Below are 115343 nucleotides of genomic sequence, written 5' to 3' on the forward strand. Positions count from 1 at the left end.
GTATTAAGGCATTCTTTAAAGCATGAGATACTAAAATCTTATTTTCAGAAATACCACGCGCCCTAGCGGCTTCTACATAGTCAGCCTTTAATGTTTGTTTTAAATTCACTCTGACGATCCTTTCAAAAATACCACTTAACAAAATCCCTAAAGTTAAACTCGGTAAAGCTAAATGATGTAAAGCTGTCAAAAATTGCTGTAAATTACCATTTAATAAACTATCAATGGTATATAAACCAGTGATATTTTTAGGAATAGGTAAATTAGGAGGAAAACGATTAGAATTAGGAAACCAACGTAATTGTACAGAGAAGACTAATTGTAATAACATACCAGCCCAAAACATGGGTAAAGCATAAGTAATAATTCCAAATAAACGCCCACCTAAATCTAAAGGTGTACCTGGACGAGAAGCGGAAATTGTACCTACTAAAATTCCCACAACTAAAGATACTAACATACTACCCATAGCTAATTCTACTGTAGCAGGAAAATATTGGCCAATAATTTCCCCAACTTTTTGGCCGCGACTAGTTAAAGAAGTTCCTAAATCTAAACTTAATAATCGTCCTAAATACAGAAAATATTGTAACCAAATAGGTAAATTTAAACCTAGTTGTTTACGTAATTCTTCCTTAGCACTTTCCGGCGCACGTCCTCCTAAAATTGCATCAGCAGGATCTCCAGGTGTCGCCCTTAATAATAGAAAAACGATGGTAATAATGGTTAATAATTGCAAAGGTGCAAGTAATAAACGAGAAACAATGTAATATTGTAAGGCTTTAGATCGGGACATATTTATTAGTAATCAGTAATTAGTAATCAGTCATTAGCTATCAGTCATTAGCTGATAGCTGACGGCTAAAACCTACTTTTTAATCGTTTTATAAATCAGATTTTGAGTAGGATCAATATTAACATTAGTCAAACTTTTTTGGGCAAATATAAAATCTTTATTTTGCCACAAAGGTATATAAGGAACTTCATTGACTATTTGAGTTTGAATCTCAGCAAATATTTTTTTCCTAGCTTCAGGATTGACTTCTTTCCGTTGCTGATCTATGAGTTTATTCATAGCTGTACTATAGTAAAAAGATCCTTGACTTTGACTACCACCAACTTCACAACCTTTAGCTTCTGAACCTTTTTCACATCCTAAAAATGGCTGAATGTAATTATCAGGATCTAAAAAGTCAGGATACCAGTCTACTAAAGCTATAGAATATAAACCTTTGGAAATTTCTTTAAAGAATGTTGCACTTTCTACGGTTTTCACTTCTAATTGTAGAACACCATCCATTTTTGTATCCGCCAAAGATTTTAAAGTTTGAGCGGCTAAACTACGAGTAGGAGAACTTGCCGGATACCAAACTTCAATTTTCGCAGGTTTTTCTTTACTAAAACCAGCACTAGTTAGTAATTTTTTCGCTTCTTCAAATTTACCATCACCATATTTTTCTTTAAATAATGGTTGAGATACATTGAAAGTAGCAGGAATCATGCTATATAAAGGATCAGCTTGACCATATAACACCCTTTCATTTAATAATGGTCTGTCTATTAATAAAGCGATCGCCTTTCTCACTTCTACATTATCTAAAGGTTTTTGATTGCGATTTAAGACTATATTAGTAATTACGCTACCTTGAGCCGAAATAACTTGCCACTCTCCCTTTTTACCACCTTCTTCTAAACTGCGAATTTGCTCAGGTTGAAAAGATAAATAAGCCACATCTAACGCACCAGTTTTAAAAGCATTAAATAAATTTACTGGACTACTTTGAATTTGTAAATTCACCCCTTTATTAACAGGTTTTTCTCCCCAATATTTATCAAATACATCAAATTTGATTGTATCTGTACCATATTCTGCTAATTTGTACGGACCAGTTCCCACAAAAATATTCGGTTTAAATTTTCCCGCACCTATTTCATAAGCCTGGGGAGAAACAGCACATACTCCCGAAAATGCTAACAATGAAGGAAAAGCCGCAAAAGGTTTTTTCAGTTTAATTGTTAACTCATAATCTCCCGTTGCTTTCACAGAAGCGATAGTATCAGAAAGTAAAAAAGATGGTTTTCCCTTATTTTCAATAAAGCGTTTTAAACTAAATTCCATTGCTTGAGCATTAAAAGCCGTACCATCATGAAATACTACTTCTTTACGCACAGGAATGGTATAAGTTAAACCATCTGCACTAACTTTAGGTAATGCAGTGGCTAATTGTGGTTTAATTTCTGTACTTCCTGGTTCGTAAGTATACAAGCGATCGCTCATATTAAATACTAAACCCAAAGACGATAACTCATAAGCATCCGCAGGATCAAGAGTTCTGGGTTTTCCCGTCGTGCCAATTGTAATCCTACCATCTCCAGATGTATTAGCCACTGGTGCACCAGAAGTATTAGGAGTAGTATTAGTTTCTGATCTCGGACCACAACTCACAGCCAATAATAAACATAGAGAAAACAAAGATAGGAATTTTGTCATCCTACCAAACCGTCTCATTAACAAAGAAAACTTACTCATCACTATGACACAGACATATTTTCAATCATTGGACAAACATTATACTATATATTGGATCAACAAGATCGACCATATCCCCAACATTTAGACCACACCCTAAATTAATTTTAGTCTTCCTTTGCCGTTTTGCGTCTTTGCGCGAAACCAGAATCAAAATGTGGTTCATTTACCTGAAAATCGCTGTAATCAAATTAAAGGAGAAAATCATGGTTTTAACCGCATCTACAATGTTACCATTAGGAACTCAAGCACCAAATTTTCATCTACCAGAAGTAGTAAATCAACAAATAATTTCCTTAGAAACAATGACAGATAAAAAAGCATTATTGATCATGTTTATTTGTCGTCATTGTCCATTTGTCAAACACATTCAAATGGAATTAGCACAACTAGGGAAAGACTATGAAAATAGCAACTTAGGAATTATTGCTATTAGTGCTAATGATGCTGAAAAATATCCAGCAGATAGTCCAGCATCATTAAAAGAAATGTCCTTAGAATTAGACTTTAAATTTCCCCTTTGTTATGATGAAAGTCAAGCCATAGCAAAAGCATATACCGCTGCTTGCACCCCAGACTTTTTCTTATTTGATCATCAAAGAAAACTAGTTTATCGTGGACAGTTAGATGATAGTCGTCCCAGTAATAATTTACCTGTAAATGGTGCAGATTTAAGAACAGCAATTGAATCTGTATTAAATGATCAAACTATAACCAATGACCAAAAACCCAGCATAGGTTGTAATATTAAATGGAAACCAGGAAAAGTAACCTAAACAACTCAACAACATCTTTTAGTTATTCAGTCATATTGTTTATGACATTTGCTAAACTGATGTGCAGCTAAACTGTATCAGGACTTACGCAACTGGCACATTGGTAGGGTGTGGTTCCACAAGCTCACCAACCACGTCAGACAGTATAAATCATGTAAATAACCAAATTGTTCATATCTGACGCACCCACTCAACAGATTTTTTTAGTGTGACACCTGCGTAAGTCCTATGTATAACTAAAAGACCTAAAATTACTGTAGTGCAAGCATCTTGCTTGCATCTATGATCCAAATTAAAAGCACAACAGCTTATTACACAAAGTCATAAACAAGATGACTAAAAATAACCCGAAAATTTTTAAACTTGTTTAGTGTACTTTAGAGGTTGTTTGAGACTTTGAAACCCTCTTAGTGGAAACTAAACAAATAAGCAACTTTTACTCAGCCTGCCAAAATATCTGTAGCTTAAATTCAAACCAATGAGCCTGTGCTACACCCCTACTGATATCTGAAGGCTGACGGCTGACCATCAACTATCAAAGAACCACACACTTCGGACTCTTGCCACAGTTTATATAGAAAAAACTCTGTTCCGTAGTTCATAGTAGTAACAAATACTCCCACATCTTTACTACTGCCATCAGATACCCAAGAACCTTGTAAACTCACTTCCAAATATTCAGCGTCACAATTGCATAAACTAATAATATCCATATTACGCTTTACCTCTTGCTTCAATCTAGCCACTCCTGGTAAGTCAACAGGTAGCAAAAAGGATGCTGTAGTGGGTTCAAGATGTAGAGACTGAGCAATTCTTAAACAAAAAATCGCCCTTTGTGCTACCCATTCCTCCAAAGTTTGAGCGTCTAATGCTTTTATCTATTAAAACAAAACTCAAGTGTAAGTCTACTGAGGGATAACCGCTCCCATGCTCCCATTGAAGTAGAAAGTAAAGTCTAGTTTTGTCTAGGTTTTATATAGCAGTTAAACACTCCAAATAAAAATTGTTTTCCGTGTAAGTTAATTTCAGCATTTCTTATGCTCTCCTGTTATTCCAGGTTTGCTTGCATATCAGTCCAAAATTTTTCCGCAAAGGCTACAGTAGGATGAATCGGAGGTTTAGGGATTTTGCGTAACTGCATTCCTGCTTCTGCTAGGCTTTTATCACCTTTACGAGAGTTACATCTTTCGCAAGCTATGACTACGTTATCCCAAGTATGTTGTCCGCCCTGAGAACGCGGTATAACGTGATCTAAGGTGAGATGTTTGTTACTTCCACAATATTGACAACTGTTGTGATCACGTCGCAAAACTTCCCTCCTGTTCACTGGTGGTACTTTCCACATCCTTTCTTTACCAGTAAATTTCAAGCGGATGTGTTTAGGTACAGTCAACACTAATTTAGCTGAATGCACTAACCAACCATCATCTATCGTAAATTCTAAGGGTTCAGCCCTATCACTAATTAGTAATACTATTGCTCGCTTGATATTTACTCGACACAGTGGCAAATAATTTTGGGAAAATACCACTACGGACTTTTCTAATACTTGGATCGTGCTTGTCACAGCCTAACTCCTTATGAAAAAATCCCCGTTTCTGATTTAATAAAGCGCAGGCAAGAACAACCAATTTTCTGGTTTTATTTTGGTATAGCATTTTTCGCCTATACCTCCCGCTTTAAATCTCTATTTCTGATTTGTTTTTGCTTTCATATCTACCAAAATAATACTAAAATGCTGAAAATTTACATGATCCTTTGTGTTGATTTCTTGATATTTTCTGTAAATGCCCACAAATAAATACTCCAATACCAACATAGCTAATTCCCAATTGCCTGAATAATTACTGGCCAGGATAGAACTAGAAATGCAATAAATGGGATCAACAGTGTTCACAAAAAGTTTTCACAAAAAATTTTTACTTAATATGATAAAACATTGCTATAAACATACTACACTTGTATTACTATCTTATCTATAGCTTTAAGGAGAAAATTCGATGACTACTATGACACGCACATCAACCACTGATATGGAAGTTACCAGTATTCGCCTAGAACGGGAACTTAAGGAAAAACTCAAAGATATCGCAGGAACTCAAGGATATCAATCTCTGATCCGAGATATACTATGGAATTTTGTCCAGCAAAGATCAGGTGAATGGAAACCTAGATTTTCTAAAGAAGATATTCGGGCTAGTATTCCAGCTACATCCCAGAAGGATGAACGTTGTGTATTGACGGGTCAATTAATTTTAGCGCAACAACCAATGTTATTAGGATTTACCAAACATGGTGACTTTGTACCTTTATCTCTTGAGAGTTTAGACTGTTAGTGAAGCTCTCAGCCGTCAGTCTTCAGCCGTCAGTTAAATGATAGCTGATAGCTGATAGCTTTTTCCAGTATAATTCCCAATTCAGCGAAATTTCTTTTTTTATCCTGACTTTGTCATTATATTACTAATCAGTATTAATCTTTTACTAATTAGCTTAGATCCGTAAAATTATGTCCCTGGATACTTTTTGTCTTAAATTTGCATTAAATTTGTCTTATCAAGGATACATACTGTTATATCATTAGGTTTAGAGTCACAAACAATCAAAAGATTTATGCAACTCGCGCATTGGTAGGGTGTGGTTCGACGATCTCACCAACCAAGTCAGACAATATAAATCATGTAAATAACCAAATTGTTAATATCTGACGCACCCACTCAACAGATTTTTTAGTGTGACACTTGCGTAAGTCCTAAATCACTACAATATAGAATAACAATAGAAAAACATGAACACTGACTTATCTATCTCTAATGACAATTTTCCAGCAGACAATTTACAAAATTGGGAAAATTTCGATGATACTAATCTAGTAGATCATACTGATGAAGCAAATGATGTAGAAATTATAGTGAAAAAATTATCTCATCGAGAGCGACAAATTATTGCCAAAATCAAAATTCCCCATCCTATGGAGAAAGTTTGGCAAATACTCACAGATTATGAATCTTTACCCGATTTTATCCCTAATTTGGCTCAAAGTCGTCTCCTAGATCATCCAGATGGAGGTATTCGTTTAGAACAAGTTGGTTCTGAAAAGTTGTTAAATTTTAAATTTTGTGCGCGTGTAGTGTTGGACTTGCAGGAATTATTTCCTCAGTTAATTAAGTTTAATATGGTTGAAGGAGACTTCAAAAGTTTTACTGGTAATTGGTGTTTAGAACCATATTGTACGAATGATGAACAGGGTACTACTCTCTGTTATACAATTCAATTACTACCAAAATTGTCTATGCCTATCTCTATTATTGAACGTCGTCTTAAAAAAGATTTACAAACTAACCTCTTGGCTATTCGTCAAAGAGCTTTTCAAAGTAAATCTTACCCCTAATAAATATAATTTAAAATTATAGTTTAACATATAATTGATAAGATTTTTTGCAAAAAATTTTTTATTTTTGGTTTTAGCCTCGTGCTTTTTGGTATAAATAGTCTTGTGATAAATAATAGAATAGCGGCACACACCTAGCAGTGAAAATATTACCATTATACAAATATCACCATCATATCACTTTTGCAATAACAAATCAACAGGTCTGATTCCTAAAAAAGAGGTCTTTTTTAAAATTTTAACATTTTTTAACATTGTCTACCTGACTGCTAATAGCTAATAATAGCTAAAAATTAAGAATATCGAGAGATGCTTCTACTTCTAACTCTACAATTTTCGCTTGAATATCCTGATATTCTTCAAGTTTACCAGCGTGCCAATATAATTGTACAGCCTTAGAGAAATCAGCGATCGCTGCTGTTTTATTTCCTAAGCGATAATGAGCATTTCCCCGTAAATAATAAATATCAATATCATGATAGCTCATATTTATAGCCATAGTATAATCACTGATAGCACCTTGATAATCTCCTAAATCAGTGCGAATTTTACCACGTTGTGTATAACTATGAGCATCATTAGGAACAATATTACTTAATTGGTACAATTGCTCTTTTTCTGCCGATAACTGTTGTGCTAAATCATGAGAAATATTAGGATTAATGATCATTGCTTGATAATAGTCTTCAATAGCACCCTGATAGTCTAACATTTTGAGGCGTAATTCTGCACGATTTTGGTAAAAAGTAGCGATATAGGGGTTAATCACAATTGCTTGATTATAGTCTGCTAAAGCTAAATAGTAATTATCCATTTGGTAATGAACTAAACCTCTACCATGATATGATTGAGCGTGATCAGTATTAATCTTAATAGACTGACTATAATGAGAGATAGCTAATTGATATTCACCAATTTGATAATTGGCTGCACCTAATTTATAATAAACCTCACAAGTTTGACAGTTTTTAGTATTGATTTGTAAAGACTGATGATAACTGTTAATTGCGGCTGGATATTCTGCTTTTGCTAAATATTCATCACCCAGGGTCATATACAATAAGCTAAGATCCTGCTTACTATAAATATCTACAATACCATGAATAGGATTTTTAGTTAATGTGTATTCAGGAATATATTTATCAGATGTGATAGATTCAGATATATGAGATGTTTGAGAATTAGCAAGAAAATTATTAGCAAAACTTTCTAAATAAGAGAATAAGCCTCCAGCGTATAATAATTGGTCAATACCAAAAGAAATTTTACCAGTTTTTAATTTAATCATTGCTGTAGGAAGAAAACCAGCTAAAAAAAGATGGTAAAAAGATTGAGACTCATTAACATCTTCTTCGATTAAAATACAGACAATGACAGTATTTTTGGAAACTTCTTGAGCGGTGACAGTCCAGCGCACTTGATCTATAGTACCATGACGAGATTTAACTTGTAAACCAATATGGGGATGTGATGTTAATGTAAAATCACTTTTACCATCTCCACCAATTTTTTGTTCATAGTTAATTTCCGTGATTAAATTTCCTAGTCTTTCCTTAACTACCTCCTCTCCTAGTTTACCTTTAAGATTACTAACAAAAACGTCACGCACGATGGAAGTACGTTTATATTTTTCGGCCATTAACCAACAGAAATTGCGTAAATTGGTTAATCTTTCTCCTTTAATAATAGTTAATTCACTATGTTGGCCAATAATTTCACAATGAAGTAAAGAACGATGATGTAATCTTTTGATAAAATCAGCTTGTAGCGATCGCAGTAAAATAATCCCATCCATAAGTTATTTAGCTTTCAGTTATCAGCTTACTGACTTCTGATCAGGGTTTAGCAGTTTTCAACCAAGCCTAGTTTAGCACTGCTAAACCCATACTTGTTAGTTATTCTGTCTTTCTTGTTTAATTTTGCGTAATTTTTCCAGTAATTGTTCACTAGATTTATTGCTAGTATTATTAGATTCAAAAGATGCAACTTTGCCACTAGAATTATTTGACTCAACTGTGCTACTATCTGTAGGTATGGGTTGGGGAGAATTTACTGATAGAGTATTTTCCTCAACTTTTGTTTTTTCTGCTGGAGTTATTGTTTCTTGTGGGGTATTTTGTGGTGTAGATACCTTTTGTTCAATGGGAACTGATACAGCAGGTTTAGTTTTGAGAATTTCTCCTATATTATTGCTCTTATTTCTAAATTGTAATTGAAAAGGATAGGAACTTACAACTTGTTGATCAGCTTGGGGAGGGTTAGCTTTAAAAAAATCTCTAGCTTTTGCTTGTAATTGGGGAGATCCTGAACCTTCTTGGAATTTAATATCTACTATTTTACCATCTGCGTCTACTACTAATCTACCTAATACTAAACCTTCCATATCCCCAGTATTAGTACCAATGGTTTCTCTAATTACTCTTTTTTCCTTAACATCAGGAAACTGCTGTTTGACATCTTCTCTGAGGCTATTAAATGATTTAAGATTAGCCAGTAATTTATCATTAATTTTAGCCTTAGCATCATCAACATTATTGACTTTTGCTTGTTGTGAATATTGCTGATTTTCTGATGGTACTTTTTCAGAACTCTGTGCTAATTTCTGTCCATTTCCACTTCCACTTCCTTGATAACTATTTGTTAAGGCTACTTTTTCCGCAGTTACAGTAGGACTTTGTGTATCAATAGCTTCAGGGGTGGGGTTTTTCATTATTTCTGCTGGTATTTCGGTATTAGAACTTACCTGTGGTAGTCTATTGATGGGAACATATTGATTTTGACTAATTTGTGTTTGTATCTCCCTGGGTAAATTAGAGGATAAAGAAGATGTGTTACTTTTAGTTTTTAGGTTAGAAATTTGTTGATCTAAATTAGTATAATTCAGATTACTAGTATTGAGATTACCTAGAGATTGTTTTTGTGGCAAGGCTGGGAGGTTATGATTGGTGGGGGAAGTGGGAATTACTGGTAAACTGGGTTGATTATTGAGTTCAGCAACGAACTTAGGATCTGTGGGCGGATAGACGGTATTATAACTATTTGGACTTAGCCCTGGAATTTGTTGTTGTAACGGTAGTTGGGGTTGTTGTAGAGGTAATTGATTTTGTAGTGCTATTTGGGAGTTGTCTATAGTTTGTGGTAATCTGCTTTCATCAGCCTGGTTTAATTCCATTAAGCCTACTGTTTTTGCTGTGTTATTGGCTGAGGAGGAACTAGAATTTACGGGCATTAATGGTACTATTAAGGCGATCGCTCCATGAATACCTAAAGAAGCTAAAGCTGCCATCCCAGTAGGTTGGGTTAGCATTCCTGGTACTGTTTTCCAAAAAGATGTATAAGACATAGTTTTTATCCTTCACTAGACTCTGTTTAAACTTGAATAAAAATTTTTTCTCAGATGATGATATGCTTAAATATCACATCTGTTGTACCTGGACATTTTATAGTTGCCACCGCTGCTTAATTTGATAATATAACTGATCATATCCTAAAGTTGTAATTTTTCTGATCATCTACAAGTGATAAATTCTCTGTTTTATCTGCAAAGTTGTGGGAGTTTAGGATCAGAATATATAAACATTATTATAAATAAACATTTTGATAACTCCTGATGGTTATTTCAGTATTTGCTCCACTTCTGGTAATTTTTCTAGCATTAAAGGTGTGGACTCACTTACACCCGATAAACGTTTGAGAAGATTTGGACGCGAATCATATAATAAGTAAATTATGCGATCGCCTATTTGCCATTCTTCATCTGCTATAACCACTTGCAAGCGTTGTTCGCGTTCTAATAGTAAAGGTACTAATACACCATCATCTATTTTACTTTGAATATGTTTTTGTTGATCAATAAACTCTTCTTCCTGTAAAGTAGTAGTTCCTAATTTCACTTGGCCATTGTTTAAATACTCATTCCAAGTTTTTACCACTAAATCAGCCACAAAAGCCTGATTTACTTTAGTAGCAGACTGAGAACCTTGAGGATGTCGCGGAAATACGGCTAGTACACGGGGCGGATTAAATTCTTCTGCTGCTCGTTGTGCTAAAACAAAATTTACTTCACCATTACTTGTCATGACTAAAAAAGTACCTACGGAACCAATCCCTACATTTTCTAATACTTCGCTATCTAATGCACTACTAGCAATAACTTGTAAATTCTGGGCTTGGGCTTCGGCTAATCTTTGTGGATCTGTATCAATCATCACTACACTTTCTCCTTTTTCCTGAAAAAAGCGGGCAATTAATAAACTGAGAGGATTACAGCCAACTATAACCGCACCTGGGATATCTTTAGATGTGATTTTGAGTAATTTAGCTATCCAACCAGCCGTTAAGCCTTGACCTATAATAGTCATAATAATAGTTAAAAATACTAAGGCTTTAATAGAATCACCTCCATTAATGCCTTTTTGTGTCAAGGAAATGGCGAATAATGAAGAAACTGAAGCTGCTACAATACCACGGGGTGCAACCCAACTTAAAAATAACTTTTGTCGCCAATTGAGATCACTATTCCAGGTACATAAAAGAATATTAATGGGACGAACTATAAACATTAATACTAATACTGTCCATAAACTACCCCAACCCAAAGCTAACACACTAGCAATAGACAAATCAGCCGCTAATAAAATAAATAATACAGAGACGCTAAGAATGGTTAATTGATTTTTAAAGGTTTTTAATAGTCTTTCTTGTGGTACAGAGGAATTAGCGAATACCACTCCTGATACTACAGTAGTCATAATACCTGATTCACTGCGAATCATTTGCGCTAAAGTAAAGGCAGCCCAGAGAATAGCCAAAACTACTAAATTTTTCAGTTCAACGGAGATGAAATTAGCCCGTTTAAATATCCAACTCATGAAATAGCCAGCTATACCGCCAATGGCTGCACCTACGCCTAAACGCAGCATTAAACCAACAATGGCTTGAATTGGATCAACATCACCATTAACAATAGTGTCTAAAACTACATAAGCCAAAATTGCTCCTACCGGATCAATTAATACACCTTCTCCTTCTAATAACGTTGCTACTTGTTTGTCTACATTAATTTCTTGGACTAATGAACCAATTACGGTCGGACCTGTCACAACAACAATAGAAGCATAGAGGAAAGCAATATTCCAAGGAAATTCACCTAACCAGTGGGCGGCCATGCTTCCACCTAATAAAGTGATTAAGGTTCCCAGGGTAACAAGTAGTTGTAAACTGACAGAGACTTTACCTAATTCGTGGTGATCTAATTTTAATCCGCCTTCAAACAAAATAATAGCTGTAGCTAGGGAAACAATCACTTCTATCCCTGAACCTAAGACTTGAGGGTGTAAAATTCCTAAACCATCACCACCTAGGAGGATACCTAATAAAAGTAAAAATACGATACTAGGTAATTTTAGGTAGGCAGCCATCACCTGGGCGCTAATGCCTGCAAAAACGGTGATCACCATTTGTAAGGTAATTTGAAAAGGTGTTTCCATGTACAGGTAATACAGTCAGGAGTCAGGAGTCACCGAGTCAGCTATCAGTTTTTTATCTTAAGCTGATAGCTGATAGCAGAATAAATATAAATAATATCAAAAATCTGAAAATTTTCATCAGCACACAGTAGTCAAAGGTTAAAACAACCATTTGACAACTGAATAACTGACTCATTATTGATTCATGAAATTGATTAATCTGCTGCTTCTACTTGAGCTTCTTCGGTAGCATCCGCATCTACTTGGCGGAGGCGAATATGCTTTTTACCTAAACTGATGACAAATTCATCTCCCTGTTTGAGATTCATTTGTTTTGTATAGGCTGCTCCAATGAGCAAATTGCCATTTTGTTGCACACTAATTCTATAGCTGGCACTACGTCCACCGCGTCCATTAGCGGCAGTTGTACCATCCAACTGAATGCCTTCAGCATCAATTAAGGCATTCAAGAATTTCATCATATTCACGCGCTCTATACCATTTTTGGTAACAGTATAATAGCCACACTGTTTAGCTTTTTCGTCTTTGCTGAGATTCTCTAGCTCTTTGACTTTTTTGAGCAGTTCTTCGCCGACTAGGGGTTCAATTTTTTTCTTAGCCATCAACTTAGGTCGAAAATGAAATTTTTGAATTTGTTGGGTAGATTTTATTTTAGCTGAGTAGAAGATACTCCAAACAGGATCTTTTACTTTTTTTGATCAGCCTAGCTTAGTATATTACAATCATTGCCAAAAATGTAAAATAATTTTCAATATTTTTAATAAATTATATGACAGGGAATAGAAAGGATGGAGGAAGAGGAAGAAAGAGGACACAAAATCAGAAAATCTCAGAGAGTGCTATATATGGGTTTGTCTTGTTTACAGGTTTAGGAGATGATGAAATTAACGACTAGGGGACATTATAGTGTGAAGGCATTGCTAGATTTAAGTTTACAACCAAAGTTTGGACCTGCATCAGTGCGAGCGATCGCCCAACGTCAAGATATTCCTGCTCCCTATCTGGAAAAGTTGCTGATAGAATTGCGTCGTGCTGGTTTAGTAAAATCTATTCGTGGTAGTATTGGCGGTTATCAACTAGCTAAAAAACCTGCACAAATATCTATAGGTGAAATTTTAGAAGCAGTTGGTGAAAATATCAATCACTTCCCTTTAGATGATCCTAAAATGTCCCAAACTGGGGACTGGGTGACATTTAGCCTGTGGCAACGACTTAATCAAAAACTCAAGGAAGTATTATATAGTATTACCTTAGCTGATCTTTATTATGATGCTCGCAGTTGGCAGGCATCTTTAGGTGAAGAAGCTAATTTTGTGGTTTAGTTATTGATCATGATCATCAAAATATGACCTCTGCTGTGATCTTGCTTTTAGCTGCTTTTTTAGATTATTTAATAGCTGATCCCTGGGGTTGGCCTCATCCAGTTCGCGTTATAGGCTGGGTAATTTCTCAATTAAGTAAATTTTGCTTAAAATATTGTCACACCGCTCTTAATCAACGTTTAACTGGGGCGTTGATCGCTATTTTGGTGATAGTTGGTACTGGTTTGATGGGTTGGTTAATTATTTTTGCTATACAAATAGTTGATCCTGTATTGGCCATAGTATTTCAAGGTATCATGTTAGCTAGTTGTTTTGCTGCTAAAAGTCTGAAAAATGCGGCTATGGAGGTTCTCGCACCTTTAAAAATGGGTAATGTGACTACAGCCAGAGAAATTTTAAGTAACTATGTAGGTAGAGATACAGAAAATCTATCTCATACAGAAATTTTGCGATCGCTGTTAGAAACTGTCACAGAAAATGCTACAGATGGAGTTACTGCGCCCCTATTTTATGCCATCATTGGTGCTTTCATTCCTGTTATTGGTTCAGTACCTTTAGCCCTAGCATATAAAGCCAGTAGTACCTTAGATTCCATGATAGGTTACAAAGAAAGTCCCTATACTTATTTAGGTTGGTTTAGTGCTAGATGTGAAGATTATTTAACTTGGCTACCTTGTCGCTTCACTGTCATCACTTTAGCAATCTTATCAGGAAAACCTGGCTATGTTTGGCAAATTTGTCAACGAGATGCTATTAAAGATCCTAGTCCTAATTCGGGTTGGAGTGAATGCGCTTATGCTGCCGTTTTAGGTGTACAAATGGGAGGAATAAACTGGTATCGTGGTATAGCTAAACATAAACCCTTATTAGGAGATGCTATTTATCCCATTACCGAAAAATCCATTGATCAGGCTTTGCAATTAACACGATATGCTTTTTTATTATGGTTAGCCTTAGCAACTTTGGGAATTATTGCTTATTCTCGATTTTCTATTATTACTCTATTTTGGAGCTAAAGCTCAACTACTTATGTCTACTAAAATTGTTGAAATTCTCTCCTCGGAAGAGTTAAGAAGAACTTTAAACCGTATGGCTTCCCAAATAATAGAACGCACAAGAGATTTATCTCAATTAGTTCTAGTGGGTATTCATACAAAAGGAGTACCATTAGCTAATTTACTAGCACGTCAAATAGAAATTTTAGAAAATATCAATGTGAATGTGGGAGCATTAGATATCACATTTTATCGTGATGATTTAGATAAAATAGGTTTAAGAACTCCTGCAAAAACAGATATTCCCTTTGACTTAACAGGTAAAACTGTTGTCCTAGTAGATGATGTAATTTTCAAAGGTCGAACTATTCGCGCTGCGTTAAATGCTGTTAATGAATATGGTAGACCAGAAGTAATTCGTTTAGCAGTATTAATAGATAGAGGCCATCGAGAATTACCCATAAATCCCGATTTTACGGGAAAAAAACTCCCCACCGCAAAAGAAGAAATAGTTAAAGTCTATTTACAAGATACTGACCAAAGAGATGCGGTAGAATTAATTAGTAAATAGCTGTTAGGAGTTAGGAGTCAGCAGTTAGCTTTCAGCAGTAAGGAGTAAAAGCTCTCACTCCGCACTCCGCACTTCGCACTTCGCACTCAATTAAATTAGGATGCTTGACACTCTACAAACACAGATTTATCACATAGAACAATTTGCTAACAACCTTGTTAGCATTCAATTAACTCATATTAGTATAGTTAGTATTGCCATTATCTTTGTAGCTGGTTTACTCACTAGCTTAACTCCTTGTACATTGTCTATGTTGCCTATCACTATCGGTTACATTGGTGGATACGAAGCACAAAGTCGCATTCAAGCTACTATACAATCTACATGGTTTACATTAGGACTAGCTACAACGTTCACAAGTATGGGAATTATTGCTAGTTTAGTGGGTAAAGTATATGGACAAATAGGAATAGGTTTACCCATAATAGTTAGCATCCTTGCGATTATTATGGGACTGAACTTACTAGAAGCATTACCTATACAATTCCCCTCATTAAACCGAACAAATTGGATATCTTCAGACTTACCTCCAGGAATACGTTCCTACTCCATAGGTTTAACATTTGGGTTAGTAGCATCTCCTTGTAGCACTCCCGTTTTAGCTAGTTTATTAGGATGGGTTGCTAATAGTCAAGATGTATTTTTAGGAGCTATTTTATTACTTTCATATACCGTTGGTTATGTTGCACCATTAATATTAGCAGGTACATTTACAGCCAGTATTAAAAAACTCTTAGAAATGCGGCGTTGGTCTGGTTGGATTAATCCCATTAGTGGTGTATTATTAGTAGTGTTTGGTGTATTTTCTTTACTTTCTCGCATTCCTTTAGGTAGTTTTTAAGCATGACTTTAGACAATAAAACAGACAATACAACATCCCCAGAAGTTAATCAAGAAGGAAATTCTTGGTTATTACCAGTATTTTTAGCAAAGTTCTTCCGTAAAGAAGTTTTACCAGTGGTAACTGATTTAAGATTAGCAATTACTTTATTATTAGTAATTGCTGTTTTTAGTATTAGTGGTACTGTAATTGAACAAGGTCAATCTCCAGTATTTTACCAAGCTAATTATCCAGAACATCCAGCTTTATTTGGATTTTTAACTTGGAAAGTGATTCAAGTTGTGGGCTTAGATCATGTTTATCGCACTTGGTGGTTCTTAGGTTTATTAGTGTTATTTGGAACTAGTTTAACAGCTTGTACATTTACTCGACAATTACCAGCATTAAAAGCTGCTAAAAAATGGCAATATTATGATGATCCCAGAAAGTTTAATAAATTAGCTTTAAGTGCAGAATTAGAGAAAATTTCTCTAGAAAAATTAACACCAATCTTAATAAAAAACCGTTATAAGTTGTTTACAGATAATGAAAAACAAGCAGATCAGAAAATATTATATGCGAGAAAAGGAATAATAGGAAGAATAGGTCCAATAATTGTTCATATTGGTATTGTGACAATTTTATTGGGAGGAATTTGGGGAGCAATGACGGGTTTTATGGCTCAAGAAATGATTGCTAGTGGTAATAATTTTCAGGTGACAAATATTATAGATGCTGGTCCTTGGTCATCGGAAAATGTTTTGAAAGATTGGTCTGTAACAGTGAATCGTTTTTGGATAGATTATACTCCCACAGGAGCAATTGATCAATTTTATTCTGATATGTCTGTGATTGATAAAAGTGGTCAAGAGGTTGATCATGAAAAGATATATGTGAATAAACCTTTGCGTTATCATGGTGTGGTTTTTTATCAAACTGATTGGGGTATTTCTGCTGTTAAAGTGAGATTAAATAAAAGTCCTATTTTTCAATTACCCATGGCCTTACTAGATACTCAGGGTAAAGGAAGAATTTGGGGAACGTGGATACCGACAAAACCAGATCTAAGTGAGGGAGTTTCTTTATTAGCTAAAGATTTACAAGGGATGGTGTTAGTTTATAATAGTGATGGTAATTTAATTAATACTGTGCGTGCGGGAGGTTCTATTCCTGTAAATGGGGTTAATTTAAAGGTTATAGATGTAGTAGGTAGTACGGGTTTACAAATTAAATATGATCCAGGTATTCCCATTGTTTATTGTGGGTTTGCTGTATTAATGTTAGGTGTGGTCATGAGTTATTTTTCTCATTCACAGGTTTGGGCTTTACAAGTGGGGGATAAGTTATATATTGGGGGAAAAACTAACCGCGCTCAAGTGGCTTTTGAACGGGAAATAATTGATATTTTGGAACAGTTGAGTTAAGGGGTAAATGGGGGATAAATATAGTAAAATTTTCTTTGTTTTTACTCTTACTCTTCTGACTACTGAAAGCTGATAAATGATAGTTAATAATAATACAGCGTTAATCCCTCTATAGTGAAGGCTAACGCTGTATAAGTTTATATGTATTTATTATGGGCTAGAGTCTTTTTTTGGCTGACTCTGATGTTATTGCTATATATTATCTTCCCTAATTTCTCAATCCCTCAATTTCTTAAGTATTTCTTTATGTTTAGTTTTTTTCACTAATTATCAATCTTTGTCAACTTTTGTTAAGTTACCTGTGATAGAAGCCCCTAAAATCTCGGATATCCAGACTTCTATGTTGCGAAGAGGATGGTAACGCAAGTCTTTTACTTGAGGATGAACTATGGGTTCTACAAGAATTGTAAACATTCCTAAACGATTACCAACTAAGATGTCTGTAAATAGGCGATCGCCCACCATCCCCACTTCTTGTACAGGCAAATTCATCTCTTCAAGTGCTGCCCTAATTTTCCGTCGTGAAGGTTTTGCAGCCCCTAAATAATAAGGTAAATTCAATGCAGTGGCAATACTACTAATGCGCGACTCACTAAGATTGTTACTCACCAACCACAACACCGTAGAATCACGAATTTCATTCACCCATTGTTCCAAGTCTGGAGAAATACACTCCACTGTAATAGGCACTAAAGTTTCATCAACATCTAAAATAAGCCCTTTTAACCCATATTGCTGAATAATAGACGGTGTTAGCTTTAAAATTGAGTCAGCCAACACTAAATCAGGTTGTAACAATTTATTCCAAGTCATATACTACATTTAGTAACCAGTAATTAGCTGTTCATCAACAGCCAGTAAAGTCCGGGAAACCCTACCTAGCTGTCAACTTTCAGGATAATTGTATCACTAATTACCAATTACTAATCACTTTATTCTTCTACCTCATCGAACAAAAATTCTTCTAACAGAGGTTTAAACTTATTAAACTCTTCCGGAGAAAGTAATTCTGGTTCACCTTTTTTATTAATTCTCGCAAAAAACAACAATGGATCTAAAGGAGTATAAATCGCATACTGTTGATCATTATGTGAAAAAGTGGCTATTTCTAATAGTTGATCCTCTTCACCATCATCCATTTCTAAAGTACATATTTTATTTTCATCTTCTGGAGGTAATTCACCAGCTACAGTTAAAGCATAAGCAGTATTTTTTAAAACTAAATCATGCTCTTGTAATACAGCTTCAGCATTACTAAAAATTTCTTCCAGAATATCGTCATCTTCCACTAAAAAGGCTTCATCATCATCATCATAGGCAAAAATCTCTATGGGTGAATCTACAGGAAGTAACAAAACATACTCCTGTCCTTCTACATTTAAAGTATGCTCGACATAACATTCTAGCGTGCGATTTTGCTCATCTGTTAAAGTCAGGCAAGTTTCGTAACCGTGATCATTTTCTTCAGGAAATTCAGTGGGATACATAGCCGAATCACGTAATTGTAACAATATCTGTAAAATATAGAAATCATTGAACTATCATTCAACTATTAAATTCAACTATTAAATGATCGTCAATGTCAACCATAAATTTAGATATAACAGAAATCTTTATTATAGTACCATGCAACTAGACATTACTACGTCTAACATCTAACCATTGTTGTAAAATCAATGCTGCCGCTTTTCGGTCAATTAAACCTTTATTACGGGAAGGAGAACGATTTTCGGCAATTATCAACTGTTCAGCTTGATAAGAAGTTAATCGCTCATCTACATATTCTATGGGTAAACTCAGTGCTTTAGCTAGTTTATTGCCAAATTTCTGCACATGACGCGCTTGAAATCCTATAGACCCATCTAAGGCATAAGGTAGCCCCACTATCAAAATTTGTACCTGCCGATCTTTGACGATTTGTTGAATCGCTGCCACATCTTCTATGAAAGACCTTCTTTCAATTGTGGTGATACCTGTAGCAATTAAACCTGTACCATCACAACCAGCTATGCCAATTCTTTTACGCCCTACATCCACACCTAAAGCTGATATAAAAGAGTTTTTCACAGATGGTTTTGATAATTCATCTGTTACTGTTACATCTGTTTCCAAAGGCACTTAATTATTACTCCTGAATTACATCGTTGTTCATATCAGAGGATGCAGACGAGTCAATATTAGTATTGGGACTACTAAAAGAGGCTATTTCTGATTTTACTTGTGTTTGTTTTCCCCAAGACATTCCTCCGGGAATGGGTTTATGGACAGGCTGTAAACCTTGTAACATATCTTGCCATTGAATACCCTCAAGAGAAACTAGTTTAGATTCTCTAATTTTATGCCACACAGAGCGGGACATAATTAACGTATGTTGAATACGTTTTGCTCCAATACGTTCTAAATACTCTTCTCTTTCTGGTTGGTAATCATAAGAAGCTAGTTGTAAACTTTGTTGAGGAAAATCTTGGGCAATACGGGCTAATTGTGATAATAGTTCAGGATATAACCAAGTATAGGCAGGGTGAACTGTCAAAGTAGCTAAGTGAGGATTATTTCCAGTACGATCTATTTTAAGTTGAAAGTAACCAATGGCTGCTTTACGTTGAGGTTCAAATACATAGGCACTAATGACCTCTGTTTTAGTGATCCATTGTTGAATAGTGTCAATAATGCCACTGACGATGGTAGTTTTAAAGTCATGGGTATGGCGATCAAATACTTGACGTACTAAAGGTGGCATAGATGCAGTATCTAATTGATACAGCAATTGTGCATCCGCATTACTGACTGGTAATAGGTTTGGTAAATCTGGTTCAGTTTGAATCAGTTCTAATAATGCTTCTGAAGTTATTTGCCAATAGGTCATTTCTGCTAAACGTTGAAAACCATTATGGCGATATAAGGCTAAAGCCTCGGAGTCATTAATATTAACTTCTAAAAGCCAAGTACGTGCTTCTAAGATAGATTCAAAACAATAGCGTAACAAAAGTGAACCTATATCTTGTTTACTTACTCCACGTTCTAACATTACTTTGTCAACACGCCAAGTGCTACGGGTACGGTTAAAAGGAGAAACTTGAATCATGCCTAACAGCATTCTTCCTTGTTCGGCCACATAACCCCAAAAATGGTATTTTAATGGGTTAGGAAACCAACTCAAGAATTTAATAAAACCATACCAACAACGTAACCATTGCATTTTTGCCATAGCCGCATCTATTTCTTGTGGAGACAGATGGGAAAAAGATTCTTGTGTTAAGCGTTCAATTCCATCCAAGTCCCGATGTTGGACTGGTCTGATAATGACGCTGAGGTTTCGAGAGAGTAGTGAAGTCATTGTGATTCAAGCCACGATTTAACTATTAATTAACCTTTACTAAACTTGATAATAGTAATCTATTTTTTAGATGTACTGTATTTTTGGTCATTTTACCTGATTTTTGTTCTTGCGTATTGTTACCTAAGAGTGATTTTCTTAACTTAATATAGCAGGTGACAGATGATAGAGATAAAAGCCTGTTTGTGTCTTGTGTTTTATCCTTAGTTAATATCCTAAATGAATTTCCAAATCAAAAATAAGCATTCAGTAATTAAGTTTGATAAACTTAAAAGTTCTTGGATAACAATGTGTTTGAACAGATAATGTAGAAATTGTTAGTTGCTTAGTTATAAATTTTGTAGGGGTTTAGCATTGATAAATCCTGCATCAAAGAAAAACAGAGTTTGTTGTATTTTTTCCAATTTGATACAACAAGTTCTGTTTTCATTTTATGACAATTAGTGCCAAATGAATATTTAATTTTAATCTTACTTTATTTTTGTAGTTGATGTCAGCTTTTAGGATTTAGATATTATAATACTTGACGAGAAGCAAATTTTTCAAAATCAGCTTGTGTTTGATGAAGTAATTTTTGACGACTATCTTCATCGGTCTGTTGGAGTGTTGGAACCAAATTGCGAGCTTGTAAAGTCATGTGCAACTGTAAATTAGCAACATAATCGCTAAATTCCGGGTTATTTACAGTTACGCTCGTTAATACTTGGGATTCCATTGTCACTTTTTTCTCCTTAGATCCACTATAATTATGATTGTTAGTTGTGCAAAAATGGTTAGAACCTATACAATGATCATACTTGATGCTACTTGTAGGGTGTTTAAGACTTGGTAATTCCGTCAGAATTAACAAATTTGCCACGTTTGATATGCTTGTTGCATAAGTTCTAATTATGTAACTAGATTAGAAATTATCATATTTTAGACTAATGTGATGATTTTGTAATGATCTGTAATGATTTAGTTACCAGTGGTCAGTCGTCAGCTAAAATTAAAGTAGCACAAGCATCTTGCTTGTATCCATGATCCAAACTTATAAAATTAAAGTAGCACAAGCATCTTGCTTGTATCCATGATCCAAACTTATAAAATTAAAGTAGCACAAGCATCTTGCTTGTATCCATGATCCAAACTTATAAAATTAAAGTAGTACAGGCATCTTGCTTGTATCTATAAGATCCAAATTCAAAGCACCTTTTAGATAGGTAATTTATTCCCTGGGTAATACCAGAACTCCGCACTCTGTAGTCGCTTTTTTAAAACTAAATTCTAGTAGTATGGTTAAATAATCTTATAGTTTTGCAATTTTTGAATGTTATGTTAGCTACTTCACCTCAAGTTTTAACACCGATCGCTGATTATTTCAAAATGCTGTCAGAAGTCAGTCGTTTACAGGTTTTATGTGCTTTAAAGTCTGGTCCTAGGAATGTTACAGAAATTGTATCTATAACTGAAATGGGACAGGCTAATGTTTCCAAACATCTAAAATTATTAACACAAGCGGGAATTGTTAGTAGACAACCTCAAGGTTCTACTGTGTATTATCAAATCGGTGATCCGATAATATTTGAAATATGTGAGTTGGTATGTAACCGTTTAAATGTAAGACTACAAGAACAAACTCAACAATTAGAACAGTTAGAGGTTTTACGTCAGTAGTAGTCAGCTATGAGATTAAAATCAATCAAATTAACTCCCGACTCCCCACTAGTCTATTATAGCTAATACAGATTTTGGTAACAGTTTTTCCTTAAACCAGATAATTTTAGCTGGAATATTATCTAATTTGACACCTGCTTTTTCTAAATTCAATCTTTCAGAAATTGCTAAGATTAAATTATCAGAATTAGCTTTTCTGACTTGGGCGAATTTTTTTTGTAAATATTCAGGCCTCCAATAACCAACTATTTCTAATAAATAAATTCTCCCATCAGGATGAACTAAACGAAAATCAGGGATCATCACACTTCCAGGAATGGGAATTAAGTCCACTTCTCTTTCTAATACCCAACGACTTTTGAGACTATCCCATTTATTAGCAAAAGATTTTTCTAACATACTATCATAAGGTTTACCTGGGGGATAATGGGAGACTAAACCACATTCTGAATTGAGGGTAAAACGTCCTGTTTTCCAGGAATTTGTCTCCCAGTCACGGGTTTGTAAAATTGCGGATAAACTCCATTTTGTCACATGAAGTAAAGCAGGAATTAATTTAGCTATGGCTAAACCATAACGAGTACTAGGACTAAATAAACTTGTTGGTCCATCTACAGTAATTGTAAATCCTTGATCTGCGTCTCCTTCAATATATGCCATAAGTTGAAAGAGTTTTAAGTAACGAAATAAAAGTTTATATTCTCCTGGAACATTGCGATAAGCATTTAATGTTAATTGTGTGGCTTTGTAGAATATTCCTTGTACTTGTGACAGGTTATAACGATGTAATAAATCTTCTGGTTTAGGTGCTTCAAAAGAGGTTAAAATTTTATTTTGTGATATATCAGCATAAAGTCCTGTTTGGATGTGAGTTGGTAATATTTCCTGTTGTAATTCTTGGCTTAATTCGTTGGCCAGTTTATTTAATATTTCTTGTGTATTATGGCGGTTATAAGTTGATTTTGCTGCTAGAGAAAATACTCTATTTCTTAATGCTATGGGTTCTAAGGGACTAATGATTTCAAAAGTGCAAAAACTACTTTTTAGAATGTATGCTAAACCGCGTTTAATTCTATAGTCTGTGGTATTACCTTCAAAGTCTGTAAGTTGACGTTCTAATATTCCTTGAGTTTGTCCCACTGCTGTTTGAAAAAAACTGATTAGTTCTGCGGCTTGGTTGAGATTTTTTTGATCAAGTTTCAGTCTTTTGGGAATTATTTCTTCCCCGTTTATCCGATGAATTAGGAGGTCTGTGGTTAACATCTTTTGGTTCTGTTTTTGGTTGTGTATGATAGTTAATTTCTATTCGTTCTGCTGCTTTTATTTGTTGTAGTTCTGGTTGTGTTTTTGGTTTTTTGTTGGTTCCATAAATAACTTGTAGTTTAGGTTTTTCTGGATCTTTCTCCTGTGGAGGTTCTTGTTTGATCTCTTCTCCTTTTCTCCTGGCTGCTGTGGCTTCTTCGCTAGTATCTTCGGCAATTATTTCATATAATATGGCTTGTTTATTTTCGTTGTTTCCTTTGCGTAATATGCGCCCTAAACGTTGGGTATATTCTCTGGTTGAACCTGTTCCAGATAGGATAATAGCAATAGCAGCTGCGGGAACATCAATGCCTTCATTTAAGACATTGGACGCTACAATGGTGTTATATTCTCCTGTTTTAAATTTGGTGAGTATTTCGTGTCTTTCTTTGACTGGTGTTTGATGGGTAATAGCAGGAATTAATATCTCTTGAGAAATACGGTAAACTGTGGCATTATCTGCGGTAAAAATTAAGGTTCTTTGGGGATAATGTTCTGTTAATATGTCTATGAGAACTCGCAATTTACCATCTGTTCCTAAAGCTATTTCTTTGGCTTGACGATGGGCTAACATGGCTTTTCTACCATTTTGCGATCGCCCACTCATTTGTACAAACATTTGCCAACCTTGTAAACTTCCTAATGATATTCGTGCCTGTTTTAAAAATTCATTTCTTGTCTGAATTAATTGTTGATATTTCTCCTTTTCTAACTGAGATAATTTCACTTTTATGGGAATGATTTCATGTTTGGCTAGGGTATTTCCTGCTAATTCTTCAGCCCGCTTACGATAAACCTCTTCACCAATAAGTATATTTAGTTCCGTATGTTTGCCATCCATTCGTTCTGGTGTAGCAGAAAGTCCTAAACGATAGGGAGCGATCGCATATTCCGCAATTACACGGTTAAAATTTGTCGGTAAATGGTGACATTCATCGAAAATTAACAAAGCATACTTATTTCCCAAAATTTCTGCATGAATAGCAGCACTATCATAAGTAGCCACTAAAATAGGTGTTTGATCCCGTGAACCTCCTCCCAGTAAACCTACTGAAATATCAGGAAAAGCTGCTACTAAATGAGCATACCACTGGTGCATTAAATCCAAAGTTGGTACTATAATCAAGGTGGTGCGTGGTGTAGCTTGCATTGCCATTTGGGCTAAATAGGTTTTACCTGCGGCTGTAGGTAATACCACTACTCCCCTACGTCCAGCTATTTTCCAAGCTGTTAAAGCCTCATTTTGGTGGGAATAGGGAGTCATTTCTAAGCTGGGTACTAGTTCTACAGGATAAAAAGCCTTAGCTTGGTCATTAAACTCTGTATTTTCACTTTGTAAGGTTTCTACTAGACCTCGGTATTTCCAGGCAGGAATACGGAATTTTTCAATTCTATCATCCCAAACTGCATAGTCAATCCAGGATTTACTACGCGGAGGCGGATGTAAAATTAATGTGCCACGATCAAATGTTAAGGTAGGGTGACGACTCATTATATTTTCTCTCAGTCTCTGAATAAATTACACTGATTTAATTACTAATAGCGTGAAATCGGCATGATCAATAATCTTCATGATATCAAAACCCAGTTAGAGAATATTGTCAATCCTGAAGTATTTAACCTGGAAACCAATGAAAATTTTGCTGCGTCTTACAAGGAAGAAAGGCGCATTTTTCTGATTAAGAGGTTAAAATTACAAATTAAAATCATGTTAATTGTTGGCGTAACCATTACAAGTTTTTTTATCTGGTTTAACCCTTTATTACAGCAAAAAATATATGCTTTTCAACTGGGATTTGGTTGTGAATTATGTATTGTTTTTTGCTGGTTTTTATGTGGCACAAAATTAGGTATTCGCTACCCAAGTATCATTTTTTTAGGTTTATGTTGGTTAGCTAATTGTGTTATTCAAATTAAAACTGCTTTATTGTTTGGTTATGTTGAACCAATGACAAATATTTGGAATTTAATGTTTTTAACCCAAGCCACTATTATTCCTGTACAATGGCGCATTCATTTACTTTCTCAAATAGGAACTATTATTTGTTATTTAGGATTATGTATAATATATCGGCATAAATTTAATTTATCTATAAATCATTATGTAGAACAGGGTTTATATTTATTTTGGACAGGGATAATTTGTGTTTTTTCGGTGCACTTATATGAGAAGTTAAGAAAACAGGAATTTACGGCCAAACGAGAGTTAGAAATAGCCCAACAACAATCAGAAAAATTACTTTTAAATATTCTACCATCAGTAATTGCTCAACAGTTAAAAACCCAACCCACAACTATAGCGGATATTTTTCATGATGTTACGGTTTTATTCGCGGATATTGTTGGTTTTACTGAGTTATCTAGTCATACATCTCCACCACAATTAGTTGAATTGTTAAATAAAATATTTTCTTTGTTTGATGAGTTAGCAGAAAAACATGGTATAGAAAAAATTAAGACTATTGGTGATGCTTATATGGCGGTTGCTGGTTTACCAAATTATCGCAGAGATCATGCTTTTGCCATAGCAAATATGGCTTTAGATATGCAAAATTCTGTACATCAATTTAATTATGATTATGGTTTATCTTTTAGTATTAGAGTAGGAATTAGTACAGGTCCCGTCGTAGCTGGAGTGATAGGTTTAAAGAAGTTTGCTTATGATTTGTGGGGTGATACTGTGAATACTGCCAGTAGAATGGAGTCTCATGGTATTCCCAATCATATTCAAGTTTGTGACGCTACATATCAATTATTAAAAGATGATTATTTGTTGGAAAAACGAGGTTTAATTGCTATTAAGGGTAAGGGAGAAATGACAACTTATTTATTACATGGTGTGAAATTCGGTTTAATGAAGTAAAAAATTATGGCTCTCATAGAGTGAGTATGATCATTTAATAGAAAATAATGCTTGAAAACATTATTATACAAGGAATTTCAGCAAGTATTAGTATTAAGTTTTCATGTTTATTCTGGAAGAGCCAAATGTTTTTGCTATCTTTGCACATCATAAAATGTGATCATACGGAAAGTTATTCTTCATCATGTACCGCGAATTTATATAACGGTAAACTGAGAATGCAGGAAAATGTTAAAAAATATGACAAAGCTGTGGTAATCTTTAAACTGAAAATTAATAATTCTACCGATGGTAAAAATATTTTTTCTATGGTAAAAGCACCACAATAAACCAACCAATAACAAAAAGTCATTTTTAATAAGGTTGCTTCGGTTTCCTCTGCTTCTGTTTTTAATTGCTGATGATTTGGTAATAATAATAATCCTACAATACAGGCGATCGCAGAAATAGCAATTACCATTTCATAGGCACAAAAATTCACCGTAGGCATAGCTTTCTATCCTTCGTTTTTCATGTTTAATATTTTTCTGCAATTAGTCTAAAGTAATATTCTCCAAAATCGCACATAATAGTTACAATCTGAAATAATCCAGATCCGCGACTTTTACCAAAAGTTGCGAATATTATCCACTTTATGATTATGACAATATCTACTATGAACAATAATGACAAATTAGTGTTAGAAAAAGCTAAAACAGGTGTTGTTATATACAATCTCTCTTCCTGGGGACGCATCCGCATTTCTGATAGCGATCGCCTGCGCTTTTTACACAACCAAAGTACCAACGATTTTCAAAGTCTCAAACCTGGTCAGGGATGTGATACTGTTCTGGTAACATCTACCGCCCGCACCATAGATTTAGCTACAGGTTATGTATTAGATGATGCTGTATTATTGTTAGTTTCCCCAAATCGTCGAGAATTTTTATTACAATGGTTAGATCGCTATATCTTCTTTGCCGATCAAGTGACATTAACAGATGTTACAGAAAATACAGTAGCATTCAGTATAATTGGTGATGCTAGTCATAGTGTTATAGAAAAATTAGGGGCAGGATCTTTAATTGGTCAGCCCTATGGTAATCATATCTTAGTTGATGGTATAATTATGGCAGTGGGTAGCGGTTTAGTGATACCTGGCTATACTGTAATTTTATCTAAAGAACAGGAAAAAACCTGGTTAAATAAAATACTTGATTTGGGAATTGTGGAATTGAGCGATGGACAATGGGAAATGTTAAGAATTTTACAAGGTCGTCCTGCACCAGAACGAGAACTTACAGATGATTATAACCCTTTGGAAGTGGGATTATGGCAAACAATATCCTTTAACAAAGGTTGTTACATCGGACAAGAAACCATCGCCAGATTGAATACTTACAAAGGTATAAAGCAATACTTATGGGGAATAAAACTCAGTGATACTGTGGAACCAGGAACAGTAATTACTATAGGAGAAGAGAAAATAGGTAAACTTACCAGTTATACATTAACTCCTGATGGACATTTTGGACTAGGTTACATCAAAAGCAAAGCGGGAGGAATAGGTTTACAAGTGACAATAGGAGGAATAACTGGTGAGGTAGTTTCTCTTCCCTTTGTTAGCCACGAATATCCTTAATTACTCTTATCTTGTGAATGAAAACGCAAATACAGCATTTTCTTCACAGGTTCACCTCCTATTAAATGTTGTTCGATTAATTTTGTCACTTCCTGGGGTTTAACATGGGAATACCAAAATATACCGGGTAAAACTAAGATCATTGGACCATTACCACATTGTCCTAAACAACCACAGGATTCAATAGAAACATGATCTAAAGGAGTGGCTTTTAAAGCTGCAAGAACCTGATCTGCACCTTGTTTTTTACAGGTACGATTGTGGCAGACTTTGACGCAATTAGGAAGATTTGACATTTCAGGAAATTGGATGCTCTTTTTGTCAATAAAATTGAGATAGAATTAAGTAACAGTGTTGCAGAAGATCATCTCACAGAAATTTTACGAGAAATTCAAGCAACACCTAAAAAATATTGCCCAAATCTCCTACAAATGATGCGAGTATTTCGAGAAAGTGTTACTTTTGAACCTGAGACTTTTAACCAATACCCTGTTTAAAGAAAATGGAACAATTAACAGTTCAAGTACCAGACGAACTAGCAAACCGCCTACAACCCATATTACATGGTCTTCCAGAACTGCTTTCACAACTAATAGAAACACATACATCAGAAACATTAACCTTAACTACTTCTAGCCATACTCCTAACAATTTGTAGATGCTCGTGAATGGCAAATGAGTAATTAAAAAGGTTTCTCTCATTTCTGGAAAGTTTTGATTTAAAACAAAAATCCAAAAATTGCTAGAAATTGCTAAAATAGGAGTAGAAAAATCCATTGAAAACAATGAAGCAACAGCTACAGATTGGATAAGTCAACAATTGGAAAATTTAGGAATTGATATCAAAGATAGAGGAGAAAATAAAAATTAATACTGATGTGATTTATAATGAAATTATAGCCTAGTAGTAGAGGTGAAACTATGACCATTGAACAAGCTGTTTTAGAAAACCTGCGAGAGTTACCAACCGATAAACAACAGGAAGTTTTAGATTTTATTGAATTTCTCAAACATAAATTATCAGCAGAAAAATCAAATATTAAACCCAATGGTGAAACTTTCTGGGAAATGACCTTGCGATTTTGGGAACGTATGGAAAGAGAAGGTATAGAATTTACAGATGAAGATTTTGCTAATTTGCGCGATCGTAGTCCAGGAAGAGAGGTAGAACTGTGAGTTTTAGGTTTTTATTAGACAGTAATATTATTTCGGAAATTAACAAAAAAATTCCTCATAAATTAGTAGTTCAAAAAACGAATCAGTACCAAAGTGAAGTATCTACTGCTTCCGTAGTGATTCATGAATTATTATTTGGTTGTTTACGTTTACCTCCTGACTCTGGAAGAAGACGTTTTTTATAAGATTACATTCAGGAAATACCTGCTAAAATGCCAGTTATTGATTATGATATCAATGCTGCAAAATGCCACGCACAGGAAAGGGCTAGATTATCAAAAATTGGTAAAACACCTGCTTTTATCGATGGACAAATTGCCAGTATTGCATTTTCCAATAACTTAATTTTAGTCACTCTTCATGTTATTGAATCAATTGCTAGTTTTGCTTATTTGTAAGTAACTAATCAAATATTTAATAAAAATATTTCATAGTGTTTCTGTAATGCTTCTTGACTTGGTAAAAAGTCTTGACTTATTGGTAAGCTTAACTTTTGATTAGCTAAATATTGATAACAACTTCCCTCAATCTTGTGAGCAATTACTATTTCATAAGTATCTGGTTTAATAGATATTAAATGCAAGTCAAAAAGAGTATGTATATCGGCTCTTAATGGTAAACCATTTGCAGGATGATTAGTTTCTATGCCCCGGTAGGGAATAATATGCGCTGCTTCAATAGCTGATTCTACATCACACCCAGTAATTGCACACTTATTATTATAAGCATTGAGTAATTTTCGACGAAAATCAGATTGTCCTTGTCTTTCAATAATAGAAGTATTGATTCTTTTTCTCGCATCTTCAATATTGTCTGGATTAAAATAACCTGCTGATTCAATTATTTTTCTTTGTTCTAATAATTCAGATTGCTCTTTATTATTAACCCATCCTAGTATTTTCAAAGCCTCAGCAACTTCTGGATACATTTCCCATAAAAAACCTTTGTTACTTCTATAACCTTTAGAAAAAATAGTCCACCATCTAACTGTTCCATCTTTGCATTTACCTGGATTAATTCCAGTTGCTTCGCAAAAAAGATGTCCCAGTTTACCATATATAGAGTTAATCACTACATAATTATCTATGTTCGTTAATTTAGCAAGTTCTGGAGCGGTAACTGTCCTTTGAGGTGCGAAATACTGTTTTTGTAGCAAATGAAGTTGTAATTCATTCATTTGACTTCTAATTTTAGTAAATCCTGTAACATATTCAGTACAAGATGGAACTGTAATTAGGTTACATTTACTAACTTTTCTCGGTAAATAAACAGTGATATCTGAAATTTGAGTTTTTGAGTCTTTTACTCGTTTTATATCTTGGACTGGAAATACTTGATCAAGTAATAATTTTCGATAAGTTAGATCAACTACAACATCATAAACTATAGATTCATGAAACTTTTTATATGGCGATCGCTCATATCTTTCTACTTCAGATAATATCGCTTTCTTCCAAGCGGCTTTCTGTTTTAGAGTTAGTAATTTTTGAGGATCACCTGGAAAACCTAAAAAATAAGGTGTTTTTTCTTTATCTTCTCCACGTAAAGGATCATATTTGTGAGAAGATATTTCTGGTGGCATCGCTACAGTAATTAATTGAGAAATTTCTGCAAAATCATAGGGAAATATGAAACGAACCAAAGGTTTACCTTTTCTAAAACCTGCAAGAACATATCTAGCATTAATAGTAATAGGAAAACGACGACTTTTTGCCAGTGATAAAACCAGACGCGGATCATCATTACCCAAACCCGTAAAATCAATCAATTCCTTAACTAAATCTAAATACTCTTCTATCCAATCTCTACTTGGTGCTTGCTGAACTACTTCCAGTAATAATTTTTGAGAGGAACTATTATTTAACACTAAAATAACATTAAAAACTTAACGACTATTTATACCAACTGAAAATTATTTCTTCAACTATCTTTTTATGTACCTTTTGTATTTTCGTGATTATTTATTATATCAAAAAACTTGATCAAATAATCGGCAATAGGTGATAAATAACAATTGTACCAATTACCCATCACCTATTACCAATCACCACATTAAGTAAGCGCTTCCGCACCACCCACAACTTCCAGAAGTTCCTGGGTAATTGCTGCTTGACGCGCCTTATTGTATGACAATGACAGAGTTTTAATGAGTTCACCAGCATTATCACTTGCATTACTCATCGCTGTCATCCGTGCTGCTAATTCACTAGCTGCTGACTCTTGTAAAGACCGTAATAACTGATTACTCAGATATAAAGGTAACAAAGAATCCAGAATTTGTACTGGATCTTGTTCAAAAATCATGTCACTGGGTAAAGGAGGAACTGTACTAGCTAATTTCTCCCGTTCCACTTGAAATTGACCACCACGAGTAGTTAAGCGGAAAATTTCATCATCTGTCGCTTCTAAACCTTGAGTATCCAAAGGTAACAAAGTTTGTACCACCGGACGAGAACTTACCAAGGACACAAATTTAGTATAAATTAATTCTATTCTGTCTACTTTTTCTGACAAAAACAGAGATAATAATTCATCAGCGATTTGTGTAGCTTCCGCTGCGGTAGGAATTTGTTCCAAACCGCTATAGGTCGCATCTATGCTGTAATTACGACGTTGAAAATATTGGGTAGCTTTACGACCCACAGTAATCAAAGTAGTATTTACACCTTCAGCCTTGAGTTCTTTACAACGGTTCTCAGCACGACGGATAACGTTAGAATTATAACCGCCACAAAGTCCTCTATCTCCAGAGATGACTAATAAACCCACTGACTTAACTTCACGTTTTTTCAGCAGTGGTAAACTCACATCTTCAAACTTGAGACGGGTTTGTAAACCATATAATACCTGTGCCAAGCGATCAGCAAAAGGACGAGTCGCAATTACCTGCTCTTGGGCGCGACGTACCCGCGCTGCTGCTACAAGCCGCATGGCTTCGGTGATTTTCTTAGTGTTTTTGACCGACTGGATGCGATCGCGTATTGCTTTAAGGTTAGCCATAATTTAATCCTGAGTCATTGGTTTATAATTAGATGAAAGGTAAAAGGGACAGGTAACAGCTTTGACTAATTACCAATCACCAAATACCAATCACCAAATACCAATTACGCTGTAGCTAAAAAGGTCTTCTTGTAATCAGCTAAGGCTGCTTTCAAAGCTGCTTCTTCTGCATCACCAAGAACTTTACTACTTTGTACTGGTTGGTAATATGAGTTACTACCACTCTTCAAGTAATCACGGAAACCTCTGACAAAGCTAGTAACTTGGTTAACAGCAATATCATCTAAATAACCGTTAATACCAGCATAAAGAATAGCTACTTGTTCCGCTACAGACAAAGGATCATTTTGAGGTTGTTTTAACAATTCCCGTAAGCGCACACCACGTGCCAACTGATCTTGAGTTGCTTTATCTAAGTCAGAGGCAAACTGTGCAAACGCTTGTAAATCATCAAACTGAGCTAACTCTAGTTTAATTTTACCTGCTACCTTCTTCATCGCCTTGGTTTGAGCCGCAGAACCCACACGGGATACAGAGATACCAGGGTTTACCGCAGGACGAATACCAGAGTTGAATAAGTCAGAAGATAAGAAAATCTGACCATCAGTAATAGAAATTACATTGGTAGGAATGTAAGCAGATACGTCACCAGCTTGGGTTTCAATGATAGGTAATGCAGTCATACTACCTTTACCTAATTCATCGCTGAGTTTAGCAGCACGTTCTAACAAGCGAGAGTGAATATAGAATACATCTCCAGGATACGCTTCCCGACCGGGTGGACGACGTAAAAGCAAGGACATTTGGCGATAAGCCTGTGCTTGCTTAGATAAGTCATCATAAATTACTAAGGTAGCTTTGCCTTTATACATGAAGTATTCAGCAATGGTAGCTCCTGTGTAGGGTGCGAGGAATTGTAAAGTAGCAGGGTCACTAGCGTTAGCCGCTACAACCACTGTATAGTCCATCGCGCCTTTTTCTTGTAAAGTTTGCACTACGTTAGCAACTGTAGAGGCTTTTTGACCCACAGCCACGTAAACACAAACTACATCTTCACCTTTTTGGTTAATAATGGTATCAATAGCGATCGCTGTTTTACCAGTTTGACGGTCACCAATGATTAATTCCCGTTGACCACGACCAATGGGAATCATAGAATCAATTGCGGTAATACCTGTTTGCATGGGTTCATGCACAGAGCGCCGAGCAATAATCCCGGGAGCAGGGGATTCAATCAAACGGCTTTCGTTAGTTTTAAGATCGCCTTTACCATCAATAGCGCGACCTAAAGCATCCACTACACGACCGATGAGAGCTTCACCTACACCTACTTGGGCAATTCTACCGGTAGCGGTTACAGAGCTACCTTCTTGAATATTGCGACCTTCGCCCATTAATACCGCACCAACGTTATCTTCTTCTAAGTTTTGTGCGATACCAACAGTACCATCTTCAAACTCTAACAATTCACCCGCCATAGCTTTTTCTAAGCCATAGATCCGAGCGATACCGTCACCCACTTGTAATACAGTACCAACATTAGCAACTTTAACCTCTTGGTCATATTGCTCGATCTGTTGTTGGATAATGCTGCTAATTTCGTCTGGTCTAATGGAAATGCTCATGTTCCTATCTGTAATGTTCTTGTCTAAGACAGAAGAATGTTTTTCGATCTAGGATTTTTGCCACGTTAAAACCTGACAATAAACCCAACCTAGTTAGCTAAACGCAAAGAAATGCGGCGTAATTGTCCGCGAATACTTGCATCAATAACTTGAGAACCAACTTTGATGACTACACCACCAATCAAATCGGGATCAATTTTAGTAGATACTTCCACTTCCCGCGCTTTAGTAATAGCTACCACTTTTTCTTTTACCTGTTGCAGTTGTGCATCGCTCAGTGCAACAGCAGAAGTAACCTCTGCCAAAACAGTTTGATTTAGTTGGCGTAACAAAGCCAAATACTGTTCTAAAATTGGCTCTAGAAAAGCAATGCGTCTTCTATCTACCAAAAACAGCAAAAAATTACGTAGGTAAGGATTCGCACCTTCCCCTACAACCTGCTTAAGAAGATTTTTCTTGTTTTCAGGTGCAATAAAAGGGTTATCCAAATAATTTTGGAGTTCTTGACTACCTGAAAGCAAGCTAATCAATGTTCTTGCATCCGCACCAAATTCATCTGTTAAATTATTGGATTGGGCAATAGACAATAAAGCCTGTGCATAAGGCTGGGATATTTCGGCTGTAGCTGCATTATTTTTCATCTTTAAGCCCCCAGTTGTGCAATGCTTCGCTCAATTAGAGTTTGTTGGGCATCATCACTAATACCCTCCCCTAATCGAGATTCAGCTTTCTTCAACGCTAAGGCCACAACTTGTTGCTTGAGTTGAGCGATCGCCCGATCTCTTTCAGCATTCAAATCAGCCGCCGCAGTTGCCTGTAATTTTTGTACATCCACCTCAGCCTGAGCCAAAATAGCCGTCTTAGCAGCTTCAGCCTTTTCCTGAGCCGAATTAACGATTCTTTGTGCTTCTTGTTGCGCCTGCTTCAACTGTTCCTCAGCCGTAGTCAAAGAACTCTTAGCTTCGCTTAACCGAGACTCTGCATCTTGAATAGCACTTTCAATAGTTGAACGACGTTCATTCAAGATGTTAGTTAAAACATTGCGTCCAAAGTAGAATAGTATACCAATCAGAATTACTAAATTAATTAGATTGGTTTCCAGGATGTCTAAATTTAGACCGAAACCGCCTTCTGCTGCGCCTTCTGCCATTTCAGAGTGGACAGCTTCTGCGGCAAGAAATAAAAAGTTGCCCATGTTACCCATCTACAAGTGCGCTGTTCGCTTGGTAATTCATTAATCCGATAGTGCTATGGTTCCATAGCACCAGTTTGATGAGATCACAATTGTCAAAGTATAAAAACCCTGAAAACAGGATTTTACTTGATGACTCCTGGTATCTAGTTTGACCTATTTCACCAAAGCAGGTCCTAACAGTTTTTCTAGAATTTGGTTGCTGAGTGCATCAACTTGTGCTTCCAGCGTAGCCATAGCTGCTTGTTTTTGTTGTTCTATTTCCTTAGCAGCCTGTTCTCTTTGAACCTGTCCTTCCTGTTGTGCTTGGGCTATTTTTTGTGCTGTAATTTTCTTCGCTTCATTTTGAGCAGCTTCTATAGTTAATTGAGACTGCCGACGAGCCGATGCTAACTGCTGCTCATACTCACCCGCTAAACGTTCTGCCTTAGCCAAGCGTTCACGAGCATCCAGGTTATTGGTGCGAATATAATTATCACGATCATCCAATACCTTAGTCAGAGGCTTATAGAAAATTACATTTAACACAGCTGCCAGCAACAGAAATTGCAATGCCATCAAAGGCAAAGTAGCATCGAAATCAAACATTTCTCTCCTCTTTCGCTGGAATAGTAATTTTCCCAGACTGACAAAATTATGCTGCGAGGTACGAGGTGGGAAGTACAGGGTTAATGCACTCCGCACTCCGCACCCTAAAACTTTCTTTTACTTACGCAAAAGGGTTAGCAAATAGTAATACCAGAGCAATTACCAGACCGTAAATTGTCAGGGATTCCATGAACGCTAAGGTTAAAAGTAGAGTACCGCGAATTTTTCCTTCTGCTTCGGGCTGACGTGCAATACCTTCTACTGCTTGACCTGCTGCATTACCTTGACCAATACCAGGGCCAATTGCTGCTAAACCGATAGCGAGAGCAGCAGCGAGAACGGAAGCAGCTTGTACTAATGGATCCATGACGATTTTCCTTGCTTTAACTACAAAAACTACAAATGTACGTAACAACTAGATGTGTATAATTGACACTGCACTAGGTTCTTAATGGGAGCAAGTTGCTCGTCTGAACTGTGCTTTGAACATGAAGGGTTTTAATGTTCCTCATGTCCTTCTTCACCATGACCTTCCATAGCTTCATGAATGTATGCACCTGCTAAGGTAGCAAATACTAGAGCTTGGATAGCGCTGGTGAATAGACCTAAAGCCATTACTGGCAAAGGTATAAATAAAGGTACAAGTAGTACCAATACTGCTACCACTAATTCATCCGCCAATATATTTCCAAATAGACGGAAACTTAGGGAGAGGGGCTTTGTGAAATCTTCGAGAATAGCAATGGGTAATAAAACCGGAGTAGGCTCAATATACTTCTTAAAGTAACCTAAACCCCGCTTGCTAAATCCGGCATAGAAATACGCCAAGGAAGTTAACAAGGCCAATGCCACAGTTGTATTGATATCGTTGGTAGGTGCTGCTAATTCACCAGAAGGTAGTTTAATTAACTTCCAAGGAATTAAAGCTCCTGACCAATTTGATACGAAGATAAACAAGAATAGCGTACCAATAAATGGTACCCAAGGACGATACTCTTTTTCTCCGAGTTGGTTTTTCGCTAGATCCCGAATAAATTCTAAGGCATATTCCATCAAATTTTGGATGCCTTTAGGAATTTTTTGGGCATTTCTGGTGGCTGCTAAAGAAGCGATCACTAGGATACCAATTACAAACCATGAGGTCAAAAATACTTGCCCATGAATTTTAAGACCACCTAGTTGCCACAGAAAATGATGACCTACTTCCAACTCAGCCAGGGGAAAAGCGTTAAAGGCGTTTAAGACACTAAGCATGGGCTTTCTTCAAACTTCAAAAATTTTCCCCAAACATCGAGGATATTTGCTAAGTTTAATTGGCGGTTATAAACTACGTCTACACAGGTTAAACCCACATTCATGGGAGAAAAACCTATTTTTTCGACTCCACAAAGGCGGAATTTATTTGTGTAGCCGCGACTTTTATCCGCCTTTAGTTGACAGATATCAACTTTAAGATTCAGTAATGAATGCAGTTTGCACCATATAAAGAAGGAGCGTAGCCTTATAGGTGAGAAACCCCAAAAATATAGGCAGAATATGTAGCTGATGCCATTGACTTGCCAATATAATCGGTATAGCGATCAGAGCAAAACGATTTTTACTCAAACCTTTTTTTTCGCCACCAAGCCTCTCCACATCTTTAGCCAGCATTTTTAAGTAAACCACACCTGTACACGCCCCAATTAAATAATTTAGGGCAATGTTCAAAGAATAAAAAATCCACACAGAGATAAAAATAATCCCCGTCAACACAAGGGTGATTGCTAACAACTTCTGATAAAGTTGATAGAACTCTTGCATAGATGTATCATCTGGCTTTGTGTCTTCAAAACCAGCTTGAGCATCTTGTTGTGTTGTCTGATTCGGCTCGATGGGTTCGTCTGACAAGCTCACGGGATTAAGAACCGATACAGCTAATATAAGGTGACTTTACGTTCAGTCAATAGGATCATATCATGTTCTGGTAACAATACTTTAGAAAAAAACAATTAACTTATTTTTTCTATTTTTTCTGGAGGAAGATCGTTAGAAAATGATCTGCTAGTAGTCCAAGTTGCTAATAGAAGTCAGAAGTCAATACAAAGAAACAACTATCTATCTATTATTATCTATAATAATGATAGCGTTCGCAGGTTTTTTTGTTACCTATCTCTCCTTTTTACTTCGATTTGAGAGCCTTTCGTGTATAACTAGCAACTTAATTTAGTAAACATTGACAGGATCAACCAAATATCAGGTATGAGTTTTAGAGATTTTGACATAATTTTTTGATGATTTTTCAGCGACAGTTTCCCTCACTATAGGTATGGCTATGGCTATTCATCGGAAGTTAATCGCTAAAAGCCTGAAATGACGGATTTTCGTTCATGCACATGATGGTGAACTTGTACAGTACCTAAGTCCTATTTTTGTATAATTTTTGTATAATTTTTGTATAATTTCTATAAGATTTTTGATCTGATATTGATGTTTGCTAAATTATCAGGTATTATCTAATACAATAAAAATTAAAATGAATCTTAATTAACTAGTATGAATATATATAAAAAAAAGAAGAAACTGTCTGTAATTTGGCAAGCGGTTTTTGCAATAGTAATATTTATATTTATGTATTTGCCAATTTTTGTACTAGCTTTTTATAGCTTTAATCAATCTCCTTACAGTGCTAAATGGCAAGGGTTTACACTACAATGGTATGCAAAACTATTTGCTGATGAGCGCATTTTGTCAGGATTGTATAATAGTTTACTGGTTGGTGCTTGTGCGGTAGGTGTTGCGGCAGTTTTGGGAACTTTAATGGCTGTGGGTTTAGCACGTTATGAGTTTCCGGGAAAAAAATTATACCAGGGAATTTCTTATTTACCGTTATTAATTCCTGATATTGCGATCGCTGTATCTACCTTAGTATGTTTAGCTGCATTTGCTATTCCTTTAAGCATTTTGACAATTATAGCGTCACATATAGTATTTTGTTTAGCATATATTGGATTAGTTGTGTCCTCAAGGATGAATAATATTGACCCCCATTTAGAAGAAGCAGCTTTAGATTTAGGTGCTACGCCTATACAGGCTTTTATGCTTGTATTATTACCTCAATTAATGCCTGCGATTATTTCTGGATGTTTATTAGCATTTGTATTGAGTTTAGATGATTTTTTAATTGCGAGTTTTACTGCGGGAAGTGGTGCGAATACATTACCTATAGAAATTTTTAGCAGAATTAGAACGGGAGTTAAACCGGATATTAATGCTTTAAGTGTAATGTTGATTTCTGTAACGGGTATTGTGGCTTTAATTGCGGAGTTGATTAGAAATAGTGGAGAAAATAGAGAGTGATATTAATTCAAAGTACAAAAATGTTTTAAAAACCGCATAAAAGCAGGAATATGATATTTAGCATAATTACTCTGTTCTGAGTAAAATTTAGCTATTTCGAGTAATAATTGATCCCTAAATACCTCCTTTGTATTAGTCCAATCACTAGGCGGTGTCATAGCTTCCCAGTAATTCTCTTGAGTGTTTTTATCCTTAACTTTTTTAAGCATTAATAGTGCATAAATTAACTCATTTTTGCGTATTTTATCTGAAGAATTTTCAAACTGTTCTTTCCATGAATCACGTAACTTTTCTAAATCTGTACAATTTAATCCTGAACAATGACCAATGCGATTAGAAACCTTTGATAAGTTATTTTCTAGATCATTGCTATTAATAATAGCATTTGCCATAGTAATATAAATATCTTCAAGAATAAGTTTTTGACCGTTATACATAGGAACATTGATATAATTATCAAAAACTTTTTGTAGTTCAGGAATAATAAAATATGCTTCTTTGTGAATTAATCCTGTTACCCAAATACGATGATTTATAGCATTTTCTTCATTAACTTGACCTTGCTGATAAAGATTTAAGAAAATTTCCTCTGTATTAGAAAAATTGTAATTATCAATATTTTGGGACTCTAAATCTATATCAACAATAGCAAACAGATTATTAGGATTTAAGCGTGACTCTCTAGTATCTTCTGATTTTTGACTGTCTTCTTCATGTAATTCTAGAATTTTAAAATAAGTTTGTATAACATCTGATCTACCTTTGCAATTAAAAAATTCTGGTATATATCCAGTTCTTCCCCTGGGAAAACACCTTTTATAAAAATATGCATCGTGCCACTGTTCCATTTTTCCATAATTCGCTACTGTTTTCCTATCTAAGATAGGATTATCTAAGATGCTGCCTTGACCTTCACACAGTACCACGATTTTACTTTTGTTAATTCTTGGACTTTTGATAATTATTTTACAATGTTGTATGAGTAGTTCTTGATAAGTATTCATAATGCAATATTATTATCTGATTTGATGAGTTTTGGTTCTAATTCCCTAATATGAGCAGGTGTAACTGCTCCACATAATTCATAAGAGTGAGTTGCTAGAATATATTGATTACTAGGAGACCATTGTTCTAAATCTCTAATTATTTCATATTGCCAATCTGGATGAAATCCTATTTCAATTTCATCCATAAGAACAATAGAATTTTCAATTTTATTATATTTAAGCCACATATAAATACTCAGTCTTTTTAATTCACCATGACTTAAATCTTCAGGATAAAGTTCAATATTTTCATGATTTGTATCTAACTTAAATGTGATTTTAGAAAAATCTGTAGAAATGTTCACTGTTTTATTAGCTAATAATAAATTCAAATCATCCAATAATGCTTTATATTTGTTACCATACTCACCTTCAGTTTCAACAGCAGTTTTAGAATCTTCTTCAAGAGCACTTTTGAAGACTTTAATCAATAAGTCTACTGGAGCAAAATCATAAGTAAAAAATCCTGATAAGTCTGATTTATACGATTTTAACTCTGAATTATAATCTCTCTCAGTATTTTGTTCAAATAATAGCCTTCTGTATTTCTGATCAGTAAATAGAAAAACTTGAGTAATAGGAGCAGCTAAAAATATTTTATTGGATACTTCATTTAACCAGGCTTCTGCTTTATTGATATCTAAATTATTACCGATTTTGCATAATAAAAATTCTTCCTCATCTTTATCAACTTCTGAAGAATAATTACATATATATATAATGTTATTTTCATGTAAATATTCAGATATCCTTTGAACTACAATTTCTAGTTTTTCTTTCTCCTGGTAAGATTCGTCAAGATTTATGTTATATATCTCAAGTATGTCTTCAACTTCTTGCTTGAACTCTTCAATTGTTAGATTTCGAGGTATTCTTCTCCGTTTAATTGTTCTATAGTCCAAAGTGAATTCACTTAGAATCTCTCTAAGCCGTCTACCTTTAATATCTTCGTTTTCTAGTTCTTGAGCAATTTCTAATTTATTAATTGCTTTTTCTATTTGTTCAATATCTTGTTCTATGTTAGAAACCTTTTTGTTAATATTCTCTAGTTTTTTAAAATTGTATAATCGCAAATTTTCCTGATTTTGGTATTCCTTATCTTTTGTTAAGGTATTTTCAATATAACTGTTATGACAAGCGAAAAATTCGATATCAACTTCTTTTTCACCATCCCAAATCTTAATAATAGCTAATAACCTATCAAGACAATCATCATTAGGTGTAAAACCATGTAGTAAATTGTTTATAAAAATTTTTCTTTCTGGGTTTATGCTGCAATGTAATAATACAAAAATCAATTGTAAAAGTGTGCTTTTACCACCTCCATTGAGACTACCTAAAGGAAAAATATTAGGGATAAATCGTCTATCAAACGTAATATTAACATCTTTCAAAACTCGAAAATCGGGTACTTGAACTTGTAGTAACTTCATGTGAATTTTCTTCCCTAAAAAATATTAGATATAATATTAGATATTTTGATTATGCTCTTAACACATAGTCATAGTTAACTTCATCATAATTGATTTAGGGTGGGCATTACCCACCATTAAACTTGATAATATCTTACACCTTAAAATTAGCGGTAATTCGTTTCATTGCTTCCTGCACATTTTCCCGACTATTAAATGCAGAAATACGGAAATAACCCTCTCCCGCAGCACCAAAACCAGAACCAGGTGTACCAACTACATTAAAGGTAGCTAATAGTTTATCAAAAAATTCCCAACTAGATAAACCATGAGGAGTTTTTACCCATACATAGGGAGCATTGACTCCACCATACACTTTTAAACCTGCCCTAGTCAACTCTTGGCGAATAATCTTAGCATTTTCTAGGTAGAAACTGATTAAAGCTTGGGTTTGGGCTTTTCCTGCATCGGAATAAACCGCTTCTGCACCTCTTTGAACAATGTAGGAAACGCCATTAAATTTGGTAGACTGACGACGATTCCATAATTTCCATAATTCTACATTAGAACCGTCGGCGGCTTTAGCTGTTAAGGTTTTGGGAACTACAGTTAAAGCGCAACGAGTTCCGGTAAAACCTGCATTTTTAGAGAAGGAACGAAATTCAATAGCGCAGTCTCTCGCGCCTTCAATTTCATAAATGGAATGGGGTAAGGTGGTATCTGTGATAAATGCTTCGTAAGCTGCATCGAAGAAGATAATTGAACTATGAGCTTTGGCATAGTTTACCCATGCTTGCAAATGTTCTTTAGTGGCAGTTGCACCGGTGGGGTTATTGGGAAAGCAAAGATAAATTAAGTCAACTTTTTCGCTGGGTATCTCTGCGGTGAAATTGTTTTCGGCGGTGACAGGTAAATATACTAAACCACCATATTCGCCTTTTTCGTTAGCATCTCCGGTATTACCTGCCATGACGTTAGTATCTACATAAACGGGGTACACGGGGTCAGTAACGGCGATAATGTTATTTTTGCCAAAAATATCGAGAATGTTGCCTGTATCGCACTTAGAACCGTCGGAAATGAAGATTTCATCGGCTTCTATGGCTGCTCCTCTAGCTTGGAAGTCATGGATGGCTATTTTTTCTCTTAACCAAGCATAACCTTGTTCTGGACCATATCCTTTAAAAGTTGAGCGATCGCCCATATCTGCTACAGCTTGAATCATTGCATTTCTACAAGCCTCTGGTAAAGGTTCGGTAACATCACCTATACCTAAACGAATAATTTTAGCGTCTGGGTTAGCTTGGGCAAAAGCATTGACTCGACGGGCAATTTCTGGGAATAGATAACCAGCTTTAAGTTTGAGGTAGTTGTCGTTAATTGTAGCCATACTGACAAAGAAAATTTCACAAAAAACATAATTATATCATGTTCATTTCCATAGTTCTTATTTTTGTGGGAATTAATTGGTTATTGTTGGAAATAATTTGTACATTTACTGGATTTTATAACAGAAATATAACAGTCTTTTTCCAGGTGTAAATTACTCATATTCATGTATAATCAATATAAGAGATTATCAAAAAAACATCAAAATTTAGGACAGTGAAAAATGTATCAAACAGATCCACCACTTTCTCCTAAAGAAACATTACCGACAATGTATGATCTTCCTAGCGAAGACCCGGAGGAACCTGGTTTGCCTGATCAATTTCATATATTACAACCGCAATTGTTAACAGATACTTTTTGTCCTCCTAACCATACTTGGGAAGAAATATTTACAGGAACGGACATAAATCTGTATTATGATGTACGTCATACATCATGGTATAAAAGACCAGATTGGTTTGCAGTTTTGGGTGTACCATATTTGTATGAAAATAGAGATTTAAGGTTAAGTTATGTAGTGTGGCAAGAAGGAGTAAATCCTTATATTGTGGTAGAATTACTATCACCAGGAACAGAAAAAGAAGACTTGGGACAAACGTTAAGAGATGTACAAAAACCGCCAGCAAAATGGGAGGTTTATGAAAAAATATTGCGAGTTCCTTACTACGCAATATTTGATAGATACGAAGCGAAATTTAGAATGTTTGAGTTAAAAGGAGTAGGTTATCAAGAAGTAGAATTAGTAGATGATCGTTTTTGGATATCAGAATTAGAATTAGGTTTAGGGGTATGGATAGGCAATTTTAAAGGTGTGGAAATGCCTTGGTTACGCTGGTATGATTACAATAATAAGTGGATATTAACCAGTTTGGAAAAAGAACGTGAAAATGTGGAGTTAGAAAGACAAAAAGCTGAGTTAGAAAGACGAAAAGCTGAATCAGAAAGACGAAAAGCTGAATCAGAAAGACAAAAAACAGAAAGGTTAATTGCCCAATTGCGATCGCTGGGTATAGAACCTGATATAGAGTAATATATCAATATATCCAGATACCGGACTTCTTAAAGAAGTCCGGTATCTATAATTATCTATAATTGATTTTTTGCTTTTAACATTAAATATCTGTCCACTAATTGATTAGAAATTTGATTTGCTGGTGCATCTAAAACTAATACTCCTTTGTGTTTTAATTGGGCAAATGCCACTTGTCTTTGTGCTAATAAATCTAAAGCAACTGCTCTCATATAAGACTGTGTAGTATCCTGTGTAAATGTGTGAGCTAAATCATCAATTTGGGGATCTTTAAGTGTTACGGAAAATGGTAAATATCGCGGTGCTAATTTAGTTAATGCTGCTAATAACTCGGCAGATGCAGTAATGTCTACTATGTCCGTAATTAATACTACTAATGCCCGGCGAGTTTGTTGTTGTACTACATGAGTTACAGCCCCTAAATAATCCGATTCTAGCAGTTCTGGCTGAATAGGTGTTAATTTGTCAATTAGACGATTTAGGTGGCTTTGTCCGCGTTCTGGGGATATCCAGGTGTGAACTTGTCTATCAAATACTCCCACCCCTACCCTATCTCCACGATGTAATGCTGCTAATGCTAAGGCTAATGTAGTATTTAATCCCCAATCAAATCTTTGTAAACCTTGAACTTTAGCAGTCATTAATCTTCCTCTATCTAATAAAATGATTAATGTTTGTTCCTGTTCTGGTTCTAAAACTCTGACTAAGAGACCTGTATTATTATTATATGATCTTCTGGCGGTAGCTTTCCAATCAATAAATCTTAAATCGTCTCCACTGCGATAGTTTCTTAATTCGGCAAATTCTGTACCTATTCCCATTTGTCTAGCTTGACGAATTGAACCAGAAGATTGTAATGTAAGTTTAATGGAAAGCGATCGCAATCCTACTAAATCAGGATAAACTTTAACATCAGTATTTTCGGTAATTTTCCAATCGTCCCAAGCTAAACCCCACATTCCTAATTGTCTAATTGCAATATTTTTCCAGGTAAATTCTCCGCGTTGATGAGGATAAACATTATAAGTTAATTCTTCTGTTTGATTTGCATTAATTTCTGCTGTAATAATATCAGTATCAACCTTAAATTCGGGAGGATAATAATCACGAATTTGGATCTTTGCTGGACTATTACCTGTGGTTACTGTTAAGATTACAGGATTATCTCTACCAATGGATAACCTCAAAGGTAATTCTCTGGTAATTTTCACCCGGTTATTTTTAATTTTTACACCATCAATTACCATGAAAATTAAAATGGTAATATCTAATAAAATCATGATAGCAATACTAGCATAAATGCCCACAATTATAGATAAAATTGGGGCAATAAATATTGCAGAAACTAGGAAAAAATAGACTCGTTGAGATGGTATCATAATTCTTAACTTTCCATTATCAATTATCAATTCTTCCTTATCTGGGAACAGGAACTTGACTAATTACTGAAGCAATTACCGCATCAATTTGTAAACCATCTAACATTGATTCTGGTTTTAAAAGTAGACGATGACGTAATAAAGGAGAAGCAATATTTTTCACATCATCTGGAGTCACAAAATCTCTACCTGATAACCAAGCTAATGCCTGAGAAGTTTGTAACCAAGCACCAGCAGCCCGTGGAGAAGCACCTAAAGCTAAATCTGGATGTTGACGTGATTTTCTGACTATTTCTAATAAATAATCAATGATTTTTTCTGATATTTCCACTTCTTTAACTGCTGTTCTAGCTTGTAAAATATCTTCTACATTAGCTACTGGTTTTAACCTAGAAATATCTGCACGTCTGGCAGTAAAACCTTGTTGACGATTTAATAACATTTGTTTTTCGGCTGCTGGTTCAGGATAACTGACAATTAATTTGAATAAAAACCGATCTAATTGTGCTTCTGGTAAAGGATAAGTACCTTCAAATTCTAAAGGATTTTGTGTAGCAATTACCCAAAATAAATCCGGTAATGGTAAACTTTTCCCATCTAATGTTACCTGCATTTCTTCCATTGCTTCTAATAATGCAGCTTGAGTTTTAGGAGGAGTGCGATTAATTTCGTCTGCTAATAATACTTCTGTAAATACTGGACCTGGTTTTAAGGTAAAATTTCGAGTATTTAAGTCAAAAATATTTGTTCCAGTAATGTCTGATGGTAAAACATCTGGTGTTAATTGAATGCGATTAAAGTCGGTTTGAATTAGTTGGGCTAATACTTTAACTAATAGGGTTTTTCCTGTGCCGGGAACTCCTTCTAAAATGATATGGCCACCTGCTAATAGGGCGACTAATGCTTGTTTGATGAGTTGTGGTTGCCCCACAATTATTTGATTCAGTTTTTGATCAAGTTGTTTAAAAATGTTGTTAGTTTCTTGCATAATTAGTATGGGGTAAAAGTTGATAATTAATCAGGATTAATTTGATTTTTTCACGCAGAGACGCAGAGGTACAGAGAGGAATTAAAATTTGAGGATTACAATCTATTATTACGGATATTGCCCCATTTTTCTAGCCAGGTTGCTAGTTGTTTTTCTCTGGGGCGGTTTTTCTGATTTGCTAATGTTAATACTGTGGTAAGTTCATGGGCTTTTTTTCCTGTTTTTTCTGTCCAAATTTGGCTAATAATTTCAGGTTTTAGGGGTGTTTCATTTAAACCTAAAGTTTTTTGTAGTTGTTTTTGTTCTTCTTTTCCTACCATTTCTAAAACGAAATCTGTAGCATCTGCTTTTTGCAATACTCCTGCTAATGCTTGAATGTAGGCTTGACTATTATCTACCATTGGTGTTGTTAAGGCAACTGATTGACCAAAACGACGATTTTTACTCCAAATTAGTAATAATATTACTACAGATAATTGCACAAAAGCCGGAAATAGGGGAGTTTTGATAAAGTAAGTTAATACATTTTCTATTCCTTCTTGGTTTTTGATGTCTTTATCTTTGTAACCATGAATATATTCATCTACCAAAATTGGCTGTTTCTCGGTTTTTTTATCTCCTCTCACTAAATATTCTAATATTGCAAAATTACTGAGATTATCTTGATAAGCGTTAGCAGCTAAATGAGGTGTTGTGGCTAAAATTAATGTTCCTTTGCCATAATTTTCTTGCCAAATTATTGAACCATAGTTATCTCCTAAAATATTTTTTTCCCCTCGACTTATTTTATGTCTTCTCCCTGTGTTAATGATAATATCTCCAAATTTTGATGGTTGTTTTGTACTGAATTGTGCTGGACTTACTAGTTTTTTAATGCCTAAAATGACTAAGGTATTGCCTTTTTCTATCCATTCTATTTCTTGACTATATACTGGTATTTCTTCAAGATTACTGTTAACTTGTAGTAAGGTTATGGGTTTTTTTGACGTTGGTAAATCTCTAAATGGTTTTTGCCATCTTTGAATATTATAACCTTCATCTTGCATATAAGCATACCAAGCACCATAACCATCTGGGGCGCGGTTATAAGTAGAACCACTCACAATTTTTGTCTTGGGAGCGGCAATTAAGGTTAGTAAGATGATCGCAGATAAAGCGATCGCTGTCCACCAAATTAAACGATGATGATTTTTCATAAGATATCAGGTTTTATGAGGATTTAATTAGCAGAATTATTAAACAACTGTTGATATGCTTGCTGACATTGTTGATAGTTCTCTAGGAGAATTTCATAATTACTAAAACATAATCTTTCATGGGTCGTAATTAAAGTTTCATAAGGTTGAATAGTAGTAATATTGGATTTTAATAGTTGTAAATATTCTTCATCTGTGCGACTGAGTTGGTTTTTGATAATAGCTTCTTGATCTAATTGTTGTAACATTGCTAAGTATAGACAACGACACGCTTCTTTATAATTACCTTGTTCGTAAAATTGTTGACTTTTTTCTAATAACTCATCAATAGATATTATTGAGGATCTTGTTATGTCACTAAAGGTATAATTACCTAATTTTAACCAATTATAAATATAAGGGCTAAATTCACGCCATAAACGTAAACCTACCCAACATAAACAGGTTGCTAATATTATCCAAAATAGAATAATTAAGACATTGCTTAACAGGGGACTCATTGACCAATTTTCTGGTAATTCTGGTAAATTACCCTGTAAGCGATACCACTGATATTCTAACCATTCTCCGATTTTTTGTTGGGATAGAGAAAACTCCCAACTTGAGTTAGTTTTTTCAAAAGCTGGTGTAGACATAAGACATGATGTAGAAAACTAAAATAGTATATTTTATGTGTATCATTTTTTTGTTGATCAAAGAGAGTTTGATCCCCAAATTTTTCCCGAAATCAGTGATATTGATTATAATTAAGTTATGATTAAGTTATGAAAATATTTGATAACTTTGATAACACTGATTTTGTTAACTTCCTATAAAAGCACAATTTCTCCAATGACTATTTACTTCTATAAAGTTTGGCAACCCTATGGTTGTTTTTCTAACTTTTCTCCCCATAGTATTTTAATTAAGGGAACTTACTGGCCAACTGTGGAACATTATTATCAAGCACAAAAGTTTGTTAATAGTCCAGATGCAAATATTATTCCTTTAATTCATGCTGCTACTACTCCTGAAGATGCTGCTGCTTTAGGTCGTTGTCATACTCGCAAGTTGCGTTTAGATTGGGATATGGTAAAAACTCAAGTGATGCGTATTGCTGTAAGGCAAAAATTTATTACTCATGGAGAAATTAGACAAATATTATTAGGAACAGGGGAAGAAATATTAGTAGAAAATTCTCCTACAGATTATTTTTGGGGTTGTGGTGCAGATCATACGGGAGAAAATAATTTAGGTAAAATATTAATGAGTGTTAGATCAGAAATTAGAAGTTTATTTTCGACATCAGAAAAATCAGAAAAAACGCTAAAAACTCCATCTTTAATATTAGAAGAATAGAGTTTTTTCATGAAGTTTAGGAGTCAGGAGTCAGGAGTCAGAAGAACTTTTCTCCCTGCACCCTGCACTCTATTACAACCAATTACCGACTAGTACAAATGCTGCCCAATAATAAGCATTTTGAAATTCTGGGTTTTCTAAAATTTTAGTTTGGGCTTGACGTACTGCTTCAGCTTTAGTAATTTTACCGCTAGACAATTGCTTATAAAACTCTTGCATAAATTGGGATGTGGAGTTATCATCTACTGACCATAGGGAGGCGATGGTACTCCGTGCGCCGGATCTAATTGCTACTCCTGCTAGTCCTAGTGGTGCGCGTTTGTCTCCTTTTGCTGTTTGACAGGCACTTAATACTAGTAATTCTATGGGTGTGTTGCTGTCTTGATCTCGTATTTGCAATAATTCCCCCAATTCTTTAACTTTGAGGCGGTTATCCCACGTAAGTATAAAAGTATTGTCTGCACTGGAACTAAATTCTCCGTGGGTGGCTAAATGCACTATGGGAAATGGGGTTACTTGCATTAACCTTTCAAAGTCTTTATTCGTGAATGTTTCATTAAATAAAACTTGACTAGGAATTTTTGATGTAATATCTTGTACTTCTAGTTTTACTCCTGGTAATGGTGCAAAACCTTGGCGAGATTCAGTTATACCTCCTATGAGAATTTTTAATTCTTTTTGTTGAATTGGTTTGGGTGAAAGTAATTGTAGTCCCGGTGTTTGGGCTAAGTTATATTTTTGAATCAAATATTTTTTACCATCATACAATGCGGCCATGGGAATGCTTTTCATTGATCCATCTAGGACAAAAACCAGAGTTTTAATTTTGCTTTTACTCAAGTCTTGATCTATTTGTTCTATTAGAAGTTTGTAGGTTTTTTCGGCAATGTTTAATTGCTGTTTTCTGCCTATATTTGGTTTCAAAGAAAGGCGCATTTGTTGGAGAGTTTTTTCTAATTCTACTTGGTTAATAGGTGTGGTGTATTTACGTAATGGTTGATTCGTGATGGAAACTATGGTTTCTAGGCGATCGCGTAATATAATCGGATAAACTATAGCTGCTGTGCTATCTACTTGATCAATTTTCGCTACTTTACTAGCTAAACAGTCTTCTCCAAAATAATTATCTAATTCTGCTACTTTTAATGATTCTATCAAGTCTAAGGCTTTTTGTAAGTTTACTTGATCAACATCATTATTTTTACTTTTCTCTTTGTTGTTTTTCCTTTTTCGTGGTTCTAGCAATAATCCTACTAGTTCTCTGTATATTGGTTCTACACTTTCTTGAAAGGAAAATTGTGTGGTAACTTCTTGGTTTGTATTTCCTGCTACTAGGTCTTTTTTAATATAACCTAATGTTTTCACGGCTTGGTTATATGCTTCTATTGCACCATCTTGATTATCTGTAGCTTGGTAAATTCTTCCTAGTTGCCATTGCCATAAATAACTAATGTCAGCAAAGTTATTACTTTGGGCTAACATCAATGCTTGTTCTGTCAATTTTTGGCTTTCTTGCCATTGTTTAGTTTGTTCATAAACTCCCCCTAAATATCCTAACGCATAGGATTCTGATCTCACATCTCCTATACTTTTTGCTTGTTGGATGGCTGTGGCTAAAATTGATGCTGCTATTTGGGGATTTTGATTATTTTTCTGGATAATTTCCGCTAGTCCTACTTTGGCATATATGTTTGTGCGACTAGCTGGTAATTGTTCTATTTGTGGTTTAATTTCTGCTAATAGTTCGTTAATTTTCTCCGGTTGTTTGCTGTCACTAAATAATTTTAGTAGGTTGAGTTGTGCTTGTAGTTTAATATTGGGCGCTGGATTTTTATTAATTACTTGTTGGTAATATTCACTAGCCTGATCTATTTTTTGAAATGATAATGCTGTATTTCCTAAACTTAGTAATGCTAGGCTAGTATGTTCTGGTGATTTAATTTTTTCCGCCAATGTTTGACCTTGTTTTAAGATTTCTGTTGATTTATCTAATAGTCCCATTAATCTTAATGTATCACCAAGATTAATTAATGTTTCTACTTTGAAAATTGAATCTGGTTGTTTCTCTAAATTTTTACTAATTTGTTCTAAGGTTTTTTTGGCACGGGGATATAACCCTAATACTCTTAATGCTTGACTTTGATTTAATAAGCTGCGATTTATTCCCGCTTCATCGCCTAATTTTTGATACATTTCTGTGGCTTTTTCCCAACTAGTTAATGCTGCTTGAGTTTTTCCTTGTCCTAATTGTAAACTACCTTGAATATTTAATATTTGTGCTAATATTTTCTCAGCTTTTTGGTTTTGTATTAATTTCCAACTTTGAGATATAGATTCATTTGCTTGTTGCCATTGGCCTAACTTTTGATAGGCTAATGCCATATTACTTAATATTACTCCTTGATTAATAGTATCATTATCTTGTTTATATATCTCTAATGCTTTTTGCCATTGGGCGATCGCTTCATTAAACTTTTCTGCTTGATAATTCTCTTTTCCTGCTTGTACTAATGCTACTACGGAATTATCTACACTATTCTGATCTCTTACTTCTGTTTTGACTGCTGCTATTACTGGCTGCATCCCTATTAACAAACCTTTATTCACTTGTAATATAGTTAACAAGGTAACTAATATTGCCAAGGAAATATATTTTAATCTTGATGATAATTTTGGTTTTAACTGGGATGTTTGGCGAAATTTGCGGAATATCATAATCATTATCTCAATATCATAGTCTGAATAAAGTTCTCTAATTTCTATGATACTTCCATATTCGTAAATTACTGATATGTAAAGAAAAATTAAACTCCCAACGTAGTAACGGTTAAAGGTTAACCGTTAACCGTAGGTGAAGATAGAAATTGGGATCAATATTGATCAAGGATGAATTTTGACAGAATTGAGAATAAATAAATGACACAATTGCTAGTTGTTAATTCTGATCCTAGATATTAGGAGAAATTCTTTTTTAGCAACTTATTACTTAAGACAAAGACCAAAATTAATAAACCTAATTGAATTTGCCAAGGTGCAAATACTAAACTCAATAGAAAAATGATAGCAGTGACAACCCCAGCAATATTTAGGGCTTCATCATTATTTCTTTTTAAAAGGTAGCGAGTGACTACACCTGTAACTATTGTGATTAAGAAAAATAAAGGCATTCTAACTAATCTCTAAAGTAAAAGTCAAGGTTAAATTAAACCTTTCGGGAAACATAATTGATTTTATACTTAAGTAACTTCATCTGACAATAGTTTTGAATTGCCAATTATTATCAATCTATGGTGTAAATTTCCTAAAATGATCTTATGATTATGCTACATTGGCATAACACTATCTGTCAGTGCCAGTTTTAATTTAACACTTTTAATTTCTGAAGAAAATGTTGAACATTCCCCAAATATTAGCTACAGAACTACAACTAAAACCACAACAAATAGAAAACGCCCTGTTATTATTAGCAGAAGGTGCGACAATTCCCTTTATCGCCAGATATCGGAAGGAATTGACTAATGAAATGAATGAGGTACAATTACGGGATTTACAAGATAGGCATAATTACTTAACAGAATTGCAAGAAAGAAAGAAGGTGATATTAAATGGAATTGCCGAACAAGGAAAACTCACGGAAGAGTTACAAAATAAGATAGAAAACTGTTTACAGAAAACTGAACTTGAGGATTTATACTTACCGTATAAACCTAAGCGGCGGACTCGTGCTACTATTGCTAGAGAGAAAGGACTTGAACCTTTAGCAGTATTTATTAAATCTCTGAATGTGAAAAATGGTGTTTTTGCATCTTTAGAAGCAGAAGCAGAAAAGTATATTTCTGTGGAAAAAGAAGTTAAAACCGCAGCGGAAGCCCTGAAAGGTGCTAGTGATGTTTTAGCAGAAGAAATAGCTGACAAAGCGGAATTAAGAGCATATTTGCGAGAGTATTTTTTAGAGTCTGGGGTATTTATTTCTAGTATTAAAGAAGAATATCCAGAAGGTACAACTAAATTTGAAATGTACCGTAATTATCAAATCAAGGTGAAAAATATTGCTCCCCATAATATGTTAGCTTTATGTCGTGGAGAAGCGGAAAAAATCCTCAATTTTGACCTGAGTTATGATGAAGATTTTGTATTAAGTTATTTAGCATCTCAAGAAATTAAGACAAAAAATTCTCACGTGAGACAATTCTATCAAATGATGATTAAAGATGCTTTTAACAGATTAATGAAAACATCATTAATTAATGAAGTAATTGCCGAAAAGAAGACTTATGCTGATATAGAATCAATCAAAACTTTTGAAACTAACTTGCGAGAATTATTATTATCAGCACCAGCAGGAATGAAACCAACAATGGCTATTGATCCGGGTTTTAGAACAGGTTGTAAAGTAGCAATATTAGATCAAACTGGGAAGTTTTTAGAATATCAAGCGGTGTTTCCTCATCAAGCACAAGAACAACGATTAAAAGCTGCCCAAGCTATTAGTAATCTCATCAAAAAATACCGAATTGAATTAATAGCAATTGGTAATGGTACTGCATCTCGTGAAACTGATGAATTTATCAGTGAAGTGTTAGAAACATTAGCGGAAAAACCGATCAAGGTTATTGTGAATGAATCTGGGGCTTCTATATATTCTGCTAGTAAAGTGGCCTTGGAAGAATTTCCTGATTTAGATGTAACTGTGAGAGGGGCAATTAGTATAGGAAGAAGATTACAAGATCCCCTGGCAGAATTAGTAAAAATAGATCCAAAATCTATTGGTGTGGGACAATATCAACATGATGTAGATCAAAAATTACTCAAAAAGAAATTAGATGAAACTGTAGAAAGTTGTGTGAATTATGTAGGGGTAAATTTGAATACAGCATCTAAAGAGTTACTGACTTTTGTATCAGGAATCACACCAACTATAGCGAATAATATTATTAGTTATCGCAATGCAAATGGGGTGTTTAAAAATCGTCGTCAATTGTTAAAAGTATCGAAACTTGGACCGAAAGCATTTGAACAAGCAGCAGGTTTTTTAAGAATTAGAGATGGAGAAAACCCCTTAGATAATACAGCAGTGCATCCAGAGAGTTATGGAGTTGTGGAAGCGATCGCTAAAGATTTACAAGTACCCATTAAACAGGTAACATTAATAGCGGAGAAACTGCAAAAAACCAACTTAAAGAAATACGTTACTGATAATATTGGAGAACCAACATTAAGAGATATTCTTCAAGAATTAGAAAAACCAGGAAGAGATCCTCGTGCAGAATTTAAGTATGCGACATTTCAAGCAGGAATTAAAGAAATTAGTGACTTAAAAGTAGGAATGGAACTAGAAGGAATTATTACCAACGTTGCTAATTTTGGTGCATTTGTAGATATTGGAGTGCATCAAGATGGTTTAATTCATATTTCCCAATTAGCGGATAAATTTGTAGAAGATCCGAAAAAAATCGTCAAAGTTGGACAAGTAGTAAAAGTGAGAATTTTAGAAGTTAATGAGAAATTGAAAAGAATTAGTTTATCCATGAAAGCAGCAAAACAATAAACCAGATCCCGGACTTCTTTAAGAAGTCCGGGATCTATCTTGAGATAGAGATCAATTCTATCTAATAAAAGATGTGGAAAATTTACTCATATTCAATAATGGAGGAATCATATCAAACAGTTCACTATGTAACTGAGGTAAAAATAATGTGGGCAAATTTTTTCACTGCATTAGCAACAGCATTAAGTTTATTAATAGTTGACTTAGTTGTACCAGGAGTAGATATTGCCAATTTCTTTTCAGCTTTAGTAGCAGCGATGGTTATTGGTTTAATTAATAGTGGTATTAAACCAATTATTACAATGGCATCATTACCATTAAACTATTTAACATTAGGGGCATCTTCTCTAGTAGTTAATGGCATTTGCTTATGGTTAGCATCTTTACTAGTTCCAGGTTTTCAAATAACAGGAATTGTGGCCTTTATCGTTGCCCCTATAGTGCTTTCTTTAGTGAATACATTAATGAGTAAATACTTTGCAGAAAGAGGTTTGGAAATGGAAAATCGTTAATAGCTATCAATAGTCAGCTATCAGCTAATTCAATTAGGATCATAGGATCAAAAATTCATGACTATGAAATTACTTCGCTTGTTTTTAGGTGTAATTGTACCCCCATTGGGGGTTTTTTTAACTGTAGGTTTTAGTACAACCTTGTTAATTAACATTTTACTGACTTTTTTGGGATGGTTTCCTGGCAGTATTCACGCTATTTGGGTAATTATGAAATATCAAGAAAACATGGATGAAGTAGTATAAATAAAACCAGATCCCCGACTTCTTTAAGAAGTCGGGGATCTTTCAATTCTTTAAATTACGAATTAATGACTTTATCTTTATCCTTAAATAAATCAGCAGCAGCTAAGAGTAAATCTCGTAAACGTTGTTTTAATTGACTTTCTTTGTGAGCGATCGCTGCCCCAACTTCTCGCATTTTATCCTCTAAAGTAGAATGTTTTTCTCTAATTTGTACAGTCAGAGATTCCACTTGATAACTAGTTTGTTCATACCATTTTTTAGCATCATCTAAATAATACTGCACCTCTTTTTCGTTACCACTATAACGGGCAGCCAAATTAGCCTTAATAATAGCTATTTGTGCCTGTAACTGTGCATAACGTTTTTTTAATAAACCTACTTCCTCTGTATCCTTAATAGCGTTAATTGCAGAATCAATTACTATTTTCTGATCATCAGATTTATCTTGATTAGTTTCCACAATTTTTGTTAAAATTGCCTCAATTTGCGTTTGTAAACTCTCTTCCTCTTGATTTAATTTTTCTTGTAATTCTTTTAATTCCGTTTTTAATTTGAAAATACTGGCCTGTTTTTTAGTATTAACGGCTTCCATAGCACCTTGAATAGAAGCGATCACGTCATCTTGAATAGCATGACCTTTAGCTTGCAAATTTTCCACCACAGTAGACACAGCATCATTAACTAAACTTACCACTTCATGAGAACCTTCTTGAAATTCAGCCGAAACTTGAGAAACGGCAGATTTAACAATTTCTCTAATACGTTCGGCCTTTAATTGTCCTGTTTCCTGTGCTTGTTGTAAATCAGTTTTAATTTGTTCTTTAATATTATTAGTCATCTTTAATAAATATGAATGCAACAAGTACATTATGTAAGATAAATTGATTTTTGAAAACTATCCATAGATAGATCCCGGACTTCTTCAAGAAGTCCGGGTCTAATACAATACATTGTCAAAATTACCAACTTGTGAAATAATCAATATTAGTCAAAATTACGGAATAAATTATAACCATGTGGCGTGTTAATATTACCTGTTCAGCAGAAGATTGGAAAATTAGTGGTACAGAATTTAAAAAAATGGCAGAAACCTATCAAACAGAATTAATTGGTTCTAAAAAAATGCCTGATGGAACGCGCATCATGTCTTATAAAATTGAAGATGTTAGTGAGGCGGAAGAATTTCAAGAAAAAAGTGCGAACTTCCCCGGTTTTATCACAGATTTTGAATCTTTATAAATATCAACTTGTTAATTTATTAATTTAGGCTAAATTTAGACTAATGAAAAAATTAATTACTTTGATATTATGCACATTTTATTTGTACATAATTCATTTTACATCACCTGCAATTGCTTTAGATACCGTCAACGGTGCAGAAATTTTCAGCGTTCATTGTGCTGGTTGCCATATTAATGGTAGTAACATTATTAGACGGGGTAAAAATCTCAAAAAAAATACACTCGAAAAATATGGGATGTATTCTTTAGAGGCTATTACAAATATCGTCAATAATGGTAAAAATAATATGTCAGCTTTCAAAGACAAATTAACCCCTACAGAAATTGAAAATGTGGCCGCTTATGTTTTGGAACAAGCAGAAAAAAACTGGAAATAATCTCACAAATAATCTCACAAATAATCTCACAAATAAGACCAATAACACCAATAACAATTCAAAAAATATGATGTTACCTGAAAACAGTTACTTACAATTTACCTCAGATTTAAAAATTTGTCGCATATTAAATGGAATGTGGCAAGTTTCTGGAGGACATGGCCGCATTAACTCCAAAACCGCTATTGAGTCCATGTTTGAATATGTGGACGCAGGTTTTACCACTTGGGATCTAGCAGATCATTATGGACCAGCAGAGGACTTTATTGGTGAATTTCGTCGTCAATTAATTGCCACTGGTGGAGAAGAAGCAGTTAATAAAATTCAAGCATTTACAAAATGGGTCCCTCGTCCTGGAAAAATGACTAAAGCATTAGTAGAGGAAAATATTAATATTTCTCTAAGAAGAATGGATGTAAAAACATTAGATCTAATGCAGTTCCATTGGTGGGAATATGGAGACTCTAATTATTTAGATGCCCTCAAATATATGGCAGAATTGCAAACGGAAGGTAAAATTAAACATCTAGCTTTGACTAATTTTGATACTGAACATTTGCAAATTATTACAGATGCAGGAATCAAAATTGTTTCTAACCAAGTCCAGTTTTCTTTAGTTGATAGAAGACCACAAGTAAATATGATTAAATTCTGTCAGGAACATGATATCAAATTGTTTACCTATGGTACTATTTGCGGTGGTTTACTATCAGAAAAATATTTAGGTAAACCTGAACCAAAAAGTTTAGAAATTAACACCACCAGCTTGAGAAAATATAAACAAATGATTGACGCTTGGGGAGGTTGGGGATTATTTCAAGAGTTATTAACTACTTTGAAAAATATTGCTAATAAACATCAGGTAAGTATTACTAATGTGGCTGTAAACTACATTTTAAATCAGCCATCGGTAGGAGGTGTTATTGTGGGTACTAGGTTAGGAATTGCGGAACATTTACAAGATAATGGGCAGGTATTTAGTTTTAATTTGGATGCTGAAGATGTGAAAAAAATTGATGCTATTTCTCAACAGTCGCGGGATTTATACCAGTTAATTGGTGATTGTGGGGATGAGTATAGAAGGTAGGATTTAGGGGTTAGGTGTTGGGGTATCTTGAATCAAAAATTGAAAACGTTTATCTTCTCGAATAGCATCAAAATATGAGTCATTTTTTGCCATTTCGCGGTATTTATCAGGATTCAAGTTAATTGCTGTTTGTAGGTTTTCAATTGCTTTTTCAATATTACTTTGCAAAGCATAAATACAAGATTTATTGTACCAAGCATATTGATAATCAGGTTTAAATTCCAGTGCTTTGTCGTAGGATGCGATCGCCTCTTCATACCTCCCTAAATTATAGAGGGAATTGCCCCGGTTGTTCCAAGCATATTGATCATCAGGTTTAAATTCCAGTGCTTTGTCGTAGGATGCGATCGCCTCTTCATACCTCCCTAAATTATTGAGGGAAATGCCCCGGTTGTTCCAAGCATATTGATCATCAGGTTTAAATTCCAGTGCTTTGTCGAAAGAAGAAATTGCAGCTTGATAATTTTGTTTAATATTTTGTAAATAACCTAATTCAAAAAATAATTTAGCTTTTTGTTCATGATCTATTTGATCATTTTCAATAATTTCAATAATTTCAATAATTTTCTGATTGGTTTCTTCAGAAGTTAAATTTACATACTTTTCATAAGTTCCTTCCTCAATAATCAGATTTGATTCTTGTTTTATAGTTGTGGAATCTAGGGGAAAATTAAATAACCCCGAACGCCAATCAAAAAAATCTGGGGCGCGGTGAATAAAATATTTAATGGCAAACTGTGGTAATAGGAAAACAAAACAAATTTTAAACTTATCTCTAAATCTTTCTCGTTGCTGGTTGATACTAATTAAAATTGGCGGTACACCTTCCCAGCTATAATGATGGGTTTCTCGACTACTCCAACCTGCTAAGGTTTTAGCCTCTTCATATTTATATAATGCAGATTCTAAACCTGTAATGAATAATATATTGATATTGTTTTTCTTAGGTAATTGTTCAACTTCTGCATATAAATTAGCAACATCTTTATCTAATTTAAGCACTTCTATATTTTTATCATTAATATCTGCTTGAACTTTACTAATTAATTGTTCACCACTAGCAGGAGAACAGCGCACAAATAACAAAGCGAACCCTTCTGTAAACCGCAGTGTCCGCAGAAATGCTTGATATTCTTCATCTTTATCTATGGGTAAATCATCATCCCATTCACTTAGTTTTAAAGGCATAGTTTTAGATAGATAATCATGTAGGTTGGGTAGAACGCAGTGAAACCTAACAAAGTTATAAAATAAAGTTCAGTTAATGATGGGTTTCGTTCCTCAACCTAACCTACAGGGTTAGGGAGAGGTTAAGCATTTGGATAAAGTTGATTATAAGCATCCTGAAATTCTTTGATCCCTTTAATCAGAGGATGAATATCATACCACAATTTAATTCCTCCATTTACTTCTTGATAACGATATTCTAAAATGCAGCGATTAAATAGTAAACCACGACAAAGTTGATTATTTTCTATTATCTTAGATTGATGAACCTTTGCTAGTGCTTCCCATTCATTGGCATAAACTGTATGTTTATAGGTATTTCTTAACTCACTAATTGAACGTTGTAAAACATTGTTAGAAATGGGTAAAGTGTTTGTGTATTTGAGTGCTTCCTTCATTAATAATAACAAATTTCGCGTATGACCTCCACTCATTAAACATAAAATTTCTAATGATTTTCTATTTTCAAATAAATCCACAATAGACTTACTAGAGTCTATGGTAGAAAGTCGTTTTTGGAGAACTTCAATAACTTTCTCAATTCCTGGTTGATAGGGTTTATTTTCAGGAGTTAGTACCATAATCATCGGTAATACCTGGGGAGTACCATATATATCTAGTAATGATGCTGATCTGTCAGAATAAATTAAAGAAATTGGTACAGTATAAATTAAATGACAATCTAAATCTTTCAGTTGTTCATTGCGATCTATAAAAATTTGATCATGGTTGCTGCGTTTATCTTCTTGGATTACAGGAACAATTCTATCTAAGTTATCAGCAATTAAAACTAATTGGTCATATCCTGAAGGTAGGTTTTTTTTGACATCTTGAATAAATTCATTTAATGCTTTAGTTAAAGTCGTGGTATGGGGATTAATCAAATCACGGATTTTGCGGCGTTCAGTGGGTTCACTGCGGATTTTTGTGGTAATTTTAGCAAATTGTGAAACCTGTGCTTCAATTGATAAGTCATCTAGGGAAATTTCTGTTTGTAAGAAATCTCTTAAATTGTTACATTGTTGTTTTAACCAATTCAATAAAGCTGGAGAATCAGTTCTATCTTTAAATGCTGCTAATATATTGCGAGTGCAAGCTAAAAGAATATCTGTATATTGAACATCTTCTGGATCAATATCTGCGTCATCCGCCGCAAAGTAGACGACAAAAAAACCTCTTTCATCTAAGAATTTTTGTAGACGTAGTAATTCTGTAGATTTTCCCACACCACGATGACCCGCATAAAGTTGACAGGTATTTCTATCAGAATATAAAATCTCTTTACCTACAGATTCTAATATATCACCATCTCCCCGCACTTCGTGACAATCAACATAAGCAGGATCACCCGCAGGTAAGGGTTGAAAGGGATTAAAGGCGTTATATAGCCCTTTTAAAAAGTCAAAATCTGATGTCATAGTAGAAAACCTCACAATTTAACGTCATTTTAACGCAAAAATACTGAGATTTGAATTTTATTTTAACTTTAGTTACTATTTAGTTGATATTTAGTTGATAATAAAACTAACCTATTGGAGTAAAACCTATGGAAACCCTCACCTTAAACATACCTCCGGCAGTAGGTTTAACAGATGAGCAATTTTATCAACTTTGCATTGCAAACGAACCCTGTCAGTTAGAACTTACCCAAACCGGAGAATTAATCATTATGCCTCCCACAGGTGGAGAAAGCGGAATTAGAAACTCAGATATTAACATAGAACTGGGTGTATGGAATCGTCAAACCAAATTAGGTAAAGTATTTGACTCTAGTACCGAGTTTAAACTACCCAGTGGTGCTTATCGCTGTCCCGATGCAGCTTGGGTAAAATTAGCACGTTGGGAGGCTTTAACTACAGAAGAGAAGAAACGTTTTCCTCCCCTTTGTCCTGATTTTGTGATTGAATTGCGATCGGAAACTGATAGTTTAGAAAAACTACGTACTAAAATGCGAGAATATAGAGATAATGGCGCACTTTTAGGTTGGTTACTTGATCCACAAACACCCTTAGTAGAAATTTATCGTTATGGAAAAGATGTGGAAATTTTAAACTTTAATTTTGACAACCCACCAAAACTTTCTGGTGAAGATATTTTACCTGGTTTTATTCTCGATTTACAAATAATTTTAAACCCATAAATTAAACCCATCAATTCTCAATTTAGCAATAATGATTTCTCAGAAATCCATTCCCACTGGTCACCTCCGCAAAGTTCATCATATCGCTTTTAATGTGCAAAATATGGCCGCATCTCGCCATTTTTATGGTCATATTTTAGGCTTATATGAACTCACAGGAGATGAAGTAGACGCGACATTAAAAGAACTAGTTGCGGCAGGTAAAATCGCTAATTTTGTCACTCCTGATGGCACAATTATAGACTTATTTGGAGAACCAGAATTATTACCTCCCGATCCCGATCCTAGAAAGTCCTTTACTAGAGCATATCATTTAGCTTTTGACATTGATCCGCAATTATTTGATCAAGCATTAGCAGTCATTCAAGAAAATAATCTAGTCATTGCTTACGGACCTGTTACCCGCCCCACTGGCCGAGGAATTTACTTTTATGACCCCGATGGGTTTATAATAGAAATTCGTTGTGATCCTCTTTAAATCAAACTACAAGCAAACCACAAACAAAACAATGGACAAATTTATTCACGAAATTTTCAAATTTATTAATCAAGTAATTACTAACCCACCAATTCCCCACGAACCCCATAAACAATCTTTAAAAAATTGGGCAATGTATTGTTTAAGAGATCGAGGTTTAATAGTAGTTTATGCCCAAAATGCGGATTTTGCAGTTAAACTAAAAAACGGTGACAAATTATATTTTAAAGTTACCACTAATGCCGATGATATGGATAATTTGGATAATAAATTTAGTTGGATAATTTGGGATAATGTCCATAAAACCATGAGTTTTATCCAACAATTTTTATAACCAAACTAATAAATAAGATACCGGACTTCTTGTAAATAAGATACCGGACTTCTTGAAGAAGTCCGGTATCTAGTTATGATGAACTTGTAGCAGTTACATCCGGTTTTTGAAATACCATATAATGTTGACTCGGTAATATTTCCTCTGTTTCTCGCCAAATTAAACCCACAGACTGCATTTCTTTAGTAATTTGTTCTTGGGTCATTTTATGTAATCTTTGTATAGGAATGAAAAAGTTTTCTCCCCGATATTCCACTAATACTACTTTACCTCCCGGTTTTAATGATTTGATAATTCCTTGTATCATTTCTTGGGGATAAGCAAACTCATGATAAGTATTGACTATTAATGCTAAATCTACCGTATTACCTGGTAAATTAGGACTAGTTGGTACTCCTAAAACTGTCTCAATGTTAGTAATCTTCTGATTCTTTGCTAAAGCAGTAATTTTATCTAACATTTGGTTTTGAATGTCTACAGCTAATACTTTTCCCTGGGGTAATAAAGGTGCAAGTCTAAATGTAAAATATCCCAGTCCCGTACCAATATCTGCTACTACATAATTGGGTTTTAAGTTTAGCAGTGCAATAACTTGATCAGGGTTTTCTTCTTTTTCTCGACTACTTCTTTGAAACCAATCTGCTTTTTTATATACTACAAATTTGGCAATTTCTCGTCCCATATAGATTTTACCAATACCATCAGGACTTTGATTTTTTTGCTGTATATAAGTTGGTGTTTTTTCTGGGGTTTTTTCTGTTGATGTTGTATCTGCTGTCGCTATGGAAATATTGGGATTAAATAATAATATTCCCACAGTAATCATCGCTATACAAATTAAATTGTAAAGGATTCTAATTCTTTTTCGCACCATTTACCCTCTATTAATTCTGTTACTAACGGTGTAATTATAAACTTAGCAGGAAATCCACTTTTTACATCTATTTTCACACAAGAATAGGGTTTTTTTCTGCTCGAACCTTCTCCAGTTCTTCCTACATATAATAATGAATCTGCTACTTTCCTGCTACTAGTATTAATACTAACATCTGTCATATCCCTAAATTCTTCCATCAACTCTTTACCCTCTACCCTTTGACGACGAGGACGACGACCTCCTCCACCGGATATAATATAATTAATAAAGGAGTCAGCGTGTCCTGTATCTACTGTTTTTAAATACTCTAAACAATGGGCATGGCCACTAAAAACTATGTCTACTAAAGGACGATTTTGATTAATCTTACCTAAACTCTTTTGTACATCATCCAATACTTCTCGTAAACGATGACGCACGGCTAAAGTTTGTCCTTGTTTCCATTTACTCCCTTCTGTAACGTAGGGTGGATGGTGTAAGAATAGGATTCTTCCTCTAACCTCTTTATTTCGCCAAGAAGCAATTAATTTTTCTTTAAACCATGTTAATTGCTCAAAATCAGTATCTTCATTTGTATGCAATGCTAACTGTTTTTCCAGATCCAATTTTACCTCATTGAGTTGGTCTAATTTAGCACTTAAATCTGATAATTGTTGTAAGTCTTCTAATTTATCTGGGTTAAGTTGATCACACTGTTTTAATAATTGCAATTCTTCCTGGTCAATTTGATGACAACGTTTTTGTAATTCCATTCTATCAGCATTACTCACTAATGGTAAAGGCGTATTAAAAGTGTTAGAATCCAGCGCGAAAAAATCAATTCCACCATAATTAAATGTATAATATCTATTGGGTAATCTAGTGAATTTACCAGGTTGATAATGTAAGCATAGACTTCTATCATTTTGATTGTTATTTTTAGATGTATAATCTGTATAGTGCGATCGCAAATGATTCTCCAATTGCACAGGAGACATACTCCCTAAATAATCTAAAAAAGCCCTGGCAAAAGCATCTCCTTGATTTGAACCATGCCAACCAATCTCAATATCTTTATAGCTAAACATTTTTCGTAAATGTAAAGTTGGACCAGTTATGAAACGATATAATAAAGGTACATCATAGTAATCATGATTACCTAATACTGGTAGAATCGGTAGTTTAAACACCATTTTATCATAATTAATACTTTGCGGATTTTCTCCACCTAGTAAAAACTCTCGATATGGTTCAATAAAATTACTTGGGTAATATTCACTAGAACCCACCATATAAACTACATCACCAGTATGTAGGACAAAACGACAATCATCAAGATGATTTAGCATCATTTTAGCTACTTGACGTTGGGGATGATCTCCGTAATGAGGTTTAGTACCTGTATCACCCACCACTATAAATGAAAAATCTGGAGTTGTGGATTTCCCATCATCTAATATGAGGGAGGTTTGATCAATACCATGTTGTACAATACAAGGATCTTGCCATCGTACTCGTTGTTTCATCTTTTGTATTTTTACAGGAATTGTAGGTTCAGAAATCAATTTCATGGTAGTTAATTACAGGGAATCGAGAGGATAATTGTCAACTGCTATATTTATTATTCTATATTTTAAATCCTATATCCTGATGGATGATAGCTAATGTCTGATAGCTAATTAGTCCAACAAATTCCCAAATATATTATCTACTAACATCTTAGTTTTATTTTCCATTAAATGCCAATCTATTTCCCCATATTCATCTATTAAACTGGTATCAATTTCTGCTGTTCCCTGGATGGGATTATAATTAATAAAACAAACCTGATAACATAAATCCCATAAGTCTATACTCACTTTTTCCTCTTGACGTTGTAACAATAAATGATATCCTGGATGTGGGATGGGTAATGTGGTTAAAGTTGCTTTAATTTCCTCTACTTTTTCTGGAGTAGCATTTTCCATATCACGCAATAACTGAGTTACTAAAGTTTTTGTTTCATCACTAGTATTAGCAGGCCAAATTAATACATCTTGATAACTCCCTTTCCAGGAGGATATATCCAAATGTTTGCGAATATTATCCACTACGCGAATAAAAGCAGGTTGCATCAGTAATTCGGCTTGTTGCCATGAGTTAGAATTAGTTATCTTAGGTAGCATTGCTAGTCAATCAGGATAGTAAATTAGGATACGAGTATGAAAATTAACCAATGGGTTTTTTTATTAAAAAACGTCACTTTTTATCTAAATCTTTTTTCAAGATAACTGATCTCAGGGAAGATTTATTGATTAATATTATCAAATTAAACATTATTACTGGGGAGGGATACATGATCGGCAAGTTACTAGATCATCGCTACCAAGTTATTCGCATTTTGGCAACGGGAGGTTTTGGACAGACTTATATTGCCCAGGATACCAGAAGACCGGGTAATCCCATTTGTGTGGTTAAACATCTTCAACCTACTAATGCTGATCCTGATCTATTTATCACGGCTAAACGTCTGTTTCAAACGGAAGCAGAAACTTTAGAAAAGCTAAGTAACCATCACCAAATACCACGACTTTTGGCTTATTTTGACGAAAATCAAGAGTTTTTCTTGGTGCAAGAATTTATTGATGGACATACTCTCAATGAAGAATTTATTCCGGGACAACCTTGGAATGAAAATCAAGTTGTACAAATGTTAATGGAAGTTTTAAATATTTTAATCTTTGTTCATGAACAGGGGGTAATTCATCGTGATATTAAACCTGATAATTTAATTCGTCGCGCTAGTGATTATAAGTTAGTTTTGGTAGATTTTGGAGCAGTGAAACAGTTACGCTCTCCTTTGGTGTTAGCCGATGGACATACCACTTCTACTGTAGCAATTGGTACTCCTGGTTATATGCCTACTGAACAGGCACAGGGTAGACCGCGTCCTAGCAGTGATATTTATGGGTTAGGCATGATTGCTATTCAAGCGTTAACGGGTACTGCTGCAAGTAAGTTACAAGAAGATGCAGATACAGGAGAAATTCTTTGGCAACATTTACGTCCTATTAATGCCGATTTGGTGGCCGTTTTAACTAAGATGGTGCGTTATCATTTTAGGGAACGTTATCAAACAGCTAGGGAAGCGTTAGCGGCTTGTCAAGAGTTAATTAGTCTTGATCCAGAAATTTTTACTCCCATAGCATTACCACAAGCAATTACTTATCAATCTCATCAAAATCATCAAGTTAGTGAAAATCATTCTAGTGAAAATAATCAAATTCTTATTTCTGAATTAAATCAAAGAACGATCGCTGTTGCACCAGCTAATCCTATCAATTCTACATCATCTGTAACTGTGGCCGATGATAATAAACCTGATCCTTTACCGTTAATTGTGGGGTTGTTATTGGCAGGAAGTACAGCAGCTTTATTTAATAGTTTTTATCCCTATACACAAAATTTGTTTACTGCGGTAAAAGCAGTTAATAATAAAAATGATTGTGTAGCTTTGGTTGCACCTAATTCTAATGTGCGTTCTGAACCAAGTGCGATTAATTCTGATAATATTTTAAAAACTGTGGGTGATGCTAGTGAATTTAATGTTACTGGTAAACGCACTCAAAGGGGTTGGATAGAGTTAAAATTAAAGTCTAATCGTTTGGCTTGGGCTCATTCTGATGTTATTCTTAATAATCAACAATTAGTGAATTGTTTAAGAGATAAAGGTATTGCTTTTGAAACTATAAATGACAATAATCTAATTGTTAGTCGTCCTGTTCCTTCTGTACCACTAAAACCTGTGGTAGTAATTCCTAAACCTCAGCCATCACCAAAAACTGTGGAGGAAAAAAGGACTTTAGAAGCTGCGAGACAAAAGTTTGAATCAGGAGATTTATCAGGAGCGATCGCTATATTAAAATCTATTCCAGGAGATGCTACTTCTAGTTTTCAAGAAACTATGAAAACAGTAAACCAATGGCAAAAAGATTGGGAAAAAGCGGAAGCACTAGCTAATGAAATTAATAAGGCTATTGATAATGGTAAATGGGATCAAGTTTTATCTTATCGAGATCATCCTGAGAAGTTACCAAATATTAAATATTGGCGCGATAAGTTAGAACCTTTATTTAAACAAGCTGAGGAAAACTCTCAAAAGCCAAAAGCAGAGAAGGACGTGAAAGGTAAAAATTAGTATTTGGTGATTGGTAATGGGTAGAATTATTATTTTACTTGGAATGGTTTCTTTAGATTTTGGGATTAAGGACAGGGGAAACGCATTTAATTTTTACAATAGTTACAGAACAAAGTTTTAAACCATTGTTTATTTTTGTAACTATTCCAAGATAAAAGACTCTTTTCTTTTATTTTCTATAAAATCTAAAAAACTCCCAGCTAAATTTCCTTTATGAAATTCCAAATATTTCTCTAATTAGATCAAAAATATAAGATTCAAAGTAACTGAAAAGGCTTAATGTCAGACAATTACCTAAAACTTTTTTGTAATTTCTTTTAACCCACATTCCGCACCCCAAACTGTCACAGAGGGAAATTACGTAGATAAAAAATTAAAGGGAGCATCAAAACAAACATATAAAGTGAAAAAAGGCATTTTTGATCTGTGCCAGTTCAGGGTGCCGAATGTGGGATTTAATGTAGCTGTTTATTTGGTCATTGATTTAGCTATTCATTTAGCCGGGGAATAAATTCCCTGTCTCAAAGCTCAAGTCCGTTGAAACGGACTCACATTATATTACCAAAAAATTGAACTAAGTTAAAAATAAAATTTCTATTATTACCCAAAAATCAAAAAAAGAATAACATAAAAATCCAACTTAGTCGGTTTTAACCGACTTTAGCTATTAGACAGGGAATTTATTCCCCCCTTTCAATCCTCTTATAATCAACTCTATTTTGTAACTATTTTACAGCAGTTTCCGTTATTATGAAGTACAGATGTTAATGATAAAACCCTTGTAACACATGCATCTTGCTGTGTTCATAGTGTACCTCATGTAGATGGAATGTGCTGTAAATCCAAACCTGCTTAACTAGCGATCGCATTATCAGCGTTTTCATCATCGTTCAGAACTATTGTGATTCTCTCATTTCTTGCTTTCTGAATAATGAATTTTTTAATCATCTTGAATTTTCTTTTTCTTTCGGCATCTTTAGGAAACTTTACTTTCTCACATCACCCTCCTTTTAATACTACTTCTTCTCATTAAGACTTTTGTACCTCATAATAACGGAAACTGCTGTAAGAAGATTTTTACGGCGTTTCTATAATTAAAAAGACAATTCTTGAAATAAATCTGTTAAAGGAAGATGAAAATTAGGAATAACATCTTCTCCATCAAGACTGTCTTCCAGTTGCAAAAGTTGTGATGGTTTAGGTTTACGATAAACTAATACACATTCTTCATCTGGCAAAATTACCCATGCTAAACGAGTTCCATTTTCAAAATATTCCACTAATTTAGTATGAATTTCCTCAAAAGTGTTATTAGCAGAAATAATTTCTACAGCTAAATCAGGAGCACCATCAAAAAACCCCTTGGGTAATCTTTTTAAACCTTGTAATCTTTCCTTAGCAATAAAAGCAAGATCAGGTGATCTTTTATTACCAGTTTTCATTTTAAAAGCAGTGCTAGAATCACAGGTTATACCAAGTTTATGATCACGCACAAAACCTGTTAAAAAATATCCCAGAGTTAGAGCTAAGTAGCCATGTTCTACACCTGAATTTGCCACTATAATTAGCTCTCCATTCACATATTCATAAAGATTATCATCTTCTTTTAATAGCATAAATTGCTCATCTGTTAAAGCCTGATAATTAGCTAAAGGTTGAATTAATTCTAAATTTGTAGTTGTAACTTGTGCCATTAGATTTAACTCCACAGATGAAACTAATATCAATGATTATACAGTTAATTATCAAGTCATAGACTAATTTATATATACAAAAATACAGAAAAGTGCCATCGCTATCACAGATGCAAGTAGGTTGCCTAAAACAATTCCGTAGACAACCGCTTTTATGATTAGTGATGACAATTACCTAATTAATACATCTCATCATACTCAGCTTGTTCTACCTTCCGCGCTTCTGGACGAGAAGAAGGTAAAAATTCAGCCCGATGCACATTTGCTAAAGGAGGAGTAGGTCCACTATAAGGATGGATTACCTGTACTGTGCGGGTAGGACGCTGTTTAGGCGCGAATAAAGACAACACACCAGCTACAACCACACCACCTCCAATAGTTAATGTAGCACCACCTACCGCCCACAACATCGGAGAAGACCACCAAGCATTTTGTTGTTCTGCTGGTAATGCTGTAATTTTCGCTTGAGCCGCTTGTTGCGCTAATAATTGTTGCTGTTGCTGTTGTTGTTGATTCCAGTTAAAATTTTGTATTTGTCCTTGTAACTGCTGATTCTGTAGTCTTAACTGCTCATTATCTGCCTTTAACTTTTCCATCTGCATATTAATCTTTTCCATTTCCAATTTTTGATCAGAATTGGGTGCAGTGGGAGGTTGATTAGAATATGCTGGTTGTCCGTAATTATTGGGATATTGTAAATTAGGCTGCATTACCTGGGGCGCCATTACTGTTCCCGGCATTTGTGTATTCACACCAAAATTAGATTGAATTGGTGTATTTGTTCCTTTTAATAAGACTAAAGCCGCTAAACCAGCTACCGCGACTCCGCCAATAAATGCCATACTTTCACTCATTGCTTATACCCCATTAATAACTGATTTGCTTTCACACACATAATTGTTTACCTACTGCAATTTTACATAAGAGTTTAGTTATACGTCAGTGTATTTTTATAGTAGTTATCAGAAAGTTAAGAATCTCCACTACTAATTATTTAGTAGTTGTGTTCTTGATTCTTGATGACTTTTTACTTACTATCTTGGCTATCCTGATATATGCTGTTATTATTTAAGACCATTATAGTTAAATTGTCTAGTCAGGAATCACAAAAAATACACTGAATATAACATTTTTAATCTAATTTTTGCTTTTGATCAAGTGGTAGTTGTATCTATGGCAATTTTCAGACTTTGACAAAATTGGGCGATCGCTTGTAGTCCTTGTTCTGGAGTACCTTCTGCCAATCTTTTCACTACCGCACTACCCACTATCGCCGCATCTGCTCCCCAGACTCGCACTTGTCGCGCTTGTTCTGGTTCTGAAATACCAAAACCCACACCTATGGGTTTATCGGTGAATTGACGTATTTGTTGTAGTAAATCAGAAACGCGGACTTGTATTTGCGATCGCATTCCTGTTACACCTGTTACACTCACCAAATAAATAAAACCTTGGGATGCTTGAGCGATCGCCTTTATCCTTTCAGGATCGCTTGTAGGGGCAATTAAAAGTATCAAATCAAGTTTTCTATCACTTGTTAATTTTAACAGGGTTTCTGACTCTTCTAATGGCAAATCAGGAACTACTAGACCAGCAATACCAACCTCTTTAATTTCATCCAAAAACTTTTCTACACCACGATTTAAAATGGGGTTGTAATAAGTAAATAAAATAATAGGTGCTTTTAAACTAGGAATAACTTCTTTGGACATCTTTAACACATCATCTAGCGTAGTACCTTTTGCCAGAGCGCGAGTAGCAGCCGCTTGAATTACCGGACCATCAGCCAAAGGGTCAGAATAGGGAACACCCAACTCAATTATATCAGCACCACATTCATCTAAAACCCTTAAAGCCCGTGCTGTAGTTGACAGATCAGGATCACCAGCAGTAATAAAGGGAATGAGAGCGCATTTATGATTTTCCTGTAAGGAAGCAAAACAGCGAGAAATAACAGTCATGGAATTAGATACTAGTAGTCAGTAAGGAGCAGAGAGTATGATCTGATATTGATCAAACCTGCCCGTACAATTTTAACAAACAACTGACAATCAAAATGGAGATTTTTGAGGAGTCAGGAGTTCCAGGAGTCAGAAATTGAGAGTATGTCTATTCTTTATCAATATCAGCTTGAACCTTAGCTAACTCTTCAGGAGAAAGTTCATCAAGACGCTTTTGCAAAAAAGCGATTTCATACTGTTCTCGTTGTTGATGATAGGACATTTTTTTACCCACCGCTCGGAAAATATAGGTAAATAACCAACCCATTAAACCAGCCACCAGTAGTGCTTGACTCCAAATACCAGCTTTTTGGCTATCTAAACCCACAAACTGAAAACCTACATAGGCCAAACCACCGAATATAAAAACGCCGATGGTAATAGCGATCGCGTCAATACGTCTCATAATGCTTTATATTAGAAATTTTTAGAACTGAGCAGTCACCGAGTCAGGAGTCAGGAGTCAGGAGTCAGGAGTCAGAAAAAGAATTTTCTTCCTGTTCTCTATTCCCTATTCCCTATTCCCTGTTGCACTCCACACTCTGAAATATTATGCAATTTTGCGGGGACGAGGACGCAAGTTCACAATAGGAGAGAGAACTAACAAACCTGGGAAAAAGAAAAACACCAAGAAATACATAAAAGCTCGTTCAAAAGAACCAGCAGTATGCCATCTTAATTGTAAGTAGAATAAGACCGCAATGGGTACTACTAACAAATAAGCCCCAGCTAAAGCCAGATAAACTAATGCTAGAATCATACAGTTACCGTCAAGTCAGGAAATAAGAGCCTTCAATTCCCATCATAAACTGAATCTGGATGACAGGAATTAAATATCAAAGTAAAAACGAATATGCTTTATCTATAAATATCTATGGCTTACGCGACGCTGCGCTATCATTCCCAGTGGGATTATGGGTTTCACGTTAAATTGACACAAATGAACAATGTGTTTTACCCCTACTGACTCGGTGACTTCTGACTCCTTACTATTGTGTAGTTGACAAATGGAAAATTTCTGCTATGATGATTTAAGGTTGTTGATTTTTGCCAATGGCCACCAAAAACACCAGAAATCGGCTTTAAAAAATTTCTTAATTATTTTTGGTAAACCACTTGCAAAAAAAAATAACTTGTGTTTAAATGATAAAAGTCGGTAAATTAAACTGAATAAATTAATCAGCTTTAATCATATAGGGTTAACGAGCTAATTAAGAAACCCAGTACAAAAAACCAACTTAAACAACTAAACCCTTTGGGGGTGTGGCGGAATGGCAGACGCTACGGACTTAGAAAACTGAGCCTTAATTGAGAAATCTTTTAAGTGTCCGCTCTCAAATTCAGGGAAACCTAAATCCACTCGCTAGAATTAGTTTTGACTGATTGTAGTTTACAGACAAGGCAATCCTGAGCCAAGCCAAAAAATTTATGTTTTACGAATTGTTTGTTGTTTAATAATTTGTTACGTAATTTTAGGAAGGTGCAGAGACTCGACGGGAGCTACCCTAACGTTAAGACGAGGGTAAAGAGAGAGTCCAATTCTTAAAACCTGCAAGGTAGTAGTGAAAACTACAGAAGAATGAAAATCCGTTGACCTTAAACGGTCGTGTGGGTTCAAGTCCCACCACCCCCATCTTACAAAGCTTACACTAGTAGGCTATATTATAGTAGAGAATAGACTAAATAAACAAACTTGATTGGCTGATGTGCTCTAGATGTACCTCAGTTGATTATCTTTAAATGATAAGCTAATGTGCAGCACTCACTGTATAATTAAAAAACCTGAAGTTACAGTAGCACAAGCATCTTGCTTGTATTAATTATTCAAGTTAAAGGCACAACAGCTTATAATCATACTATGGTCATGGCATACATACCACTGGTGGAAGGTGATGGAATTTCTAGGAAAAAGCCCACAGGAGAAACCATAGAAATTATAGGAATGACAATTGCCAGATCCGGCGGTTGTCAGTTTCATCAGTAGATATAATTGTCAATTAATAATTGACAATTATCAACTATTAATTATTCTTGGTTTTTCTGTTTCCAACCAGGTTTAACTACCTGACGACTGCGGGCAATCACTAAAGTATTATTTTCTACATCTTCCGTGACTGTAGAACCAGCAGCGATGTAAACATCGTCACCAATAGTGATAGGTGCTACTAAGACACTGTTCGAGCCAGTTTTAGTGCGATCGCCGATAATAGTTTTGTGCTTTTTAATACCATCGTAATTAGCAGTGATTGTACCAGCACCCACATTTACCTGAGTACCAGTGACAGTATCACCTAAATAAGATAAATGTGCCACATTTGTGCGATCGCCTAATTCTGTATTTTTTAACTCAACAAAATTACCAATACGGCAACCATTACCCACTTCAGCATGGCCACGTAAATGGGCATAAGGTCCAACACGAGTATCCTGATTAACAATGCAATCTGTAATTACCGAATAGAACACCGTCACATTTTCGCCTATATGACTATTTTCAATCCAACTACCTGGTCCAATATGACTACCAGACTTAATCACCGTATTACCACGCAAATGTGTTTGAGGCTCAATAATTACATCTGATTCTAGTTGTACTGACTCATCAATAGTGATACTTGCTGGATCAATCAAAGTTACACCAGCTAATAACCATTTTTCCTTAATTCGTTGTTGTAGAATATCATTAGCATTAGCTAATTGTAATCTATCATTAATGCCTAAAATTTCTTGATAATCTGACACATTTACAGCCATAACCTTACCAACTTGCGTCACAGCATCAGTAAGATAATATTCCTTTTGGGCATTATTCGCTTGTAAATGAGGTAATACTTGAGCCAAATTAGACCAGCGAAAACAGTAAATACCCGCATTGACACAATTATTTTCACGTTCTAAGGCAGTACAATCTTTATCCTCAATCATCTTTTGTACCACACCATGATCATCACAGAAAACTCTACCATAACCGTGAGGATTTGCTAATTTTGCTGTAAGAATAGTACAAGCATTTTGATTAGTTTGGTGAATTTCTAAGAGGTTTTTTAAAGTTTCAGTTCGCAGTAAAGGAACATCACCATTTAAAATTAGTAAATCGCCATCATAATTCTGTAAATGTGGTAATAATTGTTGAATAGCATGACCTGTACCTAATTGTACAGTTTGTTCTACAAATTCCACATCATCCGCATTAATAGCAGATTTGACTTGTGAAGATTGATAACCAACAATTACCAACTTTCTTAAAGGTATCAGTGGTTCTACACATTTAATAACTCTTGCTACTAGTGACTTTCCACCTAAAGAATGTAAAACTTTAGGTAGATTAGACTTCATTCTTGTTCCTTTTCCTGCTGCGAGAATTGCTACAACAACCATAATTTAGATATCAGTAAATTGCGATAAGTATCGGATAACTATTTTAGGCGTTGCTGAATTGGGATATGATTATGATATTTATTTCGCGCATGAGCGAAGCGAGGCACTTGTGTTAGGCGCAAAGGCGCAAAGTTTGAAATTTTGAATTTGTCAATTTCATACCTGAGTTCAGCAACGCCCTATTTTAAAAACTTGCAGATTTAATATAGCAGGGAATGGTAGTAATTGTGAATTGGAAGATAATAGACATCTTGTGGTAATTAAATGTGCGTAACCACCAAACCCTTGTAGGGACAATTCATGAATTGTCCCTAGGATAACTGTCTCTAGTATAATTTTCACTCCTATGTCTAATGTTTAAGGGGATCACCCTTTGTGAATTCAAAAGTCATGCATTCAAAAGTTGATAGTCTGACTCCTATGTGCTAAACTAAGATATAATCCCAAGATATATAAATTATGCTTAGACGCTCCAAATTTGAGACTAGTCAAACTCAAATTATGCACCGTGCAGAAGACTTAATTAATGCAGCTTCAAACCGTTACCGTATTACAGTACAGGTTGCTAACCGCGCTAAAAGACGACGTTATGAAGATTTTGAAAATAATGAAGACTCTCTCATTAAGCCCGTACTCAGAGCTATTATGGAAATGTCTGATGAATTAACACAACCAGAAATTATCGGGGAATTATAAGTAGCTATTATAAATAGCTATCAGGAGTCAGAAAATTGACGCGGGAAACTAATCTATTTTTTGTGACAGCCCGTACAGAGTCCGCAAAAAAAGCAAAAAAACTGATAACTAATAACTAACTACTAACTACTAACAGCTATAAAAAACCACCTACACATCAAACTGTGAGGTGGATAATTATTCATTATAAACACTATAAAGTACTATGAAGTGGATCCGAGCAGAGTCGAACTGCTGTCCAAATTGGGTATTAACCCCCCGCTCGTTCACAGGTTTAGCCTTTTTGACCCTCAAGGCGGGAAGCGTTCATTGTCCCGAACGTAGGATGCTCTGATTAAGTCTTAACTAACAAGTCAACCAGAGAACTCTTGTTAGTGCATCCGTTGGGGGTTGGTCTCTAATCCTTAACGGAGTCAAATCAGAGACGCTCGGACCTGAAAGAGGCTATTAGGCAGCAACAAGGGCTTCCTTACGAGCAAATTTTACGATATTGTTCGCATTTACTATTTTTTTGAGCCTTTGATTTCCGAGAGGAGACTCACTCTCGACCTGTATCACAGAGTAGCTTTCGCCAACCTGTCGAAACCTTTACGGACCCATGTTCCTTACTCCTCCATTATAATCCAAAATTTTGTAGTTGACAAATGATAAGATTTTTTTATGTATATCTGGAAAATAATTCAGTGTTTTAATAGGTTAAATGTAGTATATGGGGAAGCGATCGCGCGATCGCTCCAGAGGAATTCCAGAACGGTTGCTTCAGATGGAGAGCTTTTTTGTACAATTAGCAACTTACGTTATTATTAAATACCTGTAATACTTGAGTACAAATGTACTTAATTTTATCTGCCACTGATCCTGAAGGTATATAATCACCGATAAATGTCCATGTTTCTACGGTGGAAAGTTGCCAAACTTGACCACGATGATCAAAACCTAATACTTCTAAGCCAATAGCTCTATGGGTATTATTTATAGTATCATGATAAAAACGAATTTGAATTAAAACGCTGCGACATTGCCATGATCTGCTAATACCAGGAAAGTGAAAACCAATATCTATAGAGTCGGGATCTACCAATTCTCTCGTTTCTGGGTCATTTTTCCAAGGCTGGAGATCACATTTAATATCAGGAAATTCCTGCTTGAATAAATTGACGACACTGGCAATTTTGCTGGCAAATTCCAGGCTAGTTGCTTGTTCGGCTGCGTTCACGAAAAACACTCCTAAATATTGCGATCAATTGCTATAAATACATTTATATAGGATTTTGTTCATTTTGTCTTTAATGGAGTTTAGGAACTGAATAATAAGATACTAATATCCCAAATTCTGTAAGAGGTAGGTTATATATTGAACAAATTGCCCAGTCGTTAGAATATAGGTAACAGCATAATGGCACAATACATAAGTATATTAAATCTGATAACATTGTTTTACAACAAGATAATAAGAAACGAAGATTAATTAATTTTAGTTTAGCTTGTGAAGTTAATAGAATTAACACTAATACAGCTTGGCGGGCGTAAATAAACCAACCATTCTAAATCGTCCAAAAGCCTATACTGTGTTCGTTTTGAATGCATCAATTCCGCCCTGAGGTATTAGAGGTTTAAATACCCTCTCATCTATTAAAAAACTGAAACAATGTGATTGATTAATTGATGAAATTGTTGATAAATTATATAGTTTAACTCAAGAAGAAAAAGCAATAGTTCAGGGAAAAATAGTTAATAAAGTTAATAAAAATATTCCCAATTTCTTGTTTCATTTTGTAAATAAATGATAGATTTTTGTGATAAATACATATCAAGAAATAACTAGGGAATGGTTATATTGGTTTGATGAAATTAGTAGAGATGTTGAGAAAATTAGGAGTATATCCTAATACTTTAACATAGTTTGTAAATTATTTTCATATCCCTAACTTCTTAAAAAAGTCGGGGATCTGATGATCTTTATATGCGATAATTTCTTAGTTGACTAAATATAAGATATTTGAGATTATGACAAATCAAAATACTATTCCTGTAATAGTTAATGGTGCTGCTGGTAAAATGGGTCGGGAAGTTGTGAAAGCTGTATCCCAATCCTCTGATATGGTATTAATGGGCGCAATTGATACTAGTCCTCAACATCAGGGAAAAGATGCGGGCGAATTAGCAGGTTTAAGTGAATCTTTGGAAGTACCCATTACAAACCAATTAGAACCAATGTTAGGTTATGTGGCGGGAGAAAGACAAATGCAGCCGGGGGTAATGGTAGATTTTACCCATCCCGATGGTGTATATGATAATATTAGAAGTGCGATCGCTTATGGTATTCGTCCTGTAGTGGGTACAACTGGTTTAAGTCCAGCACAGTTAGAAGAGTTAGGGGACTTTGCGGAAAAAGCGAGTACAGGATGTTTGGTAATTCCTAATTTTTCCATAGGGATGGTATTATTGCAGCAGGCAGCGATCGCCGCATCTCAATATTTTGACAACGTGGAAATTATCGAACTCCATCATAACCAAAAAGCGGACGCTCCGAGTGGTACAGCCATTCAAACTGCCCAATTATTAGCACAAATGGGTAAAACTTTCAATAGTGCCCTGGTGGAAGAAACGGAAAAAATTCCTGGTGCTAGGGGCAGTTTAGCAGAGGAAGGCATTAGAATCCATAGTATCCGTTTACCAGGGTTAATTGCCCATCAGGAAGTGATTTTTGGCGCACCTGGACAAATTTACACCTTACGCCATGATACCAGCGATCGCTCCTGTTATATGCCAGGGGTTTTATTAGCCATTAGAAAGATTATGTCGCTAAAATCATTAGTATATGGATTAGAAAAAATTCTTTAAAGGAGATCAAGGAGTCAGGAGTTGGTGTTAATTTAAGCTACAGATGGCTTATTTGTTTGGCTACTAAACCCAAGTGGAACTTCTAGCGTAGTAGCATGGCGTAAGCCATATTTTACTGGCTAATAACGAAAGTAAACTAAAGTTTACTAAAAAATTTTGGGGTTGTTTTAGTCATCTAAAGATGACTTTTGCTATTAGACTGGGAATAAATTCCCAGTCTAGTTATGGGTTTGACGTTAAGTTGACACTAATAAGCAATACTAAACCCCTATTGACTCCTGACTCCTCGATCTCCTTATAAAACTATGCTAGTTCCCCTAACTCGTCAAAAGTTTGAGCAAATTATCCCCTTAATTGCTTCTGGTTCACAATACAAGTATTATTGGGGAAAATTCAACTACTTTTTACAACGACTTCTCATTTCCGCAGTTATTGTTTCCGTACTTCTGCTAATCAAAGTCTTATTTAGATTGGAATTAGGAGCAATATTATTTATTATTGGTGTATTTGGTTCTCTCTTCTGGCTATGGTATCCCATATTTCAAGCCAGTATCAGAAATAGCAAATGCCGAAGTTATAAGTATGGTGGCTTTTTTCGTGGTCGCATTCTTGACTGGTGGATTACAGATCGCTTAATCGCTAAACAGGAAACTGTTAATAGTAAAGGCGATCTAGTAATTGTGGAAAACCGGGAAAAATATATTAACTTAGAAATAGGAGATGATACAGGATTTACTATAGAGTTTACAGCACCATTAAAACCTGCTCATAAAGCGATCAAACTTGGCCAAATAGCAGAAATGATTGTTATGTCTAATGTGGCTGATCTCAGTACAATAGAACAATTTAGCGATATATATATACCTTCTCGTGATCTGTGGGTAAGTGATTATCCTTATGTACGCGAGGATTTTTTCAGAGAAGTTAGTCTCCGCTTACGCGAAGATCAAGATACTAACCCCCGTCGTCGTCCCCGTAGGCGAAATAAGTGATAAGCTGTTGTGCTTTTAACTTGAATAATTAATACAAGCAAGATGCTTGTGCTACTGTAACTTCAGGTTTTTTAATTATACAGTGAGTGCTGCACATTAGCCTAAGCTAAATCCAATTTAGCTCAATCGAATTGAATATTATGAGAAGTTAAATAAAAATGGAATGGCACATTACAGACGCTCAAAGTCTAGCAATAATTGATACTGAAATTGGTGATCATGCTTTTCCCCCAGCCGAATATGAAATCGTGCGGAGGGTAATTTATGCTACATCTGATTTTGAGTATAAATCCTTAATTCGTTTTTCTGAACACTCTTTACAAGCGGGAGCGGCCGCCCTAGCAGCTAGAACCACCATTGTAGTAGATGTACCGACAGTACAAGCAAGTATTGCCTATGACATTCAAAATACCTTTGCTAACCCTGTTTATTGCAGTATGGAAGCCTTAACCGGGCCACAAAAGGAAAAAACCCGCGCTGCCTGGGGGATAGAAACTTTGGCCAAGCGTTATCCAGAAGGGATATTTATAGTGGGACAAACACAACCTGTATTGAGTATATTGGTAGATTTAATTGAGGCTGAAGAGATCAAACCTGCCTTAGTTGTAGCTACACCAGCAGGTTTTATAAATTCAGAAACGATTAAAAACCGGTTACAAGATTCCCTAGTTCCTTGTATTACTATTGCAGGGCGTAAGGGTAACGCTTTGGTAGCAGCAGCGATCGTTGATGGTTTAGTAGACTTAGCTTGGCAAGCCTACGGACAAGAAAGAACTGGAGTAGGATAGTAGGGTGCAGGGTGCAGGGAGAATTATATTTTACCCAATTACCCATCACCAAACTTTATGATTCTGCATTAGAAGAAGGGCGACTAAAAACAGGAGAGAGATAAGCTACCAATAATCCAATTAAAAATGCTGAAATATTTCTTACTAAAGGCAACCACTCACTAGTACGGGTTATAACTGGAGCAATACCAAAAGCAATAAATAACATTCCCCATAAAGGTGAGAAAATTAACGCCCATTGCCAAGCAAATATTTGTTTATCATTACGTGGTTGAGCGGCAAATCCACAAATTATACCGCCTATAGCGGATGTGATTAAAGTTAATATCCATTGTTCTCTGGGTAGTCCAGGAACTACTTGACAACCACCTTTGAGTAAACAACCCTTAACAGAGTCTAAAGCCTGTAGAATAGCTTGATCTTCCCCTTGTTCACGGACGAAATATAAGTTACCAAAACGGGTTTGTAATTCAATCCAAAAAGTGCGAGGTAAAAGCTCATACACTGCATCCCCCACACTAAAACTGAGGATGTTACCACCACGAGCATCAGCAACTAAAAGAATGCTTTTATCATCTAAACCCCAATATTTAATTACTGCTCTTCCTGGTGTACGATCATACTGAGTCAAAACCCGTAATTTCCAACCTGTCTCAGTTTCAAACTGTTCTAATTGTTGAACCAGCTTGAGTTCCTGGGGATCGGGTATGGTTTTAGCTAAGTCTACTACTGGTGTGACAAAATTGGGCAATAAATCAGGATTTTCATACGCTAAGGCCGATGGAGAGTTAATTATCCATATTGAACCAATAAAGCAAAGTGCTGCAATTGATAGGAAAATTCGCCGCCAAAAACACAGATACATGGATTTTTTATACAAAAATTAACAGGTAAGATGAAATAGGTGTTACGAAAAGAGTAAAGCAAGACTCATATTTCTTTACACTTCTTTACTAATAATTTAACCATAATCTGCCTGACAATCTGTATCAAAAATTTTTCATTCTAAATTTAGAGGGGTGAGGAGTCAGTAAGGGTTTACCCTGCTAAACCCGCTTTGGCACGTTTTTAGTTAGTATATGATTTTTATATGTTATGGGTGATTAGTGATTGGTGATTGGTAAGCAGTCAGTTTTATATTTTATGATTAAGCTAATGTGCAGCACTCACTGTATAAATAAAAAACCTGAAGTTACAGTAGCACAAGCATCTTGCTTGTATTAATTATTCAAGTTAAAGGCACAACAGCTTTACTGATAGCTGACGGCTGAAAGCTAAATCTATTCTTCAAATATTTTTCCTGCTTTTACATATAAAATTTGTGAAGATTTCAACCATTGAGCATCAAAAGCTCCTAAATGTGTAGTAGTAATTAAAGTTTGAAACCTGTCCTGAATAGTATCCAATAATTGATTTTGTCGTGATGGATCTAATTCTGCCAGTACATCATCTAATAATAGTAAAGGTGGTTCATTAATGACTTCTTCAATTAGTTGTAGTTCAGCTAGTTTTAAAGCTAGTACCAATGTTCTTTGTTGGCCTTGAGAACCATATTGACGGGCTGGAGTTTGATTAATGGTGAGTTCTATTTCATCCCTATGAGGTCCAACTAGTGTAGTACCTCTATGTGATTCAGCGATCGCTCGTTGTTGTAACTTCTGCAAAAACACCTCTGTTAATTCTTGAGGGTGATTTCGCTCTATTGTAACATGAGGAACATACTGGATTTGTAAATTTTCCGTACTTCCACTAATACTAGCGTGCCAAGATGCTGCTATAGGTGCTAATCTTTGAATAGCGCGATCTCGTCTTCTAATCACTTTAATACCAGCATTGACTAATTGTACATCCCAAATGGCCAATTCTGAGGATTGAGCATGAACTTCTAACTGTTGACTCCTTTTCAAAAAAGCATTGCGTTGGCGTAAAACCTGATGATATTGTTGTAATAGGTGAGCGTAAACTGGTTCAAGTTGAACTAAAAGAGTATCTAACCAGTGACGACGATTTTCAGGACTACCCCTAACTAATTCTAAGTCTAAACTAGAAAATTCCACAGCGTTGAGAACACCGAGAAAATCTAATTGTCTGCGGATATTTTCGCCATTGATAGCCACACTACGACGAGCTTGACGACGTAAAGTCAAAGATAAATCAGTAATACTAGATATTTTTTCCAAAGAAGCATGAATTTGGCAAATATTTTGCCCATCTTTAATTAAATCACGATCGCGTGCCAAACGGTGCGATCGTAAAGTAGCCAGTAATTCTACAGATTCTAACAAATTCGACTTACCTTGAGCATTATCACCCACCAAAATAGTTTTAGGGGCTGTAAAAGTAACTTTTTGCTCGTGGTAATTGCGGAAATGTTGTAATTGTAGACTTTTTAATTTCATACTGAGTCAGAAGAGGGCGGAGTGAAGAGTTAGTAAAATAAGTTGGTGTTAACTAATGTGTTCTTTGCGTCTTTGCTCCTCTGCGACTTTGCGCGAAACATAAACGTAGAGTAAATTCAAGACTTTTAAACCCTACGCTTACCCATGAAACGGAAAAATACTTTTTCTGCTTCAACCCAAATAAACAAGACAGAACTAAAACTAATACAAACTAATAATTCATTTAGTGGTAAATAATGAGTCCCAAAGAAAGATTGTAAAGGTGGAAAATATACTAACATCAGTTGTAAAATCGTTGTCACAATTACAGATCCTAAAACAAAGAGATTAGAAAACGGATTCATTTCTATAGTAAGCTGATTGTTAGACCTAACAGCGATCGCATGACCCATTTGAGCTATACACAAAGAAGTAAATACCATTGTTTTCCAACGTTCAGGATCTAAACCTTGTCCATGGACAGATTGACTATGATTATAAGCCCATCCCATGAGAATAATAGTAGTAAACGCAAAAACAATTCCAATTCTCAGCATATAAGAACCTAAACCCCGCGCAAAAATACTTTCCGTAGGGTTAAAAGGTGGCCTTTTCATCACATCCGGTTCAGCAGGTTCAACAGCTAAAGCTAATGCTGGTAGTCCATCTGTGACTAAATTCATCCACAGAATTTGTAAAGGAGTTAAGGGAACATCCCCTAAACCTAATAATGGCGCGGCTGCTATGGTCAAAAGTTCCCCAATGTTACTACCGAGAATATATTTAATAAATCGGCGAATATTAGTATAAACTACTCTACCCTCTTTAGTAGCAGCGACGATAGTAGCAAAATTATCATCTAGTAATACCATATCACTGGCTTCTTTGCTGACATCTGTACCTGTAATACCCATAGCGATACCGATATCAGCTTGTTTTAGGGCTGGAGCATCATTGACGCCATCTCCCGTCATGGCTACGAATTTACCACGTTTTTGTAGAGCCTGAACAATTCTCAATTTATGTTCTGGAGAGACTCTAGCATAAATGCTAACTTGATCAACTTCTGCTAATAACTCTGTATCATTCATGCGTTGTATTTCTTGTCCAGTGAGAACTATCGCATCTTGACTAGCAATACCTAAATCTATGGCGATCGCTTTTGCTGTTAGGCGATGATCACCTGTAATCATAATGGGACGAATTCCCGCTTCTAAACATTCCTGTACAGCATTTCTCACTTCAGGACGAGGTGCATCATACATTCCCACTAACCCTAACCAGATTAAATCATCTTCTGCTGCTTCTGCATTACCTTCTATTGGTATTTCTAATAAAGGTTTATAAGCAAAACCTAAAACTCGTAAGCCTTTACCAGCTTGATAATTATTTGCTGATAAAATTTGATTTCTATGTTGTTGTGTAATAGCAATTGCACGATTACCTACATAAATTTTAGTACATTGGGCTAAAGTTAATTCAGGAGAGCCTTTGGTAAACATTAAATAAGGTTCATCATTGACAAAACTAGTAATTGCTGGATCAATATTCATCATATAAGGATCAAGAGTAGCTACTGGTTGCACTTGACAAACCACACTCATCCGTTTACGCTCAGAAGAAAAAGGAAATTCAGCTACACGAGGTAATTTACTATCCCATTGATCCTTTTCAATATGGTCTTTTCCGGCTAAGGTTAATAAAGCTCCCTCTGTAGGATCACCTAAAATTATCCATTCTTGACCTTGCTTTTGCAACACAGAATCATTACAAACTGCACAAGCCACTAGTAAAGCGGTAATCTCAGGATAGTTTTCTGTAGAAACTTGCTCATTTTCTAGTTGAAAATTCCCAATAGGTGTATAACCATCACCATTAATCCGGAAAGTCTTACTATTAGTGTAAACTGACTGTACCACCATTTTATTTTGAGTCAGAGTACCAGTTTTATCAGAGCAGATCGTTGTAACAGAACCAAGAGTTTCTACAGCAGGTAATTTACGAATTAAAGCATGATGACGCACCATGCGCTGAGTTCCCAAAGCCAAAGTGACAGTAATTACCGCAGGAAGTCCTTCAGGAACTACCGCAACTGCCATACTTAAGGAGACTTCTAATAATTTTTGTAAATTCTGGAAAGTGGGAGTATGGATCATACCACTAATGACCACAAAAGCAACTAAGGCTAAAGAACCTTTTACCAATACATTGCCTAATTGGGTCATGCGTTGTTGTAAAGGAGTAGGTTCAGTTTCTACAGATTGCAACAAAGCCGCAATTTTGCCTAATTCCGTTGTCATACCAGTGTTAGTTACCAGAACCTTAGCACGACCTTGAACAACTTCCGTCCCTTGAAAAACTAAATTTAAGCGATCGCCTATAGGTGTATCTTCTGGTAAGGTAAGGACTGCTTGCTTAGTGACAGCTTCTGCTTCCCCAGTTAAAGCAGACTCTCGTATTTGCAAATTCGACTCTTCTATTAACCTACCATCAGCCGCTATTTGCATACCTGCTTCTAGCAACATCACATCCCCTGGTACAATATCCTTAGCAGCTACATCTGATAAATTACCATTACGGAGGACTCGCACTAGTGGAGAAGACATTTTTTTAAGAGCGGCTAAAGCCTTTTCTGCCTTAGTTTCCTGCATATAACCCAAGACACCATTAAGAATAACAATAGACATAATGGCAATAGTGTCTTTAAATGGAATTTCTCCTGTTTTTGCGTTTCCTGAGTACAAACTGATTATATCTAAAATACCAGAAACAAGAGCCACACCGATCAGCATCAATAACATAATATTGGTAAACTGATCTAGTAAAATTTGCCAAGGAGTACGGACTGCACTTTCTTGAAGTTCATTGGATCCATATTCATGTAAACGTTGTTCAGCTTCTTGAAAAGTTAAACCACTATTTACATTAGTATTAAGCAGTTCCACAGCTTGATTAACTGGCAAATTATGCCATGAAATAACACTTTTAGCTAAAGAATGAGGAGACATTTTATAGTTTAAAGTAAGTGGTTAAAAAAATAGCTATCAGCTATCAGCTATCAGTAGTCAGCTTTGATCACTTAAAAGCCAGGAATATTATATTTTACCCAATCACCAATCGGCAATCACCAATTACCAACTATTAACATGAGTTTGACAGATAACCCAATGTTTACACCAAAAACAATTAGACCAGTTACCGCTGCTACCCTCTATGGTATTGCTTTTATCGAAAATAAATTAATTGCTATTGATACTATCAAAGGTCATCTATTAGAAATTGATCCTGACAACGATAACAGTAAAATAATTAATCCGCATCAAGTTCGAGAATTTAAAGAAGTTACTGGTTTAGCTATCTGGGAAGATGATCTCTGGGTAACTCGTGGTCATAATGTTTATGTATGTAAACTCTCATCCTTGGGTTTAGAGCATTTTGTCACTTTACCTTATCCTGCTGATGGTGTGGCAGTGTGGGAATCTACAGTGTATGTTAGTTGTCAAAGATTAGGCTATATTCTCATTTTTGACCGGGAAAGCCGCAGAGAAATTACTCGCTTTTACGCTCCTGGTGTGGGTGTGGAAAATTTAGCAGTAACAGAGGATACATTATGGATTTGCGATCGCTTAGAACAATCAGTATACTCTATGGATCGCGCCACTGGTGAAATCCGTTTTAGTATATTGACTCCTTTTCCATCTCCTAGCGGTATTGCTATCCATAGTCACGATCACAGCACAGATAAAGACCTGATTTATATATCATACTCCTACGAAGAACCTTATATTAGAGACAACCCCAACGCTGATCCTTGTCATGAATTAACATATCGCGATCGTACTTTTATCCATCCCTTATATTATCACTACGAACCTGATAAACATTACGCACTCTCTAATGGTTATCTTGTAGAAATGTCCTACATCGAAGAAATTGCTCCCCTAGATGAAGTTTATTTGACTCATATTGAATGGCGCATCGCTCTTCCGTCAGAGACAGAACGACAAAAACTTAAACAAGTGGAAGCAATTGGTATACCATTCACAGAAGAAATAATTGATGGACAGCGCGTAGCGGTATTTAACTTTGAAACCCTCGCTCCCGGAGAACGTCACATTTTCGGATGGAAAGCACTGTTAGAAATTCGCGGTATTAAATATCGTATCACCCCCAGAGATGTGGAAGAACTACCAGAACTTTCTGTATCATTGCAAAAATACCTTGTGGATGATGATGACTTAGCCATGGATAGTGATATCGTCATCCGTGCAGCCCGTACCGCCGTAGCTTCCGAAAGTAACATTTTACGCAAAATGTACAATATCCGTAATTTTGTCTATGATGAATTATCCTATGGTATTAAACCATATATTGATCCGCCCGATGTAGTTTTAGATCGGGGTGTGGGTTCCTGTGGAGAATACGTGGGTGTTTTACTAGCTTTATGTCGCTTAAATGGTATACCTTGCCGCACAGTTGGTAGGTATAAATGCCCGCCTTATCCCGATCAACAGGGTATTCCCTTACAACCCGATTTTAACCATGTGTGGTTAGAATTTTACATACCTAATTTTGGTTGGCTACCAATGGAGTCTAATCCTGATGATATCACGGAAGGAGGTCCCTATCCCACACGCTTCTTTATGGGGTTATGTTGGTATCATGTAGAAATTGGTAAAGGCATTTCCTTTGAAAACCTGACAAGTAATGGTATTAGATTGACAAAAGAAGATATTTCTATAGGAGAATTAGCCATTAATCATATTCGCTTTACAATTCTCCAGGAATTACCATCTTTTTAAAAGTCAGGAGATCCAGGAGTCAGAATAAAGAATTTTTACCCTGTACTCTGCACTCGGCTCTGTGCAGCCATATTATTACTAATAAACATAGGAGTGAAAATTATCGTAGGGACAATTCATGAATTGTCCCTACAAGGTTATAAATCAAATATTTGGTTTAATCAATCATTATCAGAGTTTTGCTACTGATAGATAGTATTGCTTGCTTAGTGGGAATTTGAGAACAATTAAATATTGCCAGGACTTACGCAAGTGTCACACTAAAAAATCTGTTGTCCGGTGCGTCAGATATCAAAAATTTGGTTATTTACATGATTTATACTGTCTGACGCACCCTAACAGTTACTTTTAGTTTGCATTTTAGTAATTTAGATTTATCGTTTTTTAAGAGATTTTATTAGGGTGATTATTCTGTACTAGTTATTATAGCAGGGAACAGGAAATAGAGTTGAAAGTCTCTTAATATAATAAATGGTGTTTTATCCTCAATTTGTCCTATCTCATTCAAGTACATACCACTATAGTAAGTTAAAATTTAGGACTGTTAATCTTATGATTTTCTTAAATATTAATTAACTATTAATTATCAATTGTCAAATATCAATCGTCAATTATCAATTTTCTGGTAAATTATAATCTCATTGGTGAAATAGAGAGGTTTGGAAACAATGGGTGTTGATACAAGTGCTGATGATCTAATCAAATTACATACTAATGGAAATAAATCAGATTTGAAAATTCAAAGATCAAGAAAGATGTTAGTTCATAGTGCTGAAACAAGTACTGTAGACCGTCCTTGGACTATTGAAAAAAGCGAGGACCTCTATCGTATTGCTGGTTGGGGACATCCCTATTTTTCTATCAATGCCGCAGGCCATGTTACTGTATCCCCAAAAGGTGAACGTGGTGGTTCTTTAGATTTGTTTGAGTTGGTTAATGCGCTCAAACAGCGGAATTTAGGATTGCCCATGTTAATTCGCTTTTCTGATATTTTAGAGGATAGAATTGAACGGTTAAATGCTTGTTTTGCTAAGGCGATCGCTCGTTATAACTATCCAGGTGTTTATCGAGGCGTTTTCCCCGTAAAATGCAACCAGCAACGCCATTTAGTTGAAGATTTGGTAAGATTTGGTAAACCCCATCAATTTGGTTTGGAAGCAGGTTCTAAGCCAGAATTGATGATCGCTTTGGCCTTGTTGGATACCCCTGGTGCATTGTTAATTTGCAATGGCTACAAAGACCAGGAATACATCGAAACCGCAATGTTAGCCCAAAGACTCGGACAAACCCCTATTATCGTCCTAGAGCAAATAGAAGAGGTAGATTTAGTCATTGCAGCTAATAAACAGTTAGGTATTAAACCAATTGTAGGAGTAAGAGCAAAGTTAAGCACTCAAGGCATGGGAAGATGGGGAACTTCTACAGGCGATCGCGCAAAATTTGGTTTAACTATCCCAGAAATTATGGAAGCTGTAGATAAACTGCGGGAAGCGGATCTTTTAGGTTCTTTACAGCTATTACATTTCCACATAGGTTCACAAATATCCGCCATTAACGTCATTAAAGATGCCATCCAAGAAGCAAGCCGCATATATGTGGAATTAGCTATGTTAGGCGCGGATATGCAATATTTAGACGTGGGCGGTGGTTTAGGTGTAGATTATGATGGATCACAAACTAATTTCTACGCATCAAAAAACTACAATATGCAAAACTATGCTAATGACATAGTAGCAGAATTAAAAGATACCTGTGCAGAAAGACAAATTACCGTACCCACCCTAATTAGTGAAAGTGGCCGGGCTATTTCTTCCCATCAGTCAGTGTTAATTTTTGATGTTTTGAGTAGCAGTGATGTACCTTTAGATCCTCCAGAACCGCCCCAAGAAGGAGAATCACCAATTATTACTTATTTGTGGGAAACATATCAATCTATCAACAAGGAGAATTTTCAGGAATTTTATCACGATGCGACACAATTCAAGGAAGAAGCAATTAGTAGGTTTAATCTAGGAATTTTAAGATTAAAAGAACGAGCAAAAGCGGAACGTTTGTATTGGGCTTGTTGTCAAAAAATTCTCAAAATTACCCGTCAAGAAGACTATGTACCCGATGAATTGGAAGACTTAGAGAAAATTATGGCTTCCATTTATTATATCAATTTGTCCGTATTTCAATCAGCACCAGATTGTTGGGCGATAGATCAATTATTTCCTATTATGCCTATTCATCGTTTAGATGAAGAACCAATTAGAAGGGCAATATTGGCAGATTTAACTTGTGATAGTGATGGGAAAATTGACCGTTTTATTGATTTACGAGATGTGAAATCAGTATTAGAATTACACAAGTTTGAACCGGGAAAACCCTATTATTTAGGAATGTTTTTGAATGGTGCATATCAAGAAATTATGGGGAATTTACATAATTTATTTGGTGATACTAATGCAGTGCATATTCATCTAACTCCTAAAGGTTATCAAATTGAGCACGTTGTCAAAGGGGATACCATGAGTGAAGTTGTGAGTTATGTACAGTATGACTCTGAGGATATGGTGGAAAATATTCGTCAACGTTGTGAACGTGCTTTAGAAGAGCAGCGTATTACTCTATCTGAGTCTCAAAGACTTTTACAGACTTATGAGCAAAGTTTGATGAGATATACCTATTTGAATAATGAAGCGTAAGTAGTACAGGGTGCAGGATGCAGGATGCAGGGCAAAAATTTTTGATTCTGACTCCTATATCTCCTGACTCCTGGATCTCCTGACTCTTAGATATTCTACACCGCAGTTGCTCCTAATAATTCTGCGATCGCCTTATGTTCTACAGGTATTTCTACAGGGGCAGTTTGACGTGCATCAGTTATTAACCAATCTAACGCAGCTGCTTGTACATCTATGGCTGCTCCTGTTTTATCTACACAATAACGACCAAATACTAACTTATCCACTAATCGCACTCCTGGAGCTAAACGCGACCATTCAAAAATCACACTATTATCAACGGTAGCGCCGTTACAAATCCAACAGTTAGGACCAATCATCGCAGGTCCGACAATTTTTGCACCATCTTCAATCTTTGTCATTCCGCCAATATACACAGGTCCGGTAATATCCACCTTATCCCAATTTACGGACACATTTAACCCAGTGTAAATCCCAGGAAATACCTCCTGTCCAGGAATTTGCACATTTTTGATTTCTCCTGATAATACACCCCGAATAGCCCGCCAATAATCAGGTACTTTACCAATATCTACCCATTCAAAATCCATCGGAATGGCATAAAAAGGCGCGTTATTAGCTACTAATTGGGGAAATAATTGGCTACCAATGTCATATTCTACCTTAGAAGGAATATAATTAAATACTTCTGGTTCAAAAATATAAATACCAGTATTAATATTGGTACTTAAAGCTTCTTCCATTGATGGTTTTTCTTGGAATGCTTTAACACGATTATCTGCATCCGTAACTACCACACCATAACTGGAAACTTCTTCTTGAGGTACAGATTTAGTAATAATGGTAGCGATCGCACCCTTTGACTTATGCCACTTTACCGCAGCAGTTAAATCTAAATCAATTAAAGCGTCACCACATAAAACCACAAAAGTATCATCAAAAAATGGTGAAAAGTCCTGAATACGGCGCATTCCTCCCGCCGAACCAATAGCTTCCCCCACCAATTTACCATTATCATCAATTTTACCTTCAAAAGAATAGGCGATTTGTACCCCAAATCTTTGGCCATCGCGGAAATAACTTTCTATTTCCTCTGCTAAATGACTAACATTCACCATAATTTGATCAAAACCATGTTGACGTAATAACTCTAGCAAAAACTCCATTACAGGCTTTTGCAAAATAGGAATCATCGGTTTAGGAATAGTATAAGTAATGGGACGGACACGAGTGCCCTTACCCGCAGCTAGAATCATTGCTTTCATAGGCTTAAAAATTTTTCCTCAAATGTTTGTGAATTGTAGGTTGTTAACAGTTAACAATTAACTGGTAGTCGAATTGTAACTTCTTGATAAAATTCCTCTTGGAATAGTTCTACTTTAGATTGAGCACAAAGCAGGAGTAAAGCCCAGAAAATACTGACTAACTCACCATTTGCTGAAGAATGTTCTAATTGGTTTTTGACATAGTATTTACTTTTTGTCCATAGATTAACTAATTCTGGTAATGTCCACCAGATATCTTGACTATTTTCCTCCTTGGTTTTTGCTGATAAGTGTAATAATTCTTCTACTTGTGCTGCTACCTCTGTTAAATTTTCCTGGTGTGCTAAATCTAATGCTTCCTGCATTGTTTTTACCGCAGGCGGATAGCGTTTAGTCGTTTTAGTTTTAACAACTTTTTCAACTTGCTTTAATTGATTTGCCATGAGATGCAATTGTTCTATCAACTCTTGCAGTGTGACTCGACGTTTCCCAGGAGGCATAGCAGCAGGACGACGGCGCAAATGTTGTTCTAAATGCAATCTCTGGCTAGAATACAGCAAACCATTGTCTACCGTTAATACAGTATCATCTATTACTTCATCTTGTATATCCTCTGGTCTTGAGATTTGTGTTAATGTATTAGCTTTAAATAAAACCAAGATTGATGCTGATAAAAATGCTTGTCCAGATTGATATAAATCCGTCTGATATGTTTTAAGATTACTCTCTGGATTCATTAATGCTAAATAATCATCTATAACTTCAATAACTTGCACATCCCAAGGATTAATTTCGCCTTGTTCAGCTTGTTTAATTAAGTGGTTGATTTTTGTTAATAATTCTGTAGTATTCATGAATTGGTGATTGGTGATTGGTGATTGCTAAAATAATTATCAATTATCAATTCTTTATTCTGACTCGTGACTCGTGACTCCTGAATCACCTTGGGTAGAATCGGAGTGATATGTAACTGTAAAATCTGAGTTGAAATCATGACTTGTATTATTTTGATGATTTTTAATAGCATCAAAAGTTCCTTTAATAGTACCAGCAACAGGAACAGCTACTAAACTTCCTAAAAGTCCTGCAATTTGAAATCCCATTAAAATAGATACAAAAATCCAAATAGGATTAAGTCCAGTAAAATTACCCATTAATTTAGGAGCAAGAATATTATCTTTAATTTGTTGTAAAACGATAGCAGAAATTGCTACGGGAAGTCCTAACCACCAATTTTGTAATAATACTAATATAATCACTAAACCTATACCTAAAGTTGCTCCAATAAAAGGAATTAGTTCAGAAATACCGATAATAATAGCAAATAATAAGGCAAATGGTACACGCAAAAATACAAAAATAGGAGTGAGAAATAATACCATAAATAATGCTAATAATAATTGACTGAGAAAGAAATTCTGAAAGTTTAGTTTTAAAGATTTGGTGAAAGGAATGATAATATTTGCGGGAAAAATATTAATTAAACCATACCAAACTTTATCGCCATATATTAACATATAAAAAGCTAATACAATGACCAAGATAATATTAAATAATGCTGATAAAATAGTTCCAGCAAATCCTACCGCACTAGTAGCTATTTGTTGGAGTAAATTTTGAATATTAGCATTAATTTGGTCAGTAATCACTTTTAAATCTATAGATAAACGACGTTGTTTAGCTAATACTTCTAAATGATCAAGATTGGCTTGACTAGCAGCTAACCAGTCAGGAATTTTATTTAACAGTTGAACTGTTTGGTCCATTACCATAGGTACAAGAGTAACCCCCAAAATACTCAAGATAGTTAAAGTAATAATTAAAACAATAATTACTGATTGAGTGCGGGGAATGGTGGCTTTTTCAAATAGTTGAACTGGGTAGTTGAGTAAAAATGCTAAAATAGCAGCTACACTGAGAATAGTTAGAGGATGTTCAAAATATCTAAACACTAAGGATAGTAGCCAGATATTGAGAGCAATAATCGGACCACCCAGACCATAAGTTAATAAATTTTGCAGGGATGTGGAACGACGCATAGTGACTGAAAAGTTATAAGTTAAAAATTGACCATTGAAAATTAAAAAACTTTATACAACTTTATACATTTATAGTATCTTTTCCTATTCCCTGTTACCTGTTATATAACCTATACACAAAATTGTTAAAAGCTGATAGCTGAAGGCTGACGGCTGATAACTGATAGCCATTAATCTCAAAACTAGGAATTAACAACAATGGATACAAGCATAGCTGATTTGCGTAGAGACTACAGTTTACAAGACTTAAACGAAAAAGATGTAGATCATAATCCCTTTAAACAATTTCAAACTTGGTTTAGTCAAGCTGTGGAAGCGCAATTAACTGAACCTAATGCTATGACTTTAGCTACTTGTACACCTGATGGTCAACCTGCGGCTAGGATGGTACTACTCAAGGATGTAGATGAGCAGGGTTTTGTGTTATTCACTAACTATAACAGTCATAAAGGGCAAGAGTTAGCAATTAACCCCCAAGCAGCTTTAGTATTTTGGTGGGCTGAGTTAGAACGTCAAGTAAGGGTTGTGGGAACTGTGGAAAAAATTTCTTCTGCACAGTCTGATAGTTATTTTGAAGTGCGTCCGCCTAAAAGTCGTTTAGGTGCGTGGGCTTCTAACCAAAGTGAAGTAATTCCTAGTAGAGAAATATTAGAACAACAGTTAAAAGATTTTGAGCGTAAATATGAAAATCAAGAAGTTCCTAGACCTCCCCATTGGGGGGGATATCGGGTTATACCTACCAAAATAGAGTTTTGGCAAGGGAGATCAAGCCGTTTGCATGATCGTTTACTTTATACTCGTTTAGAAGATGGTAGTTGGAAAATAGAACGGTTGTCACCTTAATTATTAAATTGCTAAAGATCCCCGACTTCTTAAACAAGTCGGGGATCTGAATTTATTTATTAAGTAATTAAGAAATTTTTGCTCCTCGTTTTTTCCATAAACGCAATTTAATTAATGCTAATTTTGTCCAACGGAGGCTAAAGATATCATGGAGTAAGGTATAGAAACAGGGAATAATAAATAAAGTTAGTAATGTAGCTAGGGATAAACCAGAAAAAACTACCACTCCCAAAGGTTGCAAAAATTCTGCACCTTCTCCTATTCCTAAAGCTAGGGGAAACATACCTAAAACTGTGGTAATTGTGGTCATTAAAATTGGTCTAAGTCGTTGAGGTGCTGCTTTTAAAATTGCAGTTTTGCGGTCTATTTTTTCCTGTTCTCGAATTTGATTAGCCAGTTCTACCATGATAATAGCATTATTCACCACGATACCAACTAATAATACTGCTCCCACTATTACCGTTGCACCAATTGATGTATTTGTAATATAAAGTCCAAATATTCCTCCTGCTAATGCTAAGGGAATTGTGAACATAATTACTAAAGGATCAACTAAAGAATTATACTGTACTGCCATCACTACAAATACTAAAAATATCGCTAGTCCTCCTAATACTCCTAAAGAGTTTTGAATTTGTTGATTTGATTCTAATGCTGCACTGGGTAAAATACTAACTCCTGCTGGTAATTCTATATTTTTCAAAACTTGTGTAACTTCGGCTATTCCTGATCCTAAACTTGCTCCTTTATTCAAATTTCCTGCTATTAAAAATACTTGTCTTTGGTTAATTCTTTGAATTTCTCCTGGTGCTTTACCTTGGGAGATTTTAGCCACATCACTTAATTTAATGGGAGATTTACTATTGACAAATAATGGTAGTCTCTCTAATTGTGATATGCTTTCAATAGAGTTTTCATTAAGCTTGACTCGCACATCTACTAAACGATTATCCCTTTGTATTTGCGTAGGAATAGTTCCGGTAATTGCTGTTTGAATTGTCTCACCAATTTCCTGGGTATTTAAACCAACGTTAGCTACTCTTTCCCAGTCTGGTAATATTAAAATCTCTGGTTGACGACTATCTGCATCAGGACGAAACCTTAGCGATTTAACCTTTTCATCCAATGTTCTTAATACTTTTCTGCCGGTTTGTTCTAGGATTTTGCTATCATTTCCTTGAAGAATTACATCAATATCTGCACCTCTAACTGGTGAATTATTTAAGATTAAACCTCTTACTTGCCCAGGGGTTAATCGTAAACGAATATCTACTAAATTGAGTTGGTTTAATTGTTTGCTAACTTTTTGGATGTAGTTTTCTACATTAGTTCCTGGTTTAAGGGTAATGGTACTAGAACTTCTCAAGGGGTTAGCAGTGGTACTACTGGCAAATAATGAACCTCCCACGGTGGAAAATACATATTTAGTTTCTGGTTGGTTGCGGAGAATTTTACCTACTGTTGCCATGACTTTTTGATTAGTTTCTAATGGTGTACCAGGAGGAAATTGGGCAAATAACGTAGCTTGTCCAGTATTAATGCGGGGAAGTATTTCTTGGGGAATTTGTGGAGTCATCCATAAACTACCAGAAACTAAAATAGAGACAATTATTAAAATTGTCAAAAATCTCCATTTGACTATGGAAAATAAGAAATTTCCATAGAGTATAGTTGCTGCTTCAAAACGATTATTGAATTGTTTAAATAACCAAAATTGGGTTAAGGAAATAGGTAATTTTAAACCTAATAATCTTGATGTCATCATGGGAACAACTGTCACAGCAACTAAAATAGAAGCTGCTACAGCAAAACTAATTGTTAAAATCAGTTCATTAAATAGCAAGGAAATAAATCCACCAATTAATAAAAATGGTAATACTGCTACTAGGTTGGTGCTGGTTGATGCTAATAATGCTGATTCTACTTCTCGACTGCTTTTTTCTGATTGTTCAATAATTGATAAATGGGAATTTTTTAAACCTTGGGAAATATTTTCTAACATGACAATGGAATTATCAACTACTATTCCCACTCCTAAAGCTAAACCTCCTAAACTAAAAACGTTTAATGATAATCCAAATAATCCCATCAAAATAATCGCAGTTAATGATGCTAGGGGAATGGAGATGATAATAATTAAGGTTTGTCGCAATGAACCCAAAAATAACAAAACCGCTAAAGCTGCTAAACCTGTACCAATTAATCCTGAACTGGTAACGTTATTAATGGAGTTTCTAATAAATATTGATTCGTCTAATGTGGGAGTAAATGTTACTTTATCGCTAACTATTCCTGATTTTTGTAGTTCTGATAATCTGGTTTTGAGTCTTTCTACCACATCAACTGTATTCGCATCTGGTTGTTTTTGAACACTAACTTTTACTGCTTCTTCTCCATTCAAAGATACAAATACTCGCTGATTTTCTGCACCATCAATAATTTCTGCAAAATCTCGTAAATAAACCTTATTTTTCAGATTTGAATTAGCAATAGGAACTTCAAACAAGAGATTTTTGATTTCTTCTGTATTTTGAAAACGTCCGATAGTTCTGGTTAAATTTTCGGAAGTTGTTCCTAATATCCTACCTCCTGATATGTCTTGATTGCGTCTTTTCAGTTCATTCAAAACATCGTTTATACCAATGCCTAAAGATTGTAGTCTTTGTAAATCAAGGTTAATTCTAATTTCTTCTTGTACTCCTCCAGAAACATCAACTACTGCAACTCCTGGAACTACGTTTAATTCTCTTGCTAATTCTTCTTCTGCAAATACTCTTAAATCAACTCCTTGTAAATCTTTGGAACTCACTGCAAATTCATAAACTGGTAATTGAGAAGGATCAATTTTAAATATTCTTGGTTCTCTAATGGTATCTGGTAATCTACCTCTGGCACGATTAAATGTTGCGGTTGCGTCGTTTAATGCTTGATCAATATTTCCTCCTGGTTGAAAATACAAATCTAAGCTAATTTGTCCTTCCCGTGTTTGGGAAAATACTTGTAATACTCCTTCTGTTGCACTAAAGGATTCTTCTAATGGTTTGGTAATTTCATCTACTGCGACATTTGGAGAAATTCCTGGTGCTTCTATTCTCACTCCTATTCTGGGATAGGTAATTGATGGTAATAAATCTACTGGTAATCGCATGAGAAAAAAGATTCCCATGATGATTACTGCTAAGGTTAACATGAGTGTACCAATATGTTGGCGGATGGAAATAGCACTAATACTAAAACCGTTATTAACACTGTTATTTTGCTTTGATGTTTCCATATTTATTGAGGTATTTTCAGTTAATAAATGGGTTAATTATTTTTATCTGATGATTCTGATAACATGGATAATTTGACAGGTTTACCATTTTTTAATGGTTGATTACTCCGCACTACATAATTATCTCCTGGTTGTAATCCTGATAATATTTCTACTTTGTTATTCGCAATTTTGCCGATGGTAATTGCTTGTTGTTTTACTGTGGTTTTCTCTCCTCTTTTCTGCACTATAAAAACTGTGGAGGTGCTATTTTCTGTGATTTCTTGATCTTGGTTATTAATTGCAGTTATTGGGATGATCACTCGTTTATTTTCTGAGGTGGTAAATTTCACTCTTGCTAATAGTCCACTACCGATTTTATTCTCTATGTTAGGAATAACTATTTCTACAGGAATCAGTCGAGATGTGTTATCTGCACTGGGAGAAATTCTGTTAACTCTACCAATGATTTCTTGATCAGGAAATGCGTCTAATTTCACTTGTACAGATTGTCCAATTTTAATTTTTGCTAGTTCTAATTCGGAAATTTGTGTGATGATTTTCACTTGACTAAAATCACCTATTTTTAATATTTCACTTCCTGGTTGTATTAGGTTTCCTGGTTCGGTAGTTTTTTCTATGACTGTACCTGTAATGGGTGAAATTATGCGAGCATAAGAACGTCTTTCTGCTGCGGCTTTGACTACTGCTTTTTGGGCTAATACTCGTCCTTGGGCTGCTGTTACTGCTTCTTTTTCTGTTTGTACTTGTTGTAAGGTAACTTTGAGAGATTGTTTTGCTGTTTGGGCTTTTGTTTTTGCTTGTTCGGTTATCTGTTGTGATATTGCACCTTCTTTATATAGTTTGTACATTCTCTGATAGTCTGATTCAGCTTGCATTAGTTCTAGTTTGGCTTTCTCAACTTGAGCTAGAGCGTTACTAATTTGTGTTTTAGCTCTGTCTAATTCTGATTTATTGGTTACAAGTTGAGCTTCAGCTTGTTTTAAGGTATTGAGTAATAAAATATCATCTACTTGACTGATAATTTTACCGCGATTGACGGTATCACCTATATCTAAATTTAGTGCTAGTAGTCTTCCTTCGATTTGCGATCGCACGGAAATTATACGAAATGGTGCTGTACTCCCAGTATACTCCGGTTGGGGTTCTAGGAGGTTAGCATGAGCGATCGCTGCATCTACCACTGTTTCCTGACTTTCCTGTTTAGGTTTGCGAGACTGCGCTTCTACTGACTCTTTTGGTAATGAACCGCAACTAACTGTTAATGATGCTAATGCTAACATCATAGTTATGGATAATAGTGGTTTTTTGATGTTTAATATCATCAATTTAGTCCCTCATTGACTGTAGATACTCTGCTGATGGATGTATATAATTTTCGAGTTTTATCGAGTCTTTGTAGAATTATAAAATAAGTATAAAAATTTTGCAGAAATTAATATTCCCCAGTTCTAGGAAAGGTTGGAGAGTGATCAAGATGTCTTTAAATATACAATTTATAGTTAAATAATTAATATTATCTGTGTCTTAGGAAGGAATAAAAAATATAGAATAAATACTAAATAATTAAATATTCCGATCACCTGACGAACTTTAATACCCCATCCCTTTGTTGCATAAACAAGGGATTTTTTTTATGGTGGAAATGTTTTAATTTGATAAATAGTACCAAAAGTCAGTAATAATTGAAAATTTATATATCCTGGGGGGGACATGATTAGCTGATAATAAATATTAAATATTAAATAGCCCGATTACCCTACCGGACTTTAGCTCCAAATCCTCTCTTGTGTACTAATATCAAGAGAGGTTTTATTGAATAATAGGACTTACGCAAGTGTCACACTAAAAAATCTGTTTATTTGCAAGATTTATACTGTCTGACGTGGTTGGTGAGCTTGTCGAACGACACCCTACGAATGTGCCAGTTGCGTAAGTCCTGAATAAGTTATTAGCAGTCGGTAATATTCATCAGCTTTTATTTTGAAAGTTTACTAAGAAATTTACTAATCTTTGTTTGTTAATCAAAATATGAATTTATCTCACGCAGAGGCACAGAGACGCAAAGAGTATTTGATGGTGCGTCACAAGACGCACTCTAAATCTTTCATTTAAACAAACTTTTTGGTAAATTCATACATTAAGTCTACTCTACCTTTTCTTAACATTGCTGGATCTAATCTTTCGGTAGTATTACAAGTCATTAATACCACTAATTTTTGTTTAATTTGAATCCCAGATTCATCAATGACACTTTGATATAATGTCCCATCTAATAAGGCCAAAATATGCTCAGTTTTATTATTATATTGGGCAACTTCTGATGATCGATCCTGGGCTAAATTATCAGCTTCATTGATGATAATACAAATTTTTTCTAAATATGTAGGTGGCACAAAATTAGTAATAGCATCATGATCTAAAATAAAAATCACATATCCTAATGATACGAGAATTTCTTTAGCTACACTTTGAGTCCAGGCGGTTTTTCCTGTTCCTGGTGCGCCATGCACAAGCACTGCTAACTGATTTTGACTTAAAATAGTTTGTTGTACAGTATCGGTAAAATCTTGAATATCCTGGGGAAATGTTCGCAAAGGAAATTGACTATATACTTTACCCACTCGACTTTGATATCCACTTAACATTAAGGCTAAATCATAGGTGGCTTTATTAATTAATGGTTTGAGATCATTAGCCATTAAAGTGTAGTTTCTTCTCCCTCTTTCATAAGCCTCTATTTGTAACCAAACATCCTCCTTTTGCCAATAAGCATATACTGTATTAATCACATCTAATTTTTCCCAACTCACAAATTTCTCTACGGGAAAATAAAAGTCTCTCTCTGAATAATATTGAGTAATAATATTAGGACGATCTAATATTTTTAAAACTCTTAAAACTGTAATTTCTTGCAGCAAGTTCAGTACATAATCAATAGGAATACTATTACGATTGACAAATTGAACTAATGGTGTTTCTGTACTTAAATAATCTTTATGGCGTTGTTCTGGTGTCATCATATCTGGTGTGATGTAATTCCAAAACTTTTGAAATTCACCACGAGTATAATCAGACGCTAAATTAAGAATATTTGCCCACCAAGCATACTCTTTTCTGGCTAAAGCATCTGCATAATAACTCATTAAATTGATGCTTTTTTGAGTTAATTCTTGAGTATCATGAAATAAAATTCTGCCAAAATATTCTAAGTCAAAATCTCTATGAAATGGTCGCCAACCACTAGATAATAAGTTTTGACAGTTTTTATTGCTGTTACTAGTTTCGCTAGTTCGGAAATAATCAAAATCCATATCAGAATAACTATTGTATGTTCAGTGTATGTTACATAAGACAATGATACACAATTTTACTTCCTATACATCAGGCTGTATTGCAGTGTATTTCAAAAATAAAATTGTGTCAACTGATTTAAGTATGATTGATGCAATTGTCATGCTGACAGAAGCAAGCTATTTTAATGTAGCACATCTGACTAGAAAATTGTTTGTGTAGGTATTTTGGAGATTGTGGAGAGATAATAGAGAGGTTAAGGTCTTAGTGTTGGTAATTTTAGATAATTTTTTATTATACACATATCATACGTATATTATACACATATTTAGGTAGTTGATACCAATGCTACATGAAAGTTTACTATAAATGCTTATTAAAAAGACTTATGAAGTTTATATTCGTGTAAATATGGGTAATTTTTCCATATTTAATAACACTAAATTTCCATTTTTATGATTAACTAATTACGGTTTACCGAAATAATCATCATCATTAAATTAGGGTTTTCCGCACTTTTTATATAGTTCGGTGATCATCATTTAATAAGTGATAAAAACCGAATTTACATTTATTTTGGATCTGAATAAGATGATATCAAATCAAGAAATTAAGCAGTTATTCATCAAGGAGAAAAAGAATATGTTATTACGTTATCATCCCTGGCAAGAGATCAATGATATCCAACGTCAATTAGAACGTTTATTTACTGATAAAATACCTAATGAATCGCTAGAAAGAGAGTTAATTAAATCTCCGGCTGCGGAACTAAAAGAAACAGATGAAGCAATTTATTTAAGGCTGGAATTACCAGGAATGTCAGCTAAAGATTTAGATATCCAAGTAACTAAAAATTCTGTTTCTATCACTGGAGAACGGAAAAATAGCAGTCATTCTCAGGCGGAAGGTGTAACTAAAAGTGAGTTTTTCTATGGTAAGTTTCAAAGGGTAATTCCTCTACCTAGTCATGTACAAAATACTCAAGTGGTGGCTGATTATCAAGATGGTATTTTGAGTTTAACTTTGCCCAAGGTACAAGCAGAACAAAATAAGGTTGTTAAGGTTAATTTAGGTTAATTTAGGTTAATCTTTAGATCCTTCAAATCCCCGACTTTTTGAAGAAGTCGGGGATTTTATCATGATTTAGGTAGTTTAACTGTGAATGTACTACCTTTTCCTGGTTGAGAATTAACTTCTATTTTACCTTTATGCGCTTGGACTAAAAGATTGGTAAGATGTAATCCTAAACCACTTCCCGATCTTTTATGTTTACCTTGTCTAAACCTCTCAAAAATTCTTTTTTGATCTTCAATAGCAATACCATAGCCTGTGTCAACTACTTTAACAATTACTTGATTTTCATCAGGATTTGTGCTTTCAGCAATAGATATTTCTACACTACCTACATCGGTAAATTTGATAGCGTTACCAATGATATTACTAAATATTCTTCTCAGTTCTAATTCGTCTCCTCTGATAGTTCCTGGTTGTTTTTCTGTGTCTAGTTGATTTAATTCTTGGGTATTTAATTTGAGGGTTAAGTTTTTTTCTGTTGCTAAAGGTTGAAGTTCCGTGACTATTTCTGACAAAATTGTTGTTAAGTTACAAAGTCCAATATTTAAGGTCTTTTTCCCGTCTTCAAAACGATAGACTTCTAGCAAGGTATTCACCATTGTGATTAAATTATGATTACTGCGAATCATGGTCGTAATTGCTTGTTTCATTTCTGTACTAAGGGGACAAAATGTTTCTTGCAGAAATATATTTAACATTCTATCCGCAGCTACTAGGGGTGTTCTTAAATCGTGGGTAAGACGAGAAACAAAATCTTCTCGCTGTCTTAACATTCTTTTTTGGTCGTCAATGCTATGTTTTAATCTTAATAGCGATCGCACTCTAGCTAATAATTCCTCTATATCAAAGGGTTTTCTAATAAAATCATCGGCACCAGCATCTAATCCTTCCACTGCACTAGCTTCATCACATCCTGTAATTAATAAAATGGGAATATAGCTGAGATTAGCATTATTGCGGATTCTTTTAGTGACTTCATAACCATCCATTTCTGGCATACTGATATCTAACAATATTAAATCTGGTTCTGCTGCGGCAATTTTTGCTAAAGCCATTTTACCACTGGTTGCTGACTCAACTTCATATCCCTGAGTTTCTAAAATCCTTTTGACTAAAATGAGATTATCTTCTATATCGTCAATGGATAAAATCTGATCTGGTTTGATAGTCATATTTCTCTAACCTTGTTTTAAGTGGTAACAATTACCAATAACCATATTTGATGGTTGTTTGATAATTTGTATGTCCTCTATAATTTGATCTTCAACTTTGTTAAATAGATTTTCTGAAAACTTCATATTCAGTGGTAATACTATCTGAATTTTTGTACCTAATCCTATTTGGCTTTGAATATATATTTTACCTCCCATAATTTTTACTAATCCTTCAATAGTTGCTAAACCTATTCCTACCCCAGAATATTTGCGGGTATTTCCCTGTTCAACTTGTGTAAATGGTACAAAAATCTCTGGTAATTTCTGTTTATTAATACCAATTCCTGTATCTTTTACAGTAATTGTTAATTGTTTTTTTGATGTTTCAGCTATATGCAAAAAAATCCCACCTGATTCTGTGAATTTAACAGCATTAGATAATAAGTTAATTAATATTTTCTCCAATTTTAATCTGTCGTTTACAATCAATTTATTCTCTAGTTCTACATTAAATAACAGAGATAAATTTTTGGCTTTTGCTAATATTTTTATCTCTCTAACTGTTTGATCTACTAGATTAGATAAGTTGAAAATTTCTGGTTTTAATTTTAATTTACCAGTATGTATTTTTGTATAATCTATCATTTGATTTAATAGCATTAATAAATGCTTACTATTAGTTAAGATACGGTTGATCATATCCGCTTGTTCTTGATTTAAACTATGGGATTTATCATGTAAGAGTAGTTGTGAAAATCCAATAATGGAGTTCATAGGAGTTCTCAATTCATGGGATATTATTTTCAAAAACAATGATTTTTGTCTTGACAGTTGGGATATTTGTAGTTTTTGTGAGTTAATTTCTTGCTGTTGTTGTTCTATTTTTCGATTTCTATTAATCAAAATTTTCTGGCAATTGTTTAATTTATGACAGGTTGTTTTTAACACCGTTTCTGTTGCATGAATGCGGATTGCATTTTTGATGATATATTCAAGATTTCCTGCTAATATTGTAGATTTTTGTAGGTATTCAATCACTTCTATGGGCATACAGTTTATCAGTTTTCCACTATTTTCTTTTGCGTTAATTACAATTACAGGAAATGTATTTTCTCCTAATTGTAGTTTATTAATTAATTGACTAAGATTTTGTTCCAGTAATGTCTGTTCTAATAATAGACAATCATATCGCTTATTTTTTAAAGCGATAATTCCTTGATCACTATTAATTGCTGTTTGCAACTCTATCTTAATGGAGGATTTATCTAAAGCTAGATTGATTTGTTCACAGTCTTTTTCCTTAGCTATTATTAAGACTTTAAGAGTATTGTTCATGGTTTTTTGGTTTTTTATGGTTTATTTTATGTGAAATTGTTACTGATGTTCATGAATATGATAACGGAAATAATTTTAACCTTTATATTTGATTTTTATTTAGGCACTTGTGACAGTATAGTATTTGGATATTACAGCACATTCCATCTACATGAGGTACACTATGAACACAGCAAGATGCCTGTTTTACAAGGGTTTTATCATTAACATTTGTACCTCATAATAACGGAAACTGCTGTATCTTACTAAAGTTGGAAATGTTTGTGTTTTTTGGCTATTCGTTCTATTTACTATTATTTGTCACTATTATATTTCACTGTTATATTTGGACATTCTTAAAATGATTCTAAATTACTATAAGTTACTCATTAATTACAGTTATTTTCAGAACCACAGTTTTTATTTCGCTTGCGGATTAGCGAAGCCAAGTACGAACTATGCTAGGGGTAAAGGTGCCAATTAACATAGTAATCAATCTATTATATTGTTGTTACATCTTATAACACGTTAATTTTCTCCTAAAGATACTTTAATATTTTCTGTAAACTCTTATACATAATCTGGATATGACTAATGTTGATTTGCTATTTATGGGCTGTGATACTATGAAATTTCTGTTGTACTTTCTTCTATTTTGGAAAAGATATCAATATATCTGAAGATAGATTTTTTTTATTATTCTTCATAGTAGAAGTAAAAATTTATCTTTCTCTTGATGGATGTTAAAAGAGCAAACAATCATCTATCTTAGGTGTGGATAAATTAGACTAAGTTGTTAGATAAATTGATAGATGAAAGATTTTGTATAATGGTGGGTGTTTTTAATAATGAATGAAATTACTGTTGTATTAATTGAAGATCATGATTTGACAAGGATGGGTTTAAAGGCCACTTTACATACTCATGGGGGTTTAAAGGTTATTGGGGAAGCTGCTAATGCTACTCAAGGTTTAAAGTTGCTGGAAACTCTCAAACCTGATGTGGCTGTAATAGATATTGGTTTACCAGATATGGATGGTATTGAGTTGACACGCAAGTTAAAACGCTTTCAGTCAGATACGGGACAATATCAAACGAAGGTTTTAATTTTGACGATGGATAATACAGAAGATGCGGTTTTAGCTGCGTTTGCTGCTGGTGCTGATTCTTATTATATGAAGGAAACTAGTATTAGTAAGTTTACGGAAGCTGTACAAGTCACTTATCATGGTAATGCGTGGATTGATCCAGCGATCGCTAATGTGGTATTAAAGAAAATGCGTCAGGATGTATCTGGAGACAATCAATCATCTGATAAACCAAAAACTGTGAAAATAGAGGCTTTATCAACGGAATATGAACAGGTTTTAGAAACCTATCCTTTAACTCAACGAGAATTAGAAATTTTGGAGTTAATTGTCGGTGGTTGTAGTAATGGACAAATAGCAGAAAAATTATACATTACTGTGGGGACGGTAAAAACTCATGTTCGCAATATTTTAAATAAATTGTGCGCTGATGATCGTACTCAGGCTGCTGTGAGGGCTTTACGTTCGGGTTTAGTGGTTTAGTTATTAGCTTTCAGTTGTCAGTGGTTAGTAGTCAGATATCAGGAAAAGGCTAAGAAACACAAATATAAGCCTAATGAGATGAAATTATGATATCATACAATTTATCCTTCCATAGAAGTACCAAAGCTGATTACTGATTACTGAAAGCTGAATAATTACAGTTTAAATATTCCATCCATTTTTATTCTTAAGCAGGACTTACGCAACTGGCACATTGGTAGGGTAGGGTGTGGTTCGACAAGCTCACCAACCACGTCAGACAGTATAAATCATGTAAATAACCAAATTGTTGATATCTGACGCACCCACTCAACAGATTTTTTAGTGTGACACTTGCGTAATTCCTATTAAGATTGCTTTTAATAGTTCAACTTTAGGAGGAGCTAATTTAGGTAATAAAATCTCAGTAAAAGTATTATTTCCATCAAAATTTATACCTGAATCACCATGTATAGTTTGTTAAAAAGACATTTGATTTTTACTATCTAAATCAGTAAAATACTGCATGATTGCTAAACTAATATTCCGTTGCGAATTATTTGGTAAGCTGATGTGCAGCTAAACGTTTGACAAAAGTAGGGATCAATATCCATACCACGACACGATTACCTGAAAATAAAGAGAGCGCAGAAAACATAATTGTATCTTCCCTAAATTACGGTTTTAAGATAATGTTGTTAAACATTCAATAAACATTGAGCAATTCTTTTCGCCGCACCTGGTTTTCCCATTCTTTGTTGACCATTTTGGCATATTTTCTGGCGTAATTCCCAGTTACTTAATAATAAGTCCATTGCAGTATTTACCTGTGTTGGATGATTAATTAATCTTAATGATATACCTAATAAACGACTTTGGGCTTCGGCAAAATCTGGGTTATATTGGGGACCTTTTCCTGGTATTGCTATTGCTGGTTTTCCTAAACCTATAAACTGTTCAGTTGCTGTTCCGGCCATTGCTATGGACACATCCCCTAAATGTAAACAATCATTATAAGCTGACTGAGTTAATATTATATAATGTCCTTGTTTTTCCCAAGTTAAATAATGATTATCGCTAATTTTGATAGGATAACTATTGCAAATTTTCCAGCCAGAATTTTCTACCATTTCTGATAAAATAGTAACATCTAAACCAGGAGCGATCGCTCCTAAAAACATCATTTTTCTATTTTCTAAACCATCCATTAAAGCTGATACCGTCGTCATAATTACGCTCCAATTATTATACACTTCCGGCGCACGAGAACCAGGTAATAAAGTCACCACCAAATAATCGGATAAACCGCTCTTTTCCCGATCAAAACTATCCCAACTTGGATCTAAATTATCCATCATGGGATTACCAACATCAAACGCTGGTACAGAAAACTTTTGTAAAATTTCTGTGGTTAAAGTATCTCTAGGAAAAACTGCTAAACAACGTTTTAAACCCATTAACCATCTTTCCCAAGGATGATAAATAGAACCCGAAAAATGTTCTAAAAACGCCAACCGCGACTCCCGCGACAATAAACCCAACTCATCCTGCACATAATATTCTGACTTAGCCGTACCCACAAAAGCGTAATTAGCACCACTTACAGCCGCAAATAACAGAGGTACAATGTCCCCAACTGCTAAAATGATGTTTTTGTGATTTAAACCCCTTTTGTGACGCGCCCAACCCCGCACTGTTTGAATTTGACTCCAGGTTAACTGGACTAAACCACCGGACACATCCCGCATTAATTCTTTACTATCCATATAAATAAAGCCACCAGAAGGCATATTTTGGACTTTACCAATAATAGGTACATTTATTTTCTGATAAGCTAAACCTTCTCCCACTATAGGTAAAGCAGAAATAGTTATAGGTGTTACAGGTGTGGATAAATTTCTTAAAGCCTGTATAATTCTAACAGCAATAATATCTTCACCATGACCATTACTTAAAACAAGTAGATTTAAACAAGAGTTATTCATTATCCTTTCACACCGCTACCCGTATCAGTAGGGACGATATATTTTTGTAAAAACAGAAAGAGAATTAAAACTGGCAGAATAGAAATTACCGAACCAGCGGCAACTAAGCGCCAATCTAAAGAAAAAGTACCAGCTAGTTTAGCAACTCCCAAGGGTAAGGTATATAAATTTTCATTTTGAATCACAATTAATGGCCATAAAAAATCACTCCAACTGCCAATAAACACAAAAATTGCTAAAGTAATTAAAGCTGGACGAATGGCAGGTAACATAATATGCCACCATAGTCCTAACTCCGAACTACCATCTAATCTTGCTGCTTCTTCCAGTTCTTTAGGAACACTTAAAAAGGCTTGACGCAATAGAAAAATACCAAAAGCAGAAGCTAAACTAGGGAAAATTATCCCTAAATAACTATCTCTCAATCCCAGTTTTATAGTTAAAATATACAGGGGAATCATCACAATTTGAAAAGGAATCATGATGGTAGTAACTATGGCGATGAAAATAGCATTTTTACCTAAAAAAGACAGTCTAGCTAAGGGATAAGCAGCTAAGGAACAAAATAATAAATTTAATCCCACTGTTAAAACAGAAACGAAAATACTATTATATAAATATTGTCCAAAAGGTAAAGATTGCCAAACTTGAGCAAAGTTATTCAATGTGGGTTGACTAGGCAATAGTTCTGGTGGAGATTGAAATATATTTTCCGTGGGAGATTTTAAGGAGGTGCTAATTAACCATAGCATGGGAAATAGCATGATTATGGCAATGACGCTTAAAATGCTGTAGATTAATAAAGTTTTGATGGTAGATTTTCGGGAGTTGGTCATTTTCAAATTGGGTAGTTGGTAATTATGGTATAATAAGGGTTAACAACAGGTGTTTGAGTTTTCATAGTGTTGATTTTCCTACTATGTGTAATATGTATAATCTCTTTGGTAAGGGTTCAGCAGTGCTAAACCCTTACATTACATGATATTAAAATTCCCCAGCTAATGCAGGAACACAACGTTCACATAATAATGGATGTTCTGATGATTCTCCCACATGGGTGGAATAATTCCAACAGCGATCGCATTTTTGACCATCTGCATTTACTATTCCAATTGTCCAGTTTTCTGTGGTTGCTGTGTATTTAATCTCAGATAATTTTACAGCATCATCTACTATTTCTACTTGAGATGCTAATAGTAGATACCGCAATTCATCCACTGCATTTCCTTTAGTTGTATTAAAACTTTTGATAGTTTCATGCAACTGTGGATGGGGAATATTTACTAATACTTTAGCTTCCAGAGATGAACCAATTAATTTTTCAATTCTCGCTTGTTCCATCACTTTATTAACATCAGTGCGGAGTGTACGTAGAGTATCCCAAAATTCCGCTAATGCTGTATTTTCCCATTGATCATCTACCTTAATCCAACCAGCTTGAAAAACTGATTTATAAGGTGTTTTATAGGGGATAAATTGCCAAATATCTTCCGCAGTATGACACAAAACGGGAGCGATCGCTTTAGCTAAATTTTCCAACGCAATTTGTAAAACTGTTTGACAACTACGACGACGGAAACTATCAGCAGCACTGATATATAATCTATCTTTGGCAACATCTAAATAAAAGTTTGACAAGTCAACTACACAGAAATTCTGTACAGTTTGGAAAAAGCGGAAGAATTGAAAAGTATCAAAAGCTGTCGTTACCTCATTAAATACTTCCCGGATGCGGTGTAGCATATATTTATCCAATTCTGGTAAATCAGCAAAAGCTACAGCATCTTTTTGAGGATCAAAATCATGTAAACTACCTAATAAAAACCGCGCTGTATTACGAATTTTATTCCTAACGTCAGCCAGTTGTTTCATGATGTTACCACCCAAACGCACATCACCAGAATAGTCTACAGAAGAGACCCACAACCGCAAAACATCAGCACCATAGGCGGGTTCTTTTTTCTGATCCTTACCACCATTAATCATCACTTGCGGATCAACCACATTCCCCACCGACTTACTCATTTTTCGGCCTTGTTCATCTAACACAAAACCATGAGTTAATACAGTTTTATAAGGTGCAATGCCATTAACTGCCACACTAGTTAACAAAGAAGATTGAAACCATCCCCGATGTTGATCAGAACCTTCCAAATACATATCAGCAGGGTAACTTAACTCTGGTCTTTGTTTAGCTACTGCTGCCCAAGAAGAACCAGAATCAAACCATACATCCATCGTATCTGTACCTCGACGGTATTTTTTACCGTTATTGCGGTATTGTTCCGGTAATAACTCCTCCACAGACAATTCCCACCAAGCATCGGAACCCTTTGCGGCAAAAATGGCTTGAATGTGATTAATAGTATCTGCATTTAACAAAGGTTCGCCCGTTTCCTCATCATAGAACACAGGAATGGGAACACCCCAAGAACGCTGACGAGAGATACACCAATCGGATCTTTCTGCTACCATTGGAGTAATGCGGTTTTCACCTTGTGCTGGAATCCACCTTACTGAAGCGATCGCCTTTAAAGCATCTTCTCTAAAACCGGACACAGAAGCAAACCATTGTTCAGTAGCTCGGAAAATCGTGGGTTTATTGGTTCTCCAATCATAGGGATATTTATGCTCATAGGGAGATTCTTTCAACAGAGAACCGACCTCATTTAAAGCATCAATAACCGCTTGATTACCTTCACTCAGAACATTTAAACCAGAAAAATTACCGGCTTCATCCGTGAAATTACCACTATCATCTACTGGTGCAAGAACTGGTAAACCGTAACGTTGTCCAACAATGTAATCTTCTTGACCATGACCAGGAGCAGTATGAACCAAACCAGTACCAGACTCAGTAGTGATATAATCACCACCAATCACCACCGGACTTTCACGGTTAAATAAGGGATGATGGTAAATAGTATGTTCTAAATCTTGCCCCAAAAATGTGGATTTTACTGTCAAATCAGCATTTAAAACCACTGATAAACGTTCCACCAACTCTGCGGCCACAATTAGATACTTACATCCTTTCTGCGCCTCTGCGTCTTTGCGTGAGACTTCCACCACTGCATAATTTAACGCACCATTTACAGCCACCGCCAAATTACCGGGGATAGTCCAGGGTGTAGTTGTCCACACAGCCACGCCTAAATCGGGCATCAAAGGCTCTAAAACGGTTTTTACCTTGTCCGCAACCTTAACCACTGGGAAAGCGGCGTAAATACTGCGAGAAACGTGGCCTTCAGGATATTCTAATTCAGCTTCAGCCAAAGCGGTTTTAGAACTAGGACTCCAATGTACAGGCTTTAAACCACGATAGATATAACCTTTTAAGTACATTTCGCCAAATACGCCGATTTGTGCAGCTTCGTACTCAGGCTTTAAAGTCAGATAGGGATTTTCCCAATCGCCCCAAATCCCATAGCGTTTAAAACTTTTAAGTTGATCTTCAACAGCGCCGAGAGCAAATTGTTTAGCTTTTTGACGCAATTGTAAAGGTGTAAGATTTTGGCGTTCTGCTTGTTTCATATTTTGCAGAACTTTTAGCTCAATAGGTAATCCGTGACAGTCCCAGCCTGCAACGTAGCGAATTTTACGACCTTGGAGGAGTTGGTAACGGTTAATAATATCTTTGAGAATCTTATTTAAAGCGTGTCCAATATGCAATTGGCCGTTAGCGTAGGGGGGACCATCATGCAGTATAAATAATTCGCCGTGGTTGTTTTCAGCTAGTTGAGAATAAATGTGGTTTTCTTCCCAGAATTTTTGGATTTCGGGTTCGCGTTTAATTGCGTTTGCCCGCATATCAAAGTTAGTTTTGGGAAGGTTAACGGTATCTTTGTATTGTCCAGGTTCAGTCACGGTGTCATGCCTAAGATATGTTTGCAGTTATTTGATCAATTATAAGAGATGGCATGATTGTAGGATGGGGTAATCTGATGTTAATGTTGCGTTTCACTTCGTTCGACCCAACCTACATTTTTTGATTGCTCAGGTTTACAATAGATACAATATTTTTTATTTAAAATCATGCAAATCCGGGATTATACCCTGACGTAACCATTCCATCATCAAATCAGGATGTATAATATGAAAAGCATGATTAGGTGTAGTATAAATCAGGTGTCTATCTGGCTGAATAATGCGCGTATCATTGGAAATGAAATCTTTAAAATTAACTGTTACTAAAACATTAGCCTTACCAGCTATAGCACTGGCGATTTATGAAATATGAATGGATAGAAATAGATGCTTACTCTAGTTGGCAGAATTTAGTTAATTATGTTGAAAAAGTCATTCGAGATTTTGGCAAAGAATATGTAATTAATTTTGCATAACTACTTATCAGCGTTTTTATAATCGTTCGGAACTTAATTTTGAGCGTCTTAAAGGTAATCCTAGCAATATAGATCAACATCTTATGAGTTAATCTAAGTTAGGATTATGAATAAATAGCAATTATATCTTTGTGAGGAGAAGCTAATGCAAATAATTCGTTTGCCAGCACTTTCAGACAACTATGTATTTTTGCTACATGATAGCCAAGAAAATACTGTAGCTGTGGTAGATCCAGCAGAAGTTGAACCAATATTACATCAAATTGAGACTATGGGGGCAGATTTAGTAGCAATTTTTAACACACATCATCATTATGATCATGTAGGTGGTAATGAGAAGTTAATAGCACGGTTCCCCAAGGTGGTAGTTTATGGAGGTGCGGCAGATCGGGGGAGGATTCCAGGACAACAGGTATTTTTACAGGATGGCGATCGCGTACAATTTGCCAACCGTACTGCCGAAGTTTTATTTGTTCCTGGCCATACCCGCGCTCATATTGCTTATTATTTCCCCCCAGTGATTCCCCATGATACAGGAGAGTTATTTTGTGGTGATACTCTCTTTGCTGGAGGTTGTGGACGTTTATTTGAGGGTACACCAGCACAAATGGTAAGTTCCCTTAGTAAAATACGTAATTTACCTGATAATACTCATGTTTGGTGCGCCCATGAATATACTTTAAGTAATTTAAAGTTTGCTGTCACAGTAGATAGTGAAAATGCAGATTTACAAAAACGTTTTGAGGAAGTCAAGATACAACGAGAAAAATTAAATCCTACAGTTCCGTCTTTATTAGGAGTGGAAAAATTAACAAATCCTTTTTTACGCTGGGAAGAACCAGCTTTACAAGCATCAGCTAAAAGCAATGATCCCATACAAACTTTCACCCGCATTCGCGGAATGAAGGATAATTTTTAGTTATTAGTTAACTTTGTTAACCAACTATCAAACTACCTAAAAATCATTTCATCCTTATTCCTGACTAAATTAGTTCAAATAAAGACTAGATAAGGGTTTTAACTAGTTCCCCATTCATAAGCATTTGGTATAAATTTGGTATAAAACTATTTTTGAGAGTGTTGAGTTTGCCACCAGAATTTTCTACCAGATAAACTTTGAAAACTAAATATAAAACTAAATATAGTGCGGTGTTTATATTATGGAGTTAAGGGGAATCGAACCCCTCACCTCTTGAATGCCATTCAAGCGCTCTACCAACTGAGCTATAACCCCATTTTATTACGTTATTCATTATAACACAGATCATAGTGATAATGTCAAGGAGGTGAGCAAAAAAATTAAGTTCCCAACTTTTTGCATAAGTTGTTATACTAAAAATTACTATTTCTGCGATTTATTTCTCCAGGGTTGCCCAGAAAATATGCACTTAAACTTACCAATTACCGCACAAACTAATAACTGTAAAAACCTATTGCGGGTATAGGGGGAGGGCTTGATATATTTTGTGGTCTGCCAGTCCACTCGTGACCGTCGTCCTGATGGTAAAATATTTTTAGATTTTTAATTATTTTTAGATTTTTAATTATTTTTAGATTTTTAATGAAAAGTCGGCAGCTTTACTTCTGCCAGAATACACACTCAATTCTCCTCAAGGTTTTTTCGACTTTTTCAGCAACCCCTAATTAAAAAAACAGGCAAGATGCCTGTTACACAATATTGTACTATGTTTTATTATTTAATTTTCTCCAGATGAATTTTGTTTAATTAATTCGGCAAATTCTCCCACTGAATTAACGCTAATTGTTTCTAAAATTAACCTTTCCAGTAGAGCGATATCCTCAATTTCGTTAATAGTTGTGAGGAGATTTTTAGGAAGTTCACCAAATCTTTTTTGTAGTAATTTGATGATATGTTGTTGAGTGCTTGTTTTCTGACCTCTTTCCTGACCTATTGCTTGACCTATTGCTTGACCTATTGCTTGACCACGTTCCATAGCGCGTCTTTCAATGTTACTTAATAACGGCATTTTTCGTTGCTCCTCATATTCATTTATTTTTCCTTCAAAACTGCTTTGCAATTCTGGTGGTAATGTCATCATTAAATCAATGACTTTATATAAATCCACTATTTCTTTACGATTATAACCTCTTTCATAAAGTAATCGTGATAATTGCCATTTCCATTGTTCTCTTGCGCTTAAATTACTAGTGGTGGCTTTGGTTTTTAAATGTGCCATTACTACTATAGCAAATATATTCTGATTTTGCTCTAGTTCTGACCATTGATAGTCTAGTAGTTTCACGATACTAAACTTCATGGTTACTTTACTTTCTCCCATGCCATATTCATAACTATTTGGTCGCCATGTTTTGCTTTCATCTCCTAATATTGCTAAACTGATTACTGGTTTTTGATATAGGTCAAATGCTCTATAGTTATAGATATACATTCTTAATGGAAATTCTTTGTCATATTGACTTTGTACTTCCAAGTGAATTAATATCCATACTTCTTGTCCATCTAATAGCCACACTTTAAATAGTTTGTCTGCATGGCGTTTTTCTGTTTGTGATGATGCGGTAATTTGTTCTAGTTCTTTGTCTAGGGGTATTGGTGTTTTTTCCCAGTTTATTTGTTTATGGATATGGGGATAAAAGAATAATAGAAATGATTCAAAGTAGTCTCCTATTACTTCTTTCCATGTTTCGTCATAATTTGCTGTTATCTCTGTCATTTTTTTGGTGCGATTTTTAATTAAAAAAACAGGCAAGATGCCTGTTACACAATATTGTACTATGTTTTATTATTTAATTTTCTTCAGATGGATTTTGTTTAATTAATTCGGCAAATTCTCCCACTGAATTAACACTAATTGTTTCTAAGTGTAGATATTCTAGCAAAGACATATCCTCAATTTCGTTAATAGTTGTGAGGAGATTTTTAGGAAGTTCACCAAATCTTTTTTGTAGTAATTTGATGATATGTTGTTGAGTGCTTGTTTTCTGACCTTTTTCCTGACCTATTGCTTGACCTATTGCTTGACCTATTGCTTGACCACGTTCCATAGCGCGTCTTTCAATGTTACTTAATAACGGCATTTTTCGTTGCTCCTCATATTCATTTATTTTTCCTTCAAAACTGCTTTGCAATTCTGGTGGTAATGTCATCATTAAATCAATGACTTTATATAAATCCACTATTTCTTTACGATTATAACCTCTTTCATAAAGTAATCGTGATAATTGCCATTTCCATTGTTCTCTTGCGCTTAAATTACTAGTGGTGGCTTTGGTTTTTAAATGTGCCATTACTACTATAGCAAATATATTCTGATTTTGCTCTAGTTCTGACCATTGATAGTCTAGTAGTTTCACGATACTAAACTTCATGGTTACTTTACTTTCTCCCATGCCATATTCATAACTATTTGGTCGCCATGTTTTGCTTTCATCTCCTAATATTGCTAAACTGATTACTGGTTTTTGATATAGGTCAAATGCTCTATAGTTATAGATATACATTCTTAATGGAAATTCTTTGTCATATTGACTTTGTACTTCCAAGTGAATTAATATCCATACTTCTTGTCCATCTAATAGCCACACTTTAAATAGTTTGTCTGCATGGCGTTTTTCTGTTTGTGATGATGCGGTAATTTGTTCTAGTTCTTTGTCTAGGGGTATTGGTGTTTTTTCCCAGTTTATTTGTTTATGGATATGGGGATAAAAGAATAATAGAAATGATTCAAAGTAGTCTCCTATTACTTCTTTCCATGTTTCGTCATAATTTGCTGTTATCTCTGTCATTTTTTTGGTGCGATTTTTAATTAAAAAAACAGGCAAGATGCCTGTTACACAATATTGTACTATGTTTTATTATTTAATTTTCTTCAGATGGATTTTGTTTAATTAATTCGGCAAATTCTCCCACTGAATTAACACTAATTGTTTCTAAGTGTAGATATTCTAGCAA

General features: G+C 35.0%; 105 protein-coding genes, 1 tRNA gene, 1 other RNA gene and 2 pseudogenes (2 of these 109 cut by a window edge). 41 read left to right on the forward strand and 68 right to left on the reverse strand.

Features of this window, described 5'->3' with window-relative positions; all coding sequences use genetic code 11:
* Both H6F32_RS02985 and H6F32_RS02990 read right to left on the reverse strand, forming a co-directional pair.
* A protein-coding gene (locus H6F32_RS02985) for an ABC transporter permease (protein ID WP_190367857.1) crosses the window boundary here: on the reverse strand, positions 1–796 show its 5' portion. Its footprint begins 230 nt before the window's first position; the window shows 796 of its 1026 coding nt (coding positions 1–796); the start codon lies at positions 794–796; its stop codon lies beyond the left edge, outside the window.
* Positions 797–868: 72 nt separating this feature from the next.
* Positions 869–2530, reverse strand: a complete 1662-nt coding sequence (locus H6F32_RS02990) for an ABC transporter substrate-binding protein (RefSeq protein ID WP_190367858.1) — start codon at positions 2528–2530, stop codon at positions 869–871.
* A gap of 206 nt (positions 2531–2736) precedes the next feature.
* Between H6F32_RS02990 and H6F32_RS02995 the strand changes: the two genes are divergently transcribed.
* A complete protein-coding gene (locus tag H6F32_RS02995; RefSeq protein ID WP_190367859.1) occupies positions 2737–3306 on the forward strand; it encodes a thioredoxin family protein in 570 nt (189 codons plus the stop codon).
* A gap of 497 nt (positions 3307–3803) precedes the next feature.
* Here the strand turns inward: H6F32_RS02995 and H6F32_RS03000 are convergent, their stop codons facing one another.
* The 3 genes from H6F32_RS03000 to H6F32_RS03010 form a co-directional block, all read right to left on the reverse strand.
* Positions 3804–4160, reverse strand: coding sequence for an alr0857 family protein (locus H6F32_RS03000; protein WP_199294454.1), 357 nt, complete (start codon positions 4158–4160; stop codon positions 3804–3806).
* 194 nt (positions 4161–4354) lie between these two features.
* Entirely contained in the window at positions 4355–4873 is a 519-nt protein-coding gene (locus tag H6F32_RS03005) for an HNH endonuclease (protein WP_190367860.1), read from the reverse strand.
* A 120-nt stretch (positions 4874–4993) separates the two neighbouring features.
* Positions 4994–5203, reverse strand: a complete 210-nt coding sequence (locus H6F32_RS03010) for a hypothetical protein (RefSeq protein WP_190367861.1) — start codon at positions 5201–5203, stop codon at positions 4994–4996.
* Between the two features lie 103 nt (positions 5204–5306).
* On the opposite strand from H6F32_RS03010, the gene H6F32_RS03015 reads away from it, so the two are divergent.
* The gene (locus tag H6F32_RS03015; RefSeq protein ID WP_190367862.1) at positions 5307–5642 is read left to right on the forward strand and encodes a hypothetical protein; all 336 of its coding nucleotides are present in this window, start codon (positions 5307–5309) and stop codon (positions 5640–5642) included.
* Between the two features lie 449 nt (positions 5643–6091).
* The gene (locus H6F32_RS03020; protein ID WP_190367863.1) at positions 6092–6694 is read left to right on the forward strand and encodes an SRPBCC family protein; all 603 of its coding nucleotides are present in this window, start codon (positions 6092–6094) and stop codon (positions 6692–6694) included.
* Positions 6695–6980: 286 nt separating this feature from the next.
* Here H6F32_RS03020 and H6F32_RS03025 read toward each other — a convergent pair whose 3' ends face one another.
* The 4 genes from H6F32_RS03025 to H6F32_RS03040 form a co-directional block, all read right to left on the reverse strand.
* Positions 6981–8489 carry a tetratricopeptide repeat protein gene (locus tag H6F32_RS03025; protein ID WP_190367864.1) on the reverse strand — a complete coding sequence of 503 codons (1509 nt, stop codon included), beginning with the start codon at positions 8487–8489 and terminating at the stop codon, positions 6981–6983.
* A 96-nt stretch (positions 8490–8585) separates the two neighbouring features.
* Complete coding sequence (locus H6F32_RS03030) at positions 8586–10037, reverse strand: hypothetical protein (protein WP_190367865.1); 1452 nt, start codon at positions 10035–10037, stop codon at positions 8586–8588.
* A 271-nt stretch (positions 10038–10308) separates the two neighbouring features.
* Positions 10309–12183, reverse strand: a complete 1875-nt coding sequence (locus H6F32_RS03035; protein WP_190367866.1) for a sodium:proton antiporter — start codon at positions 12181–12183, stop codon at positions 10309–10311.
* Positions 12184–12377: 194 nt separating this feature from the next.
* Positions 12378–12785 (reverse strand): AbrB family transcriptional regulator, encoded by a 408-nt coding sequence (locus tag H6F32_RS03040; protein WP_190367867.1) that lies wholly within the window; start codon positions 12783–12785, stop codon positions 12378–12380.
* A 276-nt stretch (positions 12786–13061) separates the two neighbouring features.
* Here H6F32_RS03040 and H6F32_RS03045 point away from each other — a divergent pair, with 276 nt between their 5' ends.
* The 5 genes from H6F32_RS03045 to H6F32_RS03065 all read left to right on the forward strand — a co-directional run bounded on the left by H6F32_RS03045 (position 13062) and on the right by H6F32_RS03065 (position 17315).
* Positions 13062–13505: an Rrf2 family transcriptional regulator gene (locus H6F32_RS03045; protein ID WP_190367976.1), complete on the forward strand. Its 444-nt coding sequence runs from the start codon at positions 13062–13064 to the stop codon at positions 13503–13505.
* A 23-nt stretch (positions 13506–13528) separates the two neighbouring features.
* Entirely contained in the window at positions 13529–14521 is a 993-nt protein-coding gene (gene cbiB, locus H6F32_RS03050; RefSeq protein ID WP_190367868.1) for an adenosylcobinamide-phosphate synthase CbiB, read from the forward strand.
* Between the two features lie 13 nt (positions 14522–14534).
* Complete coding sequence (gene pyrR / locus H6F32_RS03055) at positions 14535–15071, forward strand: bifunctional pyr operon transcriptional regulator/uracil phosphoribosyltransferase PyrR (protein WP_190367869.1); 537 nt, start codon at positions 14535–14537, stop codon at positions 15069–15071.
* A 100-nt stretch (positions 15072–15171) separates the two neighbouring features.
* Entirely contained in the window at positions 15172–15912 is a 741-nt protein-coding gene (locus H6F32_RS03060) for a cytochrome c biogenesis protein CcdA (protein ID WP_190367870.1), read from the forward strand.
* A 2-nt stretch (positions 15913–15914) separates the two neighbouring features.
* Positions 15915–17315, forward strand: a complete 1401-nt coding sequence (locus tag H6F32_RS03065; RefSeq protein WP_190367871.1) for a cytochrome c biogenesis protein — start codon at positions 15915–15917, stop codon at positions 17313–17315.
* A 270-nt stretch (positions 17316–17585) separates the two neighbouring features.
* Here H6F32_RS03065 and H6F32_RS03070 read toward each other — a convergent pair whose 3' ends face one another.
* From H6F32_RS03070 to H6F32_RS03090, 5 genes are all read right to left on the reverse strand, one after another.
* The gene (locus H6F32_RS03070) at positions 17586–18128 is read right to left on the reverse strand and encodes a YqeG family HAD IIIA-type phosphatase (RefSeq protein WP_190367872.1); all 543 of its coding nucleotides are present in this window, start codon (positions 18126–18128) and stop codon (positions 17586–17588) included.
* 119 nt (positions 18129–18247) lie between these two features.
* Positions 18248–18802 (reverse strand): DUF3727 domain-containing protein, encoded by a 555-nt coding sequence (locus H6F32_RS03075; protein WP_190367977.1) that lies wholly within the window; start codon positions 18800–18802, stop codon positions 18248–18250.
* 145 nt (positions 18803–18947) lie between these two features.
* Positions 18948–19382, reverse strand: a complete 435-nt coding sequence (ruvX, locus tag H6F32_RS03080) for a Holliday junction resolvase RuvX (RefSeq protein ID WP_190367978.1) — start codon at positions 19380–19382, stop codon at positions 18948–18950.
* Between the two features lie 58 nt (positions 19383–19440).
* Positions 19441–20652 carry a GNAT family N-acetyltransferase gene (locus H6F32_RS03085; protein ID WP_190367873.1) on the reverse strand — a complete coding sequence of 404 codons (1212 nt, stop codon included), beginning with the start codon at positions 20650–20652 and terminating at the stop codon, positions 19441–19443.
* 514 nt (positions 20653–21166) lie between these two features.
* On the reverse strand, positions 21167–21367 hold the full coding sequence (locus H6F32_RS03090) for a hypothetical protein (RefSeq protein ID WP_190367979.1): 201 nt from the start codon (positions 21365–21367) through the stop codon (positions 21167–21169).
* 599 nt (positions 21368–21966) lie between these two features.
* Here H6F32_RS03090 and H6F32_RS03095 point away from each other — a divergent pair.
* A complete protein-coding gene (locus H6F32_RS03095; RefSeq protein ID WP_190367874.1) occupies positions 21967–22308 on the forward strand; it encodes a metalloregulator ArsR/SmtB family transcription factor in 342 nt (113 codons plus the stop codon).
* Positions 22309–22356: 48 nt separating this feature from the next.
* On the opposite strand, the gene H6F32_RS03100 is transcribed toward H6F32_RS03095, so the two are convergent.
* Positions 22357–23571 (reverse strand): DUF790 family protein, encoded by a 1215-nt coding sequence (locus tag H6F32_RS03100; protein WP_190367875.1) that lies wholly within the window; start codon positions 23569–23571, stop codon positions 22357–22359.
* Entirely contained in the window at positions 23501–25102 is a 1602-nt protein-coding gene (locus H6F32_RS03105) for a DEAD/DEAH box helicase (protein WP_190367876.1), read from the reverse strand. The genes H6F32_RS03100 and H6F32_RS03105 overlap by 71 nt, the downstream gene beginning before the upstream one ends.
* Positions 25103–25165: 63 nt before the next feature.
* On the opposite strand from H6F32_RS03105, the gene H6F32_RS03110 reads away from it, so the two are divergent.
* The gene (locus tag H6F32_RS03110; RefSeq protein ID WP_190367877.1) at positions 25166–26473 is read left to right on the forward strand and encodes an adenylate/guanylate cyclase domain-containing protein; all 1308 of its coding nucleotides are present in this window, start codon (positions 25166–25168) and stop codon (positions 26471–26473) included.
* A gap of 172 nt (positions 26474–26645) precedes the next feature.
* On the opposite strand, the gene H6F32_RS03115 is transcribed toward H6F32_RS03110, so the two are convergent.
* Entirely contained in the window at positions 26646–26963 is a 318-nt protein-coding gene (locus H6F32_RS03115) for a hypothetical protein (RefSeq protein ID WP_190367878.1), read from the reverse strand.
* A 150-nt stretch (positions 26964–27113) separates the two neighbouring features.
* Here H6F32_RS03115 and H6F32_RS03120 point away from each other — a divergent pair, with 150 nt between their 5' ends.
* Positions 27114–28094, forward strand: coding sequence for a folate-binding protein YgfZ (locus tag H6F32_RS03120; RefSeq protein WP_190367879.1), 981 nt, complete (start codon positions 27114–27116; stop codon positions 28092–28094).
* On the opposite strand, the gene H6F32_RS03125 is transcribed toward H6F32_RS03120, so the two are convergent.
* Entirely contained in the window at positions 28091–28390 is a 300-nt protein-coding gene (locus H6F32_RS03125; RefSeq protein ID WP_190367880.1) for a ferredoxin, read from the reverse strand. The genes H6F32_RS03120 and H6F32_RS03125 overlap by 4 nt on opposite strands.
* A gap of 9 nt (positions 28391–28399) precedes the next feature.
* Here H6F32_RS03125 and H6F32_RS03130 point away from each other — a divergent pair, with 9 nt between their 5' ends.
* From H6F32_RS03130 to H6F32_RS03145, 5 genes and pseudogenes are all read left to right on the forward strand, one after another.
* The gene (locus tag H6F32_RS03130) at positions 28400–28591 is read left to right on the forward strand and encodes a hypothetical protein (RefSeq protein WP_190367881.1); all 192 of its coding nucleotides are present in this window, start codon (positions 28400–28402) and stop codon (positions 28589–28591) included.
* Between the two features lie 5 nt (positions 28592–28596).
* Positions 28597–28752, forward strand: coding sequence for a hypothetical protein (locus H6F32_RS03135; RefSeq protein WP_190367882.1), 156 nt, complete (start codon positions 28597–28599; stop codon positions 28750–28752).
* Positions 28753–28833: 81 nt separating this feature from the next.
* Positions 28834–28965, forward strand: coding sequence for a hypothetical protein (locus tag H6F32_RS20845; protein ID WP_277875031.1), 132 nt, complete (start codon positions 28834–28836; stop codon positions 28963–28965).
* Between the two features lie 50 nt (positions 28966–29015).
* A complete protein-coding gene (locus H6F32_RS03140) occupies positions 29016–29270 on the forward strand; it encodes a DUF2281 domain-containing protein (RefSeq protein WP_190367883.1) in 255 nt (84 codons plus the stop codon).
* Positions 29267–29668: pseudogene (locus H6F32_RS03145) on the forward strand (PIN domain-containing protein). The gene H6F32_RS03140 and the pseudogene H6F32_RS03145 overlap by 4 nt, the downstream one beginning before the upstream one ends.
* 8 nt (positions 29669–29676) lie before the next feature.
* Here the strand turns inward: H6F32_RS03145 and H6F32_RS21060 are convergent.
* The 9 genes from H6F32_RS21060 to H6F32_RS03190 all read right to left on the reverse strand — a co-directional run bounded on the left by H6F32_RS21060 (position 29677) and on the right by H6F32_RS03190 (position 37568).
* Positions 29677–31137, reverse strand: coding sequence for an HNH endonuclease (locus H6F32_RS21060; RefSeq protein WP_190367884.1), 1461 nt, complete (start codon positions 31135–31137; stop codon positions 29677–29679).
* A 185-nt stretch (positions 31138–31322) separates the two neighbouring features.
* On the reverse strand, positions 31323–32270 hold the full coding sequence (locus tag H6F32_RS03155; protein ID WP_190367885.1) for a F0F1 ATP synthase subunit gamma: 948 nt from the start codon (positions 32268–32270) through the stop codon (positions 31323–31325).
* 104 nt (positions 32271–32374) lie between these two features.
* A complete protein-coding gene (atpA, locus tag H6F32_RS03160) occupies positions 32375–33895 on the reverse strand; it encodes a F0F1 ATP synthase subunit alpha (RefSeq protein ID WP_190367886.1) in 1521 nt (506 codons plus the stop codon).
* Positions 33896–33984: 89 nt separating this feature from the next.
* The gene (atpH, locus tag H6F32_RS03165) at positions 33985–34536 is read right to left on the reverse strand and encodes an ATP synthase F1 subunit delta (RefSeq protein ID WP_190367887.1); all 552 of its coding nucleotides are present in this window, start codon (positions 34534–34536) and stop codon (positions 33985–33987) included.
* A 2-nt stretch (positions 34537–34538) separates the two neighbouring features.
* Positions 34539–35099, reverse strand: a complete 561-nt coding sequence (locus H6F32_RS03170) for a F0F1 ATP synthase subunit B (protein ID WP_190367888.1) — start codon at positions 35097–35099, stop codon at positions 34539–34541.
* 144 nt (positions 35100–35243) lie between these two features.
* Positions 35244–35675, reverse strand: coding sequence for a F0F1 ATP synthase subunit B' (locus tag H6F32_RS03175; RefSeq protein ID WP_190367889.1), 432 nt, complete (start codon positions 35673–35675; stop codon positions 35244–35246).
* Positions 35676–35796: 121 nt separating this feature from the next.
* Positions 35797–36042 (reverse strand): ATP synthase F0 subunit C, encoded by a 246-nt coding sequence (gene atpE, locus H6F32_RS03180; RefSeq protein WP_013192016.1) that lies wholly within the window; start codon positions 36040–36042, stop codon positions 35797–35799.
* Positions 36043–36173: 131 nt separating this feature from the next.
* Complete coding sequence (atpB, locus tag H6F32_RS03185; protein WP_190367890.1) at positions 36174–36929, reverse strand: F0F1 ATP synthase subunit A; 756 nt, start codon at positions 36927–36929, stop codon at positions 36174–36176.
* Positions 36930–37124: 195 nt separating this feature from the next.
* Positions 37125–37568 (reverse strand): ATP synthase subunit I, encoded by a 444-nt coding sequence (locus H6F32_RS03190; RefSeq protein ID WP_190367891.1) that lies wholly within the window; start codon positions 37566–37568, stop codon positions 37125–37127.
* 639 nt (positions 37569–38207) lie between these two features.
* On the opposite strand from H6F32_RS03190, the gene H6F32_RS03195 reads away from it, so the two are divergent.
* A complete protein-coding gene (locus tag H6F32_RS03195) occupies positions 38208–39011 on the forward strand; it encodes an ABC transporter permease (protein WP_190367892.1) in 804 nt (267 codons plus the stop codon).
* A 2-nt stretch (positions 39012–39013) separates the two neighbouring features.
* Here the strand turns inward: H6F32_RS03195 and H6F32_RS03200 are convergent, their stop codons facing one another.
* The 3 genes from H6F32_RS03200 to H6F32_RS03210 form a co-directional block, all read right to left on the reverse strand.
* Entirely contained in the window at positions 39014–40015 is a 1002-nt protein-coding gene (locus H6F32_RS03200; RefSeq protein ID WP_190367893.1) for a hypothetical protein, read from the reverse strand.
* Complete coding sequence (locus H6F32_RS03205; RefSeq protein ID WP_190367894.1) at positions 40012–41490, reverse strand: AAA family ATPase; 1479 nt, start codon at positions 41488–41490, stop codon at positions 40012–40014. The genes H6F32_RS03200 and H6F32_RS03205 overlap by 4 nt, the downstream gene beginning before the upstream one ends.
* A 133-nt stretch (positions 41491–41623) precedes the next feature.
* Positions 41624–42859 carry an LL-diaminopimelate aminotransferase gene (locus H6F32_RS03210; protein ID WP_190367895.1) on the reverse strand — a complete coding sequence of 412 codons (1236 nt, stop codon included), beginning with the start codon at positions 42857–42859 and terminating at the stop codon, positions 41624–41626.
* A 222-nt stretch (positions 42860–43081) separates the two neighbouring features.
* Between H6F32_RS03210 and H6F32_RS03215 the strand changes: the two genes are divergently transcribed.
* Complete coding sequence (locus tag H6F32_RS03215; protein WP_190367896.1) at positions 43082–43891, forward strand: Uma2 family endonuclease; 810 nt, start codon at positions 43082–43084, stop codon at positions 43889–43891.
* Between the two features lie 56 nt (positions 43892–43947).
* On the opposite strand, the gene H6F32_RS03220 is transcribed toward H6F32_RS03215, so the two are convergent.
* The 4 genes from H6F32_RS03220 to H6F32_RS03235 form a co-directional block, all read right to left on the reverse strand.
* Positions 43948–45270 (reverse strand): DUF58 domain-containing protein, encoded by a 1323-nt coding sequence (locus H6F32_RS03220; protein ID WP_190367897.1) that lies wholly within the window; start codon positions 45268–45270, stop codon positions 43948–43950.
* A 37-nt stretch (positions 45271–45307) separates the two neighbouring features.
* A complete protein-coding gene (locus H6F32_RS03225) occupies positions 45308–46258 on the reverse strand; it encodes a MoxR family ATPase (protein ID WP_190367898.1) in 951 nt (316 codons plus the stop codon).
* 95 nt (positions 46259–46353) lie between these two features.
* The gene (locus H6F32_RS03230; RefSeq protein WP_190367899.1) at positions 46354–47454 is read right to left on the reverse strand and encodes a DUF4350 domain-containing protein; all 1101 of its coding nucleotides are present in this window, start codon (positions 47452–47454) and stop codon (positions 46354–46356) included.
* A gap of 23 nt (positions 47455–47477) precedes the next feature.
* A complete protein-coding gene (locus H6F32_RS03235) occupies positions 47478–48089 on the reverse strand; it encodes a DUF4129 domain-containing protein (RefSeq protein ID WP_190367900.1) in 612 nt (203 codons plus the stop codon).
* Between the two features lie 196 nt (positions 48090–48285).
* On the opposite strand from H6F32_RS03235, the gene H6F32_RS03240 reads away from it, so the two are divergent.
* Positions 48286–48792 carry an NADAR family protein gene (locus H6F32_RS03240; RefSeq protein WP_190367901.1) on the forward strand — a complete coding sequence of 169 codons (507 nt, stop codon included), beginning with the start codon at positions 48286–48288 and terminating at the stop codon, positions 48790–48792.
* A 72-nt stretch (positions 48793–48864) separates the two neighbouring features.
* Here the strand turns inward: H6F32_RS03240 and H6F32_RS03245 are convergent, their stop codons facing one another.
* On the reverse strand, positions 48865–51507 hold the full coding sequence (locus H6F32_RS03245; RefSeq protein ID WP_242031030.1) for a CHAT domain-containing protein: 2643 nt from the start codon (positions 51505–51507) through the stop codon (positions 48865–48867).
* A 239-nt stretch (positions 51508–51746) separates the two neighbouring features.
* The gene (locus H6F32_RS03250) at positions 51747–51959 is read right to left on the reverse strand and encodes a hypothetical protein (RefSeq protein ID WP_190367903.1); all 213 of its coding nucleotides are present in this window, start codon (positions 51957–51959) and stop codon (positions 51747–51749) included.
* A 221-nt stretch (positions 51960–52180) separates the two neighbouring features.
* Here H6F32_RS03250 and H6F32_RS03255 point away from each other — a divergent pair, with 221 nt between their 5' ends.
* The 3 genes from H6F32_RS03255 (at position 52181) to H6F32_RS03265 (ending at position 55098) form a co-directional block, all read left to right on the forward strand.
* Positions 52181–54340, forward strand: coding sequence for a Tex family protein (locus H6F32_RS03255; RefSeq protein ID WP_190367904.1), 2160 nt, complete (start codon positions 52181–52183; stop codon positions 54338–54340).
* 146 nt (positions 54341–54486) lie between these two features.
* The gene (locus H6F32_RS03260) at positions 54487–54852 is read left to right on the forward strand and encodes a phage holin family protein (RefSeq protein WP_190367905.1); all 366 of its coding nucleotides are present in this window, start codon (positions 54487–54489) and stop codon (positions 54850–54852) included.
* Between the two features lie 63 nt (positions 54853–54915).
* Positions 54916–55098, forward strand: a complete 183-nt coding sequence (locus H6F32_RS03265) for a YqaE/Pmp3 family membrane protein (protein WP_190367980.1) — start codon at positions 54916–54918, stop codon at positions 55096–55098.
* Positions 55099–55153: 55 nt separating this feature from the next.
* Here the strand turns inward: H6F32_RS03265 and H6F32_RS03270 are convergent, their stop codons facing one another.
* On the reverse strand, positions 55154–55936 hold the full coding sequence (locus H6F32_RS03270; protein WP_190367906.1) for a histidine kinase: 783 nt from the start codon (positions 55934–55936) through the stop codon (positions 55154–55156).
* A gap of 176 nt (positions 55937–56112) precedes the next feature.
* Between H6F32_RS03270 and H6F32_RS03275 the strand changes: the two genes are divergently transcribed.
* The 3 genes from H6F32_RS03275 (at position 56113) to H6F32_RS03285 (ending at position 57803) form a co-directional block, all read left to right on the forward strand.
* Positions 56113–56337, forward strand: coding sequence for a hypothetical protein (locus tag H6F32_RS03275; RefSeq protein WP_190367907.1), 225 nt, complete (start codon positions 56113–56115; stop codon positions 56335–56337).
* A 43-nt stretch (positions 56338–56380) separates the two neighbouring features.
* Positions 56381–56716, forward strand: a complete 336-nt coding sequence (gene petJ, locus H6F32_RS03280) for a cytochrome c6 PetJ (RefSeq protein ID WP_190367908.1) — start codon at positions 56381–56383, stop codon at positions 56714–56716.
* A gap of 67 nt (positions 56717–56783) precedes the next feature.
* Positions 56784–57803 carry an aldo/keto reductase gene (locus tag H6F32_RS03285; protein ID WP_190367909.1) on the forward strand — a complete coding sequence of 340 codons (1020 nt, stop codon included), beginning with the start codon at positions 56784–56786 and terminating at the stop codon, positions 57801–57803.
* Between the two features lie 3 nt (positions 57804–57806).
* On the opposite strand, the gene H6F32_RS03290 is transcribed toward H6F32_RS03285, so the two are convergent.
* Together H6F32_RS03290 and H6F32_RS03295 are read right to left on the reverse strand one after the other, a co-directional pair.
* Complete coding sequence (locus H6F32_RS03290) at positions 57807–58991, reverse strand: tetratricopeptide repeat protein (RefSeq protein ID WP_190367910.1); 1185 nt, start codon at positions 58989–58991, stop codon at positions 57807–57809.
* A gap of 122 nt (positions 58992–59113) precedes the next feature.
* The gene (locus H6F32_RS03295) at positions 59114–60448 is read right to left on the reverse strand and encodes an AAA family ATPase (protein ID WP_190367911.1); all 1335 of its coding nucleotides are present in this window, start codon (positions 60446–60448) and stop codon (positions 59114–59116) included.
* Positions 60449–60576: 128 nt separating this feature from the next.
* Between H6F32_RS03295 and H6F32_RS03300 the strand changes: the two genes are divergently transcribed.
* The 3 genes from H6F32_RS03300 to H6F32_RS03310 are packed head-to-tail and all read left to right on the forward strand — an operon-like array spanning position 60577 to position 61982.
* Positions 60577–61170, forward strand: a complete 594-nt coding sequence (locus H6F32_RS03300) for a Uma2 family endonuclease (protein WP_190367912.1) — start codon at positions 60577–60579, stop codon at positions 61168–61170.
* 31 nt (positions 61171–61201) lie between these two features.
* Positions 61202–61648, forward strand: coding sequence for a VOC family protein (locus H6F32_RS03305; RefSeq protein ID WP_190367913.1), 447 nt, complete (start codon positions 61202–61204; stop codon positions 61646–61648).
* Between the two features lie 31 nt (positions 61649–61679).
* Positions 61680–61982 carry a hypothetical protein gene (locus tag H6F32_RS03310; RefSeq protein WP_190367914.1) on the forward strand — a complete coding sequence of 101 codons (303 nt, stop codon included), beginning with the start codon at positions 61680–61682 and terminating at the stop codon, positions 61980–61982.
* Between the two features lie 73 nt (positions 61983–62055).
* Here the strand turns inward: H6F32_RS03310 and H6F32_RS03315 are convergent, their stop codons facing one another.
* The 3 genes from H6F32_RS03315 to H6F32_RS03325 all read right to left on the reverse strand — a co-directional run bounded on the left by H6F32_RS03315 (position 62056) and on the right by H6F32_RS03325 (position 65003).
* Positions 62056–62856 (reverse strand): class I SAM-dependent methyltransferase, encoded by an 801-nt coding sequence (locus tag H6F32_RS03315; protein ID WP_242031031.1) that lies wholly within the window; start codon positions 62854–62856, stop codon positions 62056–62058.
* Positions 62820–64409, reverse strand: coding sequence for a metallophosphoesterase (locus tag H6F32_RS03320; RefSeq protein WP_190367915.1), 1590 nt, complete (start codon positions 64407–64409; stop codon positions 62820–62822). Before H6F32_RS03320 ends, H6F32_RS03315 begins: the two co-directional genes overlap by 37 nt.
* Positions 64410–64517: 108 nt before the next feature.
* Positions 64518–65003 carry a hypothetical protein gene (locus tag H6F32_RS03325; protein ID WP_190367916.1) on the reverse strand — a complete coding sequence of 162 codons (486 nt, stop codon included), beginning with the start codon at positions 65001–65003 and terminating at the stop codon, positions 64518–64520.
* A gap of 170 nt (positions 65004–65173) precedes the next feature.
* Here H6F32_RS03325 and H6F32_RS03330 point away from each other — a divergent pair, with 170 nt between their 5' ends.
* A complete protein-coding gene (locus H6F32_RS03330) occupies positions 65174–67015 on the forward strand; it encodes a serine/threonine-protein kinase (protein WP_190367917.1) in 1842 nt (613 codons plus the stop codon).
* A gap of 1094 nt (positions 67016–68109) precedes the next feature.
* Here the strand turns inward: H6F32_RS03330 and H6F32_RS03335 are convergent.
* The 5 genes from H6F32_RS03335 to ndhL all read right to left on the reverse strand — a co-directional run bounded on the left by H6F32_RS03335 (position 68110) and on the right by ndhL (position 71469).
* Positions 68110–68709 carry a Uma2 family endonuclease gene (locus tag H6F32_RS03335; RefSeq protein WP_190367918.1) on the reverse strand — a complete coding sequence of 200 codons (600 nt, stop codon included), beginning with the start codon at positions 68707–68709 and terminating at the stop codon, positions 68110–68112.
* A 179-nt stretch (positions 68710–68888) separates the two neighbouring features.
* Positions 68889–69563 carry a heterocyst differentiation related protein gene (locus H6F32_RS03340; protein ID WP_190367919.1) on the reverse strand — a complete coding sequence of 225 codons (675 nt, stop codon included), beginning with the start codon at positions 69561–69563 and terminating at the stop codon, positions 68889–68891.
* A gap of 300 nt (positions 69564–69863) precedes the next feature.
* Complete coding sequence (trpA, locus tag H6F32_RS03345; RefSeq protein ID WP_190367920.1) at positions 69864–70670, reverse strand: tryptophan synthase subunit alpha; 807 nt, start codon at positions 70668–70670, stop codon at positions 69864–69866.
* 148 nt (positions 70671–70818) lie between these two features.
* Positions 70819–71115, reverse strand: a complete 297-nt coding sequence (locus H6F32_RS03350; RefSeq protein ID WP_190367921.1) for a DUF3007 family protein — start codon at positions 71113–71115, stop codon at positions 70819–70821.
* A gap of 144 nt (positions 71116–71259) precedes the next feature.
* Complete coding sequence (gene ndhL, locus H6F32_RS03355; RefSeq protein ID WP_190367922.1) at positions 71260–71469, reverse strand: NAD(P)H-quinone oxidoreductase subunit L; 210 nt, start codon at positions 71467–71469, stop codon at positions 71260–71262.
* A 1047-nt stretch (positions 71470–72516) separates the two neighbouring features.
* On the opposite strand from ndhL, the gene H6F32_RS03360 reads away from it, so the two are divergent.
* On the forward strand, positions 72517–72693 hold the full coding sequence (locus tag H6F32_RS03360; protein ID WP_190367923.1) for a hypothetical protein: 177 nt from the start codon (positions 72517–72519) through the stop codon (positions 72691–72693).
* Between the two features lie 41 nt (positions 72694–72734).
* Here the strand turns inward: H6F32_RS03360 and glmU are convergent, their stop codons facing one another.
* The gene (gene glmU, locus H6F32_RS03365; RefSeq protein WP_190367924.1) at positions 72735–74087 is read right to left on the reverse strand and encodes a bifunctional UDP-N-acetylglucosamine diphosphorylase/glucosamine-1-phosphate N-acetyltransferase GlmU; all 1353 of its coding nucleotides are present in this window, start codon (positions 74085–74087) and stop codon (positions 72735–72737) included.
* A gap of 459 nt (positions 74088–74546) precedes the next feature.
* Between glmU and H6F32_RS03370 the strand changes: the two genes are divergently transcribed.
* Positions 74547–74783, forward strand: a complete 237-nt coding sequence (locus H6F32_RS03370) for a DNA-directed RNA polymerase subunit omega (protein WP_190367925.1) — start codon at positions 74547–74549, stop codon at positions 74781–74783.
* A gap of 208 nt (positions 74784–74991) precedes the next feature.
* Here the strand turns inward: H6F32_RS03370 and ssrA are convergent.
* Both ssrA and H6F32_RS03380 read right to left on the reverse strand, forming a co-directional pair.
* Positions 74992–75381, reverse strand: a transfer-messenger RNA (tmRNA) gene (gene ssrA / locus H6F32_RS03375).
* Between the two features lie 186 nt (positions 75382–75567).
* Positions 75568–75999, reverse strand: a complete 432-nt coding sequence (locus tag H6F32_RS03380) for a hypothetical protein (RefSeq protein WP_190367926.1) — start codon at positions 75997–75999, stop codon at positions 75568–75570.
* A gap of 791 nt (positions 76000–76790) precedes the next feature.
* On the opposite strand from H6F32_RS03380, the gene dapB reads away from it, so the two are divergent.
* The 3 genes from dapB (at position 76791) to H6F32_RS03395 (ending at position 79407) form a co-directional block, all read left to right on the forward strand.
* The gene (dapB, locus tag H6F32_RS03385) at positions 76791–77627 is read left to right on the forward strand and encodes a 4-hydroxy-tetrahydrodipicolinate reductase (protein ID WP_190367927.1); all 837 of its coding nucleotides are present in this window, start codon (positions 76791–76793) and stop codon (positions 77625–77627) included.
* A gap of 305 nt (positions 77628–77932) precedes the next feature.
* The gene (locus H6F32_RS03390; protein WP_190367928.1) at positions 77933–78619 is read left to right on the forward strand and encodes a phosphate ABC transporter permease; all 687 of its coding nucleotides are present in this window, start codon (positions 77933–77935) and stop codon (positions 78617–78619) included.
* 158 nt (positions 78620–78777) lie between these two features.
* Positions 78778–79407, forward strand: coding sequence for a precorrin-8X methylmutase (locus tag H6F32_RS03395; protein WP_190367929.1), 630 nt, complete (start codon positions 78778–78780; stop codon positions 79405–79407).
* Positions 79408–79462: 55 nt separating this feature from the next.
* On the opposite strand, the gene H6F32_RS03400 is transcribed toward H6F32_RS03395, so the two are convergent.
* From H6F32_RS03400 to H6F32_RS03410, 3 genes are all read right to left on the reverse strand, one after another.
* Entirely contained in the window at positions 79463–80272 is an 810-nt protein-coding gene (locus H6F32_RS03400; RefSeq protein ID WP_190367930.1) for a TPM domain-containing protein, read from the reverse strand.
* Positions 80273–80687: 415 nt separating this feature from the next.
* The gene (gene recF / locus H6F32_RS03405) at positions 80688–81806 is read right to left on the reverse strand and encodes a DNA replication/repair protein RecF (RefSeq protein WP_190367931.1); all 1119 of its coding nucleotides are present in this window, start codon (positions 81804–81806) and stop codon (positions 80688–80690) included.
* 125 nt (positions 81807–81931) lie between these two features.
* Positions 81932–84793, reverse strand: coding sequence for a cation-translocating P-type ATPase (locus H6F32_RS03410; protein WP_190367932.1), 2862 nt, complete (start codon positions 84791–84793; stop codon positions 81932–81934).
* 138 nt (positions 84794–84931) lie between these two features.
* Between H6F32_RS03410 and H6F32_RS03415 the strand changes: the two genes are divergently transcribed.
* Both H6F32_RS03415 and speA read left to right on the forward strand, forming a co-directional pair.
* A complete protein-coding gene (locus H6F32_RS03415; protein WP_242031032.1) occupies positions 84932–86587 on the forward strand; it encodes a transglutaminase family protein in 1656 nt (551 codons plus the stop codon).
* A 668-nt stretch (positions 86588–87255) separates the two neighbouring features.
* Positions 87256–89274, forward strand: a complete 2019-nt coding sequence (gene speA, locus H6F32_RS03420; protein WP_190367933.1) for a biosynthetic arginine decarboxylase — start codon at positions 87256–87258, stop codon at positions 89272–89274.
* A 95-nt stretch (positions 89275–89369) separates the two neighbouring features.
* Here the strand turns inward: speA and H6F32_RS03425 are convergent, their stop codons facing one another.
* From H6F32_RS03425 to H6F32_RS03435, 3 genes are read right to left on the reverse strand one after another with little or no spacing between them, the layout of a single operon-like run.
* On the reverse strand, positions 89370–90539 hold the full coding sequence (locus tag H6F32_RS03425) for a sugar phosphate nucleotidyltransferase (protein ID WP_190367934.1): 1170 nt from the start codon (positions 90537–90539) through the stop codon (positions 89370–89372).
* 50 nt (positions 90540–90589) lie between these two features.
* Positions 90590–91393 (reverse strand): segregation/condensation protein A, encoded by an 804-nt coding sequence (locus H6F32_RS03430; RefSeq protein WP_190367935.1) that lies wholly within the window; start codon positions 91391–91393, stop codon positions 90590–90592.
* Between the two features lie 54 nt (positions 91394–91447).
* The gene (locus H6F32_RS03435) at positions 91448–92578 is read right to left on the reverse strand and encodes an AI-2E family transporter (protein WP_190367936.1); all 1131 of its coding nucleotides are present in this window, start codon (positions 92576–92578) and stop codon (positions 91448–91450) included.
* Positions 92579–92776: 198 nt separating this feature from the next.
* Between H6F32_RS03435 and pdxH the strand changes: the two genes are divergently transcribed.
* Entirely contained in the window at positions 92777–93421 is a 645-nt protein-coding gene (pdxH, locus tag H6F32_RS03440; protein WP_190367937.1) for a pyridoxamine 5'-phosphate oxidase, read from the forward strand.
* Positions 93422–93488: 67 nt separating this feature from the next.
* On the opposite strand, the gene H6F32_RS03445 is transcribed toward pdxH, so the two are convergent.
* The 3 genes from H6F32_RS03445 to H6F32_RS03455 form a co-directional block, all read right to left on the reverse strand.
* Positions 93489–96695, reverse strand: a complete 3207-nt coding sequence (locus tag H6F32_RS03445) for an efflux RND transporter permease subunit (protein WP_190367938.1) — start codon at positions 96693–96695, stop codon at positions 93489–93491.
* Positions 96696–96727: 32 nt separating this feature from the next.
* Positions 96728–97981: an efflux RND transporter periplasmic adaptor subunit gene (locus tag H6F32_RS03450; protein ID WP_242031033.1), complete on the reverse strand. Its 1254-nt coding sequence runs from the start codon at positions 97979–97981 to the stop codon at positions 96728–96730.
* An 825-nt stretch (positions 97982–98806) separates the two neighbouring features.
* The gene (locus tag H6F32_RS03455) at positions 98807–100009 is read right to left on the reverse strand and encodes an AAA family ATPase (protein WP_190367940.1); all 1203 of its coding nucleotides are present in this window, start codon (positions 100007–100009) and stop codon (positions 98807–98809) included.
* Between the two features lie 622 nt (positions 100010–100631).
* Here H6F32_RS03455 and H6F32_RS03460 point away from each other — a divergent pair.
* Entirely contained in the window at positions 100632–101066 is a 435-nt protein-coding gene (locus H6F32_RS03460; protein ID WP_190367941.1) for an Hsp20/alpha crystallin family protein, read from the forward strand.
* Between the two features lie 59 nt (positions 101067–101125).
* On the opposite strand, the gene H6F32_RS03465 is transcribed toward H6F32_RS03460, so the two are convergent.
* Positions 101126–102235, reverse strand: coding sequence for a cell wall metabolism sensor histidine kinase WalK (locus H6F32_RS03465; RefSeq protein WP_190367942.1), 1110 nt, complete (start codon positions 102233–102235; stop codon positions 101126–101128).
* Between the two features lie 6 nt (positions 102236–102241).
* On the reverse strand, positions 102242–103552 hold the full coding sequence (locus tag H6F32_RS03470; protein WP_190367943.1) for a HAMP domain-containing sensor histidine kinase: 1311 nt from the start codon (positions 103550–103552) through the stop codon (positions 102242–102244).
* Between the two features lie 827 nt (positions 103553–104379).
* Here H6F32_RS03470 and H6F32_RS03475 point away from each other — a divergent pair.
* Positions 104380–105102 carry a response regulator transcription factor gene (locus H6F32_RS03475; RefSeq protein ID WP_190367944.1) on the forward strand — a complete coding sequence of 241 codons (723 nt, stop codon included), beginning with the start codon at positions 104380–104382 and terminating at the stop codon, positions 105100–105102.
* Positions 105103–105779: 677 nt separating this feature from the next.
* On the opposite strand, the gene H6F32_RS03480 is transcribed toward H6F32_RS03475, so the two are convergent.
* From H6F32_RS03480 to ileS, 3 genes are all read right to left on the reverse strand, one after another.
* On the reverse strand, positions 105780–107066 hold the full coding sequence (locus H6F32_RS03480) for a lipid-A-disaccharide synthase-related protein (protein WP_190367945.1): 1287 nt from the start codon (positions 107064–107066) through the stop codon (positions 105780–105782).
* The gene (locus H6F32_RS03485; RefSeq protein WP_190367946.1) at positions 107066–107902 is read right to left on the reverse strand and encodes a carbohydrate ABC transporter permease; all 837 of its coding nucleotides are present in this window, start codon (positions 107900–107902) and stop codon (positions 107066–107068) included. The genes H6F32_RS03480 and H6F32_RS03485 overlap by 1 nt, the downstream gene beginning before the upstream one ends.
* Before the next feature lie 148 nt (positions 107903–108050).
* Positions 108051–110933, reverse strand: coding sequence for an isoleucine--tRNA ligase (ileS, locus tag H6F32_RS03490; protein ID WP_190367947.1), 2883 nt, complete (start codon positions 110931–110933; stop codon positions 108051–108053).
* 353 nt (positions 110934–111286) lie between these two features.
* Here ileS and H6F32_RS20385 point away from each other — a divergent pair.
* Positions 111287–111409, forward strand: a pseudogene (locus H6F32_RS20385) (IS630 family transposase); the annotation flags it as partial.
* Between the two features lie 145 nt (positions 111410–111554).
* Positions 111555–112328: a hydroxyacylglutathione hydrolase gene (gene gloB / locus H6F32_RS03495; RefSeq protein WP_190367948.1), complete on the forward strand. Its 774-nt coding sequence runs from the start codon at positions 111555–111557 to the stop codon at positions 112326–112328.
* A gap of 242 nt (positions 112329–112570) precedes the next feature.
* Here gloB and H6F32_RS03500 read toward each other — a convergent pair.
* The 4 genes from H6F32_RS03500 to H6F32_RS03515 all read right to left on the reverse strand — a co-directional run.
* Positions 112571–112643 (reverse strand) — tRNA-Ala (locus H6F32_RS03500).
* Between the two features lie 463 nt (positions 112644–113106).
* Complete coding sequence (locus H6F32_RS03505) at positions 113107–114105, reverse strand: Rpn family recombination-promoting nuclease/putative transposase (protein ID WP_190367949.1); 999 nt, start codon at positions 114103–114105, stop codon at positions 113107–113109.
* Positions 114106–114178: 73 nt separating this feature from the next.
* The gene (locus H6F32_RS03510) at positions 114179–115177 is read right to left on the reverse strand and encodes an Rpn family recombination-promoting nuclease/putative transposase (RefSeq protein WP_190367950.1); all 999 of its coding nucleotides are present in this window, start codon (positions 115175–115177) and stop codon (positions 114179–114181) included.
* A gap of 73 nt (positions 115178–115250) precedes the next feature.
* A protein-coding gene (locus tag H6F32_RS03515) for a hypothetical protein (protein WP_190367951.1) crosses the window boundary here: on the reverse strand, positions 115251–115343 show its 3' end. Its footprint extends 273 nt past the window's final position; the window shows 93 of its 366 coding nt (coding positions 274–366); its start codon lies off the right edge, out of view; the stop codon is at positions 115251–115253.

Source organism: Anabaena sp. FACHB-1237 (genome assembly GCF_014696225.1).
Taxonomy (GTDB): Bacteria; Cyanobacteriota; Cyanobacteriia; order Cyanobacteriales; family Nostocaceae; genus FACHB-1237.

What these genes read in the sequence shown, in the direction of transcription:
- H6F32_RS03100 (WP_190367875.1), bottom strand. Translation starts at nt 23,571, where the DNA reads ATGTTAACCACAGACCTCCTAATTCATCGGATAAACGGGGAAGAAATA.
- cbiB (WP_190367868.1), top strand. Translation starts at nt 13,529, where the DNA reads ATGACCTCTGCTGTGATCTTGCTTTTAGCTGCTTTTTTAGATTATTTA.
- H6F32_RS03195 (WP_190367892.1), top strand. Translation starts at nt 38,208, where the DNA reads ATGAATATATATAAAAAAAAGAAGAAACTGTCTGTAATTTGGCAAGCG.
- H6F32_RS03125 (WP_190367880.1), bottom strand. Translation starts at nt 28,390, where the DNA reads ATGTCAAATCTTCCTAATTGCGTCAAAGTCTGCCACAATCGTACCTGT.
- glmU (WP_190367924.1), bottom strand. Translation starts at nt 74,087, where the DNA reads ATGGTTGTTGTAGCAATTCTCGCAGCAGGAAAAGGAACAAGAATGAAG.
- H6F32_RS03270 (WP_190367906.1), bottom strand. Translation starts at nt 55,936, where the DNA reads ATGACTAATAATATTAAAGAACAAATTAAAACTGATTTACAACAAGCA.
- H6F32_RS03295 (WP_190367911.1), bottom strand. Translation starts at nt 60,448, where the DNA reads ATGACATCAGATTTTGACTTTTTAAAAGGGCTATATAACGCCTTTAAT.
- pdxH (WP_190367937.1), top strand. Translation starts at nt 92,777, where the DNA reads ATGGATACAAGCATAGCTGATTTGCGTAGAGACTACAGTTTACAAGAC.
- H6F32_RS03135 (WP_190367882.1), top strand. Translation starts at nt 28,597, where the DNA reads ATGGAACAATTAACAGTTCAAGTACCAGACGAACTAGCAAACCGCCTA.
- H6F32_RS03020 (WP_190367863.1), top strand. Translation starts at nt 6,092, where the DNA reads ATGAACACTGACTTATCTATCTCTAATGACAATTTTCCAGCAGACAAT.
- H6F32_RS03350 (WP_190367921.1), bottom strand. Translation starts at nt 71,115, where the DNA reads ATGAGACGTATTGACGCGATCGCTATTACCATCGGCGTTTTTATATTC.
- H6F32_RS03095 (WP_190367874.1), top strand. Translation starts at nt 21,967, where the DNA reads ATGTTAGCTACTTCACCTCAAGTTTTAACACCGATCGCTGATTATTTC.
- H6F32_RS03415 (WP_242031032.1), top strand. Translation starts at nt 84,932, where the DNA reads ATGAGTTTGACAGATAACCCAATGTTTACACCAAAAACAATTAGACCA.
- H6F32_RS03090 (WP_190367979.1), bottom strand. Translation starts at nt 21,367, where the DNA reads ATGGAATCCCAAGTATTAACGAGCGTAACTGTAAATAACCCGGAATTT.
- H6F32_RS03265 (WP_190367980.1), top strand. Translation starts at nt 54,916, where the DNA reads ATGAAATTACTTCGCTTGTTTTTAGGTGTAATTGTACCCCCATTGGGG.
- H6F32_RS03230 (WP_190367899.1), bottom strand. Translation starts at nt 47,454, where the DNA reads ATGAAAAATCATCATCGTTTAATTTGGTGGACAGCGATCGCTTTATCT.
- atpH (WP_190367887.1), bottom strand. Translation starts at nt 34,536, where the DNA reads ATGAAAAATAATGCAGCTACAGCCGAAATATCCCAGCCTTATGCACAG.
- H6F32_RS03115 (WP_190367878.1), bottom strand. Translation starts at nt 26,963, where the DNA reads ATGCCTACGGTGAATTTTTGTGCCTATGAAATGGTAATTGCTATTTCT.
- H6F32_RS03060 (WP_190367870.1), top strand. Translation starts at nt 15,172, where the DNA reads ATGCTTGACACTCTACAAACACAGATTTATCACATAGAACAATTTGCT.
- H6F32_RS03045 (WP_190367976.1), top strand. Translation starts at nt 13,062, where the DNA reads ATGAAATTAACGACTAGGGGACATTATAGTGTGAAGGCATTGCTAGAT.
- H6F32_RS03175 (WP_190367889.1), bottom strand. Translation starts at nt 35,675, where the DNA reads ATGTTTGATTTCGATGCTACTTTGCCTTTGATGGCATTGCAATTTCTG.
- petJ (WP_190367908.1), top strand. Translation starts at nt 56,381, where the DNA reads ATGAAAAAATTAATTACTTTGATATTATGCACATTTTATTTGTACATA.
- H6F32_RS03400 (WP_190367930.1), bottom strand. Translation starts at nt 80,272, where the DNA reads ATGTATCTGTGTTTTTGGCGGCGAATTTTCCTATCAATTGCAGCACTT.
- H6F32_RS03470 (WP_190367943.1), bottom strand. Translation starts at nt 103,552, where the DNA reads ATGAACAATACTCTTAAAGTCTTAATAATAGCTAAGGAAAAAGACTGT.
- H6F32_RS03025 (WP_190367864.1), bottom strand. Translation starts at nt 8,489, where the DNA reads ATGGATGGGATTATTTTACTGCGATCGCTACAAGCTGATTTTATCAAA.
- H6F32_RS03275 (WP_190367907.1), top strand. Translation starts at nt 56,113, where the DNA reads ATGTGGCGTGTTAATATTACCTGTTCAGCAGAAGATTGGAAAATTAGT.
- H6F32_RS02995 (WP_190367859.1), top strand. Translation starts at nt 2,737, where the DNA reads ATGGTTTTAACCGCATCTACAATGTTACCATTAGGAACTCAAGCACCA.
- H6F32_RS03210 (WP_190367895.1), bottom strand. Translation starts at nt 42,859, where the DNA reads ATGGCTACAATTAACGACAACTACCTCAAACTTAAAGCTGGTTATCTA.
- speA (WP_190367933.1), top strand. Translation starts at nt 87,256, where the DNA reads ATGGGTGTTGATACAAGTGCTGATGATCTAATCAAATTACATACTAAT.
- H6F32_RS03155 (WP_190367885.1), bottom strand. Translation starts at nt 32,270, where the DNA reads ATGGCTAACCTTAAAGCAATACGCGATCGCATCCAGTCGGTCAAAAAC.
- atpE (WP_013192016.1), bottom strand. Translation starts at nt 36,042, where the DNA reads ATGGATCCATTAGTACAAGCTGCTTCCGTTCTCGCTGCTGCTCTCGCT.
- H6F32_RS03065 (WP_190367871.1), top strand. Translation starts at nt 15,915, where the DNA reads ATGACTTTAGACAATAAAACAGACAATACAACATCCCCAGAAGTTAAT.
- H6F32_RS03305 (WP_190367913.1), top strand. Translation starts at nt 61,202, where the DNA reads ATGATTTCTCAGAAATCCATTCCCACTGGTCACCTCCGCAAAGTTCAT.
- H6F32_RS03460 (WP_190367941.1), top strand. Translation starts at nt 100,632, where the DNA reads ATGTTATTACGTTATCATCCCTGGCAAGAGATCAATGATATCCAACGT.
- H6F32_RS03255 (WP_190367904.1), top strand. Translation starts at nt 52,181, where the DNA reads ATGTTGAACATTCCCCAAATATTAGCTACAGAACTACAACTAAAACCA.
- H6F32_RS03290 (WP_190367910.1), bottom strand. Translation starts at nt 58,991, where the DNA reads ATGCCTTTAAAACTAAGTGAATGGGATGATGATTTACCCATAGATAAA.
- H6F32_RS03310 (WP_190367914.1), top strand. Translation starts at nt 61,680, where the DNA reads ATGGACAAATTTATTCACGAAATTTTCAAATTTATTAATCAAGTAATT.
- pyrR (WP_190367869.1), top strand. Translation starts at nt 14,535, where the DNA reads ATGTCTACTAAAATTGTTGAAATTCTCTCCTCGGAAGAGTTAAGAAGA.
- H6F32_RS03480 (WP_190367945.1), bottom strand. Translation starts at nt 107,066, where the DNA reads ATGAATAACTCTTGTTTAAATCTACTTGTTTTAAGTAATGGTCATGGT.
- H6F32_RS03250 (WP_190367903.1), bottom strand. Translation starts at nt 51,959, where the DNA reads ATGCCTTTATTTTTCTTAATCACAATAGTTACAGGTGTAGTCACTCGC.
- H6F32_RS03450 (WP_242031033.1), bottom strand. Translation starts at nt 97,981, where the DNA reads ATGATGTTAGCATTAGCATCATTAACAGTTAGTTGCGGTTCATTACCA.
- H6F32_RS03505 (WP_190367949.1), bottom strand. Translation starts at nt 114,105, where the DNA reads ATGACAGAGATAACAGCAAATTATGACGAAACATGGAAAGAAGTAATA.
- atpB (WP_190367890.1), bottom strand. Translation starts at nt 36,929, where the DNA reads ATGCTTAGTGTCTTAAACGCCTTTAACGCTTTTCCCCTGGCTGAGTTG.
- H6F32_RS03120 (WP_190367879.1), top strand. Translation starts at nt 27,114, where the DNA reads ATGACAATATCTACTATGAACAATAATGACAAATTAGTGTTAGAAAAA.
- H6F32_RS03315 (WP_242031031.1), bottom strand. Translation starts at nt 62,856, where the DNA reads ATGGTGCGAAAAAGAATTAGAATCCTTTACAATTTAATTTGTATAGCG.
- H6F32_RS03320 (WP_190367915.1), bottom strand. Translation starts at nt 64,409, where the DNA reads ATGAAATTGATTTCTGAACCTACAATTCCTGTAAAAATACAAAAGATG.
- H6F32_RS03085 (WP_190367873.1), bottom strand. Translation starts at nt 20,652, where the DNA reads ATGACTTCACTACTCTCTCGAAACCTCAGCGTCATTATCAGACCAGTC.
- H6F32_RS03030 (WP_190367865.1), bottom strand. Translation starts at nt 10,037, where the DNA reads ATGTCTTATACATCTTTTTGGAAAACAGTACCAGGAATGCTAACCCAA.
- H6F32_RS03285 (WP_190367909.1), top strand. Translation starts at nt 56,784, where the DNA reads ATGATGTTACCTGAAAACAGTTACTTACAATTTACCTCAGATTTAAAA.
- H6F32_RS03445 (WP_190367938.1), bottom strand. Translation starts at nt 96,695, where the DNA reads ATGGAAACATCAAAGCAAAATAACAGTGTTAATAACGGTTTTAGTATT.
- H6F32_RS03110 (WP_190367877.1), top strand. Translation starts at nt 25,166, where the DNA reads ATGATCAATAATCTTCATGATATCAAAACCCAGTTAGAGAATATTGTC.
- H6F32_RS03430 (WP_190367935.1), bottom strand. Translation starts at nt 91,393, where the DNA reads ATGAATACTACAGAATTATTAACAAAAATCAACCACTTAATTAAACAA.
- H6F32_RS03140 (WP_190367883.1), top strand. Translation starts at nt 29,016, where the DNA reads ATGACCATTGAACAAGCTGTTTTAGAAAACCTGCGAGAGTTACCAACC.
- H6F32_RS03200 (WP_190367893.1), bottom strand. Translation starts at nt 40,015, where the DNA reads ATGAATACTTATCAAGAACTACTCATACAACATTGTAAAATAATTATC.
- H6F32_RS03395 (WP_190367929.1), top strand. Translation starts at nt 78,778, where the DNA reads ATGGAATGGCACATTACAGACGCTCAAAGTCTAGCAATAATTGATACT.
- H6F32_RS03240 (WP_190367901.1), top strand. Translation starts at nt 48,286, where the DNA reads ATGACTATTTACTTCTATAAAGTTTGGCAACCCTATGGTTGTTTTTCT.
- H6F32_RS03330 (WP_190367917.1), top strand. Translation starts at nt 65,174, where the DNA reads ATGATCGGCAAGTTACTAGATCATCGCTACCAAGTTATTCGCATTTTG.
- H6F32_RS03340 (WP_190367919.1), bottom strand. Translation starts at nt 69,563, where the DNA reads ATGAGTGAAAGTATGGCATTTATTGGCGGAGTCGCGGTAGCTGGTTTA.
- H6F32_RS03370 (WP_190367925.1), top strand. Translation starts at nt 74,547, where the DNA reads ATGCTTAGACGCTCCAAATTTGAGACTAGTCAAACTCAAATTATGCAC.
- H6F32_RS03390 (WP_190367928.1), top strand. Translation starts at nt 77,933, where the DNA reads ATGCTAGTTCCCCTAACTCGTCAAAAGTTTGAGCAAATTATCCCCTTA.
- trpA (WP_190367920.1), bottom strand. Translation starts at nt 70,670, where the DNA reads ATGACTGTTATTTCTCGCTGTTTTGCTTCCTTACAGGAAAATCATAAA.
- H6F32_RS03465 (WP_190367942.1), bottom strand. Translation starts at nt 102,235, where the DNA reads ATGACTATCAAACCAGATCAGATTTTATCCATTGACGATATAGAAGAT.
- H6F32_RS03220 (WP_190367897.1), bottom strand. Translation starts at nt 45,270, where the DNA reads ATGATACCATCTCAACGAGTCTATTTTTTCCTAGTTTCTGCAATATTT.
- H6F32_RS03040 (WP_190367867.1), bottom strand. Translation starts at nt 12,785, where the DNA reads ATGGCTAAGAAAAAAATTGAACCCCTAGTCGGCGAAGAACTGCTCAAA.
- H6F32_RS03215 (WP_190367896.1), top strand. Translation starts at nt 43,082, where the DNA reads ATGTATCAAACAGATCCACCACTTTCTCCTAAAGAAACATTACCGACA.
- H6F32_RS02990 (WP_190367858.1), bottom strand. Translation starts at nt 2,530, where the DNA reads ATGAGTAAGTTTTCTTTGTTAATGAGACGGTTTGGTAGGATGACAAAA.
- recF (WP_190367931.1), bottom strand. Translation starts at nt 81,806, where the DNA reads ATGAAATTAAAAAGTCTACAATTACAACATTTCCGCAATTACCACGAG.
- H6F32_RS03425 (WP_190367934.1), bottom strand. Translation starts at nt 90,539, where the DNA reads ATGAAAGCAATGATTCTAGCTGCGGGTAAGGGCACTCGTGTCCGTCCC.
- gloB (WP_190367948.1), top strand. Translation starts at nt 111,555, where the DNA reads ATGCAAATAATTCGTTTGCCAGCACTTTCAGACAACTATGTATTTTTG.
- ndhL (WP_190367922.1), bottom strand. Translation starts at nt 71,469, where the DNA reads ATGATTCTAGCATTAGTTTATCTGGCTTTAGCTGGGGCTTATTTGTTA.
- H6F32_RS03205 (WP_190367894.1), bottom strand. Translation starts at nt 41,490, where the DNA reads ATGAAGTTACTACAAGTTCAAGTACCCGATTTTCGAGTTTTGAAAGAT.
- H6F32_RS03235 (WP_190367900.1), bottom strand. Translation starts at nt 48,089, where the DNA reads ATGTCTACACCAGCTTTTGAAAAAACTAACTCAAGTTGGGAGTTTTCT.
- H6F32_RS03335 (WP_190367918.1), bottom strand. Translation starts at nt 68,709, where the DNA reads ATGGCACAAGTTACAACTACAAATTTAGAATTAATTCAACCTTTAGCT.
- dapB (WP_190367927.1), top strand. Translation starts at nt 76,791, where the DNA reads ATGACAAATCAAAATACTATTCCTGTAATAGTTAATGGTGCTGCTGGT.
- H6F32_RS03075 (WP_190367977.1), bottom strand. Translation starts at nt 18,802, where the DNA reads ATGTATCCCACTGAATTTCCTGAAGAAAATGATCACGGTTACGAAACT.
- H6F32_RS03105 (WP_190367876.1), bottom strand. Translation starts at nt 25,102, where the DNA reads ATGAGTCGTCACCCTACCTTAACATTTGATCGTGGCACATTAATTTTA.
- H6F32_RS03070 (WP_190367872.1), bottom strand. Translation starts at nt 18,128, where the DNA reads ATGACTTGGAATAAATTGTTACAACCTGATTTAGTGTTGGCTGACTCA.
- H6F32_RS03455 (WP_190367940.1), bottom strand. Translation starts at nt 100,009, where the DNA reads ATGGATTTTGATTATTTCCGAACTAGCGAAACTAGTAACAGCAATAAA.
- H6F32_RS03035 (WP_190367866.1), bottom strand. Translation starts at nt 12,183, where the DNA reads ATGGAAACACCTTTTCAAATTACCTTACAAATGGTGATCACCGTTTTT.
- H6F32_RS03170 (WP_190367888.1), bottom strand. Translation starts at nt 35,099, where the DNA reads ATGGGTAACATGGGCAACTTTTTATTTCTTGCCGCAGAAGCTGTCCAC.
- H6F32_RS03245 (WP_242031030.1), bottom strand. Translation starts at nt 51,507, where the DNA reads ATGATATTCCGCAAATTTCGCCAAACATCCCAGTTAAAACCAAAATTA.
- H6F32_RS03475 (WP_190367944.1), top strand. Translation starts at nt 104,380, where the DNA reads ATGAATGAAATTACTGTTGTATTAATTGAAGATCATGATTTGACAAGG.
- H6F32_RS03260 (WP_190367905.1), top strand. Translation starts at nt 54,487, where the DNA reads ATGTGGGCAAATTTTTTCACTGCATTAGCAACAGCATTAAGTTTATTA.
- H6F32_RS03435 (WP_190367936.1), bottom strand. Translation starts at nt 92,578, where the DNA reads ATGCGTCGTTCCACATCCCTGCAAAATTTATTAACTTATGGTCTGGGT.
- H6F32_RS03325 (WP_190367916.1), bottom strand. Translation starts at nt 65,003, where the DNA reads ATGCTACCTAAGATAACTAATTCTAACTCATGGCAACAAGCCGAATTA.
- H6F32_RS03225 (WP_190367898.1), bottom strand. Translation starts at nt 46,258, where the DNA reads ATGCAAGAAACTAACAACATTTTTAAACAACTTGATCAAAAACTGAAT.
- H6F32_RS03485 (WP_190367946.1), bottom strand. Translation starts at nt 107,902, where the DNA reads ATGACCAACTCCCGAAAATCTACCATCAAAACTTTATTAATCTACAGC.
- atpA (WP_190367886.1), bottom strand. Translation starts at nt 33,895, where the DNA reads ATGAGCATTTCCATTAGACCAGACGAAATTAGCAGCATTATCCAACAA.
- H6F32_RS03510 (WP_190367950.1), bottom strand. Translation starts at nt 115,177, where the DNA reads ATGACAGAGATAACAGCAAATTATGACGAAACATGGAAAGAAGTAATA.
- H6F32_RS03300 (WP_190367912.1), top strand. Translation starts at nt 60,577, where the DNA reads ATGGAAACCCTCACCTTAAACATACCTCCGGCAGTAGGTTTAACAGAT.
- H6F32_RS03410 (WP_190367932.1), bottom strand. Translation starts at nt 84,793, where the DNA reads ATGTCTCCTCATTCTTTAGCTAAAAGTGTTATTTCATGGCATAATTTG.
- H6F32_RS03015 (WP_190367862.1), top strand. Translation starts at nt 5,307, where the DNA reads ATGACTACTATGACACGCACATCAACCACTGATATGGAAGTTACCAGT.